This is a genomic window from Actinokineospora diospyrosa (assembly GCF_024171925.1).
In the GTDB taxonomy this organism is placed as follows: domain Bacteria; phylum Actinomycetota; class Actinomycetes; order Mycobacteriales; family Pseudonocardiaceae; genus Actinokineospora; species Actinokineospora diospyrosa.
In genome coordinates this window covers 121,136-223,740 of record NZ_JAMTCO010000010.1, presented here as the reverse complement: position 1 = coordinate 223,740, position 102,605 = coordinate 121,136, and the positions used below count along the sequence as shown (strand labels likewise).

93 protein-coding genes, 2 tRNA genes and 1 pseudogene are annotated in these 102,605 nt (G+C 69.4%); 56 read left to right on the top strand and 40 right to left on the bottom strand.

All coding sequences use genetic code 11. From position 1 onward, the window contains the following. Window positions 1-1,481 (bottom strand): tetratricopeptide repeat protein (locus LV75_RS21310; protein WP_253888754.1); only part of this gene is annotated, 1,481 nt, incomplete at its 3' end. Window positions 1,482-1,561: 80 nt separating this feature from the next. Between LV75_RS21310 and LV75_RS21305 the strand changes: the two genes are divergently transcribed. Then, window positions 1,562-2,923, top strand: coding sequence for an APC family permease (locus LV75_RS21305; protein WP_253888753.1), 1,362 nt, complete (start codon window positions 1,562-1,564; stop codon window positions 2,921-2,923). Here LV75_RS21305 and LV75_RS21300 read toward each other — a convergent pair. After that, entirely contained in the window at window positions 2,913-3,737 is an 825-nt protein-coding gene (locus LV75_RS21300; RefSeq protein WP_253888752.1) for an MBL fold metallo-hydrolase, read from the bottom strand. The two genes, LV75_RS21305 and LV75_RS21300, sit on opposite strands and share 11 nt — an antisense overlap. A 2-nt stretch (window positions 3,738-3,739) precedes the next feature. Next, on the bottom strand, window positions 3,740-4,303 hold the full coding sequence (locus tag LV75_RS21295; protein WP_253888751.1) for a TetR/AcrR family transcriptional regulator: 564 nt from the start codon (window positions 4,301-4,303) through the stop codon (window positions 3,740-3,742). 64 nt (window positions 4,304-4,367) lie between these two features. Between LV75_RS21295 and LV75_RS21290 the strand changes: the two genes are divergently transcribed. Further along, window positions 4,368-5,252 carry an aldose 1-epimerase family protein gene (locus LV75_RS21290; RefSeq protein WP_253888750.1) on the top strand — a complete coding sequence of 295 codons (885 nt, stop codon included), beginning with the start codon at window positions 4,368-4,370 and terminating at the stop codon, window positions 5,250-5,252. A gap of 61 nt (window positions 5,253-5,313) precedes the next feature. Then, window positions 5,314-6,525, top strand: coding sequence for an amidohydrolase (locus LV75_RS21285; RefSeq protein ID WP_253888749.1), 1,212 nt, complete (start codon window positions 5,314-5,316; stop codon window positions 6,523-6,525). A 355-nt stretch (window positions 6,526-6,880) separates the two neighbouring features. Here the strand turns inward: LV75_RS21285 and LV75_RS21280 are convergent, their stop codons facing one another. Together LV75_RS21280 and LV75_RS21275 are read right to left on the bottom strand one after the other, a co-directional pair. After that, the gene (locus LV75_RS21280) at window positions 6,881-7,501 is read right to left on the bottom strand and encodes a hypothetical protein (RefSeq protein ID WP_253888748.1); all 621 of its coding nucleotides are present in this window, start codon (window positions 7,499-7,501) and stop codon (window positions 6,881-6,883) included. A 153-nt stretch (window positions 7,502-7,654) separates the two neighbouring features. Continuing rightward, entirely contained in the window at window positions 7,655-8,800 is a 1,146-nt protein-coding gene (locus tag LV75_RS21275) for an acyl-CoA dehydrogenase family protein (RefSeq protein WP_253888747.1), read from the bottom strand. A gap of 86 nt (window positions 8,801-8,886) precedes the next feature. On the opposite strand from LV75_RS21275, the gene LV75_RS21270 reads away from it, so the two are divergent. From LV75_RS21270 to LV75_RS21250, 5 genes are all read left to right on the top strand, one after another. Next, window positions 8,887-9,501, top strand: a complete 615-nt coding sequence (locus LV75_RS21270; protein WP_253888746.1) for a TetR/AcrR family transcriptional regulator — start codon at window positions 8,887-8,889, stop codon at window positions 9,499-9,501. Window positions 9,502-9,675: 174 nt separating this feature from the next. After that, the gene (locus tag LV75_RS21265) at window positions 9,676-10,992 is read left to right on the top strand and encodes a citrate synthase (RefSeq protein ID WP_253888745.1); all 1,317 of its coding nucleotides are present in this window, start codon (window positions 9,676-9,678) and stop codon (window positions 10,990-10,992) included. A 495-nt stretch (window positions 10,993-11,487) separates the two neighbouring features. Next, window positions 11,488-12,243, top strand: a complete 756-nt coding sequence (locus LV75_RS21260; protein WP_253888744.1) for a hypothetical protein — start codon at window positions 11,488-11,490, stop codon at window positions 12,241-12,243. A gap of 83 nt (window positions 12,244-12,326) precedes the next feature. Further along, complete coding sequence (locus tag LV75_RS21255) at window positions 12,327-13,409, top strand: hypothetical protein (protein WP_253888743.1); 1,083 nt, start codon at window positions 12,327-12,329, stop codon at window positions 13,407-13,409. A 41-nt stretch (window positions 13,410-13,450) separates the two neighbouring features. Beyond that, window positions 13,451-14,785, top strand: coding sequence for a cryptochrome/photolyase family protein (locus tag LV75_RS21250; protein WP_301319521.1), 1,335 nt, complete (start codon window positions 13,451-13,453; stop codon window positions 14,783-14,785). On the opposite strand, the gene LV75_RS21245 is transcribed toward LV75_RS21250, so the two are convergent. From LV75_RS21245 to LV75_RS21235, 3 genes are all read right to left on the bottom strand, one after another. Next, window positions 14,786-15,127 carry a hypothetical protein gene (locus LV75_RS21245; RefSeq protein WP_308211016.1) on the bottom strand — a complete coding sequence of 114 codons (342 nt, stop codon included), beginning with the start codon at window positions 15,125-15,127 and terminating at the stop codon, window positions 14,786-14,788. A 78-nt stretch (window positions 15,128-15,205) separates the two neighbouring features. Next, on the bottom strand, window positions 15,206-16,393 hold the full coding sequence (locus LV75_RS21240) for an ABC transporter permease (RefSeq protein ID WP_253888741.1): 1,188 nt from the start codon (window positions 16,391-16,393) through the stop codon (window positions 15,206-15,208). Beyond that, complete coding sequence (locus tag LV75_RS21235; RefSeq protein ID WP_253888740.1) at window positions 16,390-17,286, bottom strand: ABC transporter ATP-binding protein; 897 nt, start codon at window positions 17,284-17,286, stop codon at window positions 16,390-16,392. The genes LV75_RS21240 and LV75_RS21235 overlap by 4 nt, the downstream gene beginning before the upstream one ends. 170 nt (window positions 17,287-17,456) lie before the next feature. Between LV75_RS21235 and LV75_RS21230 the strand changes: the two genes are divergently transcribed. The 3 genes from LV75_RS21230 to LV75_RS21220 are packed head-to-tail and all read left to right on the top strand — an operon-like array spanning window position 17,457 to window position 19,786. Continuing rightward, window positions 17,457-17,891, top strand: a complete 435-nt coding sequence (locus tag LV75_RS21230) for a YbaB/EbfC family nucleoid-associated protein (protein ID WP_253888739.1) — start codon at window positions 17,457-17,459, stop codon at window positions 17,889-17,891. A 17-nt stretch (window positions 17,892-17,908) separates the two neighbouring features. Further along, window positions 17,909-18,208 (top strand): type VII secretion target, encoded by a 300-nt coding sequence (locus tag LV75_RS21225; protein WP_253888738.1) that lies wholly within the window; start codon window positions 17,909-17,911, stop codon window positions 18,206-18,208. Continuing rightward, window positions 18,209-19,786 carry a lysozyme family protein gene (locus tag LV75_RS21220; RefSeq protein WP_253888737.1) on the top strand — a complete coding sequence of 526 codons (1,578 nt, stop codon included), beginning with the start codon at window positions 18,209-18,211 and terminating at the stop codon, window positions 19,784-19,786. A gap of 48 nt (window positions 19,787-19,834) precedes the next feature. Here the strand turns inward: LV75_RS21220 and LV75_RS21215 are convergent, their stop codons facing one another. Both LV75_RS21215 and LV75_RS21210 read right to left on the bottom strand, forming a co-directional pair. Then, complete coding sequence (locus LV75_RS21215; protein WP_253888736.1) at window positions 19,835-21,373, bottom strand: glycerol-3-phosphate dehydrogenase/oxidase; 1,539 nt, start codon at window positions 21,371-21,373, stop codon at window positions 19,835-19,837. Further along, a complete protein-coding gene (locus tag LV75_RS21210; protein WP_253888735.1) occupies window positions 21,370-21,975 on the bottom strand; it encodes a TetR/AcrR family transcriptional regulator in 606 nt (201 codons plus the stop codon). The genes LV75_RS21215 and LV75_RS21210 overlap by 4 nt, the downstream gene beginning before the upstream one ends. 16 nt (window positions 21,976-21,991) lie before the next feature. Here LV75_RS21210 and LV75_RS21205 point away from each other — a divergent pair, with 16 nt between their 5' ends. After that, a complete protein-coding gene (locus LV75_RS21205; protein WP_253888734.1) occupies window positions 21,992-23,626 on the top strand; it encodes an FAD-binding oxidoreductase in 1,635 nt (544 codons plus the stop codon). On the opposite strand, the gene LV75_RS21200 is transcribed toward LV75_RS21205, so the two are convergent. The 3 genes from LV75_RS21200 to LV75_RS21190 all read right to left on the bottom strand — a co-directional run bounded on the left by LV75_RS21200 (window position 23,574) and on the right by LV75_RS21190 (window position 25,637). Then, the gene (locus LV75_RS21200; RefSeq protein WP_253888733.1) at window positions 23,574-23,963 is read right to left on the bottom strand and encodes a hypothetical protein; all 390 of its coding nucleotides are present in this window, start codon (window positions 23,961-23,963) and stop codon (window positions 23,574-23,576) included. The two genes, LV75_RS21205 and LV75_RS21200, sit on opposite strands and share 53 nt — an antisense overlap. Window positions 23,964-24,207: 244 nt before the next feature. Beyond that, the gene (locus LV75_RS35585; protein WP_253888732.1) at window positions 24,208-25,254 is read right to left on the bottom strand and encodes a gamma-glutamylcyclotransferase family protein; all 1,047 of its coding nucleotides are present in this window, start codon (window positions 25,252-25,254) and stop codon (window positions 24,208-24,210) included. Continuing rightward, entirely contained in the window at window positions 25,251-25,637 is a 387-nt protein-coding gene (locus tag LV75_RS21190) for a winged helix-turn-helix transcriptional regulator (protein WP_253888731.1), read from the bottom strand. Before LV75_RS21190 ends, LV75_RS35585 begins: the two co-directional genes overlap by 4 nt. Window positions 25,638-25,761: 124 nt before the next feature. Between LV75_RS21190 and LV75_RS21185 the strand changes: the two genes are divergently transcribed. Then, window positions 25,762-26,610, top strand: coding sequence for an SDR family oxidoreductase (locus tag LV75_RS21185; RefSeq protein ID WP_253888730.1), 849 nt, complete (start codon window positions 25,762-25,764; stop codon window positions 26,608-26,610). 180 nt (window positions 26,611-26,790) lie between these two features. On the opposite strand, the gene LV75_RS21180 is transcribed toward LV75_RS21185, so the two are convergent. The 3 genes from LV75_RS21180 to mihF form a co-directional block, all read right to left on the bottom strand. Then, on the bottom strand, window positions 26,791-27,906 hold the full coding sequence (locus tag LV75_RS21180) for a PucR family transcriptional regulator (protein ID WP_253888729.1): 1,116 nt from the start codon (window positions 27,904-27,906) through the stop codon (window positions 26,791-26,793). Between the two features lie 59 nt (window positions 27,907-27,965). Beyond that, a complete protein-coding gene (locus LV75_RS21175) occupies window positions 27,966-29,090 on the bottom strand; it encodes an isochorismate synthase (RefSeq protein WP_253888728.1) in 1,125 nt (374 codons plus the stop codon). Between the two features lie 115 nt (window positions 29,091-29,205). Then, window positions 29,206-29,517 carry an integration host factor, actinobacterial type gene (gene mihF, locus LV75_RS21170; protein WP_177215623.1) on the bottom strand — a complete coding sequence of 104 codons (312 nt, stop codon included), beginning with the start codon at window positions 29,515-29,517 and terminating at the stop codon, window positions 29,206-29,208. Window positions 29,518-29,889: 372 nt separating this feature from the next. Between mihF and LV75_RS21165 the strand changes: the two genes are divergently transcribed. Both LV75_RS21165 and LV75_RS21160 read left to right on the top strand, forming a co-directional pair. Further along, window positions 29,890-31,521 (top strand): long-chain fatty acid--CoA ligase, encoded by a 1,632-nt coding sequence (locus LV75_RS21165; RefSeq protein ID WP_253888727.1) that lies wholly within the window; start codon window positions 29,890-29,892, stop codon window positions 31,519-31,521. Between the two features lie 76 nt (window positions 31,522-31,597). Further along, window positions 31,598-32,209: a PadR family transcriptional regulator gene (locus LV75_RS21160; RefSeq protein WP_253888726.1), complete on the top strand. Its 612-nt coding sequence runs from the start codon at window positions 31,598-31,600 to the stop codon at window positions 32,207-32,209. A gap of 1,010 nt (window positions 32,210-33,219) precedes the next feature. Here the strand turns inward: LV75_RS21160 and LV75_RS21155 are convergent. The 7 genes and pseudogenes from LV75_RS21155 to LV75_RS21130 all read right to left on the bottom strand — a co-directional run bounded on the left by LV75_RS21155 (window position 33,220) and on the right by LV75_RS21130 (window position 44,367). After that, window positions 33,220-34,878, bottom strand: coding sequence for a substrate-binding and VWA domain-containing protein (locus LV75_RS21155; protein WP_253888725.1), 1,659 nt, complete (start codon window positions 34,876-34,878; stop codon window positions 33,220-33,222). 48 nt (window positions 34,879-34,926) lie between these two features. Continuing rightward, window positions 34,927-36,720, bottom strand: a complete 1,794-nt coding sequence (locus tag LV75_RS21150; protein WP_253888724.1) for an AMP-dependent synthetase/ligase — start codon at window positions 36,718-36,720, stop codon at window positions 34,927-34,929. A gap of 210 nt (window positions 36,721-36,930) precedes the next feature. Beyond that, window positions 36,931-37,731 carry a S1 family peptidase gene (locus LV75_RS21145; RefSeq protein ID WP_253888723.1) on the bottom strand — a complete coding sequence of 267 codons (801 nt, stop codon included), beginning with the start codon at window positions 37,729-37,731 and terminating at the stop codon, window positions 36,931-36,933. Between the two features lie 128 nt (window positions 37,732-37,859). Beyond that, window positions 37,860-38,126 (bottom strand): proprotein convertase P-domain-containing protein, encoded by a 267-nt coding sequence (locus LV75_RS35905; protein WP_372504211.1) that lies wholly within the window; start codon window positions 38,124-38,126, stop codon window positions 37,860-37,862. A gap of 114 nt (window positions 38,127-38,240) precedes the next feature. After that, window positions 38,241-39,038 (bottom strand): annotated as a pseudogene (locus tag LV75_RS21140) (S1 family peptidase); the annotation flags it as partial. Window positions 39,039-39,236: 198 nt separating this feature from the next. Further along, window positions 39,237-40,901 carry a M14 family metallopeptidase gene (locus tag LV75_RS21135; protein ID WP_253888721.1) on the bottom strand — a complete coding sequence of 555 codons (1,665 nt, stop codon included), beginning with the start codon at window positions 40,899-40,901 and terminating at the stop codon, window positions 39,237-39,239. Between the two features lie 556 nt (window positions 40,902-41,457). After that, on the bottom strand, window positions 41,458-44,367 hold the full coding sequence (locus tag LV75_RS21130; protein WP_253888720.1) for an ATP-binding protein: 2,910 nt from the start codon (window positions 44,365-44,367) through the stop codon (window positions 41,458-41,460). Window positions 44,368-44,639: 272 nt separating this feature from the next. On the opposite strand from LV75_RS21130, the gene LV75_RS21125 reads away from it, so the two are divergent. Further along, on the top strand, window positions 44,640-46,232 hold the full coding sequence (locus tag LV75_RS21125; RefSeq protein ID WP_253888719.1) for a S8 family peptidase: 1,593 nt from the start codon (window positions 44,640-44,642) through the stop codon (window positions 46,230-46,232). A gap of 160 nt (window positions 46,233-46,392) precedes the next feature. Then, a complete protein-coding gene (locus LV75_RS21120; RefSeq protein ID WP_253888718.1) occupies window positions 46,393-47,976 on the top strand; it encodes a S8 family serine peptidase in 1,584 nt (527 codons plus the stop codon). A gap of 277 nt (window positions 47,977-48,253) precedes the next feature. Here LV75_RS21120 and LV75_RS21115 read toward each other — a convergent pair whose 3' ends face one another. Beyond that, a complete protein-coding gene (locus tag LV75_RS21115) occupies window positions 48,254-49,156 on the bottom strand; it encodes a hypothetical protein (RefSeq protein ID WP_253888717.1) in 903 nt (300 codons plus the stop codon). Between the two features lie 94 nt (window positions 49,157-49,250). Beyond that, complete coding sequence (locus tag LV75_RS21110) at window positions 49,251-51,131, bottom strand: trypsin-like serine protease (RefSeq protein ID WP_253888716.1); 1,881 nt, start codon at window positions 51,129-51,131, stop codon at window positions 49,251-49,253. A gap of 177 nt (window positions 51,132-51,308) precedes the next feature. Here LV75_RS21110 and LV75_RS21105 point away from each other — a divergent pair, with 177 nt between their 5' ends. Then, complete coding sequence (locus LV75_RS21105; RefSeq protein ID WP_372504210.1) at window positions 51,309-51,743, top strand: very short patch repair endonuclease; 435 nt, start codon at window positions 51,309-51,311, stop codon at window positions 51,741-51,743. Here LV75_RS21105 and LV75_RS21100 read toward each other — a convergent pair. After that, window positions 51,709-52,254, bottom strand: a complete 546-nt coding sequence (locus LV75_RS21100) for a PadR family transcriptional regulator (RefSeq protein ID WP_253888715.1) — start codon at window positions 52,252-52,254, stop codon at window positions 51,709-51,711. The two genes, LV75_RS21105 and LV75_RS21100, sit on opposite strands and share 35 nt — an antisense overlap. Before the next feature lie 50 nt (window positions 52,255-52,304). Continuing rightward, window positions 52,305-52,991: an alpha/beta fold hydrolase gene (locus LV75_RS21095; RefSeq protein WP_253888714.1), complete on the bottom strand. Its 687-nt coding sequence runs from the start codon at window positions 52,989-52,991 to the stop codon at window positions 52,305-52,307. A 76-nt stretch (window positions 52,992-53,067) separates the two neighbouring features. Between LV75_RS21095 and LV75_RS21090 the strand changes: the two genes are divergently transcribed. Then, window positions 53,068-54,381: an aminotransferase-like domain-containing protein gene (locus LV75_RS21090; RefSeq protein WP_253888713.1), complete on the top strand. Its 1,314-nt coding sequence runs from the start codon at window positions 53,068-53,070 to the stop codon at window positions 54,379-54,381. A 2-nt stretch (window positions 54,382-54,383) separates the two neighbouring features. On the opposite strand, the gene LV75_RS21085 is transcribed toward LV75_RS21090, so the two are convergent. Beyond that, window positions 54,384-55,136: a type VII secretion system-associated protein gene (locus LV75_RS21085; RefSeq protein ID WP_253888712.1), complete on the bottom strand. Its 753-nt coding sequence runs from the start codon at window positions 55,134-55,136 to the stop codon at window positions 54,384-54,386. 260 nt (window positions 55,137-55,396) lie between these two features. Between LV75_RS21085 and LV75_RS21080 the strand changes: the two genes are divergently transcribed. The 6 genes from LV75_RS21080 to LV75_RS21055 all read left to right on the top strand — a co-directional run bounded on the left by LV75_RS21080 (window position 55,397) and on the right by LV75_RS21055 (window position 59,574). Continuing rightward, the gene (locus tag LV75_RS21080; protein WP_253888711.1) at window positions 55,397-55,537 is read left to right on the top strand and encodes a hypothetical protein; all 141 of its coding nucleotides are present in this window, start codon (window positions 55,397-55,399) and stop codon (window positions 55,535-55,537) included. Beyond that, entirely contained in the window at window positions 55,534-56,586 is a 1,053-nt protein-coding gene (locus LV75_RS21075) for a WXG100 family type VII secretion target (protein ID WP_253888710.1), read from the top strand. Before LV75_RS21080 ends, LV75_RS21075 begins: the two co-directional genes overlap by 4 nt. Window positions 56,587-56,600: 14 nt before the next feature. After that, entirely contained in the window at window positions 56,601-57,275 is a 675-nt protein-coding gene (locus LV75_RS21070; protein ID WP_253888709.1) for a hypothetical protein, read from the top strand. 157 nt (window positions 57,276-57,432) lie between these two features. Continuing rightward, window positions 57,433-57,900 (top strand): helix-turn-helix domain-containing protein, encoded by a 468-nt coding sequence (locus LV75_RS21065; protein ID WP_253888708.1) that lies wholly within the window; start codon window positions 57,433-57,435, stop codon window positions 57,898-57,900. Window positions 57,901-58,073: 173 nt separating this feature from the next. Continuing rightward, window positions 58,074-59,165, top strand: a complete 1,092-nt coding sequence (locus LV75_RS21060) for an alpha/beta hydrolase family protein (protein ID WP_253888707.1) — start codon at window positions 58,074-58,076, stop codon at window positions 59,163-59,165. 37 nt (window positions 59,166-59,202) lie between these two features. Next, window positions 59,203-59,574: a VHL beta domain-containing protein gene (locus LV75_RS21055; protein ID WP_253888706.1), complete on the top strand. Its 372-nt coding sequence runs from the start codon at window positions 59,203-59,205 to the stop codon at window positions 59,572-59,574. On the opposite strand, the gene LV75_RS21050 is transcribed toward LV75_RS21055, so the two are convergent. Further along, on the bottom strand, window positions 59,575-62,736 hold the full coding sequence (locus tag LV75_RS21050; RefSeq protein WP_253888705.1) for a KAP family P-loop NTPase fold protein: 3,162 nt from the start codon (window positions 62,734-62,736) through the stop codon (window positions 59,575-59,577). A gap of 86 nt (window positions 62,737-62,822) precedes the next feature. Between LV75_RS21050 and LV75_RS21045 the strand changes: the two genes are divergently transcribed. Continuing rightward, window positions 62,823-63,422 (top strand): hypothetical protein, encoded by a 600-nt coding sequence (locus LV75_RS21045; RefSeq protein WP_253888704.1) that lies wholly within the window; start codon window positions 62,823-62,825, stop codon window positions 63,420-63,422. A 132-nt stretch (window positions 63,423-63,554) separates the two neighbouring features. Here the strand turns inward: LV75_RS21045 and LV75_RS21040 are convergent, their stop codons facing one another. Beyond that, window positions 63,555-65,102, bottom strand: a complete 1,548-nt coding sequence (locus tag LV75_RS21040) for an MFS transporter (RefSeq protein WP_253888703.1) — start codon at window positions 65,100-65,102, stop codon at window positions 63,555-63,557. A 127-nt stretch (window positions 65,103-65,229) separates the two neighbouring features. Here LV75_RS21040 and LV75_RS21035 point away from each other — a divergent pair, with 127 nt between their 5' ends. Further along, window positions 65,230-65,700, top strand: a complete 471-nt coding sequence (locus LV75_RS21035) for an Lrp/AsnC family transcriptional regulator (protein WP_253888702.1) — start codon at window positions 65,230-65,232, stop codon at window positions 65,698-65,700. Window positions 65,701-65,912: 212 nt separating this feature from the next. Here LV75_RS21035 and LV75_RS21030 read toward each other — a convergent pair. Beyond that, window positions 65,913-65,988 (bottom strand) — tRNA-Arg (locus LV75_RS21030). Window positions 65,989-66,159: 171 nt separating this feature from the next. On the opposite strand from LV75_RS21030, the gene LV75_RS21025 reads away from it, so the two are divergent. Beyond that, window positions 66,160-67,071, top strand: coding sequence for an ABC transporter ATP-binding protein (locus LV75_RS21025; protein WP_253888701.1), 912 nt, complete (start codon window positions 66,160-66,162; stop codon window positions 67,069-67,071). Further along, entirely contained in the window at window positions 67,068-68,273 is a 1,206-nt protein-coding gene (locus LV75_RS21020; RefSeq protein ID WP_253888700.1) for an ABC transporter permease, read from the top strand. Before LV75_RS21025 ends, LV75_RS21020 begins: the two co-directional genes overlap by 4 nt. A 44-nt stretch (window positions 68,274-68,317) precedes the next feature. Here the strand turns inward: LV75_RS21020 and LV75_RS21015 are convergent, their stop codons facing one another. Beyond that, window positions 68,318-71,023 (bottom strand): penicillin acylase family protein, encoded by a 2,706-nt coding sequence (locus tag LV75_RS21015; RefSeq protein WP_372504209.1) that lies wholly within the window; start codon window positions 71,021-71,023, stop codon window positions 68,318-68,320. A 362-nt stretch (window positions 71,024-71,385) separates the two neighbouring features. On the opposite strand from LV75_RS21015, the gene LV75_RS21010 reads away from it, so the two are divergent. Then, complete coding sequence (locus tag LV75_RS21010) at window positions 71,386-72,033, top strand: response regulator (RefSeq protein ID WP_253888698.1); 648 nt, start codon at window positions 71,386-71,388, stop codon at window positions 72,031-72,033. Here LV75_RS21010 and LV75_RS21005 read toward each other — a convergent pair. Both LV75_RS21005 and LV75_RS21000 read right to left on the bottom strand, forming a co-directional pair. Next, complete coding sequence (locus LV75_RS21005) at window positions 72,009-73,541, bottom strand: GGDEF domain-containing protein (protein ID WP_253888697.1); 1,533 nt, start codon at window positions 73,539-73,541, stop codon at window positions 72,009-72,011. The two genes, LV75_RS21010 and LV75_RS21005, sit on opposite strands and share 25 nt — an antisense overlap. A 247-nt stretch (window positions 73,542-73,788) precedes the next feature. After that, window positions 73,789-74,430, bottom strand: a complete 642-nt coding sequence (locus LV75_RS21000) for a histidine phosphatase family protein (RefSeq protein ID WP_253888696.1) — start codon at window positions 74,428-74,430, stop codon at window positions 73,789-73,791. Window positions 74,431-74,483: 53 nt separating this feature from the next. Here LV75_RS21000 and LV75_RS20995 point away from each other — a divergent pair, with 53 nt between their 5' ends. The 14 genes from LV75_RS20995 to LV75_RS20930 all read left to right on the top strand — a co-directional run bounded on the left by LV75_RS20995 (window position 74,484) and on the right by LV75_RS20930 (window position 86,797). Further along, the gene (locus LV75_RS20995) at window positions 74,484-74,801 is read left to right on the top strand and encodes an EthD family reductase (RefSeq protein WP_253888695.1); all 318 of its coding nucleotides are present in this window, start codon (window positions 74,484-74,486) and stop codon (window positions 74,799-74,801) included. Next, on the top strand, window positions 74,798-75,640 hold the full coding sequence (locus tag LV75_RS20990) for a 3-hydroxyacyl-CoA dehydrogenase family protein (protein ID WP_308211014.1): 843 nt from the start codon (window positions 74,798-74,800) through the stop codon (window positions 75,638-75,640). The genes LV75_RS20995 and LV75_RS20990 overlap by 4 nt, the downstream gene beginning before the upstream one ends. Further along, entirely contained in the window at window positions 75,637-76,797 is a 1,161-nt protein-coding gene (locus LV75_RS35580) for a GNAT family N-acetyltransferase (RefSeq protein WP_253888694.1), read from the top strand. The genes LV75_RS20990 and LV75_RS35580 overlap by 4 nt, the downstream gene beginning before the upstream one ends. 18 nt (window positions 76,798-76,815) lie before the next feature. Next, window positions 76,816-77,427 (top strand): trimeric intracellular cation channel family protein, encoded by a 612-nt coding sequence (locus LV75_RS20980; RefSeq protein ID WP_253888693.1) that lies wholly within the window; start codon window positions 76,816-76,818, stop codon window positions 77,425-77,427. Between the two features lie 41 nt (window positions 77,428-77,468). Then, window positions 77,469-78,176: a response regulator transcription factor gene (locus tag LV75_RS20975; RefSeq protein ID WP_253888692.1), complete on the top strand. Its 708-nt coding sequence runs from the start codon at window positions 77,469-77,471 to the stop codon at window positions 78,174-78,176. Next, the gene (locus LV75_RS20970; RefSeq protein WP_253888691.1) at window positions 78,176-79,570 is read left to right on the top strand and encodes a HAMP domain-containing sensor histidine kinase; all 1,395 of its coding nucleotides are present in this window, start codon (window positions 78,176-78,178) and stop codon (window positions 79,568-79,570) included. Before LV75_RS20975 ends, LV75_RS20970 begins: the two co-directional genes overlap by 1 nt. A 66-nt stretch (window positions 79,571-79,636) precedes the next feature. Then, complete coding sequence (locus tag LV75_RS20965; protein ID WP_253888690.1) at window positions 79,637-80,446, top strand: DeoR/GlpR family DNA-binding transcription regulator; 810 nt, start codon at window positions 79,637-79,639, stop codon at window positions 80,444-80,446. Then, a complete protein-coding gene (gene galT, locus LV75_RS20960) occupies window positions 80,443-81,510 on the top strand; it encodes a galactose-1-phosphate uridylyltransferase (protein WP_253888689.1) in 1,068 nt (355 codons plus the stop codon). The genes LV75_RS20965 and galT overlap by 4 nt, the downstream gene beginning before the upstream one ends. 69 nt (window positions 81,511-81,579) lie before the next feature. Continuing rightward, complete coding sequence (locus tag LV75_RS20955) at window positions 81,580-83,214, top strand: trypsin-like peptidase domain-containing protein (protein WP_253888688.1); 1,635 nt, start codon at window positions 81,580-81,582, stop codon at window positions 83,212-83,214. Between the two features lie 670 nt (window positions 83,215-83,884). Further along, window positions 83,885-84,193: a hypothetical protein gene (locus tag LV75_RS20950; protein ID WP_204450223.1), complete on the top strand. Its 309-nt coding sequence runs from the start codon at window positions 83,885-83,887 to the stop codon at window positions 84,191-84,193. Window positions 84,194-84,251: 58 nt separating this feature from the next. Next, a complete protein-coding gene (locus LV75_RS20945) occupies window positions 84,252-84,947 on the top strand; it encodes a response regulator transcription factor (RefSeq protein WP_253888687.1) in 696 nt (231 codons plus the stop codon). After that, on the top strand, window positions 84,944-85,984 hold the full coding sequence (locus LV75_RS20940; protein ID WP_372504204.1) for a sensor histidine kinase: 1,041 nt from the start codon (window positions 84,944-84,946) through the stop codon (window positions 85,982-85,984). Before LV75_RS20945 ends, LV75_RS20940 begins: the two co-directional genes overlap by 4 nt. A 92-nt stretch (window positions 85,985-86,076) precedes the next feature. Further along, the gene (locus tag LV75_RS20935; protein WP_092779689.1) at window positions 86,077-86,577 is read left to right on the top strand and encodes a MogA/MoaB family molybdenum cofactor biosynthesis protein; all 501 of its coding nucleotides are present in this window, start codon (window positions 86,077-86,079) and stop codon (window positions 86,575-86,577) included. Between the two features lie 13 nt (window positions 86,578-86,590). Further along, entirely contained in the window at window positions 86,591-86,797 is a 207-nt protein-coding gene (locus tag LV75_RS20930) for a hypothetical protein (RefSeq protein ID WP_253888686.1), read from the top strand. A 442-nt stretch (window positions 86,798-87,239) separates the two neighbouring features. Here the strand turns inward: LV75_RS20930 and mscL are convergent, their stop codons facing one another. The 4 genes from mscL to LV75_RS20910 all read right to left on the bottom strand — a co-directional run bounded on the left by mscL (window position 87,240) and on the right by LV75_RS20910 (window position 89,407). Then, window positions 87,240-87,638: a large-conductance mechanosensitive channel protein MscL gene (gene mscL / locus LV75_RS20925; protein ID WP_253888685.1), complete on the bottom strand. Its 399-nt coding sequence runs from the start codon at window positions 87,636-87,638 to the stop codon at window positions 87,240-87,242. A 51-nt stretch (window positions 87,639-87,689) separates the two neighbouring features. After that, entirely contained in the window at window positions 87,690-88,259 is a 570-nt protein-coding gene (locus tag LV75_RS20920) for an SAF domain-containing protein (RefSeq protein WP_253888684.1), read from the bottom strand. Between the two features lie 106 nt (window positions 88,260-88,365). Next, the gene (locus LV75_RS20915; protein ID WP_253888683.1) at window positions 88,366-88,680 is read right to left on the bottom strand and encodes an FmdB family zinc ribbon protein; all 315 of its coding nucleotides are present in this window, start codon (window positions 88,678-88,680) and stop codon (window positions 88,366-88,368) included. 118 nt (window positions 88,681-88,798) lie between these two features. Beyond that, a complete protein-coding gene (locus tag LV75_RS20910; RefSeq protein WP_253888682.1) occupies window positions 88,799-89,407 on the bottom strand; it encodes a 5-formyltetrahydrofolate cyclo-ligase in 609 nt (202 codons plus the stop codon). Window positions 89,408-89,431: 24 nt separating this feature from the next. Here LV75_RS20910 and LV75_RS20905 point away from each other — a divergent pair, with 24 nt between their 5' ends. From LV75_RS20905 to LV75_RS20865, 9 genes are all read left to right on the top strand, one after another. Beyond that, window positions 89,432-90,322, top strand: coding sequence for a UTP--glucose-1-phosphate uridylyltransferase (locus LV75_RS20905; RefSeq protein ID WP_372504203.1), 891 nt, complete (start codon window positions 89,432-89,434; stop codon window positions 90,320-90,322). 46 nt (window positions 90,323-90,368) lie between these two features. Further along, window positions 90,369-91,592 (top strand): molybdotransferase-like divisome protein Glp, encoded by a 1,224-nt coding sequence (gene glp, locus LV75_RS20900; RefSeq protein ID WP_253888680.1) that lies wholly within the window; start codon window positions 90,369-90,371, stop codon window positions 91,590-91,592. Beyond that, complete coding sequence (locus LV75_RS20895) at window positions 91,585-92,238, top strand: GNAT family N-acetyltransferase (RefSeq protein ID WP_253888679.1); 654 nt, start codon at window positions 91,585-91,587, stop codon at window positions 92,236-92,238. The genes glp and LV75_RS20895 overlap by 8 nt, the downstream gene beginning before the upstream one ends. 178 nt (window positions 92,239-92,416) lie before the next feature. Beyond that, complete coding sequence (gene sepX, locus LV75_RS20890; protein ID WP_253888678.1) at window positions 92,417-93,103, top strand: divisome protein SepX/GlpR; 687 nt, start codon at window positions 92,417-92,419, stop codon at window positions 93,101-93,103. A gap of 56 nt (window positions 93,104-93,159) precedes the next feature. Further along, window positions 93,160-93,232: transfer RNA gene (locus tag LV75_RS20885), tRNA-Ala, on the top strand. A 598-nt stretch (window positions 93,233-93,830) separates the two neighbouring features. Then, a complete protein-coding gene (locus LV75_RS20880) occupies window positions 93,831-94,727 on the top strand; it encodes a M48 family metalloprotease (protein WP_253888677.1) in 897 nt (298 codons plus the stop codon). 217 nt (window positions 94,728-94,944) lie between these two features. Further along, window positions 94,945-95,943 carry a glycosyltransferase 87 family protein gene (locus tag LV75_RS20875; RefSeq protein ID WP_253888676.1) on the top strand — a complete coding sequence of 333 codons (999 nt, stop codon included), beginning with the start codon at window positions 94,945-94,947 and terminating at the stop codon, window positions 95,941-95,943. A gap of 5 nt (window positions 95,944-95,948) precedes the next feature. Continuing rightward, a complete protein-coding gene (locus LV75_RS20870; RefSeq protein ID WP_253888675.1) occupies window positions 95,949-97,307 on the top strand; it encodes a dihydrolipoyl dehydrogenase family protein in 1,359 nt (452 codons plus the stop codon). Between the two features lies 1 nt (window position 97,308). After that, window positions 97,309-98,151 carry a putative RNA methyltransferase gene (locus tag LV75_RS20865; RefSeq protein ID WP_253888674.1) on the top strand — a complete coding sequence of 281 codons (843 nt, stop codon included), beginning with the start codon at window positions 97,309-97,311 and terminating at the stop codon, window positions 98,149-98,151. Here the strand turns inward: LV75_RS20865 and LV75_RS20860 are convergent. Continuing rightward, the gene (locus LV75_RS20860; RefSeq protein WP_253888673.1) at window positions 98,111-98,674 is read right to left on the bottom strand and encodes a TIGR03086 family metal-binding protein; all 564 of its coding nucleotides are present in this window, start codon (window positions 98,672-98,674) and stop codon (window positions 98,111-98,113) included. The genes LV75_RS20865 and LV75_RS20860 overlap by 41 nt on opposite strands. Before the next feature lie 77 nt (window positions 98,675-98,751). Here LV75_RS20860 and LV75_RS20855 point away from each other — a divergent pair, with 77 nt between their 5' ends. Together LV75_RS20855 and trxA are read left to right on the top strand one after the other, a co-directional pair. Beyond that, complete coding sequence (locus tag LV75_RS20855; protein ID WP_253888672.1) at window positions 98,752-99,351, top strand: TetR/AcrR family transcriptional regulator; 600 nt, start codon at window positions 98,752-98,754, stop codon at window positions 99,349-99,351. An 83-nt stretch (window positions 99,352-99,434) separates the two neighbouring features. Next, complete coding sequence (gene trxA / locus LV75_RS20850) at window positions 99,435-99,803, top strand: thioredoxin (RefSeq protein ID WP_253888670.1); 369 nt, start codon at window positions 99,435-99,437, stop codon at window positions 99,801-99,803. 55 nt (window positions 99,804-99,858) lie between these two features. Here the strand turns inward: trxA and LV75_RS20845 are convergent, their stop codons facing one another. Then, entirely contained in the window at window positions 99,859-100,071 is a 213-nt protein-coding gene (locus LV75_RS20845) for a KTSC domain-containing protein (protein WP_253888668.1), read from the bottom strand. Window positions 100,072-100,315: 244 nt separating this feature from the next. Here LV75_RS20845 and LV75_RS20840 point away from each other — a divergent pair, with 244 nt between their 5' ends. After that, window positions 100,316-102,211: a serine/threonine-protein kinase gene (locus tag LV75_RS20840; RefSeq protein WP_253888666.1), complete on the top strand. Its 1,896-nt coding sequence runs from the start codon at window positions 100,316-100,318 to the stop codon at window positions 102,209-102,211. Window positions 102,212-102,605 lie beyond the last annotated feature (394 nt).

The following is a 102,605-nucleotide window of genomic DNA, read 5'->3' as shown; positions in this document are numbered from 1 at the left end:
GGGTGGTCTGGTCCGAGGATGCGGATTTGGTCAGCCAGCAGTTCGGTGAAGGCATCTGCCGCTGCTGTTGCGTTGCCGGTTTCGCCGAGCCAGGAGGCGAGATTGTTGCGTGCGGTGAGTGTGTCTAGATGATCAGGTCCAAGGTGTTGGTTCGCGCCAGCATGAAGCTCTTGGTGATAGGTGACCGCCGCGTGTACCTGTCCAGCTCTCCCCAGGCTGCTACCTGCGCGGAACAGCACGGAGTGGCCGTCCGGGTGCCAGAGGTGTGTGTTGGCATGGCCTGCCAGAACGCCGGTGTTGAATCTCAACATGGCTGCCAAGGCAGTGTCGCGCTCCACTGGTGGCCAACAGTTCAGCAGCGCGTCCGCGGCCACATGGCTCAATACAGATAGTCGGTCGCTGGGCAGTTGGTCCCGGGTTACCTTTTGCACCAGGGCGTGCACAAACACCTGGTCGGCGTCGAAGGAGATCAAGTTCAGGCGGCCCAGGTTGGCCAATGCCTCAGCGGCATCGTCCCCATCTACCTCCCCGCCACTACCGGAAGACAAGTAGCTCAAGACCGGCCCCGATGTGAGCACCGGCAATGGAATGCCGTTGGGATCCAGTAGCGACATCACCGTCAGCATCGGGCGCGCCAGCCCTACAGGCTCAAGTAGGTCAGCCGCCTCGATGGAGATCCCCCACGTGGTCACCACCGTGTCCCGCCGACCATCCACGCCGACCCACTCGCCAGGGAACATCCGCTTCAGCGAGCTCCGCGACCACTTCGCCACGTACTTGCGGCAGTCCATCCCAGGAGTCCGCTTCACATACGCCGCAGCCTGGCTGATCGCCAGCGGCAGGTGCCCAAGCAGTGCAGCCAGCTCAGCGATCCCCTCAACCTCCCCCAGCACCCCACGCAGGTACGCGTGCGACTCCGCAGCCGTGAACACCCCCACCTGTGCCAGCTCACTGCTATCCGCAGCCAACGCCCACGGCTCGTTCCGGCGTGTCGTCACCACCAGCCGCCCGTCCGGACCCTGCGGTAACAGCCCCGTCAACTCGCCCGGATCCGCCACGTCGTCGAACACCACCAGCCACGAATGGGTGGTGCACCAGTTCAGGAACTGGCGGTAGGCGTCCTCGTCATCGCCCGCGTCCGACACGACACGGCCCAGGTCCGCCAGACCGCTGACCACGCTGGTCCGGGTTGACGCGGTCACCCAGCCCACCAGGTCCACCGACCACGGCCGCCGGGCGTACTCCGCCGCCGTCTGGGTCTTGCCGACCCCGCCCAGGCCCGACAGCACCACACCGCCGCTGACCAGCGATTCCAGCTCCGGCACCGACCGCGGCTGGAAGTCTTTCACCACTGGCGGCACCGAGCTCGACCGGTACGGCAACCGCCCCGACCGACCGCCGCCCACGGTCACCTGGCCGTACACCGCCCCGATCTGCGCCGCCGCCCCCGACACGTCGCCGGTCAGCCGGTTGTCGTTCATGGGCACCATCATCCCGTACGGACTACCGTGCGGAGAGGTCTGATGTTTCGGCAGCCTCGTGTGGGGAGATGTGAGCGGGCATGACCACCCAGGAGAGTGCGCAGCCCGAGTTGAAGCGGGTCATCGGGCCCGGGCTGTTGCTGCTGTTCGTCGTCGGCGACATCATCGGGACGGGGGTGTACGCGCTCACCGGGACGGTCGCGGGCAAGATCGGTGGCGCGTTGTGGCTCCCCTTCCTGCTCGCCTTCGCGGTGGCGTTCCTGACCGCGTTCAGCTACCTGGAGCTGGTCGGCAAGTACCCCAAGGCCGCCGGGGCCGCGCTGTACGCCAACCGGGCCTTCAAGATCCAGTTCCTCACCTTCATGGTCGCCTTCGCGGTCATGTCGTCCGGGATCACCTCGGCCGCGTCGGCGGCGCAGGCGTTCGGGAACACCTACCTCAAGAAGCTGATGGGGGACTCGCTCGTCATCCCGACCGTCTGGATCGCGGTCGGGTTCATCGTGCTGCTGGCGGCGGTGAACTTCCGCGGCGTCGCGGAATCGTTGTGGGCCAACGTGGTGCTCACCGCGATCGAGCTGTCCGGGCTGCTCATCATCATCGTGGTCGGCTTCTACGCCATCGGGTCCGGGCAGGGCGACCCCGGCAGGCTCACCGAGATCGACACCACCGGGCAGAGTCCGCTGATCGCCATCAGCTCCGCCACCGCCCTGGCGTTTTTCGCGATGGTCGGCTTCGAGGACTCGGTCAACATGGCCGAGGAGTGCCGCGAACCGACCAAGATCTTCCCGCGCGCCATGCTCATCGGCATGGGCATCGCCGCCGTGATCTACGTGTTGGTCGCGGTCACCTCGTCCCTCCTGGTGCCGGCCGAAGACCTCGCCGGGGCCAAGAGCGACGCCCTGCTGAAGGTGCTCTCCGTTGGCGCGCCCGGCTTCCCGCTGTGGGTGTTCGCGCTGATCGGGTTGCTCGCGGTCATCAACTCCGCACTGATCAACATGCTGATGGCGAGCAGGCTCGTCTACGGCATGGCCAACGAGAAGATCATCCCGAAGGTGTTCGGCGCTGTGCACCCGCTGCGCAGGACGCCGTGGGTGTCCATCGTCTTTACCAGTCTGATCGCGGTCGTGCTGGTGGCCACAGTGGACATCAACCTGCTCGGCGGCACGACCTCGTTGCTGCTGCTGATCGTCTTCACCGTGGTCAACATCGCGGTTCTGGTGCTGCGCAAGGACGAGGTCGAGCACAAGCACTTCCGCGCCCCGACAGCGCTTCCGGTCATCGGCGCCATCACCTGCGCCTACCTGGCCAGTCCGCTGTCGGGACGCCCCGCGCGGGAGTACGGGATCGCCGCGATCCTGCTCGGCGTGGGAGTGGTGCTGTGGTTGATCAACCGGCTGGTGCACGGCCGGGTTCAGGTCGACGCGGAGAAGCTCAGCGTGTGAACGGTTCCAGCTCCGCCGCGTCGTGCGCGGAGAAGATCTTCACCTCGGCGCGGTGGGAGCGGAGCATAGTCCGCAAGCGCTCCTGATTGGCCTTGCGGGCCTTGCCCTCCACCTGCATCAGCGACTGGAACACGCGCAACCCCGGCGGGCACGACGGGGAAGGCGCCATCTCGGCGGCGTTGAAGTAGGAGTCGCCCGCGTGCAGCAGCCAGCCCTCGTCGGACCGCACCGCGACACCGCAATGGCCGCGGGTGTGCCCGGCCAGAGGCACCAACCGGAAGTCGTCCGACAGGCCCGTCAACCCCCGCACGGACTCCAGGCCCATCCACCGGTCCCCGCCGCCGCTCTCGTGCACCTCCCACTTCGGCCCGTGCGCCCAGTGCGCCTTCCGGTACCGCTGGCGCTCGCCCGCCGTCGCCTGGTCGAGCGCGGCGCGCAGTTCCGGGCCGTGCACGTGCACGCGGGCGTCCGGGAAGTCGACCAGACCGCCCGCGTGGTCCAGGTCGAGGTGGGTCAGGATGATGTGCCGCACGTCGGCCGGGTCGAAGCCGAGCGCGGCGACCTGGCGCACCGCCGCCTGCGACACGTCGAACGCCGGTCGCACCAGGGCCACGAACGGGCCGGGCAGGGTCTGCTTCGGCGTGGTCAGGTCCCGCACGCCGAACCCGGTGTCCACCAGCACGAGGCCGTCGTCGGACTCGGCCAGCAGCACGTGGCACACCATGTGCGCGTACCGGAACAACCCGGGTGCCCCGTCCACGAACCCGCCGCCCGGCGGGTGCATCGAACCGCAGTCCAAGTGGTGAACCCGCATGGTCATGCTCCCTTCAGCAACGGCGCGAGCATCGTGGCGACCGCGCGCAGCGGTGCGACATCGCGTTGGCTGCGCGCCACGAGCTGCGCCCCTTCCAGCGCGGCCAGCACGGCCGTCGCCAATGAGTCCGGTTCGGACAGTCCGTGCCTAGCGAGGTGCCCGCTGATCACCGCGTGCCACGAGGAGAACGCGGCGGCGCAGGCCTCGCGGACCCGCTCGGTGTCACCGGCGTCGTGCGCCAGTGTCCCGATCGGACAGCCCAGCTGGTAGTCGGAGTCCACCAGCCCGGCGGCCAGTGTCTCGGTGATCACCGACAGCGCCGCGGCCGGGTCCGGTGTCTGGCTGAACGCGACGTCCACCCAACCGCACACCTCGGCCGCGGCCAGTTCGACCGCCTCCGCCGCCAGTTGTTCCTTGCCGTCGGGGAAGTGGAAGTACAGCGACCCCTTGGGCAGCTTGCCCTCGCTGATCACCTGGTTCATGCCCGTGCCGTGGTAGCCGCGGGCGCGGAAGAGGTCGACCGCGGTGCGCAACGTGCGGTCGCGGGTGTCGGTCTGGCGTGCCATGGCGGTTACTATACAGACCGGTCTACAAAAAGCCAGGAACGTGAATCCCCCGTAGGCTCCCGGCATGGAGATCCAGATCAGCTCCGGCGCGACCACCGCGGCCATCACCACGACCGGTGCCACCCTGCGCGCCTTCGAGGTCGACGACGTCCCCTACCTGGAGACCTTCCCCGCGGGCGAGGCCGCGCCGATGGGCTCTGGCGCGATCCTGGTGCCCTGGCCCAACCGGGTGGCGGGCGCGAAGTGGTCGCACGGCGGCGCGACCCTCGACCTCGAGGTCACCGAGCCCGCCCGCGGCAACGCCAGCCACGGCCTGGTCCGCCGCGAGACCTGGGAAGTCGTGGAGCACGCTGACGCCTCCGCCACCCTCGCCGTGACCATCGACGAGCGCCCCGGCTGGCCCTTCCCGTTCCGCGCCACCATGACCTACGCCGTCGGCGCCGAGGGCCTCACCGTCACCCACGGCGTCACCAACCTGGGCACGGAGCCGATGCCCTTCGGCGTCGGCGCCCACCCGTACCCGCGCCCCGGCCGCGCCGAGGTCGACGACTGCGTGCTCACCCTCGCCGCCACCACGCACCTGCCGCTCGACCCCGAGCGCATGGTCCCGTCCGGCCCGGCCACCCCGATCGCCCGTTTTGCCCGCCTGGTCCGGGAAGTCACCCTCGACGACGCTTTCGGCGGCTGCCAGCCCGGTGACGACGGCCGGGTCCACCACACCCTGCGCGGCCCCGGCGGCGGCGTCGACCTGTGGGCCGACCCGGTCTTCCGGTGGGTCCAGGTGTACACACCGGACTCCTTCCCCGGCCACGACGGCGGCGCGGTCGCCGTCGAACCCATGACCTGCCCGCCGGACGCGCTGAACTCCGGTGTGGACCTGATCACCGCCGGTCCCGGCGAGCACTGGTCGGCTTCCTGGGGCATTACACCGATGGCGAAGACCCGCTGACCGTCGACACTGGACCGTGTTCACCGAGCCGGGCGGCGCACTCGCGGATAGGGTCTGCGGCGTGAAAATCGCGGTCACTGGCGGCTACGTTGTCCCGATCGATGGTCCCCCGATCGAGGGTGGCACGGTCCTGTTCGACGACGGGAAGATCCTCGCGGTCGGACCGTCGCACGAGGTCGAGATCCCCGACGGCACCGAGGTCGTCGACGCGTCCGGCTCCTGGGTGCTGCCCGGTTTCGTCGAGGCGCACGGCCACCTCGGCGTGCACGAGGAGGCCGAGGGCTGGGCGGGCCAGGACACCAACGAGATGACCGACCCGAACACGGCCCGGGTCAAGGCGATCGACGCCATCAACCCAGCCGACGAGGCCTTCCGCGACGCGCTCGCGGGCGGCGTCACCACCGTGGTGATCAAGCCCGGCTCCGGCAACGTCATCGGCGGGCAGACCGTCGCGGTGAAGGTCTGGGGCCGCACGGTCGACGAGATGCTGCTGCGCGACCCGGTGTCGATGAAGAGCGCGCTCGGCGAGAACCCCAAGCGGGTGTACGGCGACAAGAAGGTCATGCCCTCCACCCGGCTCGGCGTCGCGGCGATCATCCGCGAGGCGCTGACCAAGGCGCAGGACTACCGGGCCCGCCGCGAGCACGCCGCCGCCGAGGGCCAGCCCTTCGACCGCGACCTCACCAACGAGGCGCTCGCCAAGGTGCTCGACGGCGACCTGCCGTGGTGCCAGCACGCGCACCGCGCCGACGACATCGCCACCGCGCTGCGGCTGGCCGAGGAGTTCGGCTACCGGCTGGTGCTCAACCACGGCACCGAGGCGCACCTGCTGGCCGACCTGATCGCCGAGCGGGACGTGCCGGTGGTCATCGGGCCGCTGTTCACCAGCCGGGTGAAGGTCGAGCTGCGCCAGCGGACGCTGCGCAACCCGGGCATCCTCGCCCGCGCTGGCGTGCGGATCGCGATCACCACCGACCACCCGGTCGTGCCGATCAACTTCCTCGTCCACCAGGTCACCCTGGCGGTGAAGGAGGGCTTGGACGCGGACACCGGACTGCGGTCGATCACGGTCAACCCGGCGGAGATGATGGGCTTGGGCGACCGGGTCGGCGCGCTCAAACCGGGCCTCGACGCCGACGTCGTCATCTGGTCGGGTGACCCGCTTGACGTGATGAGCCGGGCCACCCGGGTGTTCGTCAGCGGTCGGCAGGTCTATGTGTTCAACGACGAGACCGGGCTCGGCGAGACCGCGGACCCGTACTACCGGGGCTGACCCGCGCGGCACGGCCACACCGCCAAGCATCGACGGGTCCGCGGGTGTTTGGGAGTGCGGTTGGCTCGATGGGGCGAGGTGCCCGTGTGTCCGTGCTGGGGTTGGGAGTGCGGTGGGCTCGATGGGGCGAACTTGTTTTGCGTGGGGCCCCTACAACACCCGTGGCAGGACCGCACAGCAGGGGCCGAAAAGCATGGCCCTGCTGCGAGGCGACGCTACGGGTGTTGTCCCCCCACGCAAAACAAGTCCGCCCCATCGAGCAAGAACAGGGGTGGGGTTGGTGGGGGGTGAGGGCGGGGGCGGGGCGTGAAGGGTGGGAGTGAGGGTGAGGGGGTGGATGGTGTCCACTCCGGACTCAGGGCATCGCGGTCGCTGAGATGATGTCGTCGACCGTGCTTTCCGGGTTTTGTCCACACGCGTAGAGGGTTCGGGCGACGATATAGGGTTCGTCCGCCCGGCGCGTTTCTCCGTGCTTTTCGTAGGCGCGGGCCAATAAACTGCGCTGTTCCGGTTCTTTCAACGCCCAGAATGTGCGGCACGGGGTTGTGCCGTCCAATTCCGCCTCTTCGACGACGCCGAGGTATAGCGCTCGGCCGCCGAGTACCAGGGCGATCGCGGCCACTGCGGCGCCTGCGCCGAGTAGTACCCGCTTGGACGGCCGCGGGTCCTTGCGCGCGGCGGGCCCGCGCTCCGCTGGGGCGCCCGCTGCCGAGGCCAGGCCTGCTACCGCGTCGCGGAAGCCGGGGTCGGTGGCGAACTCGTGGTTGAGCAGGTCGACCAGGGTGCGCCGGTGGCCGGGTGCGCTCGGGTCCGACTCGAACAGGTCGAACGCCTGGGCCCGTCGGATCCGGCGCAGTCTGCCGACCACGGCGTCGAGCAGGGTGTCGGCCGCCCGCTTGTCCGCGCCGTCAACACGGTGGGTCACCAGCCTGGCCAGGATGTCCACGACGTGCTCGGCAAGGATCGGCTGGCTCATCGATCACCCTCGTCCACGCGGTCGGCTGCGGTTCCCCACTGAGAGGGAATCGCCGGCGGACCGTAAAGCGTGATGGGCCCACCCGCGCGGGTTTTCGCCGTTTTCCCACTGACCGTTTTCCCAACCGGGTGGTTTCCCGCCGAGCGGGTCGATTCAGGCGCCGCGCAGTTGGCGAGCGATCACCATCCGTTGGATCTGGTTGGTCCCTTCGAAGATTTGCGGGACTTTGGCCTCTCGCAGGTACCGCTCGACCGGGAAGTCCCGGGTGTACCCGGCGCCGCCGAGCACCTGGACGGCGTCGGTGGTCACCCGCATGGCCGCGTCGGTGGCGATGAGCTTGGCGATCGAGGCCTGCCGGACGAACGGCAGCCCCCGGTCGCGCCGCCGCGCCGCCTCCAGGTAGGTGGCCCGCGCCGACTCCACCGCGGCCGCCATGTCGGCGAGCAGGAACTCCACGCCCTGGAACTCCGCGATCGCCCGGCCGAACTGGACCCGCTGCTTGGCGTAGGCCACCGCCTCGTCCAGCGCCGCCTGGGCCAGGCCGACCGCGCACGCGGCGATGCCCAACCGGCCGGAGTTCAGCGCGTTCAGCGCGATCTTGAAGCCCTGGCCCTCGGCGCCGAGCAGCCGGTCGGCGCCGACCCGGGCGCCCTCGAACAGCACCTGGGTTGTGGTGGACCCGGTCAGCCCCATCTTCTTCTCCGGTGCCGCGAACCCCAGTCCGGGGGTGCCCGCCTCGACCAGCAGGCAGCTGATGCCCCGGCCGCCGTCGTCGGAGGTCCGCACCATGGTCGTGTAGAAGTCGGCCTGGCCACCGTGTGTGATCCACGCCTTGGTGCCGTTCACCACGTAGTCGTCGCCGTCGCGGCGGGCCCGGGTGCTCAGCGCGGCCGCGTCCGACCCGGCGTGGCTCTCCGAGAGCGCGTAGGCGCCGAGCAGTTCGCCGCCCAGCATGTCCGGCAGCCACCGCCCGCGCTGCTCGTCGGTGCCGTGCTCGGCCAGCGCGTAGCAGGACATCGTGTGCACCGACAGGCCGACGCCGACCGACATCCACGCGGTCGCGACCTCCTCCAGCACCTGCAGGTACACCTCGTAGGACAGCGCGGCGCCGCCCCAGCGCTCCGGGTAGGGCAGCCCGAGCAGGCCGCTGCGGCCCAGCAGCCGGAACTGCTCGCGCGGGAACCTGGCCTGCTCCTCGTACTCGGCGGCCAGCGGCGCGAGCTCGTCGCGGGCGATCTCGCGGGTCAGCTTGAGCAGGTCCTCAGCCTCGGTCGAGGGCAGCAGGCGCTCGGCAGGCATGGTCGGGCCTCCGGGGTACCAGAACCAGTACTACAGGACGCCTCAGAGTACTGTCCGGGTCGCTGAGCTGTCGATACTCTGCAGGTATGACTCGGCGGAACCCGACAGCGCGGCAGGCGGCACTGCTGGAGGAACTGCTGGGCATCTTCCTCGCGGAGGGGTTCGCCGACACCACCCTCGACGACTTCGCGGCGCGGTTGCGCTGCTCGAAGTCCACCTTGTACGCGCTCGCGCCGAGCAAGGAGCAGTTAGCCCGCAAGGTGGTCGGTCACTTCTTCCGCTGCGCCACCGAACGGGTCGAGAAGCGGGTGGCGCTGGCCACCGACGCCCGCGCCAGCATCGCCGCCTACCTCGAGGGCGCCGCCACCGAGATGACCGTCGCCTCGCCCGCCTTCATCGCCGACGTCGCCGCCTTCGCCCCCACCCGCGCGGTGTACGAACGCAACGCCAAAGCCGCCGCCGAGCGGATCCGCGAGTTCATCCGAGCGGGTGTCGCCGAGGGCCTGTTCCGCGACGTGCACGCCCCACTGGTCGCCGAGATGGCCGGGTGGCTCATCGAGGGCATCCAGACCGGCGTACTCGGCCACCGCGCGGGCGTCTCCGACGGCGAGGCCTTCACCGCCCTCGCGGACCTGTTGCTCGACGGTTTGAACCGTTCACAAGGCGGCATTGATTCGGTGAAAACCCAGCTGCGCCTGTGATACGTGTCCCAACCGTGCTAACGGGCCCCGGCCACGGCTGTCCGTAATGCGCGCGGAGCACTAGCGTAGGAGGCTCAGGACCCCAATGGGGCGGTGCTGCGCATTATCGCACCCGACCAGGGCCGTTCCGGCTCGGCCGTACCGCCGCCCTGCCCGAGTGTGAGAGGTACTTGCATGCCCGACGGGACCGCTGTGCCCACCGGCACCGAGCAGACCGCCGCCCTCCGTTACCCCGGCGGCGAGCACGAGATGGCGATCGAGGCCGCAACCGAAGGCACGTCAGGCGTCGACCTGGGCAAGCTGCTGGCCAAGACCGGGTTGGTCACCCTCGACCCCGGCTTCGTCAACACCGCGTCCTGCTCGTCGGCCATCACCTACATCGACGGCGACGCGGGCATCCTGCGCTACCGGGGCTACCCGATCGAGCAGCTCGCCGAACGCTCCACCTTCATCGAGGTCAGCTACCTGCTCATCTACGGCGAGCTGCCCAGCCAGGCCGAGCTGGACGACTTCGCGCACAAGATCAGCAGGCACACGCTGCTGCACGAGGACCTCAAGCGCTTCTTCGACGGCTTCCCGCGCGACGCGCACCCGATGCCGGTGCTGTCGTCCGCGGTGTCCGCGCTGTCCACCTTCTACCAGGACAGCCTCAAGCCGTTCGACTCCCACCACGTGGAGATCTCGACCATCCGCCTGCTGGCGAAGCTGCCCACCATCGCGGCCTACGCGTACAAGAAGTCCGTCGGCCAGCCGTTCCTCTACCCGGACAACTCCCTTGGCCTGGTGGAGAACTTCCTGCGGATGACCTTCGGGTTCCCGGCCGAGAACTACGACCTCGACCCGGCCCTGGTGCGCGCGCTGGACCTGCTGTTCATCCTGCACGCCGACCACGAGCAGAACTGCTCGACCTCGACGGTCCGCCTCGTCGGTTCCTCCGAGGCCAACCTGTTCGCGAGCGTGTCGGCGGGCATCAACGCGTTGTTCGGCCCGCTGCACGGTGGCGCCAACAGCGCGGTCCTCGAGATGCTCGAGGGAATCCGCGACTCCGGCGGCGACGTCGACTCGTTCGTCAAGAAGGTCAAGAACAAAGAAGACGGCGTGAAGCTCATGGGCTTCGGGCACCGGGTCTACAAGAACTACGACCCGCGCGCCGCCATCATCAAGAAGACCGCCGACGAGATCCTCGGCAAACTCGGCGGTGACGACTCCCTGCTGCACATCGCCAAGCAGCTCGAAGAGCACGCACTCGCCGACGACTACTTCATCCAGCGCAAGCTCTACCCGAACGTGGACTTCTACACCGGCCTGATCTACCGGGCGATGGGCTTCCCCACCAAGTTCTTCACGGTGCTGTTCGCCCTCGGCCGCCTCCCCGGCTGGATCGCCCACTGGCGCGAGATGATGAACGACCCGGCCACCAAGATCGGCCGCCCGCGCCAGGTCTACACCGGCCACACCGAGCGCGAGTACAAGTCCGTCACCGAACGCTGACCCACCCCCACCACTCAAGGCACAACCACCACCCTCTCCACTCTGCTTCTGCTCGATGGGGCGGACTTGTTTTGCGTGGGGGGACGGCACCCGTAGCGTTTCCTCGCGGCAGGGCCAGTCTTTTCGGCCCCTGCTGTGCGGACCTGTCACGGGTGTTGTAGGGGCCCCGCGCAAAACAAGTTCGCCCCATCGAGCCAACCGCATTCCCAGCCACCCGCGGCCACACGGGCACCTCGCCCCATCGAGCCGACCGCACTGCCAGCCACAGCGCGGACACACGGATACCCCGCCCGGCGAGCCGCACGCACTCCCAGCCACAGCGCGGACACACTGCTTGAGCCCACCGCACCGGGCTCCAGTGCATTGGGCCCACCGCACTGAGCTCCACCCGCACGAAGCGGCGCCACCCCACCCCGGGGCGGCGCCGCTCGCCGTCCCGGGGGTTGATCACCCGAGCGGACCTCCGGGGGTTGATCACCTGAGCACAATGGCTGCATGGGTGATGCCAAGAACTCGCTGCCGGGCAAGGCGCGGGACGTTGTGCAGGCCCGCAAGGTCGGCGATGTCGTCTTCCGCTCGAACGACCGCCGCGGTGTGTACGCGTTGGCGGCGCTCGCGTTGGCACTGGTCGCCGGGATCGTGGTGATCGCCGTGCAGCCCGACCCCGTCCCGGAGGCGCCGCCGGTCGCTGACCGGGGTCCACCTGTCGCTGCGGTTGCCAGGCTCGACGTGCCGTGCACCTCGGGTTGGGTCATCCCGGACCGGGGCGACGCGCCGATCCCGTACCGCGACGGCCTGCCCGCCGACGCCGTGGCGAGCAGCGGCACGGTGGTCACCGTCACGGTGCAGGGGCTGACCGGGAAAGCCGTGGTCTTGCAGGGGATGTCGGTCGAGGTGGTGCGCCGCTCGCCCGCCCCGGCCGGGGTCTACCTGCCGTCCGTGTGCGCTGGTGATCTCCGGCCGAGGAAGTACAGCGTTGCGCTGGATGCCGCCGAACCCCAGGTCGTGGCTGAGGCGGGCGCCGGTGGATTCCCCTACCGGGTCAGCGAAACCGAGCCGGAGCAGTTCGTGATCACTGTCCTGACGAAGGCCGGTGACGTGCAGTGGCGGTTGTTGCTGTCATGGACTTCCGGCACCGAGAGTGGGGAACTGGTGGTGGATGACAACGGGAAACCTTTCCGCACGGCGGCGGGATCGTCGTCGCGGCAGTTCTGCGTATCGGAGATGAAGACGTGGCAACCGGTGTGTTAGCCCGTATCGGTGTGGTGGCTGTACTGCTCGCGGCCACGGTGTCGTGTGATCCAGAACCGAACCCGCCAGCACCCGCCCCCGCATTGCCAACCTGGACGCCGCTGGAGAACAAGACGCCGCTGAGCTTCGACTACGGCGCGCGGGCGGTCGGCTGGGACCGCGGTTTCCTCGTAGCGAAGACCATCCCGGACAACCCACCTGCGGTTCACGTGTCCAAAGACGGCGTCGACTGGCGGGTATCGACCTCACCCGACTTCACCTGGATCGCCTCGACCGTCGGCACGGTCGCCGCGGGCTACGGTCCGGCCGCTTACGTCGCGGGGTGGAGCGCGCGCGGACCGGTCGTCTGGCGCACCGAGGACGGAGCTGGCTGGGACAGCGTCCCGTTGGCGCGCAACCAGTTCACGACCCGGTCGCCGTTCGAGGCGGACACCGCCATCGTCGCCGGTCCGCGGGGTGTGCTCTTGGTCGCGTGGGGCAGGGCCCTCGAGGAGACCGATCCCGACATCTACGTCTGGTACTCGCCGGACGGGAAGTCCTTCCCCGCCGCCGTTGCGCGTTCGATCCCGCTGGCCGTGGGCAAACCCCGGGTCGTGACCGCCGCCGCCACCCCGGAAGGCTTCCTCCTCGCGGTCTCCGACCCGGGGCGCGCGACGCTGCTCCAGTCCGCTGACGGCAAGGACTGGCAAGACCTCTCCGGTGGGTTCCCGCAGGGTGAGTACGTCACGGTCGAGACCGTCGCGGGCAACGCGCGGACGGTGGTGGTGGAGCGCCAGATCGAACTGGACCCGGACAACCCGTCCGATGAACCCAGGATCTGGTACCGCCGGGACGGCTCGTGGCACGCGGCACGGGTCGACCCCGGCCAACTCCCGGACGCGGGCGTCGTCCCGGTGAGCCAGCGCGATGTCTGGGCCATCCGCCCCTGGGGTGCCGGGTTCGTCGCCGTCGGGGAGACCCTGGGCGATGTGTCCGGCGTGGTGTGGCACTCGGCCGACGGCGCCGACTTCACCCGACTCCCCGCCCGGGCCAACGGGTTCGACCGGGCCATGCGGATCACCGACGTCGCGGTGAGCGGCACCACGGCGATCGCGTTCGGCATGCCGGTGCAGCGGCTCGACGCGGAGTCCGCCGATGCCGTGCTCTGGCGGACCGACCCGCCCTGATCGGGTGGCCGTTCGGCGGTGGGGCGGGGTCCTGGGTAGCGTTGCGCGCCGTGACTTCGGTGGTGTGGTTTCGACGTGATCTGCGGACCGGGGACCACCCCGCGCTGCTCGCCGCCGCGGAGCGGGGGTCCCGGGCGCTGGGGCTGTTCGTCCTCGACGAGCGGCTCGGGGCGCCGTCGGGGAATGCGCGGTTGGCGTTCATGTACCGCTGCCTGCGCGACCTCGACGAGCAGTTGGACGGCCGGTTGCTGGTGGTGCGCGGCGACCCGGTGGACGTGGTGCCGCGGGTGGTGGCCGCGGTCGGGGCCGACTCGGTGCACGTGTCGGCGGACTTCGGTCCGTACGGCCGGGAGCGGGACGCGGCGGTGGCGAAGGCGCTGGACGTCGACTTCGTGCGCACCGGGTCGCCGTACGCGGTGGCGCCGGGGCGGGTGCTGAAGTCCGACGGGGAGCCGTACCGGGTGTTCACGCCGTTCAGCCGGGCGTGGCGCGAGCACGGGTGGCGCAAGCCCGCGGACACCTCTGCCTCTACTGTGGACTGGATTGATCCCTCCGAAAAGGACGGTGGACCCCGGCGCGTGCGGATCCCCGACGACCCGGCGGTGTCCGCCGAGCTCCCGGCCGCGGGGGAGCGGGCCGCCCACGACGCCTGGGCCGAGTTCGACGCCGAGCACTACAAGCGCGACCGGGACCGGCCTGACGTCGACGGGACCAGCCGCATGTCCGCGTACCTGCGCTGGGGCTGCGTGCACCCGAGGACCCTGCTGGCCGACCTCGGCCACTCCGAGGGCGCCCAGACCTACCGCAACGAACTGGCTTGGCGCGACTTCTACGCGGACGTGCTGTGGCACCGCCCCGAGACCGCCCGCGAGAACTACAACCCCAAGTTCAACGCGATGTCGCACGACACCGGCGCCACCGACCACTTCGACGCCTGGTGCCGGGGCGAGACCGGTTACCCCATCGTCGACGCCGGGATGCGGCAGTTGCTCGCGGAGGGCTGGATGCACAACCGGGTCCGCATGATCGTCGCCAGCTTCCTGGTCAAGGACCTGCACCTGCCCTGGTGGTGGGGTGCCCGGCACTTCATGCGCCACCTGGTCGACGGCGACCTGGCGTCCAACCAGCACGGCTGGCAGTGGACCGCTGGTTCCGGCACCGACGCGGCCCCCTACTTCCGCGTCTTCAACCCGACGACGCAGGGGGAGAAGTTCGACCCGAGCGGCGATTACGTGCGCCGCTACGTCCCCGAGTTGCGCGGGGTGGCGGGCAAGAAGGCCCACCAGCCCCCGGACGTCCCCGGCTACCCCGCCCCGATCGTCGACCACAAGCACGAGCGGGAAGTCGCCCTGGAGCGCTACGGCAAGATCAAGTGATCACCGGACGCCGATGATGAGCCCCTCGATGTGCTCGAACACGTCGGCGTTGGTCTCCCGCTGCCAAGGGGACAGCTGGTCCCAGTCGGCCGCGGGCGCGCCGCCGTGCCGGTTGGCCTGAGCCGACCAGCACAGCGCGACGAACCGTCCTTTCTGGACCCGGCTCAACCCCTCGGTCCCGCCCGCCTCGACGAAGGCGCGGACCAGCGCGTACACCTCGTTGGCGCTCGCCCGCTCCCACTCGGGCAGCTCCGACCACAGCGCCACGTACCCCGTGTCGGAGAAGTGCTTGCGCACCCCGTCCACCCACGCCCGCCGGAACACCTGCCCGCCCTCGATCACCACTGGCCTCCCCGCTCCCGCCCGTTCGACGGCTGCCACGCTACGCACCGGCGGGGGCTTCCTACAGGGCCAAGCTGGTCACGCTTTGCGCAGCGCCTCGCGCAACGGCAGCCGCGGACCGGTGCGCAGCACGGCCCTGGCGTAAATGCGACCGGCCAACCAGGTGAGCGCGGCCACCGAGACGAGCATCAGCACGACGGCGAGCGCGACGTCCCACCCGGTCGCCGTGCCCAGCGCCAACCGCCCCGGCATCAAGATCGGTGCGAACGGGGGCAAAACCGACAGCACCGCCGTCGCACTCGAGTTGGGGATGCGTGACAGCAAGCCGAAGCCGAGCACGAACGCCAGGACCAGCACCGAGGTGACCGGCAGCAGGACCGATTGCGTCTCCTCCTGGCGCGACACCAGCGAACCGGCCGCGGCGAACACCGTGGCGTAGAACAGGTAGCCCAGCAGGTACCACAGCAGGCCCCAGAGCAGCGTCCCCACCGCGACGCCCGGGATGGTCAACACGTCGGTCACCACGGCCAGCACCACGCCGACCCCGCCGACCACGGTCAGCTGGGCCAAGCCGACCAGCCCCAGCCCGACGACCTTGCCCGCCAGCAACTCCCACGGGCGCACCGCCGCGAGCAGGATCTCCACGACCCGGCTGGACTTCTCCTCGACGACACCCTGGGCGACCATCGTCCCGTACAGCAGCAACGACAGGTACAGCAGCGCGACGATGACGAGCGCCATAGCCAGGCGCTCGTCGTGGGTCGGGTCCGGCGCGCGCAGCGACCGCACGTCGACCGTCGCGTCGGCCACCGTCCCCAAGACGTGGTCGGGGTCCAACTCCTCGACCGCGGCCAGTTGGGCCCGCAGGACCTCTTCCTGGACCAGCGTGTTCAGCGCCCGCCGCAGGTTCTCGTCGAGGGACTCGTCCACCACCACGTGCAGCGCGGCGGGGGTACCGGTCACCAGCGCGTCCAGGTCACCGTCGAGGACAGCGGCCTCACCGGCCGAGGCGTCGCGGACCGTGCTGACCTGGACGTCCAGCCCGAGCGAACGGGCCTCCTCGGCCAGCGGCGCGGAGATCGCCGCCGCCTGGCCGGACAGCCCGACCCGGGTGACGCGCTCGCCGCCGAACAGGGTGCTCTGCATGAGCACGAACCCGACCAGGATGGCGATCGAGACCGCCGTGCCGACGAGGAAGGACCTGGCCCGCAGCCTGGTGCGCAACTCCCGCCGCGCCACCAGCCACACCGTGTGCCGCGAGGTCACCTGCTGCCCACTCCCACCACATCACGGTACAACTCCGCCAGCGACGGGTGGTGGTGGGTGAACCCGCGCACCCGGCCGGTGGCCAGCGCCGCGGCCAGGATCGGCTGGTCGTCGACCCCGGGCGCGACCCGCAGCCGCGTCTGTCCGCTGTGGACCCCCAGCACGGTGACCCCGGGCAGCCCGCTTGCCCAGTCCGGCGGCGCGTCCGGCGCCTCGACCACCAGCGTGCTGCCGGTGCCCGCGCGCAACTGCTCGACCGTCCCGCACGCCACGATCCGACCGGCCGCGACGATCCCCACCCGGTCGCACAACCGCTCGACCAGGTCGAGTTGGTGGCTGGAGAACACCACCGGCACCCCGGCGCGCGCCTGCTCGCGCAGCACCTCGACCAGCACGTCGACCGCGAGCGGGTCCAGCCCGGAGAACGGCTCGTCGAGCACCAGCAGCAGCGGGTCGTGCACCAGCGCGGCGGCCAGCTGCACCCGCTGCTGGTTGCCCAGGCTCAGCCGCTGCAGCTCGGTGTCGCGGTGCTCGCGCAGGCCGAGCCTGCTGATCCAGTGCTCCGCAGCCCGGTGCGCGGCGTTGATGCCCGCGCCGTGCAGCTCGGCGAGGTAGACCAGCTGCTCCAGGACCCGCATCCGCGGGTAGAGGCCGCGCTCCTCCGGCAGGTAGCCGAACCGCCGCCGCGCCGCGTGCTCGACCGGGGCGCCCGCGAACCGCACCGACCCGGCGTCCTGGGCCAGCACGCCGAGCACGATCCGCATCGTGGTCGTCTTGCCCGCGCCGTTGCCGCCGACGAAGCCGAACAGCTCACCGGCGGCCACGTCGAAGGTGACGCGGTCGCAGGCCAGCACGTCGCCGAAGCGCTTGGTGACGCCGTCGACCTCGAGCATCGCCCACCTCCCACGGCCCAGTATTGCGGGTCGGGCGACCCCGGTTACCCGCTGGTCGGGTGCGCCTGCAAACGAGTTGGTCGATTGCCGCCCGGCGCGGAACCGAACGCGCGATGCTCCGTCCAACGACAGGCGGATGCTCCAGGCAGGACCAGGGAAGTGGTGTGGCGATGAACCCTGAACAGTGGCTCGCGCAGTACGACGAGACGCTGCAGAAGGCCGCGGCCGGTGCGCAGAAGGCGGAGAAGGCCCTGCGCGAGGTGGGCGGGTCGGCGAGCTCGTCCGACGGCGAGGTGACCGTGCGGGTGTCCGCGTCCGGGGTCACCACCGACCTGGTGCTGCGGCCCGGCGTGCGCGAACTGGAGCCCGAGCAGCTGGCGAGGGTCATCCTCGACGTCACCAGGCAGGCCCAGCGCGACGCGGGCGCCAAGGTGGTGGCGGCGATGGAGGAACTGGTCGGCGACTCCTCCGCGCTCGACGTCGTCAAGTCCTACCTGCCCCAGGGCTACACCGGGGACGCGGTGGACAACCCGGCCGCGGCCAAGCCCCGCGACCGGCGCTCCGACGACGAGTACTTCGACAACCCCCCCGAAGTCGTCCACTAGACAGCAAGGCGGATCTCATGGGTACTGGGTTCAACGTCAACGTGGCGGAGCTGCGGGCACACGCCGCCACCGTCGCGACCTGCGCCGCGCAGGTGCAGTCGGCGACCGGGGCGACGCAGTCGGTCTCGAACGCCGCGTACGGGGTGATCGGCCAGTTCTTCGCCACCGCGATCCTGGCCGCCTGCGGGGACGTGCTGCAGGGCATCCAGAAGGTGGCGACCGCGATCGACGACGTCCGCAAGGGGATCGAGGACGTCGCGCGCGACTACGAGCGCATCGACCTGGGCAACGCGGCGACTTTCGGCGGGAGGCTGTAAGTGACCACCACGGCGACGACGACGGCAGGGCAGTCCACCGGCGGGCAGGCGGCCACCGCCCTCAACAACGACATCAAGGGCGCCAAGTCCGCGATCGAGCGCGGTGACTGGCTCGACGCGGGCCTGCAGATCACCAACGTCGCGATGGACGTCATCAACATCGCGGGCGACCCGCTCGGCGCGTGCGCCAGCGCGGGCTTCGGTTGGATCATCAACCACATCAAGTTCCTCAAGGAGCCCTTCGACAAGCTCCTCGGCGACGCGAACTCGATCATCAACAGCGCCCAGGGCTGGGTCAAGGCTGGCGACCAGCTGATCCAGTCGGCGCAGAAGTACCGCGACGCGGTGCGCACCCAGACCTGCAACTGGCAGGGCAAGGCCGGTGACTCCTACCGCCGCGCCGCCGCCACCCAGGCCGAGGGCCTCGACGCGCTCGCCGAGGTCAGCAAGGGCGTCGGCCAGGCCATCAACGGCGCGGGCAAGCTGCTCGCCGAGGTGCGCAAGACCGTGCTGGAGTTCATCAACCAGTGCGTGCAGAAGGTCATCCAGATCATCATCGAGGCGCTGGCCAAGGCCTGGCTGAGCTTCGGCGCCAGCATCGCCGAGGGCATCGCGCGCTCGGTCGTGCAGGCGGTGCAGACCGCGCAGAAGATCCTCGGCAAGATCCAGAAGTTCGTCTCCTCGCTGCAGAAGATCATGCAGACGGTGCAGAAGATCGTGCAGCTCGCCAAGGCCGTCAAGCAGTTGCTGGCGACCATCGGCGGCAAGGCGAACACCTCGCCGAGCGCGAGCACCACCCAGGCGCCGACGGTCAACACCGGAAACCTCGACACCGCCTCGGGCGCGCACTACGTCAACCCGAACGGCTCGACCAACAACGCCAACTACGGCCAGGGGGCGGTCCCCGGGTACGGCGGCTACCAGCCGTTGCCCGGCTCGACGACCAACACCGCGAACTACGGCCAAGGCGCGGTGCCCGGGTACGGCGGGTACCAGCCGCTGCCCGGCAGCGGCACGAACGCGGCCAACTACGGCCAGGGCGCGGTGCCCGGCTACGGCGGCTACCAGCCGCTGCCCGGCGGCACCCAGGGCCAGCCCGGTACCTACACCCCCGGCGTCGTGCCCGGCCCGATCGGCGGGGTGCGCCCGCCCACCGGCTCACCGGTCTGGGGCCCCAGCGGCCCGCCGCCCACCCCGGGCGCCCCGGCGTCGCAGGTGGACCGGGCCCGCTGGATCGGCGCCGCGGTCGAGGTCCTGATCAACCACGGCGTGGACCCGGCCAAGATCAACCCGGAGCAGATCGCGCAGATCGTCGACCGGACCTCCGGCGGCAACCCGCACGCGGTCAACCTCCAGGACCCGAACGCGGCCAACGGGTTCCCGCCCAAGGGCATCTGCCAACTGCCCGACCCGGTGTTCGACCAGCACAAGCTGCCCGGCTTCGACGACATCTGGAAGCCGGTCGACAACATGCTGGCCGGGATCAGGTACTTCCTGTCCGAGTGGGGATCGCTGCTCAACGCGCTGCAGGGGCTCGTGGGGCAGCCGGGTACCCCGGTGGTGATCACGCCGCAGTAGTCTCTTGTGGACTAACCGCCGTCACCTCTTGAGGTGGCGGCGGTTCTTTTAATGGGCAACAAGTCCGCGTAGTGCGCGGTCGACGAGGTTCTCGACGGCCGGTCGGGCGAGGTCTGCGTCCCGGTCGACCAAGCCGATCCTGGTGCGGCGGTGCAGCACGTCGTCGGCGTCCAGGGCGCCTTCGTGGCGGACGGCCCAGATGACCTCGGCGGCAGTGACGCCGGTGGCGACTTCCTGGGCCAGGTCCGGGTCCAGGGATCCCATCGCCGCGATCGTCGGCGCTTCCGTCCCGTAGCGGGCCACCAGTCGACGCGGTGCGTCCAGAGTGGATAGACGGGCGCGGGGGGCGGCGCCGACCAGGGGGAGTGTTCGAGTGCGGGACGGGCCCGCGTGCAGACCGGCCAGGTCGACGGCCGTGTCGACGGCGTCGGCGGCCATGCGGCGGTAGGTGGTGAGCTTGCCGCCGACGACCGTGACCACCTTGCCCTCGGTCAGCACGGCGTGGTGGCGCGACAGGTCGGCGCTGCGGCCCGAGGTGCCGGGGAGGTCCACCAGCGGTCGCAGGCCCGCGTAGGACCCCAGGACGTCCGCGCGCGTCAGCCGGGTTTCCAGCACCGAGGACGCGACGCCGAGCAGGAAGTCCACATCGGACTCGGGAACCGCCGCGACGGCCGGGATCTCGTCGACGGGCTCGTCGGTCAGTCCGATGTAGACGCGACCGTCGTCCTGCGGGAGGACGAGCGCGAAGCGGCCGAACGGGCCGGGGATCGGCACGGTCAGCGACGTCGCGCCGCAGCCGACCGCGCCTGCGTCGAGCACCAGGTGCGATCCCCGCGACGGGCGCAGCCGCACCGACGGGACGAGGGTGCCCGCCCACACGCCGGTCGCGTTGACCACCACGCGGGAGCGGATCCGCGCGACCTGCCCGGTCCGCGCGTCCACCACCTCGACCGCGTCCGGCGCCACCGCGCTGACCCGGGCCCTGGTGATGATCCGCGCGCCGAGCCCGGCCGCGGTGCGGGCCAGGGCGACGACCAGGCGGGCGTCGTCGACGAGTTGGCCGTCGAAGGAGAGCAGGCCGCCGCGCAGGCCCGCGGCGCGCAGGCCGGGGGCGAGGGCGCGGGACTCGGCCGCGGAGACGCGGCGCGGGCCGGGCAGCAGGTTGGCGGGGGTGCGCGCGACGCGGCGCAGACCGTCCCCGGCGACCAGGCCCGCGTAGGTGAGCGCGGCGTCGCGCGCGGACACCGGCGGGTGCAGCGGGACGAGTTGGGGCAGCGTGCGGGTGAGGTGCGGGGCGGTGGTCGTCATCAGCACGCCGCGTTCGACGGCGCTCTCCCTGGCCAGGCCGACATCACCGTTGGCCAGGTAGCGCAGGCCACCGTGGACGAGCTTGCTCGACCAGCGGGAGGTGCCGAACGCCAGGTCGTCGGCCTCCAGCAGCGCCACCGTCAGCCCCCGGGAAGCGGCGTCGAGCGCGACACCCGCGCCGGTGACCCCGCCGCCGATCACCAGGACGTCGACGACCTCGCCCGAGGTGAGCGCGGCCAGGTCGGCCGATCGGCGTTCGGCGTTGAGGGAGGTGCTCATGTCGGCTCCGGTCTCAGGCTGGCGTCGAGCAGGTGGGTCAACTCGCCGAGGAGGGCGGCTGGGGCGATGTCGGTGGTGGCCGGGCCGTGCGAGAGCACGAACGATTGCACCACGAGTAAGAGGGCCCTGGCCTGCGTGTTCGTGTCCCCGACGCGCACCGAGCCGTCCTCGTGGCCCGCCAGCAGTTGCGACAGCAGGAACTGCTCGGCGATGTGCTGGGTGCTGCCGAGCCTGCGCACCACGTAGGGCAGGACCAGTTCGCCGTCGCGGTCGAGGATCGTGCGCATCAGCGGGTCGGCCACGATCGCGCGCACCCCGGCGACCGCGCCCGCGACCAGCCTGGCCCTGGCGTGCGCGCCGTCGGCCGTCCGGTTGGTGCGGGCGAGCAGGGCGCCGAACTCCCTGGTCATCAGGGCCGCGAGCAGGCTGCGGACGTCCGGGAACCGCCGGTACAGCGTCATCCGGCTCACGCCAGCGCCGCGCGCGACATCGGTCAGCGTCGTGCGGCGCACCCCCTGGGCGAGCACGCAGTCGCGGGCGGCGTCCAAAAGGACGTCGTCGTCCACCCGACTGGGCGAAGCCATGTGACGTTTCAACGTCATATGTCACACTCTATTCGTGAACGTGCCTGTGGACCACCTCGACCACCGGGTCCGCGGCGGCTGGACCCCATCCGGTGCCGCCGACGCCGACCTGCCCGCGCACGCGCGCCGGTGGCTGAGCGCGAGAACCGGGCTGACTCCCACGGACACGCCCGTCGCGCCCGACTCCGGTCTGCTGGTGTCCGAGTCGGTGCTGCCCGCGCCGGTGCGGGCCGTCCTGGCCGACATTGTCGGGGCAGAGCACGTGCTGGTCGAGCGGGATGACCGGCTCGGTCGAACCGGCGGTTTGTCCTATGTGGACCTCTTGGTCCGGCGCGGGGCCGGTGAGCTGCCGGTACCCGACGCGGTGGTGCTTCCCGGTGATCCCGACGAGGTGCTCGAGGTCGTCGCCGCGTGCGCGTCACACGGGGTCGGGATCGTTCCCTTCGGCGGCGGGACGTCGGTCGTCGGCGGGGTCGCCGCGCTGCGCGGGGACAAGGTCGCGGTTGTCGTCCTGGACCTTTCGCGGCTGGACAAACTGGTGTCGGTCGACCCGGTGTCGCGGTTGGCGGTGTTCCAGGCAGGCGTGGTCGCGCCGGAAGCGGAGCGGATGCTCGCCGCGCACGGGTTGACGTTGGGGCACTTTCCGCAGTCTTACGAGCGAGCGACCCTCGGCGGGTTCGCCGCGACGCGGTCTTCAGGTCAGGCTTCCGCCGGGTATGGCCGTTTTGAGGACATGGTCGAAGGTGTCCGGCTCGCCACGCCGCGCGGTGACTGGCGTTTGGGAGTTTCGCCCGCTTCCGCTGCGGGGCCGGACCTGCGGCAGTTGGCGATGGGCAGCGAGGGCTTGTTCGGGGTGATCACGGAGGTCACCGTGCGGGTACGGCCCGCGCCGGTGTGGGAGCGGTACGAGGGGTTCGTCGTGGACGGGTTCGCGGCGGGCGCGGAGATCGTGCGGACCTTGGCCCAGGCAGGCGTGCTCGGAACCGTCACCCGGCTTTCAGATCCCCAGGAGACCGAGGTAGCGCTAACGCTGTCCGGCGGGTGGAAGACGACGGGGGTCAAGGGCTACCTGCGGTTGCGCGGGATCTCTGAGCCGAGCCTGCTAGTGATCGGCTGGGAAGGGCAGAGCAAGGACGAGCTGCTAGCCCGGCGTCGGGCTACCTTGCGGCTGGTCAATGGCGCTGTACGGCTGGGGACTCGCGCGGGGGAGGCGTGGCGGCACGGTCGGTTCGCGGGGCCTCGGCAGCGGGACGCGTTGATGGACGTCGGCATGTGTGTCGAGACCCTGGAGACAGCGACCTACTGGTCCAAGCTGGGCGAGCTCCGGGAGTCGGTTCGCGATGCACTGCTGGGATCCCTCACCGCGGGCGATAGGCGTCCCGTGGTGGCCTGCCACATCTCGCACTCTTACGAGACTGGCGCCTCGCTCTACTTCACCACTCTTGTGCCCCGCGATCCCGACGACCCGGTAGGCCAATGGCGTCGCGCGAAGCAGGCCGCCAGTGAGGCGATCGTCGGACTAGGGACCATCACCCACCACCACGCCGTGGGGGTCGACCACGCGCCGTACCTGCCTGCGGAGATCGGGCCGCTCGGCGTAGGCGTCCTGCGCGCGGTTAAGGCTGAGCTGGATCCGTCGGGTGTGTTGAACCCGGGGAAGCTGGTTTAGTCCGCCGCACCACGCCTAGCGCGAGGCCTGCGATCATCCCGCCGAAGAAGAGGAACACGGCGTAGTCACCGCGGTTGCCGATCGCCCGGTCGCACATGTCGATGTACTGCACCAGTTCGGCGCGCTCTGGCTTGCCCAATGCCTCGTTGAGCGCGGGACTCTCGACCCCGCCGAAGGTGTTCCCGCAGCTCACAGAGCTGTTGTTGGCCGGGTGGGCGACGCTGACCGGCACGATCGCCAACACCAACCCGGTGATGAGCGCGACGGCGGCCAGCACCGCGGCGAAGCGGCGCGGGGTCAGCGTGATCTGGGCCAACGGGTCGGGCTGCGCACTCATGCAGTGGAGCTTCGCTGATCGATGCCCGTGCGGCTAGCCCCGAACGTTGCGACTGGGGAGGTTTACGCGCTGCGGATAGCGGGTAGAAAATATCTGTCCGCGACATCAGGTGGGCGTGACGCACTCACCGGGTGCCGCGGTTGTGGGGACGCTCCCACAGGGATCGGGGTGTTGGTGGGTCATCGATGGGACGGCATCGATGACCCACCACTTCGTTTCTTCTTGGTGGAGATAGTGGAATCGCTCAGCTCCGGGGTCGCCACGGTCCGGTCAGCACCGACATGCCCGCCACCGGCGCGATCCACACGTACGTCCAGGTGAACGTGCCGTCCGCGAGGACGACCCGCATCCGCGCATAGCGCTCACCCTCGTAGGCGTCCACCTCGGCGAGGTCGGCGCCCTCTCGAAGTGGCACGACGCTGCCGTGGACCCCGGGGCCCTCACCTAGAGCCAGCGCCGGGTAGCCGTAGCCCGTGTCATAGAGGGAGCCGGTGAGCCGGGCATCCCTTGCGGGGCCGCTGCTCTGGGGAGCCAAGAGGTGCCAGTGTGAGTCGCCTGGGCGGAGCGTGCCGTACACGAAGAGGGAACCGGGGTAGTCGCCTGGATCGGGCGCGCCGGGCAAGATCTCGACGGCGAGTCCGTCGGTAGCGGCAGGCTGGCCAGTTAGGGCTATCGCCGCTTCTTGCGGAACATCAGCGCAGCGGACCGGGGAACCGTTTACCAGCAGAGGTTTGCGGATGTCCGACGCGGCGACGTAAGCGAGAACGCGATCGAGGATGGCACCGCTGTCAGACAGCGTCACCCGACCCGTTGACACCCTGGCCAGGTTGTAGCGGTCACCACGGCCTTCGCACACGTCAAGGACGGCCACCTGGTCTTGCGTCAGCATCATGACGGCATGGTCCTCAACGGCACCGGGCAAAGCCGTCAATGTGACCGGGCGCTGGTCATCCACCACGCGTAAGCCAGAGGCCCACACGGCGGCGATGTCCTCGCACCGCGCGCGTAGGACGACAACCGCGCCAGTTAGCCCTAGCGCGGACTTCAACCACGCGAGCTTCGAAGGATTGGGGTTCGAGCCGTAGGCCAACACCGGAACCCGTTGTGCCATTGGGCGCCAGCCCCGTTCGCCCAGCCACCCATCCAGATCCTCATCGCCGACGCGCCAGCCAGATAGCGCTGTCTGGTCCGCCTTGATCTCCCAGCCCGCATCGTCGTAGACGTAAGAGAACGGCGGACGGGCACCCGGGTATGGCGCTGCCGGGTATTCGGTGTCGTCGAACGAAGTCACTTGGCTGCCTTGCGGTCGTCGTAGTCGGCCTGCGCGACCAGGATGGCCTCGGTGCTGGACTCGATGAGCCGGTAGAGGCCCCGGACCTGCTCGGCCATGGGCACGCCGAGGTCGGTGAGGGAGTAGTCGACGTGCGGCGGGATCACCGGGCGCACTTCGCGGTGGACCAGCCCGTCCCGCTCCAGCGCCTGCAGCGTCTGGGCGAGCATCTTCTCGCTCACGCCACCGACGGCCCGGCGGAGCTCGCTGAACCGGTGGGTCCCGCTGAGCAGGATCCCGAGCACCAGGACGCCCCAGCGGCTCGCGATGTGCTCCATGACCGCCCGCCCCGGGCAGTTGCGGTCGAACACGTCAAAAGATGTGTCCTCGACCATCTCGCTCATCCGGCACACCCTCCTCAACAGGACTCTTTCGTTGACGTAAGTATAGGACGTTCAGGTAGGTACTTACGAGAAGTTAGTACCATCCCTACGGTGAGTTCACCATCGTGATGAGGGAGAACCCACAATGACCATCCTGGTGACCGGGGCAACCGGACAGTTCGGCGGCCTCGCGGTCCGGCACCTGCTCGACCGGGTCCCCGCCGCCGACCTCGCCGTCTCCGTCCGCGACGCGGGCAAGGCCGCCGACCTGGCGGATCGCGGCGTCGACGTCCGGCAGGGTGACTTCTCCGAGCCGGACACGCTGCGCTTCGCCGGGGCCGACACCCTGCTGCTGGTCTCCACCAACGGCCCGGACGAGATCCGGGTCGGCCAGCAGAACGCCGCCGTGGACGCGGCCGTGCGCGCGGGTGTCAGTCGGATCGTCTACACGAGCGTCAGCAACGCCGCGATCTCGCCGCTCGGCCTGGCCAAGGTCCACGCCGCGACCGAGGCGCACATCAAGGCCAGCGGCGTGTCGTACACCTTCCTGCGCAACGCCATGTACCACGAGAACTACCTCGGCAGCCTGCCGCAGGCGGTCGAGAGCGGCACCTACGTCACCGCCGCGGGCACCGGTCGGGTCGCCTCCGCGAGCCGCGACGACTTCGCGCTCGCCGCCGCCATCGTGGCCTCCAGCGAGGGGCACGAAGGTGCGGTCTACGAGCTCACCGGATCGCGTGCCTGGAGCTTCGACGAGCTCGCGGAGATCGCATCCGACGTCGCTGGCAAGCCGGTGAAGCACGTAAGCGTGCCGAGTGAGGACTACCTGGCCAACCTGCTCGCGGCAGACCTGCCGAAGTTCTTGGCCGAGCTGTTCACCGACATCCAGGTCAACATCGGCCGCGGCACGCTTAGCGAGGTCCGCTCCGACCTTGGCAAGCTGATCGGCCGCGAGCCCACGACCATCGAAGACGCTGTGCGCGCTGCCCTCTAAGGCACCTCAAGGGTGTGGCCGATATACAGGTCACCGGCGGACGAGCCTCCCGCTCTAGACGCCGACAGCCCCCACGGTGCACGCGCCGCGCCGTGGGGGCTGTGCCAAGTGGGCAACAGAATCCATATCGGACCTGTCTTCGCTGAAGGGTTCCTGGGCGCAGGGGGTGCCCAGGAACCTCTAAGTGGAGAGCCGAACCGCCTCTACGGCCAAGAGCAGTTCCGCACCCTCACGCGGCCGTGCGGGATCCCGCCCGGTCAACTCCTGCACCCGGCGGATCCGGTACCGGACCGTGTTCGGGTGGACGAACAACCGCTCTGCCGCCTCCTTGGCTGACCCCGCCACCTCAAACCAAGCGACCAGGGTCCGGATCAGGACGTCCCGCTCACCCGCCGGTAGAGCTAACAGCCCGCCCAGCACTATCCGCGACAACTCAGCGGCAATCTTCGGTGACCCCGCCACAAGGCTTGTCACGGCACGGTCGCCGAACACGACGACTCCGCCTTCTCCCGGTCCTAGGCAACGCAAGGCAATCCGCGCGCGCTGCAACGCCCACGGTAAGTGCCGCAACGAAACCACAGGGCTCACGCCGACCGTGCCTGACAACTGGCGCACGACGCTTAGGTCTCCCCGCGGTACCAACACAATCGTCCCAAGAGGGTGTGCCACCGACCGCAACTGCGGTGGGACGACCGTTGCGCCTACCGCGACCACAAACTGCCCGCTCTCCGGCAGCCCCAACGCACGCGCGGCATCTTCGTACTCGCTGTCTTGAGACAACTGCCCTACGAGCAACGCCTCCGCCACGGCGTCCTTGTCATGCCGGGCCGAATCGGCAGCGAAGTCGCTATAGGCGGTCGCGATGGCGTCAGAGTACGAGTCGATGATGCGCCACACCGTCGCGCTAATCGGAAGAAGTTGTTCCGGCGTAAGGAGTCCAGGCGGGATCGCCCGCTCCATCAACGCCTCGTACGTGAACGTCCCCGCGATCCGAAACGCCCGCAGCACCGCCGGGAGCGGGATCCCCTGCTGGGCCTGAGCGCGCCCGGTCTTGCGCGCCGCTTCCAGCGAGACCTCATTGCCCTCGATGAACGCCAAGAACGCGTGCCGCAGGTTCACCTCGCACACTTTGCGCAGCTCGGCGGGGGTGACCTCGTTGACCCTGCGGTACGACTCTTCCCGGCTGCTCAACTCGTCGGCCAGCTCGTTCGCGAGGTCGGCCACCCTCGCGAGCTGGGCTCTCGCCAGGTCGCGCAGCTCGGGAGGCAGCGGCGACATGATCGTCGGAGCGGCCACCGCTCGACTCTAACCGGAAATGAACCTGTTTCCTACCGGCCGTTAGCTTGGCGGTCGGCTCACAGCCCGAGCGCCTGCAACAGGGTGCGCAACTTGGCCTCGGTCTCGGCGAGCTCGGCGACCGGATCGGAATCGGGCATGATCCCCGCGCCCGCGAACAGCCGCATCTCCCGCTCGCGCACCTGCGCGCAGCGGATGGCCAGCACCCACTGCCCGTCGCCGTCGGCGGTGCACCACCCGACCGCGCCGCTGTAGAAACCGCGGTCGAACGGCTCCAACTCGGCGATCGCCGCGCGCGCCGCCTGCGTCGGCGTCCCGCACACCGCGGGTGTCGGGTGCAGCGCCGCGGCCAGCCGCAGCGACGAGACGTCCTGGTCCAGCAGCTCCCCGGTGATCCGGGTCGACAGGTGCCACATCGTCGGCGTGGCGACCAGCGACGGCCCGGTCACCGCCAGGTCCCGGCAGAACGGCCGCAGCACCTCGACCACCGACTCGACCACCACGGCGTGCTCGGCCTGGTTCTTGGCCGAGCCGAGCAGCTCCGCCGCATTAGCCCGATCGTGTGACGGATCACCCCCGCGGGGGAGCGATCCGGCGAGCGGATTTGAGGTCACCCGGGCCCCGGAGCGCTCCAGCAACAGCTCCGGACTGGCCCCGAGCAGCGTCGACCCGTCGGGTAGCGGGGTGGCGAAGGTGTAACCGAGCGGATTCGTCGCGGCCAACCCGGGCAGCAGCCTGGCGAGCTGAACCGGCTCGTCGAACACCAACCGTGTCGACCGGGCCAGCACCACCTTGCGCAGGTCGTCGTCGGCCCGCAACGCGCTCACCGCGGCCGCCACGGCCCGCCGGTAGCCCGCTCCGTCCGGCAGGTGGCTCGCCTCGGGCCGCCTCGGCACCCACGGCTCGACCGACGGCCGGTACGGGTGGACGCCGCCCGCGCGCTGTACGGAACGGGGGATCACCAGGTGGGCGGGGGTGTCCGGGGCGAAGGGGAGGGCGCCGACGGCGATCGGGGCGCCGGTGTCGACCAGCTGCTTGGTGACCTGGGCGGCCAGCTCGTCGGGGTCGGTCTCGGCGACCACCGACCGCGTCCCGGTGGCCGCAGTGGTCGCCCCGGGGGCGACCAGCAGGAACGACCCCGGCTCGAAAGCCTCGACCAGCGCTGCGGCCCGATCACCGTCCATCCCCCCATCATGCCCAGCTCGGCCGGGCCGCACCGCTCGGCGGCGCTATGGCGTTGGACACGAAAAACCGCAGGTGGGCGCCGTGTCCGGCACCCACCTGCGGTGGTCGAGCTACTTAGTTGAGCGCGTCGATGAGCGCGGAGCGCTGGCGGTCGCCAAGACCGGCCGCCCGGCGGTCCGGGTCGATCCCGGCCTGCTCGAGCAGGGCGGCCACCTTCACCGCGCCAAGGCCGGGAACGGCCTTGAGCAGGGCTGCGACCTTGGTCTTGCCGATGGTCTTGTCGTCCTTCGCCTTGCCGAGCACCGACGCGATGGTCCGCTCACCGGACTTGATCTGCGCCAGCAGCTCGGACCGGGCCTTGCGAGCCTCGGCTGCCTTGGCGAGCGCATCGGCGCGCTGCTCGGGAGTCAACGTGGGCAGAGCCAACGTGCTGTTCCTTTCCTTCTTCACCCGCCGCGGCAGCGGTGGGTCAGCTGTGGATCAGGGGCATCGCGGCTACCGACGGTCACCGGAGCGGATAGCGAAGCCCGCCCCTGGTTCACCGTGCGACCCGGGGGCCGGATGCCTTTCACCAGTAAACGACACCTCGGAGGGCAACATACCCCCGACACGCGCAAAGGTCTTGTGGAGCGCGCCGACGACCGTGCGGCGACGCAGCGTGACAGCATGATCAACTAGCCAAATTGGACTGTTTCACCCGTGTTGCCCGGAGCGCGCAAGCACTATGGTCTGCTACTACCGGCCAGTAAGTTCGGTCGCGCACGTCGGGGCCCCGATCCGCCCAGGGAGTTGTCACCCATGTTCAGCACGATGCAGGACGGCAACCTGTCCATCGCCACCTTGCTGCGCCACGGCGCCAAGGTGCACGCCACCGCCGAGGTCACCACGTGGACCGGCACCGGGGGGCGCAGCGCGACCTTCGCCGAGGTCGGCGTCGAGGCCGCGCGGTTGGCCAACGCGTTGCGCGGCCTCGGGGTGACCGGTGACCAGCGGGTCGGCACCTTCATGTGGAACAACCAGGAGCACCTGACGGCCTACCTCGCCGTCCCCGCCATGGGCGCGGTGCTGCACACGCTCAACGTGCGGCTGTTCCCGGAGCAGTTGACCTACATCGTGAACCACGCTGAAGACCACGCCATCATCGTGGACGCCTCGATCGCCCCGCTGCTCTCAAAAATCCTGCCCGGTTGCCCTACCGTCCAGCACGTCATCGTCGCGAACGGGCCTGTGGAAGCATTAACGGCACCTGAGCACGTCACTGTCCACTCTTACGCGGACCTGCTCGCTAGCGCCTCCAGCGACTTTGACTGGCCAGACGTAGACGAACGCGCTGCGGCCGCTATGTGTTACACCTCAGGCACGACCGGTAACCCTAAGGGCGTCGTTTACTCGCACCGCTCGATCTGGCTGCACTCGATGCAGGTGTGCATGCCGGACGGGATGCAGATCTCCTCGTCTGACCGCACATTGGTCATCGTCCCGCAGTTCCACGCGATGTCGTGGGGCATCCCTTACGCCGCGTTCATGACCGGTGCCTCTCTGGTGATGCCGGACCGGTTCCTCCAGCCGGAACCGTTGGCGCAGATGATCGCGACGCTGAAGCCGACCCAGTCCGCGGCCGTTCCGACCATCTGGCAAGGCGTCCTCGCTTACCTGGACCAGAACCCGGCAGACCTGTCGTCACTGCGCGAGGTCGTCGTCGGTGGCGCTGCCTGCCCGCCCGCGATGATGCATGCGTTCTCGGAGAAGTACGGGCTCTACATCGTCCACGCGTGGGGCATGACCGAGACTTCGCCACTGGGCACGCTAAGCAGGCCCCCGGCGGGTATCTCCGAGGACGAGACTTGGCGCTACCGCTACACCCAGGGCCGCCTCCCCGCAGGCGTGACCGCCCGCCTCATCGGCGAAGACGGCCAAGAGGTCCCGTGGGACGGCGAGAGCGTCGGTGAGCTGGAGGTCCGCGGCCCCTGGATCGCGGGCGCCTACTACAAACCAGAGCCCGAGGACGCCGCCAAGTTCGTCGACGGCTGGCTCCGCACCGGCGACGTCGGCACCCTCACCCCCGACGGCTTCCTCACCCTCACCGACCGCTCCAAGGACATCATCAAGTCCGGCGGCGAGTGGATCTCCTCGGTGGAGCTGGAGAACCACGTCATGGCCCACCCCTCGGTCGCCGAGGCAGCCGTCGTCGGCATCCCCGACCCCAAGTGGGACGAGCGCCCCCTGGTCGCCGTCGTCCTGCGCCCCGGGGCCTCGGCCACCGCGGCGGAGTTGCGCGACTTCCTCGACCCCAAGGTCGCCAAGTGGCAACTCCCGGAGAACTGGACCTTCGTCGAAGAGGTCCCCAAGACCAGCGTCGGCAAGTTCGACAAGAAGGTCATCCGAGCCGCCCACGCACAAGGCAAGCTCGACGTCAAGCACCTCGACTGAGCCGGTCGGCGCCCCGGGACGCCCACCCGGCGTCCCGGGTACCGCCGAATGGGGACACCGGTTCACCCTGCTAGGTATGGTCTTCGGCAGTTCCGTCGCTCCTGGAGGTGCCGCCCTGCCCCGCGAGTCCCGAGACCGCAAGCTCAACGCCACCTCGTTCGTGGTGCTGGGAATGCTCGCCCAAGGCCCGGCGACCAGCTACGACCTCAAACAGCGGGTCGCCCTCACCATCGGCAACTTCTGGGCGTTCGCCCACTCCCAGCTCTACGACGAACCCGTCCGCCTGGTCGAAGCAGGCCTGCTCACCGCCACCGAGGAAGAGGGCGGCCGCCGCCGCCGGACCTACTCGATCACCGAAGAGGGCCGAACCGCCCTCCGCGAGTGGCTCGCCTCGCCGACCCTGGACGAGACCGAGGTCCGCGACCTCGGCCTGCTGAAACTCTTCTTCTCCGCCTTCGCCGAAGCCGAGGACCTGGCCACCCTGGCCCGCACCCGCCGCGACTCGCACAAGGCACGCGCGGACGGGTACATGGCGATGTACAACCAGATAGCCGGCTACGCGGACCGCTGGCAGGTCAAATCCCTAGAACTAGGCATCCGCATCGAGCGCTGCGTGGAGCGCTTCTGGACCGAGTTCACCGAGGAACTCGACTCCGGCACACACAAGCCCCCCAACCGACCGCAATAGCTCCTGCGGGGAAGTTCGCCGACTCTCCCGTGCCAACCCAGCGTCCGCCAAGTCCGCCTCAGCCCACCTGCCCAGCCCCGCGCTCCTCGGAGTCGCTGGTGCCAACCTGGCTGCCGTCAGGTCGGCCCTGACCCACCTGCTCAGCGCCTGGACACTCGGACCCGGTGGTGCCAGCTCGGGTGCCGTCAGGTCCGCCCCAACCCACCTGGCCAGCCCGTGGACACTCGGACCCAGCGGTGCCAACCTGCCCCCGTCAGGTCCGCCCCAACCCACCTGCTCAGCCCCTGGACACTCGGACCCTGCGGTGCCAACTCAGCCCACTCTCGTCTGCCCTGCCAACCCAGCACCTGGACAGTCGGACTCGCTGGTGCCAAATGCTCGATGGGGCGGACTTGTTTTGTGTGGGGGGACGGCACCCGTAGCGTCGGTAGCGGACAGGGCCATGCTTTTCGGCCCCTGCTTTGCGGTCCTGCCACGGGTGTCGTAGGGGCCCCACGCAAAACAAGTTCGCCCCATCGAGCTCTTCGCATTGTCGCGGATCCCCGCCGATGTTGCCGCCAGGCGACGAGGCGGCTCCCGGAGCCGAAGGCGGAGGCCCGAATCCCTTGCCCCGCACTCCCAGCAACGGCCTACGTCAAGATCAACCTGATCGAAAGCCCCCAAATACACAGCCTACCGAGACGCGCCGACAAACGGGAGCGCCAAGCAAGGCCCTGTGGACAGCAGAAGACGTTGTGGATAACCATCCACAGTCAGGTCCGCAAGATCATCTGCCACAAGCGCCCCCAATGCACAGCCTACCGAGAAAGCCCGACAATCCAGCTGCAGCGTACGAACCCTGTGGACAGCCAAGCACGTTGTGGATAACCAACCACCACGGAAGGCCCCTAGCAAGATCATCTGCCACAAGAGCCCCCGATATACAGCCTACTGAGCAGCACCGACAAAACGGCAGCAGCAACCAGCGCCTGTGGACAACAGAAGCCGTTGTGGACAACCTGCGGTAACGATCACTTGCTGCACCCCGGCGGCTGACACAACACCCCACTCAACGCCTTATAAAAGATCCCGCCGATCTTAGTAGGATCCGGCGTCACAAAAGCCTGTCCCCCAGTAACCCCCGTAATCGCCGTCAACTCTGCAAGATCAGCATCCGGCCCAATCCCGATCCCGATCAACTGCAGCGGCCGCCGCGGATCCTGCAGCCGACCCAACTCCTCCAGCAACTGCGACCGACTGATCCCCTCAGCGTCCTCGTTCTTCCCATCCGTCAACACCACCACCAGGTTGATCCGCCCAGGCTCCCAATTCGCCCGCCCCGACTGATAAGCCGCCAACACGCTGTCGTACAGCCCCGTAGCCCCACCCTTGATCGCCCGGACTGCCCGCAGCTTCTCCAGCGCCCCCGTGTTCAGTTGCTCCGCCACCGGCAGCACCGGCAACAGTTCCCGGTAATCCTTCCCCCCGTCCAAGTTCGTGGAGAACAACCACATCCCGAACTTGGTAGTAGGCCGGAACAACCCGATCCCCAGCTCGGCGGCCTTGAGAGTCACCGCCATCCGGTCCAGGCCAGTACCTGGCACCTGCTCCGCCATGGACCCCGACACGTCCAGCAGTACCTGCATCCGTGAGCTCAAGTTCACCCCCGCCCACAGGTTCAGCAGCTGATCGACATCGTCTGTAGACGGCAGTGGGACCGGTGGGACCTGTTCGATGGATGTCCGGCCGTCGGCAGACCGATCGCGGAGGACTGCGCCGTCGGGGCCGCGGAAGCCGGCATCGCCAAGGGCTGTTAGCGACTCTGGGGTGCTCAGTTCGGCGAGGAGTCGTTGGGAGACGGCCAAGGAGGCTTGGGAGGCGGTAGGGAGAACCGTGTAAGGGAAGTCCAACGAGGGGACGGCAGCGTAAGAGGCAATCAACGGGAACGAGGTGTTGGTTGCGTTGTGGCGTAGGAGGGAGCTCTCCGGAGTGGGGAAGACACTCAGGGGAGTAGAGGGGCTGTTGGTTCCCGGGAGGCGCGCATAGAGGTCTGCGGTCTGGGGCAGCGTGTTGAGTGCCAGCTTGCGTAAGGACGCGGTCGCCGCGGCTGGGGGATCTGGGGAGGCGGCGGTCACGGTGTTCACGCCGAGAAGCGTTGATAGGCCTGAAGGGTCTCGGGACGGGTCGGAGATGCCGACGGAGGTGGTCTCTAGGGCTTGTGCCCAGGTGGGTTTGGTGCCGGGCCAGCCTTGGGCTGCCGCCACTTCCTCGGTCATCGCGAGGACTACGGGTGTTGACGCCACCGGGATGCCGGTGAGTTCTACGCTCCAGGCGCCTTTTTGGTGGGCTCGGCGCAGCCACAGGGTGGACTCCGGGATCCACACGTCCGGGGGTTGGGCGCCGTCGGAGACGATGAGGGCTTCGGCGGCTGCGCCGGATTCCTGGGGGTTGACCTGGACCTGGGTGCACCCGTCGGTGATCCGGGTGCCCGCAGCCTGGACTATCGGGGCCAGGTCGGGGGCGACGACGACCGTGAGGGTGGCCGGGTCGCAGCTCGCCGTGGTTGGTCGATCGCTGACCGTGTCCAGCGCGAACCACCCGCCCACCACGAGTGCCAGCAGGACGACCAGGAGCAACGCCGTCGAGCGGAAGCCCCATTTCGGCCGCCTGGGCGACGAGTGTCGTCCCATGGCCTACCTCTCGTGGGAAGGTGGCGCCATGCTAGACGCCACGGCCCCTCACGAGTAGAGCTTGTCGACCTCGGCTCCGAAGTCGCGCATGATGATGCGGCGCTTGAGCTTGAGCGACGGGGTGAGGTGGCCGGTCTCCGGGGTGAACTCGGTGGCCAGCACCCGGAACTTGCGCACCGACTCCGCCGTCGACACCGCCGTGTTGCCCTCGTCGACCGCCTTCTGGACCTCGCCGAGCAGGTCCGGGTCGTCGATCAGGTCGGCCACCGTCGCACCGGCTGGCTTGCCCACAGTGGACTTCCAGTAGCTGAAGTAGTCCGGGTCGATGGTGATCAGCGCGGCGATGTACTTCTGCCCGTCCCCGACCACCATGGCCTGGCCGACCAGCGGGTGCGCGGAGATGCGGTCCTCGATGACCGCGGGCGCGACGTTCTTGCCGCCGCTGGTCACCAGGATCTCCTTCTTCCGCCCGGTGATCTTCAGGTAGCCCTCGGCGTCGAGCTCGCCCAGGTCGCCGGTGTGGAACCAGCCGTCGCCGTCGATGACCTCGGCGGTGCCCGCGTCGTTGTTCCAGTAGCGGCGGAACACCTGCTCGCCCTTGAGCAGGATCTCCCCGTCCTCGTCGATGCGCACCGTCGTGCCCGGCAGCGGCCGCCCGACCGTGCCCGGCTTGAGGTGCTGCGGGGTGTTGACCGCCGAGGCCGCCGTGGTCTCGGTCAGGCCGTAGCCCTCCAGCACGATCAGGCCGACACCGCGGAAGAAGTGCGTCAGCCGGGCGCCGAGCGCGGCGCCGCCGGAGATGGCGAACTTCGTCTTACCGCCCATCGCGGTGCGCAGCTTGCTGTAGACCAGCTTGTCGAACACCAGGTGCTTGAGCTTGAGCCCCAAGCCCACCTTGCCGTCGGCCTCGCTATAGGCGATCGCGGTCGCTGCGGCGGCGTCGAAGATCTTGCCCTTGCCGCCGGCGTGCGCCTTCTGCCGCGCCCCGTTGTAGACCTTCTCGAACACGTAAGGCACCGACAGGATGAAGGTCGGCTGGAACGTCGCCAGGTCCACCATGACCTGCTTGACGTCGGCGGTGTGGCCCATGGTGCACCGCGCGTACACGCAGCCCACCTCGACCATCCGGCCGAACACGTGCGCCACCGGGAGGAACAGCAGCGTCGAGGGCGCCTCGCTCATGCCGCGGCCGTGGAACAGCTCGGCGAGCACCTCGGCGCCGTAACCGCACTCGGCGAAGAAGTTCTCGTGGGTCAGCACGCAACCCTTGGGCTGACCGGTGGTGCCCGAGGTGTAGATGATCGTCGCGACGTCCTCCGCGGTCACCGCGGCCCGTCGGGAGTGGATCTCGGCGGCGTCCACCTCCGCGCCCGCGGCGATGATCCCGGCGACGTCGTCGACCCGCCACACCTGGCGCAGGTCGGGCAGCAGCTCGCGGACGCTGCCCAGCCGGGCGGCGTGCTCGTCGGTCTCCACGACCACCGCGACCGCGCCGGAGTCCGACAGGATCCACTGGATCTGCTCGGCCGAGGACGTCACGTAGATCGGCACCGACACCGCGCCAGCCGCCCAGATGGCGAAGTCCAGCAGCGTCCACTCGTAGCGGGTCGCGGCCAGGATCGCCACCCGGTCGCCCGGCGCGATCCCCGAGCCAGCCAGGCCCCTGGCGACCTCGGTGACCTCCTCGGCGAACCGGGTCGCGGTGATGTCCTCCCAGCCCGCGCCCGCCTTGCGCCGGAACGCCACGTCGGCCGGGCCGAGCTCGGCGTTTTCGTAGACCAGGTCGGCGAGTCCACCCGCAACCTCACGCTTGGCCACTGGGGGTACGGCGAACTCGCGCATAGCTCTCCTCCGGCGCACGTCAGGCAGCGTGGTTCGGGTGACCCCTACCGTCTACCTAGCGGTAACTTGGCCCGTATCTTGCCGTCAACCTCGGCCGTGAAGCCAGAGGCTGGGTGGAACTGATATCTGGCAATTGTGACAAATGGGTCCGCCCCGGGTGAACAGCGCACCCGGGGCGGACTCCGCAAGTCGACTCTACTGGCCTCGCGGTCAGACCCGCAGCTCGCGCGCCTTGGCCGCGATCGCCGTGGACAGGGCGCTCACCTGCGCGTACACGCCGGGGTAGTTCGGTCGGGCGCAGCCGCGGCCGTAGGACACGATGCCGACCTGGACCCAGTTGTTCGCGTTGTCCCTGCGGACCATCGGGCCACCGGAGTCGCCCTGGCAGGTGTCGGTGCCGCCCTGGGTGTAGCCCGCGCAGATCTCGACCGCGGCCTTGAGGCTCGGGTACGGGGTCTTGCACGAGGTGTCCGAGACGAACGGGACCGTCGCCTTGAGCAGGTACCGCTGCTGCGCGCCGCCCTCGGACGCCGCGCCCCAGCCGATGATGGTGAAGGTGCCCGAGTCGTAGGCGGTCGAGGTCGCGATCGGGAGCTTCGCGGCGTTGGTGATCGGGCTCGACAGCTGGATCAGCGCCCAGTCGCCGCCCGCGGACGTCGAGTAGCCCGGGTTGCGGTAGACGTACTTCGACGTGCGGGTCACCCGCGACGAGCTCTGCAGGTCGACCGCGCCGTAGGTGGCGGTGATGCTGGTGTTGTTGCCCGTGCCGCTGACGCAGTGCGCGGCGGTCAGGACGAGGTTGTCGGCGTACATCGCGCCGCCGCAGCCCATCGACAACCGGACCATCCAGGGGAACTCGCCCTGGGCGGCGCGGGTGCCACCGACGACGGCGGGACCCATCTCACCGGTGGGGCCGGGCTGCGCGGCCGAGGCCGGGACGGCGATGGCCGCCGCCGCCACCGTCCCGATCGCGACCGCCAAGACCTTGCGCAGTGTGCTGAGCTTCTTCACGAAGTGTCCTCTCGTGTCCACACGGCACCGGGTTGTGCCGTTGCAGGGGTGTGGATCGACTGACCGCCCGACTGCTGCTCCCGACCGGTACTCCCGGCAGGAGTTCACAGTGGACGGACGATGGGGGTTCAGAAGGTGAGCTTCCAGCTGTTGATGTAGCCGACGTCCTGGGCGTAGGTGTCCTGGACCTTCAACTTCCAGGTGCCGTTGGCCGCCTCGGACGACGCGTTGACCGTGTAGGTCGCGATGACGTTGTCGGCCGAGTCGCTCGTGGAGGAGTTCTTCAGCCGGTACGCGGATCCGTCCGGGGCGACGAGGTCGATGACCAGGTCGCCGCGGTAGGTGTGCACGATGTTGACGTCGACCTTCAGCGTGGCGGGGGCGTTGCCGGTCACACCGGTCACCGCGATGTCACTGGTGACCGCGCCCGCGTTGTCCGGGATCTGCACGTCGTTGGTGTTCTCGAAGACCGTGCCCTGCGGGTTCGTGGTGGAGGTGGGTGGGTGCCCCAGTTCGGCTGCCTTCGCCGCGATGGCCGAGGACAGCGCGCTCACCTCGGCGTACACGCCCGGGTAGTTCGGCCTGGCGCAGCCGCGGCCGTAGGACACGATGCCGACCTGGACCCAGGCGTTGTTGTTGTCGCGCCGGAACATCGGGCCGCCGGAGTCGCCCTGGCAGGTGTCGGTGCCGCCCTGGGTGAACCCGGCGCAGATCTCGACGGCGGTCTTCATGCTGGGGTACGCGGTCTTGCACGAGGTGTCGGAGACGAAGGGCACTTCCGCCTTGAGCAGGTAGCGCTCCTGCGCGCCGCCCTCGGACGCGGCACCCCACCCGGCGATGGTGAACGTGCCGGAGTCGTAGGCGGTCGTGGTGGCGATGGGCAGCTTGGCCGCGCCGGTGATCGGGCTCGACAGCTGTATCAGCGCCCAGTCGCCGCCCGTCGAGGTCGAGTAGCCGGGGTTTCGGTAGACGTACTTGGACGTGCGCGTGACCCGGTTCGCGTCCTGCAGGTCCACCGCGCCGTAGGTGGCGGTGATGCCGGTGTTGTTGCCGGTGCTGTCCACGCAGTGCGCGGCGGTCAGCACGAGGTCGTCGGCGTACATCGCGCCGCCGCAGCCCATCGACAACCGGACCATCCAGGGGAACTCGCCCTGGGCGGCGCGGGTGCCACCGACGACCTGCGGGCCCATGTCGGTCGGCGGCGGTGCGGCCGTCGCCTGACCCGCGACCACACCGACCGCGGCCACCGCGGCGATCGATGTCGCGGCCAACGCCAATGCCTGCTGGAGCTTGCTGAGCTTCCTCACCTGAGCGTCCTCTCTCGTCCACCGGCACCCCCGGGTGCCGTTGCTGGGCGTGGATAGGGCATCAACTGTCCGTAGTGGACAGCGGGCAGGGCTCACCGCTCCCGGCGGCGGTGTGACGGGTGCGCCCCGGGCCGGGGTGGGTGCCGCGGCCCGGGGCGACTGCTCGCTCAGGTCATCTGGGTCAGGCGCTGCCGGGACTCAGAAGGTGAGCTTCCAGCTGTTGATGTAGCCGGTGTCCTGCCGGTAGGTGTCCTGGACCTTGAGCTTCCAGGTCCCGTTGGCCACCTCGGTCGAGGCGTTCACCGTGTACGTGGCGATCACGTTGTCGGCCGAGTCGCTGGTCGAGGAGTTCTTCAACCGGTAGGCCGAACCGTCCGGGGCCACCAGGTCGATGACCAGGTCGCCGCGGTAGGTGTGCACGATGTTGACGTCGACCTTCAGCGTGGCCGGGGCGTTGCCGGTCACGCCGGTCACCGCGATGTCGCTGGTGATCGCCGCGCCCGCGTCCGGGATCTGCACGTCGGCGGTGTTCTCGAAGACCTTGCCACCCGGGTCCGGCGGCGTGGTGCCGCAGGTCCCGCCGATCGAGCGCTTCGGGCAGTCGGCGTAGTCGAGCAGCAGGAGGACGGCCTCCTTGTTGCGCGCGGTCTCCCGGCTGATGACCTCGTCGGGCGGGTAGAAGCCGCCACCGGCGGTGCCGGTCGGGTACATCTCGAAGGTGTAGCCGTAGATCTTGTGCACGCCCCACAGGTAGTCGTCGATCGACCCGTCGGTGATGTACAGGTCCGAGGACTGCTCGGGGGTGTAGTTGTTCTTCGCCGCCATGGCCCGGCCGATGGTGGAGAACACCCGCTGGTCCTCGGCGGTCAGGCCGGGGGCGGTGTCGTCGTAGGTCCAGCCGTAGGGCCAGAGCACCAGCTCGGAGTAGGTGTGGAAGTCGATGCCCACGCTGATCTGCTGCTTGCCGCCGACGATCCGGCTGCTCACGAAGTTCTGCAGCGCGCGGACCTCGGGCGCCGACGCCGCGGACGGGCCGCGGTAGGTCTCACTGCTGGTGGAACCCGAGGAACCGTTGCAGCAGCCCCACTTGTAGTCCCAGTTGCGGTTGAGGTCGGTGCCGACGTTGGACGAACCGGAGTTCGGCTGCCGGTTCTTGCGCCAGCTGCGGTAGGAGCCGCTGCTGATGTCGAACTCGCCGCCGTCGGGGTTGACGTCCGGGATGATCCAGATCTCCCGGCTGTCGACGAGGCCCTTGATCTTGGCGTCGGTGGTGTAGCTGTCGGTCAGCAGGTTGATCAGGTACACCGCCATCTCGACGGTCAGGTGCTCGCGCGCGTGCTGGTGCGCGGTGAACAGCACCTCGGGCTCGTCCTCGTCGGTCGCGGCGTTGTCCGAGATCTTGATCGCGAAGATGTCGCGGTTCTCGTAGGTCTTGCCGACGACCTGCTTGGTGATGATGCCGGGGTGGTCGGTGACCGCCTTGTTGATGACCGCGGTCATCTCGGCGTAGTTGTGGTAGTTCGCGTCGGCGCTGGGGAAGTCCGCCGGTGCCGCCGCGCCCCGGTCGGCGGTGATCGCGGCGGTGTCCTGGGCGTCCACCCGGTAGCCGAGCTGGCGGATCTTGGCGACCTCGGCCGGGGTCGCGGTGATCATCAGCCTGCTGTCCTCGACGCCGTTGACGGCGGCGCCGGTCTTGGCGATGGAAGACCGCTCCTGGTGGGTCTTGACCCCGATGACCGCGTACTCGGCCGAGGTGCGGCTCGCGGCCGCGTCGGGCCGCGCCGTGGCGCCGGGCGATGATGACAAGACCACGGCAAGGGCGGCTACCGCCCCGACCGCGACCGATAGGCGTTTGCGTTTCACGCGTTGCCTCCTGCAAGGAGTGCCCGGGGGCACTGGAGGTGAGTATGAGGTTGTCCGCTGCCTGCCCCGGACGAACCCGAAGGTGCCCTCACGACCAGGACGCACAGTGGTGCAGTTGGATGGTGACCCGGCCGCTTCACGCGCCACAAGGCTGCGGAGGTGGTTCTCCGTTACCGGTTATTTCCCAGTCGATTACCATCGGCCCAGGTCAATAGATAGGTATCCCTACCTACCGGTGCCTCGATTGTTCTGCCGCGCCGCCCCCGGCACGCTTCTCCCAAGCACGAAGGGCCCACCGGCCCGACGGGCGAACCTCGGGAAGTCGGGGGAGCGGCGCCCACGCCCTCGTCTCTCCCCCGCCCGGGGTTGTTCCGGCTCCGTGGTCACTCGAACCACGCACCCCGGGACCGCGGCGCCCACCCGGCGCTCGGCACCGCCTGGTGCGGTTCGGCGAACGTCCTTTGATGCAGGGGGCCGCTCGCCAGCCGCTGGTTCCGACGAGAAGGACCGTCCATCCCCGGACGGTCCTTCTCGTGTTCGCGGGGCTTCTAGCGCTCTAGCCCAGGTCCTCGGCTTGGAGTTCGGCTCGGGAGGAGACACCGAGTTTGCGCAGCACCCGGGCGGCGTGCTGCTCGACCGTGCGCGGGGACAGGAAGAGCACGTCGGCGATCTCGCGGTTGGTGTGCCCGGCCGCCAGCAGCCTGGCCACCTCCTGCTCGCGCGGGGACAGCTCGTTGCCGTAGCCGCGGCGGCCCCGGCGCGACGGCTTGCCGCCGCCCATGCCGCGCAGCAGGTGCCTGCACCTGGCCGCGTCCCGGGTCGCGCCGAGCGAGTCGAACGCGTCCACCAGCGCCGAGAGGATCTCGGTCGCCTTGTCGTTCTCGCTGGGCAGCAGGCAGATCGCCTCCCGCTCGGCCACCATCGCGGCGAAGTACGGCGCGGGCAGCCGCTCGTAGCGGTCCACCGACTCGCGGTAGTGCGACACCGCCACGTCGAGTTGGCCGCGGGCCTCGGCGAGCCTGCCGCGGCACTGCGCGAGCGCGGCGACCGCCATCGGCGCGTCCCGGCCCTCGATGCCCGTCGCGATGTCCTCGATCAGGTTCTCCGCGTCCATCTCCCGGCCCGCGGCCAGGAACGTCGCGACCGCCACCGGGCCCAGCTCCGTCGCCCACACCCAGACGCCCTTGCCGCGCACGATCTCGATGCCCCGGTCGACGTCCACGCAGGCCCGGGTGACCTCGTCCTGCGAGAGCATCGTCCAGGCCAGCGCCGCGCAGCCCGCGATGGCCACCGGCGCGATGGCCTCCTCCGGCGCGAACGCCCCGGTCTCGGTCAGGTAGCTGGTCGCCTCAGCCCACTCGCCGCGGGCCATCGCCAGCGACCCGAGCACCAGGCACAGCTCGCTGGCCACCGGGAACAGGTCCCGGTACTCGTCGAGGAGCCTGCCAGCGCGCTCGGCGAGCCCGTCCCACTCGCCGGTCAGCCAGTCCAGCCGGGCCTTGGTCGCGCGCGCGGTGCTCACCACGAACGGCGCCCCGCACTCGGCCGCGAAGCGCAGCCCGCTGCGCAGCAGGTCGCCGCACAGCTTGAAGTGCCCGGTCGAGGTGCACGCGTCGGCCAGGTTGCAGTACGCCCTGGCCAGCTGCCGCTGCTCGCCGGGGGTGGACGCGGTGTCGGGCAGCCGGTCCAGGTTGGCCAGCACCGACGGGTCGCCGGTGTGCAGCTTGGAGCCCATCTCGTTGGCCTGCAGCGAGATCTTCAGCTCGACGTCGTCGGTGGCGTCGCGGTAGCGGTCGGTGCGGTCGAGCCACAGCATGAACTCGCTCATCGGGGTCATCCCCATGAACGGCTGGCCCAGCACCGCGGCGCCCTTGGCGGCCAGGTCCGGGCGCTCGACCAGGTCCGCGATGGCCATCTCGATCTCCGAGCGGGCCTCCTCGACCCCGCCCGCCTGGCGGATCAGCAGCAGCCCGCGGTAGAGCCGGACCTCGCCGCGCGCGGAGATCGACAGCCGCCGGTCCGACAGCAGCCGCTCCAGCGCCTCGGTCGGGTCGTGCTGGTCAAGGCCCAGGTGCGCGACCTGGCCCAGCTTGATCGCCAGCCGGTCCACGTCCGCGGCGGGCACCGTCGGCTCGACCAGCAGCCGTTGCAGCAGCGCGGTCGCCGTCGCGGCGTCACCGACCTCGGCGGCCCGGTCGGCCGCGGCCTCGCCGTAGTGCAGCCACGCCGCCGTGCGGCCCGCGCGTTCGCTGTGCTCGGCCAGCTGCACCAAGGGGCGCGGCTCGACCTGGTCCAGGGCCTCGATGGCCCGGTTGTGCAGCTGCTGGCGGTCCGGGCCGCTGAGGGTGTCGTAGACGGCCTGCTGGGCCAGCGCGTGCCGGAACCCGTAGCGGCCGGAGTCGACCTCGTGCAGCACGTGCCCGCTGAGCGCGTGCGTCAGCGCGGCCCGCAGGCGGGTCTCGCCGATCGCGGCGACCTCGCCGAGCAGCTCCGCCGGGGCGGGCACACCGAGCACTGCGGCGGCTTGGGCGAGTCGGGTCGCGGTCGTCGGGAGCGCTGCCAGTCGCTCGGCCATGGCGTCGCGCAGCAGTACCGGGACGTCCACGTTGTCCAGCAGCCGCCGGGCGGTCGCGCCGTCGGCGTGCACAGCGCCCGCCGGGTTGCGCAGCGCCCGCAGCGTCTCCTCGACCACGAACGGGATGCCCGCGGTGCGCTCGTGCAGCTTCGCGGCGAACTCGGCGGAGACCGCCTCTTCGTCCAAGATCGCCGAGGTCAGCGCCCGCACCTCGTCGACGTCGAGCGGGCCGAGCTCGAGCAGCACGCTGGTGATGCCGCTCGGCGGCCGGTAGGCCGATCCCAAGGGGACGCCGCCCGGCACGTCCTCGCGCCGGTAAGTGACCACAATGGACAGGTTGAGCGGCGGGTCGCCCATCAGGAACCGCAGCAGCTGGCGGGAACCGTCGTCGGCCCAGTGCAGGTCCTCCACGACCAGCAGCACCGGCCCGAGCACGCTGATCACCTCGCGCATGGCGCGGAACAGCCGGTGCCGCTCGGTGCGCGGGTCCCCGGTCGGCGCGGGCGGCGGCGGCAGGTACTCGGCGAGCTCGGGCAGCAGCGGGCCGAGCACCCCGGCCACCGGGCTCAGCCGCGGGTGGCCCCTGGTGAGCCGGTCTGTCGCGTCGCGCAGCGCCTCCAGCACCGCCCCGTACGGGAACGGTTCGCCGACCGGCTGGCAGTAGCCCATGAGGACGGCCATCGGACCCAGTTCGGAGTCGAGCAGTTCGCGCACCAGCCGCGACTTCCCGACGCCCGCCTCGCCCTCGATCATGATCACGGCTGGCTGCCTCGGCACCGCGGCCACCAGGGCGCCGAGTTGGTCGCCGCGCCCGACCAGGACCGGCGAGCTGGTCCGCATCAGTCCGGTGGCGTCGGGGCGCCGCGTGTTCGGCCTCGGTGTCCGGCTCATCCACCCTCCCAACCCACGTGTCCGCTACCGCACCCGGTGGGGTTTTGGCGAGCCTAGGCGGCCCAGCGGTGATCTGAAACTCCAGGATGTCACGGACTGAGAAGTTGATCTTAGGTGAAAGACGGGTATCCCTACGTACCGATATCCGGATTGTTCGTCTTGCCGCGCCCCTCGATGGTGATCCGCAAGTGGCTGTCAGTTACCAACCCTGCCAGGCAGCCACACCCCCGGGTGGTGTCCACCACCCGGAGGAGCGGAATGGAGAAGCCCAGATGCGACTTGATCGCAAGACCCGGCGGGTCGTCGCAGCCGGGGTGGCCGCAGGCGCGACCGCCGTGGCCATCGTGGCCGCGGTGACCAGCCCAGCGGCGGCCCAGCAGGCGACCGGCTCGATCCTGAGCAGCGCGCAGCCCATCGCGGGTAGCTACATCGTGGTGTTCAAGGACGGCGCCTCCGACGTCCCGACCACCAACGCCAAGGCGCTCGACCTGGCCCGCAAGCACGGCGGCAAGGTCAGCAACACCTACGTCGCGTCCCTGCGCGGCTTCGCGGTGAAGTTGGACGAGGCGGCGGCCAAGCGGCTCGCGGCCGACCCGTCGGTCGCCTACGTCCAGCAGGACGGCGTCGCCCGGATGTCGGACACGCAGACCAACCCGACCTGGGGTCTGGACCGGATCGACCAGGCGAACCTGCCGCTGGACCAGAAGTACACCTACGCGAACACCGCCTCCAACGTGACCGCGTACATCCTGGACACCGGCATCTACAAGGCGCACACCGAGTTCGAGGGTCGCGCCAAGGACGGCTACGACTTCATCGACAACGACGCCGACGCCTCCGACTGCCAGGGCCACGGCACGCACGTGGCGGGCACCGTCGGCTCGAAGACCTACGGCGTGGCCAAGAAGGTCAACCTGGTCGCGGTCCGGGTGCTCGACTGCTCCGGCAACGGCGCCTACTCGGTGATCATCAAGGGCATCGACTGGGTCGCGCAGAACGCCAAGAAGCCCGCTGTCGCCAACATGAGCCTCGGCGGCGGCGCGGACACCTCGGTGGACAACGCGATCAAGCGCGGCATCTCCGCTGGCGTGACCTTCGCGCTCGCCGCGGGCAACAACGCGGGCGACGCCTGCAACACCAGCCCGGCGCGCGTGCCCGAGGCGATCACCGTCGGCGCCAGCGACAACGCCGACAAGCGCTCCATCTGGACCGCCGGTTCGCTGGAGTCCAACTACGGCACCTGCCTGGACATCTTCGCGCCCGGCTCGGCCATCCTCTCCACCAAGAACGGTGGCAGCACCGCCACCATGAACGGCACCTCGATGGCCACCCCGCACGTGGCCGGTGCCGCGGCGCTCTACCTGTCGGCCAACCCCTCGGCCACCCCGCAGCAGGTCCGCGACGCGCTGGTGAACAACGCCACCTCCGGCAAGATCACCGACCTCAAGGGCTCGCCCAACAAGCTGCTCAACGTCAGCTTCATCGGCGGCGGCAACCCCGACCCCGAGCCGGGCACCTGCGACGCGGTGACCAACGGCGCCGACGTGTCCATCCCGGACACCAGCACCGCGGTGAACTCCCCGGTGACGGTCGCCAACTGCACCGGCAAGGCCTCGACCGGAACCAAGGTCAAGGTCGACATCAACCACACCTACACCGGTGACCTGGTCGTCGACCTGATCGGCCCGTCCGGCGCGACCTACAACCTGAAGAAGGCCCGTGGCGCCAGCTCCGCCTCCGGCATCCACGAGACCTTCACCGTCGACGCCTCCGCGGAGAACCGCAACGGGACCTGGAAGCTCCAGGTCACCGACGTGATGACCTACGACGTCGGCACCATCGACACCTGGACCCTGACCTTCTAAGGGATCCGGTTGGCCGCCCCTACCCGGTGGCGGCAGCGCGACCCCGGGCACCCGGCGCACGGTGCGACCCGAAGCGCCGGGTGCCCGGTCCATGAAGGGCGAACACCCTGTTCGGCCGTGTGCGCACGGCTGTCGACCATCGTGGAAGGACCTCCTCATCATGCAACGATCCACTCGCGGGCGAGTCGTGCTCGCGGCGCTCGGCGCGGCGGCGGTGACCGCTGCCCTGGTGGCCGTGGCCACCCCGGCGACCGCCGCCGAAGCCGATTTCGTGCGGGCCAAGCAGCCCGCGGCGGGCAACAGCTTCATCGTCTCGCTCAAGCCGACCGCCGCCGCGTCCGCCGCCAGCATCCAGGCCGCTTCCAGCGCCCTGGTGCAGAAGTACGGCGGCAACCTGGACTACGTGTTCTCCAAGTCCATGCAGGGCTTCCAGGTCAAGGGCCTGAGCGACACCAAGGCCAGGCAGCTCGCCGCCGACCCGGCGGTGAAGAAGGTCTACCAGGACGGCACCGCCAAGGCGCTCGACGTCCAGGACAACCCCACCTGGGGCCTCGACCGCGTCGACCAGGCGAACCTGCCGCTGGACAAGAAGTACAACTACCCCAGCGGCGGCGCGTCGAACGTGACCGTCTACGTCACCGACACCGGCATCAAGACCGGCCTGGCCGAGTTCGAGGGCCGCGCCTCCGTCGGCGCCGACTTCATCGAGGACGGCCAGAACGGCCAGGACTGCTCCGGGCACGGCACGCACGTCTCGGGCACCATCGGCTCCAAGACCTACGGCGTGGCCAAGAAGGTCAAGCTGGTCTCGGTCCGCATGCTCGGCACCAGCTGCACCGGCAACGGCCCGGACTCCGCCGGTGTCAAGGCGATCGAGTGGATCACCGCCAACGCGCAGAAGCCCGCGGTGGTCAACGCCTCGTGGACCTTCGACACCGCCGACCTGGGCAACGACGCCCTCGCGGGCATGGTCAACTCCGGCGTGCAGATGGCGGTCGCCTCGGGCAACAGCTCGACCGACGCCTGCTCGACCGGTCCGGCCAAGGTCGCCGCGCTGATCACGGTCAACGCGACCTCGTCCAACGACGCGCGCGCCTCGTTCTCCAACTACGGCACGTGCACCGACATCTTCGCCCCCGGTGACAACATCACGTCGCTGTCGCTGACCGGTAGCGCCACCAACATGTCCGGCACCTCGATGGCCACCCCGCACGTCGCGGGCGTCGCGGCGCTGTACCTGTCGGCCAACCCGTCGGCCAGCCCGCAGGCGCTGCGCGACGCGCTGGTGAACAACGCCACCAGCGGCAAGGTCACCAACCCCGGTTCGGGCTCCCCGAACAAGCTCCTCTACAGCGGCTTCATCACCGGGGGCCCCGGCCCCGACCCGGACCCCACCTGCGGCCCCGGCACCAACGGTGACGACGTCAACATCCCCGACGGCGGCTCGGCGGTGTCCTCTTCGGTCACCATCGCCAACTGCACCGGCAAGGCGCCGACCACCACCTCGGTGAAGGTCGACATCAACCACACCTACACCGGCGACCTCAACGTCCTGCTCATCGGCCCGTCCGGGCAGGCCTACAGCCTGCAGCGCGCGGGTGGCACGAGCTCGGCCACCGGCATCCACCAGACCTTCACGGTCGACGCCTCCGCGGAGAACCGCAACGGCACGTGGAAGCTCCAGGTCACCGACATCTACACCTACGACACCGGCAACATCGACACCTGGACCCTGACTGTCTAAGGGTTGATCGAGCTAAGAGAGGCCCCGGAGGCTGGTGCAGCTCCGGGGCCTTTCCTCGTGCCAGGAGCATTGTGTCCCTGGCCTGGCTTGTGGAACTCACCGTGCTTCTCGATCACACCCCAGAGATGGCACGGGAATCAGAACCCCAGCGGCATAGCTGTCAAGGTTCTAGCTGTCAGTCAAGGTTCTAGCTGTCAGTCGAGGTTCTAGCTGTCAGTCACAACAGCGCCGATGGCATCCACGGACTCTTAGGCCCGGGATGCCATCGGCGCTGTGATCACCACGTCCACCGGATGCCATGAATGGCCGCCTCCGACGCCTGCACCGTGGTGTGCACACCGCCGTAAGAGCCCGGTTCCAACGTCTCCCGGTGCACCTCGGGCTCGTCCGCCGCCTCTTGCGCGTAAGCGAAGCAGGACGTGGGTAGGGCCGTCGGGTGGAAGGTGACCTCGGCCAGGTAGTCGCGGAAAGCACGCCGCGATCCCCGGGAGAACCGGGTCGACCTGCCCTGGGCGAACCACCGCACCTCGTACTCGAAGATCGCCGTCTGCCCGGCCGACAGCGACCGGTCGAACAGCACCTCCGCCACCGTGAACCGGCTCGACGGCACCGGGCGCACGCGGCCGACGGCGCAGCCGGACCCGGTCAGCACCGCGGGCAGCGCCCGGTCGTGCTCCTCGGCGCGGTGCAGCACGACCATCGACCGCAGTCTGTCCACCTCGGACCGGACGAGCATGCGCACCTTGGTCCGCACGTCCCGCCCGTTGTGGTCCAGGTAGTGCTGGTCGTGCACGTGCAGGTACGTCAGCTCACCCGGCGCGGGCTCGGCCAGTTCCGACAGCACCGGGGCCAACCCAGAGGTGCTGTCCCACAACGTCTCGTGCGGCCGCACCAGGCCGCCCCGGGCAACCCAGCGCCCGCGCGGCTTGCGCGGCCCCAGCAGCGCCACCAGGTACCCGTGCGGCAGCTTCAGCACCTCCTCGATGACCTCCACCGCCCGCAGCGACTCCGGGCGCTCGGGCCGGGTCCTGCCCCGGCGCCAGTAGCTCAGGGTCGACAGGCTGACCCGGATGCCCTCGTTGGCGAGCTTGCGCTGCAGGTGCTCCAGGCTCAGCCCGCTGCGCTCGATCGCGCCGGAGAGCACGGTCGGGAACGTCTCCAGCGGCACTGGGTCGCTCATCCGGAATGGCTGCATTGGTCCTCCCACTCAAACGGCAAAACGGCAAGAACGGCAGGCCCCCGGCGGGGGCCTGCCGTCCGTGCCGGTCAGGTGATCAGCTGGGGATCCTTGCGGTGCCCGCGTTGAACGCCCCGAAGCGGGTGACGGTCAGCGTGAACGTGGTCTTGCCGGTCTTCCCGTCGGCCGAGGTGGCCGTGATGGTGATCGGGTAGGTGCCGACCGGGGTCTGGAAGTTGGTGAAGAACCAGACGTTGCTGGTGCCGTTCTGGGCGATGGTCGCCGGGTTGAACGTGACCTGGGTGCCGGTGGGGGCGCCGGTCGCGGTCAGCCGCAGGCTGCCGGTCCCGCCGCTCGCCTTGACCGAGGTCTGCACGAGCTGGCCCGCCCAGCCGCTACCCGAGGACGGGGTGGCGGTGACGGTGACGTCGCCGGTCGGCGGCTCGGTGGTGCCCTCGACGGTCAGCGCGACGGTCGTGGTGGCCGTCTTGCCGTTGGCGTCGGTGCCGGTCACGGTGATGTTCGAGGTGCCTGCCACCGCGGTGGTGGACACGTCGAGGGTCAGCTTGGACGAGCCGCCCGCGGTGATCGAGGTCGGCTGGAAGACCGCCTTCACACCGGAGGGCACACCCGACGCGGTCAGGTTGATGCTCTGGCCGCGGCTGCCACCTGCGGAGTTGATCGTGGTGGAGATGTACTTGCCCTTGGCGGCCTTGACGCTGCTCGGCGAGGCCGAGAGGGTGAAGTCGCCGACCGGCGGCTCGCCGCCACCGGTGACGGTGAGCGAGTACTTGCCGGTCGCGGTCTTGCCGCTGGAGGTCGACGCCGTGATGGTGACCTCGTAGGTGCCGTTGGGCGCCGAGGCGGACGCGTCGAAGGTCAGCTTGGCCGAACCGCCGGTGGTGACCGAGGTCGGCTGGAAGACCGCCTGCACGCCGCTGGGCAGGCCGGAAGCGGACAGGGTGGCGTTCTCGGCGCCACCGGAGCCCGCGGTGGTGTTGACGGTCGCCGACAGGTACTTGCCCGCGGCCACGGAACCGCTGCTCGGGGTCACGCTCAGCGAGAAGTCACCGGTCGGCGGGTCGACGGTGCCGACCTCCGACTTGACCCAGTCGCCCATCTCGTTGTCGAGGCGGCCGTAGACGCTGTACCACTTGAAGTCCGAGCGGCTCCACGACGCGACGCCGTAGATCTTGTTGTTGACGATCAGCGGGCCACCGCTGTCGCCGGGGAGGATCGTGATCCGGCCGTCGGAGTACCCGGCGCAGATCATGTAAGCGGACTTGAAGCCGGCGCCAACGCCCTGGCACACCGAGTCGCCGTTGACGATCGGCAGGCTCGCCTTGTCGAGGGTGACGTCGGCGGAGTTGTCGTTGAAGTCCTTCTTGCCGTAACCGAAGCCCTGAGCGGTCTTACCGGGGGCAGCGCCACCCGAGTCGGCCGAGGTGGCGAACGCCGGGTACGCAGCGCCACCCTTCAGCGCGATGTCCTTGTCGACGGTCACGACGGCGACGTCGTAGCCCTGGTCGAAGTTGACGTACTTCGGGTGCTTCTTGTAGCTGACGGCCTTCACAGCGAACCCGGTGCCGGATCCGTTGTTGTAGTCCTTGAGGTCGTCGAGGCCGTAGACGAACGACTTGTCGCCCGCCGCGTCGGCGCAGTGCGCGGCGATCAGGATCTTGCGCGGGGCGACGACGGTACCGGTGCAGGTCTGGCCCTGGGGACGGGTGCCTCCTGCGCGGATGCCCGCGATGATGCCCGGGAACTCGCTCACGGTGGCGTCCGTGCCGCCGACGAACGACGGGGTGGCATCGCCGAGGTTGGCGGGGACGGTGTCACCCAAGTAGTTCGCCGCGGGGGCGTTCGCCGGGGCACCGGCGGTCGACTGCGCCGCATTCGCGATGGTGGCGCCGACGGGCACCAACACCGTGGCCGCGGCCAGAGCCATCAGACCCCAGGACCGTGGTGTTCGTTTCACGATGGTTCCTTTCCGGATCAGGAACGCTCGCCTCTAGGCAGGGACGGCGGCGGTTCGCTGCAGGTCACTTTCGAGTGACGCCCGGTGAGGAACAATCAGGGTCGGTATCCGTAGGGGTACGGAACTTTATCCGGACCTGCGGAAACAGGTGCTGGAGCGGGAGGTTGGGTGGAGTCGGTGGAGTCGACGGCGGCCGTGCGGCAGCGGATGAGCAGGCAGCGGGCCCGTGACACCGGGATCGAGATGGCGCTCCGTAGAGCGCTGCACGCTCTCGGCCTGCGCTACCGGGTGCATCAACGCCCTGTGCGCACTGTCCGTAGAGAGGCGGATGTCGTCTTCTCCCGCGCCAAGACCGCCGTGTTCGTGGACGGCTGCTTCTGGCACGGCTGCCCCGAGCACGCGACGTGGCCCAAGCGCAACGCCGAGTTCTGGCGGGACAAGATCGAGGGCAACCGCCGCCGCGACCGCGACACCGACGCCCGGCTCGCCGCCGCGGGCTGGCAGGTCGTGCGGGTCTGGGAGCACGAGGACCCGCTGGTCGCCGCCGCCCTGGTCCGCGAGCGGGTCGTGGCCGCGCTCAGCTCGCCACGTCCCGCCGCAGGGCCGCGCTGACCTCGTCGTACCAGGCGACCAGGCCGCGTTCGGTGGTGATCCCGCCGCGCAGGGTGAGGTACTGGTGCAGCCGGGTGCCGGTCAGCGCGTGCCGCTCGGGGAACTCGGTGCGCTCGATGACCTCGTAGACCGCCAGCCGCCGCGCGTGGTGCTCGCGGTGCCGCTGCACCTCGGCCAGCACCGCGCCCGCGTCGCCAAGACCGGCGCCGCGGATCTTCACCGCCAGGTCGTCGCGCAGGTGGGCGGGTTGTGCCTGCTCACCGAGCCACCTGGCCAGCTCCGCGCGGCCCGCGTCGACGACCGAGTACACCTTCTTGTCCGGCCGCCCGGTCTGCGCGACGTGCACCGCGCTCACCCAGCCGTCCTCGGCCATCCGGTTGAGCACGCGGTAGATCTGCTGGTGGGTGGCCTGCCAGAAGTAGCCGACCGACCGGTCGAACCGGCGGGCCAGCTCGTAGCCGGTGCCCGCCTGCTCGCTCAACGCGACCAGGATCGCGTGTTCCAACGCCATGTACCGGACAGTAGGTAAGCGCTTTGTCGCACTACAACGAGATGAGCGTCTCAGAGCGTGGCCAGGAACCGCGCGACGGCGCCGTTGAACTCGTCCGGTCGCTCGAGGTTGGGCAGGTGAGCGGCCCCTTTCACCTCGACGAGGTGGGTGGCCGGGATGTGCTTGACCTCCTCGAGCGGGGTGTACGCATCCTCGCTGCCCACGATGACCAAGGTGGGAACCGGGTGGGCGGTCAACGACTCGCGGTAGTCGGGCCTGTCCGCCCGTCCGCGCTGAGCGGCTGCGGCACCTTCGGGCGGCGCGGACAGCATCATCTTCAATACGTGCTCGGCAGCGTCATCAGCTCCAGGCGCGACCATCTTCCATAGAACCTCGCGGGCGTAGGGCTCCATCCCTTCGCGGCTGAGGCGGTCGGCCATGTCGAGCCGTTCTTGCCGCGACTGCGCTGTTTCCGCGCGGGCGGTGGTGTCGCAGAGGATGAGCGCGCGCACCCGCTCCGGGTACAGCCGGTGGAACTCCATCGCGATCTGGCCGCCCATCGACAGGCCGCAGAGGACCAGGTCCCGGTCCGGCGCCAGCGCGGCGAGGTCATCGGCGAACGTGCTCATCGCGGTCACGCCGGAGGCGGGTTCGGCGGTGCCGTAGCCGCGCAGGTCCGGGGCGATCGCGTCGAAGCGGGCGAGTTGCGGGTCCCACATGGTGCGGTCGAACGGGTGGCCGTGGATGAGCAGCAGCATGGCGTCCTCCCTTGTCGAACCCACGCTAACCGGGGCAGGATGTCGGTGCAATGACAACAATGCCCTCGGAGCAATGATGGACTTCCGCACCGTCGCCGACCGGATCGCCCAGGACATCGCCACCGGCAGGCTCGGCGCCGGGACGCGGCTGCCCACGCAGCGGCAGTTCGCCCGCCAGCACGGGCTCGCAGTGTCGACGGCGTCGCGCGTGTACGCCGAGCTGGTCCGGCGCGGGCTGGTCGTCGGCGAGGTCGGTCGGGGGACGTTCGTGCGCGCCGCGCCCGCGGTCGCCGAGTCGGCGCTGGCCGAACCGGGAGGCGCCAGGGTCGACCTAGAGCTGAACTTCCCGATCTTGCCGCACCACATCGACGTGATCGCCGACAGCATGCGGGCGAGCTTGCGCCCCGACGTGCTCGCGTCCGCCCTGCGGTCCGTTGGCGCCGCCGGGACCCCGGCGGCGCGGGAGGCCGCGGTCGGGCTGCTGTCGCGCGGCGGGTGGGCGCCCCGAGCGGAAGACGTGGTCTTCGCGGGCAACGGTCGGCAGGCGATCGCGGGGGCTGTTGCCGCGCTAGTCGCGCCGGGGGAGCGGCTGGGGGTGGAAGAGGTGACTTACGCGGTGGTTAAGGGGATCGCCGCTCGCCTGGGCGTTGTTCTGGTCCCTCTTGCCACTGACAGCGAGGGCGTCACGCCAGCGGCACTGCGATCCGCAGGTCCACTAAGCGCTGTCTACTTGCAACCCGCGCTGCACAACCCATTGGGTATCTCGATGAGTGCCACACGGCGCCAAGAGGTCGCCGATGTGTTGCTCGACAAGGACATCCCGCTGATAGAGGACGCGATCTACGGATTCCTCCACGACGACCCGCCACTGTGGTCACTCGTTTCGCACGGGGTCTTGGTGGACAGCCTGTCCAAGCGCATCGCGCCGGGGTTGAGCGTGGGCTTCGCGGTCACCACGCCCTCGCTGCGCACCCGCGTCACCAACGCCATCCGCTCCGGCGGTTGGGCGCCGCAGCACGTCGCCGTGGCCGCCATGATCGGTTGGGCCACCGACGGCACCGCCGACCGCTTGCTCGTCGACAAGCGCGCCGACGCCCGCGCCCGCCAGGCATTGGTCGCCGAGCACCTCGCGGGCTTCGACGTCCAGGCCGACCCGCGCGCCTACCACCTCTGGTGGCGACTACCCGATTCCTGGCGCGCCGACACCTTCGTCGCGACCGCGGCCCGGGCGGGGATCGCCATCACCCCCGGCACGTCCTTCGCCGTCCCGCCCACCCAGGCGCCGCGCGCCGTCCGCCTGGCCATCGGGTCACCCCCGTTGCCCGCGCTCGCGGCGGCCCTCGCCCACCTGGCCGACCTGGCGGCCAACCCCGACCCGGGCCTCGACTGAGCTCAGCCCGCGACCAGGCGCAGCGCCTCGATCAGCACCGACCCGGGGATGCGGACCTGCAGGTCGGGCGCGGCGTGCAGCAGCAGGTCCGGTGGCCCGCCGAACTGGTCGGCCAGCCGGTCGATCAGGATCGCGACCTCGACGCCGCTGAACTTCTGCCAGTGCGGCGGCCAGTCCGGCGGCGCGGCCTCCTCGGTCGCGAACGCGTCGACCACCCGCCCGCGCACCACCAGCCGGGTCCGCGGCGGCTTGGTCGGGTCGGCGGGCAGCACCAGCGTCGCCGCGAGGACGGCGACCACCGCCTCCCGGTACTCGATCTGCCCGGTGTGCGCGAGCTGCAGCACCGCCTCCGCCTCCGACCGCGGCGCGGGCCAACCGAGCGCGACCGGCGACGGCCGGTACTGCGGGTTGGGCTCGAACGCGGCGATGATCCCGCCGCTCGCGTCGACCGGGTACCTGCCGACGACCGCCCAATCGGGTGTGTCCGGCCCCGGGTGCGTCGGGTCCAGCACCTCGACCCAGCCGCCGGGGCGGCCGAGCGCGTAGGATCGCATCTCCGGGGTGATCGGCGGCGACCACCGCGGCCGGTACCGCGGGTTGGGCACGAACTCGTCGGTGATCTCACCGTTGTCGTCCACCAGGTACCGCCCCGCGACCTGCCCGTCCTCGGCCACGACGGGCAGCCAGCTGTCGGGGGCCGACCTGGCCTCCGCCCGTAGCGCCGGGGTGATCGGAGGTCGGTGCGGGGTCGACATCGGTCGTGCCACACTCCTTGGCTTGTGTCGGATCCTTACGACTATCTCGCAGAGTACGAGAATCGGTTGCAAGAGATGCGGCGACAAGTCGAAGCCGCGCGGGCCGCGTTCCAAGACACCCGCACCCGAGCCACCAGCCCCGACGGGGCGGTCACCGCCACGGCCGCCTGCTCACCACCCAACTCACCCACTGCGTCGAGGCCGCCAACACCAGCCTGGGCCCGGACGTACTCGGCAAGATCTGCCAGGTCTACACCTTCGTGTTCGACGAGCAACTCTCCACCGCGCGGGAGTTGATCGCCGCCCTGCCCGCGGCGGTGGAGTCGACCGGCGCTCGGCTGAGCGAGGCCGCGACTGCCTACGACGAGACCGAGCGGGCCAACACGGGGAGCCTCGCGTGAGCGACAACGACCTGATCGCCAAGCCCGCCGACGACGGGAAGCTGTTCGCGGGCGCGGGGATCGCCGACACCGGCGAGGACCTGGTCCGCGGGATCGCCCAGCCGTTCCTGGACGGCGAGGAGGTCAACCCGGCCGCGCTCGGCATCGACACGGCGGCCGCGGCGGTGGACGTGGTCGGGTTCGCCGCCGACCCGTTCGGCAGCCTCGCGTCCTCGGTGGTCGGCTGGATCATCGAGAACGTCGGCTTCCTGCGCGAGCCGTTCGACGAGCTCATGGGTGACCCGCCCGCGATCGAGGCGGCGGCCAAGACCTGGACCACCCTCGCCGGTCAGCTCACCGAGACCAGGCAGACCCACGAACGGGCCCTCGCGGGCCTGGCCGACTGGTCCGGCCCAGCGGCCGAGGCCTACCGGCGGCAAGCGAGCGTGGTGATCACCGGCCTCGCCAACTCCGCGCAGGCCGCCGAGTCGACCGCCAACCAGGCCAAGGTCGCCGGTGTCCTGGTGACCACCACCCGCGCCCTCGTCCGCGACCTGCCCGCCGAGTTCGCCGGGCCCGCGCTGGCGCGGGGCATCCCGGCGGTCCCGACCGCGGGCGCCTCGCTCGCCGCGTTCGCCACCGGGGTGGGCACGGAGGCGATCGAGATCGGCACCAAGATCGCCGGGTTCCTCAAGAAGCTGTTCGGCGCGCTCGACAAGCTCAGCGGACTCGCCAAGCGGGCGTCCGACGCGATGCGCCGCCAAGCCGACGAACTCGCCGACCTGGCCAGGCACATGCCCAACAGCCGCTACGGAAACCAGCGCGCGGGCGAGCTGACCCACGCCGCCACCGCTCGCGCCGACTCACTCGACAGCGCTGCCGACGGCATGACCGCCGCGGCGACCGCAGGGCGCAACACCACCGACCGGTTGGCGGGGCGGGCCGACGACTGGGCAGCCAACGCCAGGACCGGTGCTGACAACTGGGCCACCCGGGGTGCGCGACAACGGACCTTCGCGCGCGCAGGCGGTCCGCGACCGCTACCACCAGTTGGGGCCAGCCGCCGCTGAACACCAAAGCGCGCTTGGAGGTCGAGGTCCTGTTCTGGCTGCGCGGCGGCGCCCGGCTGCGGGTCCGGCTGGGTCAACTCCTGCTGGACCTCTTGCCGCGCCCCACCGCAGAGGCCAACGGTGGGGCGGGCCGCCTGGTCATCCCGTTCAGCCGACTGGAACTCGCGCACACGGGTGAGGTGCTCGAGCCCTTCGTTTGGCCGCTGCCGAACGGCAGCGCGATCCACGTGTCCCCGGGGCAGGCACTGAGGGTCGCCGGGAGCGGTCAGCAGTGGCTGTTGCCGGTCGACGACGCTGTCGGCGCCGCCGAGTTCATCGCGCGCCGGGTCACCCCGACGGCCGATCCGGTGCCACCCGCCGGGGAACTGCCGGACAACGGTGTCGTCGCACCCAAGCGGATCTTGCGGGCCATGACCACGCCGTGGCCCGGTTACACCGTCGCGGCCGTTGGTGTCGGGCTGGTCTTCACCGCTGCTGAGTACGCGGTCGCCGAGGACCCATTGGGCTGGATCACGGTCGGCCTGGCCGCCGCGCTGGTCTGGGGTGGCGCCCGGTTCGCGGCGCGCTTCCGCCGGTCTCGCGACGAGGTGGAGGCGAACCCGCGCGGGGACGTGGTGAGCGGGTGGGGAGATCACGATCCCGGGGCGGATCCGGTGGCGGGGTGGCGGGTTGTCGCTCGGTTGGACTAGTGCCGGTGCCCGCGAGCGGGGAAATGGCGGACATCCGGGTGCGGCGGGTGGAAGTCCTTAGTGGACTGACTGCCTACATTCATGAAACAATAGGAAACACGGCTGGATGGGCGTTTCGCTGTCGTGTTGTGGCTTGGCATGCGGGATCATCTGCGCCATGACCGGTCGGGACGGCGAAGACCCCAATTCTTGGCCACTCGGGGAATTGCTGCGGCGCGCGCGGGACGAGAAGGGCTGGTCGCAGGAAGACGCGGCTCAGAAGGCCCGCTTCTCGCGCACCTCGTGGCAGCAGTTGGAGAGCGGTCGGCGCGCCGACCGCAAGCCGTTCCGGCCCAAGGCCGACACGGTGATCAACGCGGCGCTCGCGGTGGATGTCGACCCGTCGGAGGCGCTTGAGCTGGCCAACCTCGACCCCACCAAGTACGAGCCAGCCCGGGCCGGGCGGCCGACGGCGACGGTGACCGAGGTCCGCGAGCTGGTGATGCGGCTGACCGAGGAGCAGCGCCAGGCGGTGGTGAACCTGATCCGCTCGTTCACCGAGCCGATCCCCTCGAACTCGCCCACCACCGCCGAGGCGTACCGGCACACCAACGTGCTCAACGCCAAGAAGCGCGGCAAGCCCTAACCCCGGCGCGCCGCCGAACCCGCGTCCCGCCGCAGGGGCCACGTGTCCCGTCGGTGTGCCCGCGCAACCCCGTGTCACCCGGAGGAACCAGGACGACCCGCCATCCCGCGCGGGCCGACCCGGCCACGACATAGGTCTAGACCACAGTGTCGTTTGCCGCTACCGTCCGCGGCATGAGGTCCCGTTTGGCTGGTTTGTTCCTCGCCGTGGTGTGCGCGCAGGCGCTGCTCGCCGTGCCCGCCACCGCCGCGCCCGCTGTCCGCCTGCCCCGGCCCACCGGGGTGTTGCCGGTCGCGACGAGCGCGTTGCACGTGGTTGATCAGTCCAGAGTGGACTCCTGGGCGCCCACCCCGCGGCCTCGCGAGCTGATGGTCCAACTCTGGTATCCCACTTGGAGTACCCGAGGTACCCGAGCCAATTACGCGCCTATAGAGGTCACGCGATCACTTGAGGCAGCGTTGGGCGCACCCGAGGATTCGTTGCGCGCCATCACTTCTAACGCTTTGAAGGATGCCCCTGCGCTCTCGAACCGGTTGCCGCTAGTCCTGTTCAGCCACGGTTACGCCGGTTCGCGCGCCACCACTACGGCCCTCGCGGAAGACCTAGCCAGCCACGGTTACCTAGTAGCAGCCGTCGACCACACCTACGAAGCCGCCGCAGTCCGCTTCCCTGACGGCCGCGTCATCTACCACAGCGTGCCGCCAGAGCAATCCCCCGAGGATGTAACCGCCGCCATCCGAGTCCGCGCCGCCGACCTAACGTCAGTGCTGACCGAACTCCTCCGCCGCCGCTTGGCCGATCCCCACCGGATCGCCGCCATCGGTCACTCCGCCGGTGGCGCTACCGCTTTCGAAGCCGCCCGGACGGACCCAAGGATCCGCGCCGCTGCCAACCTCGACGGTGGCCTACCGTCCCCAGTGACCCCGGTCCCAGTTCCCTCTCTATTGCTGACCGGCGAGTGGCAGTTCGACTCGTGGACGGAGTGGGCCTCAGTCCAACGCACCTGGTCCCGCCACCTGGCCACATCCACCATGGGCCACTACAGCTTCACTGACGCCCCGCACTACATCGCCCCCGCCAACCTGCGCGATCTACCCGCCGAGATCTTCACCGAACTCTTCGGCACAGTTAGCCCTACCCGAGCCACCGAACTGCAGCGCGTCTACGTCCGCGCCTTCCTCGACCGCTGGCTACGCGGCATCCCTACCGGCCTGCTCGACCGAGAGTCCCACAAGTACCCCGAGGTCAAGATCCGCTGGCGGTAGTGTTCTCCCCAGACCCCACGACCTGCGGAGATACCCCATGCGCACGCTGCTAGTCCTCGCCTTACTCAGCCTGGTCACCGCAGCGTGCAGCTCGCCCATCCAAGGCACCCCCACAGACGCGGGCATCACCACCGACGCCAACATCACCACAACGGCCTCCCGTCCGGACCGCTCCCCAGCCTCACAGGACACCGTCACCCTCACCTTCATCAACCACGCAACCACCCCCCTCAACATCTACTGGCTCACCTTCGAAGGCGACGAGAAGCTCTACCAAACCCTCGCCCCCCAAGCCACCTACGACCAGCCCACCTACGTAGGCCACATCTGGATAGCCCGAACCCCGGACGGCAAGGAAACGGCCCGCATCACCGCCTCCCGCGACCAGGTCGAAGTAGTCATCGACTAGTCACAACAGCAGCCGCGCAGCCTGCCCGATCTGTGGCTCCTTAGCGAGGAACTCGCGCAGCGCGGTCGTCCACGGCGGTAGGCCTTCCGTGACGTTGACGCCCAGGTCACCAAGGGCATCAGACCACTCGCCGCCGCTCGTGCGTGCCGCGTTCTCCAAGCTGACAACCGGGTGGTCGACCGCCGCGGCACTAGCGCGTAGCGCGACGACAAGATCCGGCCAGCGGATGGCGAACACCGCGAGCTTCGCGATCACCTCTCCGGACGGCCGCTCCTTCCCCGCCAACCCCAGGCGGTGGGCGATGAAGCTGTGGAACCGGAACAGGTTGATGTACCGCTTGATCTCGCGCGGGTTGGCCGAGTTCAGCACCGACAGCGCCGCCTCCAGCACCGCCTGTTCATCCGCCGATGAGCGGAGGTTCTCGTGCACCCGGTCCGCCGCTCGAAGTGCCTCGGGGAGCACATCGGCGCTGTGCCCCAGCTCGGCCCGCTGGGCCTCGACCATCGCCTCGCGCAAGGTGTCGCGGGTCGGGCGGCTTTCCTCGATCCTGCGCACGAGCCTCTCAACGAGCGCAGCGTCAGTCGCCCGAGCTGACGGTAGGGCTGCCTGTGCGGCGGGAGTCGGACGCCCCAGCAGCGCGGTTACATAAGAGCTGATTGCCGTCTCCCGGTTGGGTTCAGGCAGGCTCAAGGGCAGCTGGATGAACTTCTCAAGGAACCGCCACCCGATGGCTGATGTGTCTGCCGACACCCGTTGCGCCTTCATGGCGTCGACGAGCGGGGTGTACCCGGACTCGATGTGCGCGGCGACAACAGCCGGATCCATGCCGAGGACGAACACGCAGTTCGGGAACGTGCCGGTCATGAAGTCGTTCAAGGCTTCGACGACGACCCGCACCGTGCCGGTCGAACAACGGTCGAGGTCGTCGACGAAGACCACCACCGGCCGCTCGCGGGTGGCCACCAAGTCGAGCACGCGCCCCATGTCCTTTCGGGCGGCGTGTAGGAACCCGAGTTTGGTGTCATAGCCGGGATCGCCGTGAGCCTTGTCGTAGGCATCTAGCGTTGTAGCGGTTGCCGACCGACCGCCGGACGCCCACGTAAGAGGGCTGACAAGCGAAGGAGCAGCGCCCGCGACCGGGGTAGCGAGAAATCGGACGGCCCCGATAGCTGCCGTCGCAGCACCCACCAACGCAGTCAGCCACCCTGCGGACACTGGTATGGCCCTGGTTAGCGATTCCGGAGCAACCGCCACCGCAGCGGCAACGACACCCATCAGACCTAGTACTAAGACAGCCAGCAGAGGCAAACGTTCAGCTGCGGCCCGGTAAAGCTGACGCCGCACGGCACCGCCGTCGAGTCTTCCTAGGTTTAACCGGAGCCAGAACCGTTCCCGCGCGGGCCGGGGCAACCGGTCGGTGACCTGCTCGATCACCGCGGTCGCCAACCCGGCCCACACCTGGTCGCCGCTTTGGTAGACCCACGGGTTGAACCACACCGTCGGCCGCCAATCCGCGACGATCAAGTCACTCGGCGAGTCGAGCTCGGCGACCTGGCGCTCCCCGCCGCGCCGCCACCAACTGCGCCGCAGCACCTCCCCGTTGCTCACCCGCCCGCCCTGGTCACCGCGCCTGCCCTGGTCACCGCGCCGGGCCAGCCGCAGCCGCCGGGCCCGGCCAACCCGGGCGCCGGGGTCGAGACGGTCCTGGACCATGCGCATCAGCGAGGTCTTGCCCGCTCCCCACGGCGCCTTGACCGCGATCGTCAGGGGCGGCTCGGTGTCGCGGTGGCGGACGAACGCGGCGATGGCGTCCGCGTAGTCGCCGTGCGCCAGGTGGTCCTCCGTGGTCCAGAGGTCGCTGAGCAGCCGGGGTTCAGGACTCGCGCCCGCACGCAGTTCCGCGAGCGCCCGTACCCGATCAGCCAGCACATCCAGCGCGGCGGACGACTCGTCGGCGGCCAACCGCCTGGCCGCCGGGTCCCGCAGCAGGGGGTGCAGCCGGACCCCGAACGACCCGCGCTCGACGACGCCCCGCTCCGCGAGCGCCGACACGGCAGCGGCGACATCGGCCGGGTCGAGCCGGTCGCGGGTGATCAGGTCGAGGTCGTTCTCGTGCCCGGCCGCCCCGCCGAGTGCCGTCATCCGCCCGACGACGACCACCTCGGCCGGGCTCATCCGGTCGAACAGGCCCTCGACCAGGTGATCGAGGGACGCGGAAGACGCCAGGTCCGGCGCTCGGGCCACCAGCCGAGCCAGGGAGAGGACAGCGGCTGGCGTGTCGAGCGCGGTGAGCAGCCCTGGCGCGACCCGCGACCGGTCGACACCCGCCGCGCCCGCCAGCAGCGCCGCCCCCCGATCCGGCCCCAAACCGGCGACCTCGACGACGTGCTCGGTAGTCGGCACAGCCCCCGCGTCGACGACCCGGACCGTGGTGCGCGCCCGCCGCTCCACCACCCGCTCCACCCCGGCGTCGACGATCCACAGGAACGGGCCCGCCCCAAGCCTGCCGTACCGCTCGGCCGCCAAGTCGAGCACAACACCACCGGCGAACATGTCCTCGACGAGACCAGCAAGCACAGTGATCATCGCCGTCCGCCCGGAGCCCGCCACCCCGACCACCTCGATGCGATCGGCGCCCAGTTCGACCAGGTTGACCAGCCTGGCCAACTCCGGTCCCGCGAGGTAGCCGTCCGGCCCAGGTGGGAGCGGCAGCCACTGCCTGCCGACCTCCATCCCGATCAAGTCACCACCCGTCGCGACAACAACCCGGGCCAACACTTTGTCGACCGTGACTCCCAGGTCTCGCAACACCTTTCCGGTCAACGTGTCCTCTTTTGCCACTAGGGCGAGCAGCATGTGCTCAGGCCCCAGAAACAGGTGCCCTAAGCGGGACGCGAAGTTCTCCGCGGAGTTGAGGGTGTCCACAACCTCTTGCATGGCACCAGCCACCGACACGTCGTTGGCACTACCCTCACCGACAACCCGCACTACCTCTTCGTGTGAGACCCCCAGAGCCGCAAGCGTTCGCGCAGCCAAGTTCGACTTGTCGTTGACCAGCGCCTGCAACAGGTGCCCGTTGCCCGGCATCGCGTACCCAGCCTCATTCGCGGCGACAGTCGCAGCGGTCAGCACCCGCCGCCCGGCATCAGTGACGTGATTCATCGGATCGCTCACAGATTCCCCCAAACACAGCGGCGACGTGGATGGGAGTATCCCGCGCAACGCCAGGCAACGAAGAGGAGGTCTAGATGTCGGACGAGGTCGACACCAGCGGGTGGACCCCGGCTGAGGTGGTCAAGGTGGTGGCCAACCCGTTCTACGCGATAGAGATGGACCCCACGCTGGCGTTACCGCACAAGCCGTTGATGGACGAGGAGAAGTGGATCCAGGCCAACATCCGGCTTGTCCGAGAACTCGGCCCGGAGAACTACCTCCGCAACCTCTTGGCCATCCTCAAGGGTGACCACCCAGGCGCCCCCGACCCCGCCGAAGTCCCCGACGAACACGCGCACATAGACGCGACCTACCTCGACAACCACATCGCCGAGATGATCTGCGCGCGGCTATCCGCCGAACCCAACCTCTTGGCCCGCTCCGTCGCGGCCCTCAAGGCAGGCCCAGCACCGGAAGACGCCGACGAACTGCTCGAACTGGAAGCCGATCCGACCACCCTGCTGCAAGCCATGACGATGACCGAGGCCAGATGGGGGTCCAGCTCACCGGAAGCCCAGTGGCTGATCATCCGCTACCTGATCGACAAGGTCGTCATCGGCGCTCCCAGCCTCCCCCTCGAGGACCAGGTCACCATCCACTGGCGGATCCCGACCCCGGACCCCGCCGGAGCCTGATGCGGCATTGGTACTAGGAACCTCGGTGTTGTCGAGTACGGCGAAAGGCGAGTCCTGGGCGGCCGTACCGCAGCCGCTCGGGTCCCGGTCGGAGGTCCGGGGGCGAAGCCCGCCGCCCTGCTCCGCGAGCGGTCACCCGCCGTTGCGACGGCCCTTGACCCGGGTGCGCTGACGGACGCGGAAGATGATGAGGCTGGTGGTTGCCAAGGCTGAGACCGCGATGCCGCCGTAGAGCGTGATCAGGCCGAACCCGTGCGTCAAGGCCGATCTCACGAGTGTACCGGTCGAGTCCAGGTCGGGCAGTGCGGGGAAGGCCAGCATCAGTGCGGCGAGGTCGTCCCCGTTGGCCACGTGTTCGGCGAGTGCCTGTACCTGCGGCCCGCTGAGCTGCAGGTGTTCGCTCAGGCTCGCGGAGATGCCCAGGGTCAGGATCAGTCCCATCAGCGCGATGTTGACCGCCAGCGAGATCATCCGGGCGCTCATGTCGATACCGGACGCCATGCCTGATCGGTCGGCGGGCACCGAGCCGGTGGTCGTGTTGGTGACCGGCGTGTTGGCCAGGCCGAGGCCCGTGCCTGCCAGCAACGAGCCCGGAAGCACTGTCACCCAGCCCGCGTCGGCCACGCCACTTCCCAGGTGGAGCAGTACGAATCCGAGCCCGATGAGGTACAGGCCCGCGGGGATGATCACTCCCGGTCGGTACCTCACCGCGAGCCGCTCCGCGACCGGGGGGAGCACCAATGTCGGGATCGTGTACGCCAGAAGGCAGAGGCTGGTCGCCGCGGTGCCGTAGCCGAGACCGCGCTGGAGGTAGATCGGCAGGTAGATCATGAGCGGCCAGTAGCTGAAGTTCATGCCCGCGGAGCCGAGCAGAGCGCCGGAGAACGCGCGGATCCGGAACACCGAGAAATCGATCATCGGGTGCGAACCGGACCGCTCAACGACGACGAACGCGGCACCGAAAGCCATCGCGAGCACCAGACTGCCGAGCGTTGCGACGCTGTTCAGGCCCAGTCCGGGCCCCTGGGTGATGAAGAAGACCAGCCCGAACACGGCGAGGGACAGCGTGACGATCCCGCCGATGTCCAGCCTGTTCCCCGTCGGGTCGCGGGACTCCCGCACACCCCGGAAGATCAGGATCAGGGTGACCGCGGCCACGACCGCGTGCACGAGGAAGACCCAACGCCAGTTCGACAGCGCGACCAGCCCGCCGCCGATGACCGGCCCGAATCCGAGGCCGGTGCCGAATACGATTCCCCAGGCGCCGAAAGCGCGGGTGCGCTCCCGTCCGGCCGGGAACTGGTGCGAGAGGATCGCCACCTGGCAGATCAGCATCGTGCCGCCACTCATGCCTTGCAGCGCCCTGCCTACGATCAGCACCGTGACGTCTTGTGCGAGCCCGCACAGCAGCGAGGTGGCGCCGAATGTGGCGACCGCGATCGCCAGCAACCGCTTGCGGCCGAATCTGTCCGCCAAGGCGCCCGAGGCCATCAGGACGGTCGTGCACGCGATCGTGTAGGCGTTCATCGTCCATTGCAGATCCGTGAAATCGCCGTGCAGCACCTCGCCGATGGTCGAGAGGATCACCGGCACGCTGGAAATCTCCAGACCGAACATCAGAGCGGACAAGCACAGCGCCGCCAGCGCGATTCCTTGTCCACGAGCGGGAGCGACAGTCATCGAATGGCCTCTTCGTCAGCGGGTGCATGAGCCGACGAAATGATGCTCTCCAAAGCCCTGCGGCGGAACGGGGAAAGAATGGCATTCTTCCCGGTTCAGGCTTTGGAACCGTGGTATGTTCGCCCATGTGCCTTCGGATCAGCGGCTAACGATCGATGCGACCGACGACCTCATCCTCCAACTCCTGCAACAGGACGGGCGGATGAGCACCGCCGACCTCGCGCGAGCGGTCAACATGTCGGCCTCGTCCACCGCAGACCGGGTGCGGCGCCTGACCGACCACGGCGTCATCCAGGGCTACCGGGCCGTCATCAACCCCGCCGCCCTCGGCTACCCGCTGACCGCGTTCATCCGCGTCCGCCTCACCACCGGCGTCGCCAACCCGTTCCGCGACCTGCTCCAGGCCACACCCGCGATCACCGAGGCGCACCACCTCACCGGCGACGACTGCTACCTGCTGAAAGTCCTGGCCCGATCAATGGCCGACCTGGAAGACCTGACCGGCAAGCTCGTCACCTTCGGCCACCTCACCACCAACATCGTCTTCTCCAGCCCCGTGCACGGCCGCACCCTGCCACCCGCCGACGACCACGCCTAACGCGCGTTCCAAAGCCGGGAGCCGGTGTGCCGCCAGGTGAGGTGTCATCGACCCGGCATGTGTTCCGCTAGGCGCCCGCCTCCGCACCTTCGGCACGTATTCGGCACAGACACCCGTACATGGCCCGGTAGGCCCAGACACAGCCGGACAAGACAAGATCGAGCCCTGACCGGCTTTGCGCTGGTCAGGGCTCGATTTCACCCGGCGAAAGGTGGTGCCCCCGGCAGGATTCGAACCTGCGACGCACGGTTTAGGAAACCGATGCTCTATCCCCTGAGCTACGAGGGCCGGCGCCAGACACCTTACCGGGGGGCTACCTGTGGACCAGGTGGGGGTCGTCCTCAGGGGGGACGATCAGGGACGTGAGTGGGTGGTCCACTAGGGGCGATACCGGATGTCGGTCCGCTTGCGGGTTGGGCAGGATACCCCTGGTACGGGCTGTGGAAGAGGGGAGTCGGGGTGGCTGAGCGGCGGTTGGAGATCGACGGGGTCTCCAAGCGGTACGGGGACGTCGTGGCGTTGCGGGAGATGACGTTCGCGGTGGGGGCGGGGGAGCTGTTCGGGTTCGTCGGGTCCAACGGGGCCGGGAAGACGACGACGATGCGGATCGCGCTCGGGGTGTTGGCGGCCGACGCCGGGGTGGTGCGGTGGGCCGGGGAGCCGATCACGCTGGAGACGCGGCGGCACATCGGGTACATGCCCGAGGAGCGCGGGCTCTACCCGAAGATGAAGGTCGGCGAGCAGCTCGTCTACCTGGCCCGGCTGCACGGCCTCTCGACCGAGCGGGCCCGCCGGTCGGTCGAGGAGTGGACCGAGCGCCTCGGCGTGGCCGGGCGCCGCGACGACGAGGTGCAGAAGCTGAGCCTGGGCAACCAGCAGCGCGTGCAACTCGCCGCCGCGCTGGTGCACGACCCGACGATCCTGGTGCTGGACGAGCCGTTCTCCGGGTTGGACCCGGTCGCGGTGGACGTCATGAGCGGGGTGCTGCAGGACAAGGCCGCCGAGGGTGTGCCGGTGGTGTTCTCCAGCCACCAGCTCGACCTGGTCGAGCGGCTCTGCCACCGGGTCGGGATCGTCCGCAATGGACAGATGGTCGCCTGCGACACGGTCGAGTCGTTGCGCGCGGGCGGGACCGTCCACTTGGTCGTCGACGCGCCGCAGGCCCCCAAGCAGTGGGCCGACGGGCTGGCCGGGGTGACCGTCAAGGAGCACGTGGGGACCCAGACCGTGCTGGAGCTCGGGCCCGCCGCCGACGACCAGGCCGTGCTGCGGGCCGCGTTGGCGACCGGGCCGGTCACCGAGTTCTCCCGGCGCAGGCAGTCGCTGACCGAGCTGTTCCGCAACGTCGTGTCCGAGGAGGTGGCCGCGTGAGCGCGCTGCCCGATGTCCGCGTCGGCAACTGGGAGGCCGTCGGCCTCGTCGCGGGCCGCGAGATCAACACCCGGTTGCGCTCGAAGGCCTTCATCATCACCACCGCGGCCACGCTGGTCCTGCTGGTCGGCTTCACCCTGGTCATGAAGTTCCTGTCCGGCGGGTCGGACGCCACCGTCGGCGTCTCCGGCGGCTCGGTGGCCTTGGAGGCCCCGCTCAAGGCGACCGCCAGCTCGATCGGCCAGACCATCGACACCCGGCAGGTCGACGAGGCCGCGGGTCGGGCCCAGGTGGACTCCGGCGACCTCGACGCGCTGCTGGTCGGCGACGGCGACAAGATCGTCGTCATCGTGAAGAAGGAGATCGACGACAAGCTGCGCACCGCGCTCAACGCGTTGGCCGGGCAGCTCGCGCTCAACCAGGAGATCCGCGACCTGGGCGGCGACCCCGCCGAGGTCAGCCAGCAGATCGCGGGCGCGAAGGCCGAGGTCAAGCCGCTGGAGCCGCCCTTCGACTACAACGGCCAGCAGCTGGTGATCGGCATGATCGCCGGGATCCTGATCTACATGTCGCTGCTGATCAACGGTCAGTCGGTGGCGCAGGGCGTGGTCGAGGAGAAGTCGAGCCGGGTGGTGGAGCTGCTGCTGGCCACGATCCGGCCCTGGCAGTTGATGCTGGGCAAGGTCGTCGGCATCGGCACGGTCGGCTTGGTGCAGATGGCGGTGATCGGTGGAGGCGGGATAGCCGCGGGATTGGCGACCGGGGTGCTGACCATCTCGGTTTCAACCGCGATCGGTACGGCTGTCTGGCTGGTCGTCTGGTTCTTGCTCGGGTTCTTCGCCTACTCACTTGTGTTCGCTGCACTTGGTGCGCTGGTCTCACGCCAAGAGGACATCGGTGGGGTCATCACGCCGCCGCTGATGTTCGTGATCCTGGGCTACGTGCTCGGCATCTCGATCCTGCCGTCGGACCCGGGCAACAAGCTGGTCGAGGTCCTGTCGATGGTCCCGCTGTTCGCCCCGACGCTGATGCCGATGCGATTGGCCATGGGTGGCGTCCCGGTGTGGGAGGCGGCCCTCGCCGTTGTGCTCGTCGTCGCTCTTATCCCAGGGCTCGTGTGGTTGTCCGGGCGGATCTACCGCAACGCGGTTACCCGCAGCGGAGCCAAGGTCAAGCTGCGCGACGCTCTTCGCGCTTCCTGAACCTCCACAAGGTGGGGCCCTCTACATGAGGGCCCCACCTTTGTTCATCGATGACTTGGGAACTCCACCACCTGCTGGAAGGTGGGGCGGTTCTGGAAGCTGATCGGCGCCTGGGTGATGCCACCGAGCGCGTTGTGGATGATCGCGTCAGAGCACCATTGGTCGTCGGCAGCGCATCCGCCGCCACCGGGATAGACCTGCTCCTTCGGCGTCGCCGCAGCCTGGTTCAACGTGTCCAGTAGGACCTGCCTGCACCTGTTGAGGTCGCCGTTGCCGCAGAACTTCTTGCCCAACGGTGCCGCTACCGGGTCGCCCAGTACGGCGCGCAGATCCTTGTGCACATAGCCCCACCAGCCGACCTGGAACGACGAGCCTTGGTGGCTGGCGGGAGTCTCGTCAATCTTGATCCGCCTGGTCAGCTCAGCGTAGGCAGCGCTACCGAGGCCAGGTTCGAACTCGGCGCGGACCAGCAACGGCCACCAAGCGTCGAGTAGTCGGATGGCGTCAGCATGTGCGTAAACCTTGCTGCCCTGCGCTGTCTCCGTGCGCAATCCACCCGCCGCAAGCCACTGCCTCAGCTGAACGACCGGAGCCGCGTCGCTGGCGCCGATGACCCTAAGAAGCTGCGGTAGGACCCTCTCGGCGCGCAGGTCGGCTAGAGCAGCCTCGGCCATCGCCTTGGTCAGGGACGCTCGGTCTACCTTCCCGCCATTCGCAATAAGCGCCCGGACGCGCGCATCGAGCAGATCACCTCGGTGCACCGACTGGCGTTCAAGGTTGGCAGCCGCGGTACCCGGTGCCTGGCCGTTGTTCCACGAGATCAGGTAGTCCTGATTGACGACATTCGGGTGCTGCTCGTAAGAGGTGTAGGTGGCGCGGTTGGTGGCTGGGTTCCAACCCACCCAGTCATAGCCAGCGTTGGCCCAGACCGGCATGCCAGGGTCCACCGTCTGTTGGCGCACCGGGTTGTCGCCGGAGTTGTAGTAGGCGATGTCCTTGGAGTCTGCATAGAACCAGTTGAAGGTGTAGCCGACGTGCGAGGCCGCGCGCTGGAAGTCCGCCGCTGACCGGATCGCGGCCGGGTCGTTGAACTCCTGGAAGCCGATCACCGACTCCAACTCGCGCAGGTAGGTCGACCGCAGCTTGGCGTAGGCGACAGGCTTACCGCCAACAGTCGCGCGGTGGGTGACAGGGCCGTACTTGGTGCGGTACGAGCGAAGCGTGTAAGAGCCCGCAGGAGCCGTGCTGCCCACCGAGGAGTACCAGGAGTTCTTGCGCTCCACGACATCCATGGGGATGCACTGGCCACCCATCAAGTAGCTGTTGCTGTCCTTCGTGGCAGGGCCGCCGCTTGGCGAACAGAGCTCTAGCGCATAGGTGTCGATGATGTCCTGCCCGGAACTAGTGGCACTCCACGCGTAGTCCTGCCCGCGGCCGAGGAGCACATAGAAGCTGATGCCCGCGAAGGACGCACCACGCGCGCTGATCCCCGGCCCTTGCAACTCTTGCAGCATGAGCAACTGTGGGGCGAAGTAGCCGGTCTGCGGCCCGAACACTGCCACCGGGTGCCCGCTCTTGCTGTGGGCGCCGGACACCAGCAGAGCGTTGGACATGCCGTGCTTGTTCTCGACTAGATCGCCTGGCAACACACCCTTGTCGAAGATCCCGCGCACGGACTCCAAGCCAGGGCTGGTCCGTGCAGGCGCCAACGACGTCTTGCGGTCGAACACGAGCTGTTGAGGCGTAACCGACCCCTTGTCCGGTAGAGCCTCCCCGCGCGGGTTGGCTGGTCGCTTGCCGTAGGGGAAGGTCTGCCCGTTGTGAACCGTGTGGATGTGCTCGGGATCGTCCTCGGACCGCAGGCCCTGCCAGACCTTCTCACCCTCGACGACGCCGTACCGCTCCTGGATGGCGAGCTTGGCGATCGCGGACTGCACCTCTCCGCCGCCACCCCCGCCGAACTGAGCGCCGATGACAGCCGTGATGACAGTGAGGTCGGTCAGCGTGAAAGGCGCGATACGGCCAGCGTTTGTGATGGCGTCGATGTGCCCTAGAAGCACGTACTCGCCGGGGAAGTACCGCCCGCTATAAGACTCGGAGATGTACTGATTGATGCCCTCTACATAGGACTTTGCGTCCGCCATCGCCTGTGCTCCGAGCGGGCCGGACGCGGCAGCGGCGTCGATCTGGCGTTGGAGTTCCGCCTCGGTGTAGGGGGCATCCGCGAAGAAGTCCTGCTCCAGTTGCTGGTTGGCAGGAGCCCCACCCGCGAACGGAGTCAGTTGGCCTCTACCGACGCGTCGCAGCACGTCCATCAAGAACAGCCTGTCTTGCGCAGCGGCGTAACCGGCGCCGAACGTCGTACCTGACCGGGTAGTGCCGTAGATGTGCGGTGTCCCGGTGGCCTTATCGCGGATGATGGTGACATCCGCTCGCGGCTTGCGAGTGCTCTCCACCTGCCCTGCGGGCACACCGAACGACGCGTCGTTGAAGAACGAGCTGATCTTCTCTGTGGTCAAGGTGGGATAGCCCTTGGCCAGGGCGTCGTAGCGGCCTAGCTGGTCGTCGGCGTGCTTAGGTCGGGTACCGAAGGCTTTGTGCGCCAAGATGTCGACGACGGTGGCGTTGCCGTTCTGGCCCGGCGGGACGATGTCCGAGCACTGGCTTAAGCAATGGTCGACCACCACGGGCGCAGCTGTGGCGGTGGCGAGTGGTGGGGAGATGGTCACCGCTACCAGCGCGCTGGTCAGGGCTAGGCGCTGTCCTGTAAGTCTGGTGCGTGGGATCGGTGATCCGCGTGGTCCCTGGGCGTGCGGACGGGAAGCCGCACGTACCGGGTTGTACTTGGGCTTTCCGGCCCGTGCGGCCAGGGGCCGCGCGGGCGCCGATAGCGCGTGCTTGACTTGCAGGACAGTGCCTAGGGCGACTTTGGCCATACCGAGACTCCTCTCGAGAAGGCGTAACGGTCGGTCACGTTACCGACGCGTAGCACGTTCGCGAAAGGGGTTCAGCTTTGCCGCGACCTTGTCAAGTACCCCCGAGCGCCTGGAGGTAAGATCTCACGGCATGCACCGATACTTGGTGATGGAGTGACGCCAGCCGGGAGGCGCATGTGATCAAAGTGCTCATCGCGGACGACGAGGACCTGGTCCGGTCGGGTCTGCGGACCATCCTGTCCAGCGCGGGTGACATCGAGGTCGTCGCCGAGTGCGACGACGGTGTCCACGTGGCCGAGCTCGCCAGGCTCCACCGGCCCGCCGTGGCTCTGCTGGACATCCGGATGAACACCTGCGATGGCATAGATGCCTTACGCGCGCTGATGGCCCTGCCTCAGCCGCCCGCTGTCTCTATGCTCACGACCTTCGACGTGGATGAGTACGTGCGTGAGGCGCTGCGGATCGGCGCGAACGGCTTCCTGCTCAAGGACACCGAGCCCATCCACCTCATCAAGGCTGTTCGTGACCTCGCCGTCGGTGGCGCTGTCTTGGACCCGAAGGTCGCCGCGCGCGTAGTGACCACCGTCGCCGACGGCGCGCGTGCCGCTGAACCCGCGCAACGGCTGCTGGCGATGCTGTCCGACCGCGAACTGGAAGTTGTCAGCCTCGTCGGCCACGGGTTGTCCAATGCCGAGATCGGCCAGCAGTTGCACCTGTCGGAGGCCACCGTCAAGGGCTACGTGTCGGCGGTGCTCGGCAAGATCGGGGCCGTCAACCGCGTGCAGGCCGCGTTGGTGGCCTACCGGGGCGGCTTGATCGCGTAGTCCTCGGCGGGGGTGTAGACCTCGACGCGGTTGCGGCCGTGCCGCTTGGCTCGGTAGAGCGCGATGTCGGCGTTGGCGAACAGCCGCTCCAGCGTGTCGTGGCCGGTGGCGACACCCACGCTGACCGTGGGGCGCTGCGTTGCCCCGAGCACGGCGGTCCAGTCGTGCCGGTCGACGGCGAGCCGGATCCGCTCGGCCACGGCCACCCCGACCGGGCTGGTGCGACCCTCGGAGTGATCGGTCACCGCGTCGGTCAGCAGGACGACGAACTCGTCGCCCGCCCACCGCGCGATCAGGTCACCGCCGCGGCACTCGGCCCGCAGCAGCTGCGCGACCTCGCGCAGTGCGGCGTCGCCGGTCGCGTGCCCGGCGGCGTCGTTGACGCTCTTGAACCAGTCGACGTCGATCAGCACGAGCCACGGGATGCGCCCCGCTGCCGTCGCCCGGTCCAAGATGCCCTGCGCGGAGCGTTCGAGCCCCAGGCGGTTCGACAGGCCCGTCAACGGGTCTCGTGTGGCCAGCTCCTGCGCCGCCGTCGCCAGCCGCTGCGCCCGGATCGCCAGCCTGCGTTGTTCGAGGGCCTGGCCGAGCCCCTCCTGCAACGTCTCCATCGCCATGCGCCGTGCCGAGATGTTGCGCCGCAGGGCCTCGGCCTCGCCAACGGCGTCGCCGTTCTCGTGGCAGATGTCAGCCAGGTCCTGGGAGTACCGCTGCAGCAGTGAAGCGTCGTTGATCCGCTCGGCCTCGTCTACCGCGATCCGACCGAATCCACTTGCCTGGTCAAGGCGGCCCTGCCTGCGCCGGATCATCGACAAGACCCAGTTGCCCACCGACCGCGCCCACCGGTTGTCCTGCCGCGCCGCGAGAGTGAGGGCATCGTTGGCGGTCTTCTCGGCGCGGGTGAGCTCGCCGATGCCCGCCAAGGCCGCCCCGTACGCGGCGAGCAGAGACAGGTGGATCCGCCCCTCCGTGACAAGCGTCAGGCCCTCCTCGAACAGTGGGATGGCCTGCTGGAAGGTCGCCTCCGCCAACTCCGCCGGGAGCTCGCAGGCGCGGAAGTTCAGCGTGCCCGCCAGTCCTTGCAGGCAGTGCGCGAGGACCTCCCGGTCTTCACCGGTTCGAGCGACGTCGACCGCCACTCGGGAGATGTCCAGTGACGCCCGGCGGTGGCCGATGCCGTCGAGCAGGTACCCCAGCCGACCCAGGGTGTCCGCCGCGTGCGACCCGGTCGGGGTCTCCGCGTCGATGTCGCTCCACCCCTCGGCGGCCAGCTCGAGCGCGAGCGGGATCCGCTTGAGCCGCCACGCGGCGACCGCGCGCCTGGTGAGGATGGCCGCCCTGGCCCACGGGTCGAGGTCCGGTGGCACCTTGGCCAGCAACTGGTCGAACAGCGAGTTCGCCTCGTTCGCCCGACCCGCGTCGATGAGCAGGCGGACCTCTTGGTCCGCCAGCAACGCCTCGGTTGCGCCTTGGTCGTCGTGCCCCACACCGTCCTCGGCTTGTCTCATCGAACGGCGGCCCGTTCGTGTCCTACGACACAGTTCCGGCCAGGCTACAAGCCGCGTGCGGCCCAACCCGAACGGAGTACGCGAATTGCCGGATCAGCGGTAACCACCCGCTTGTTGTGCGGGGGCCTAGCGTCGTTCGCTGACAGGGCCATGCCTTTCGGCCCCTGCTGTGCGGTCCTGCCACGGGTGTCGTAGAGGTCCCGCAGAACAAGTTCACCGCATCGAGCATCCCCACCCCCGGATCTCCTCACAGCTGCGTGCTTTCGTCCGGTGATGACCGCCATTGGGTGAACGGTCGGTCGAGCTCCCACCGGCCATCGGCGTAGGTCAGGATCCGGTGGTCGCAGTGCGGCGGGTTCGACAGCGACTCGAACAGCTCGATGCTCCAGGAGAACATCCGCCTGCACAGCAGCCGCATCGTCAGCCCGTGCGACACCACCAGGGCGGTGTCCGGGTGGCTCGGGTCGTGCTCGACCCGGGTTTCCAGCTCCGAGAGGAAGCTCGCCACCCGGTCATCCACGTCCGCCCCGGACTCGCCGTGTGCGAGCCGGTAGAAGAAGTGCCCGAACTCGTGGCGCTTCTGCTTCTGGACCTGTTGTTCCACCGGGTCCTGCAGATTCCCCCAGTCTTGCTCGCGCAACCGGGGTTCCTGCACGTGGCGTTCTACAGGCAGGTCTAACAGTTCGAAGGTGCGCATGGTGCGCACGTACGGGCTTACGTACGCGGCGACCGGCTTTCCGGCTAGGAGCGCGCGCAGGCGCTCGCCCTCGGCGCGGGCTTGAGCCTCGCCTCGGGTCGTCAGGGGGAGGGCGTGGTCGGGGATGCGGCAGTACGCGAGCTCGTCGATGTTGCCCAGGCTCTCGCCGTGCCGCAGCAAGATGATCCGCACACTCACTATCGTGCCCAATGTCCACGCTGGCCGACCTACCCTGGAGCACATCAGTGATTAAGTACATCGCCTTGTACCGTCGGCCGGACGAGCCGGAGGACTTCGACGAGAAGTACTTCACCAGCCATCTACCGCTCATCGAGAAGACGCCCGGCCTGCTGAAGTGGGAAGTGGCGAAGGTGCGCCGTACGTTCGTGCACGGCTTCCTCGGCGAGAGCCAGCCCTACCTGGTCGCCGAGATGTACTTCGCGGACGAGGCGGCCTTGAAGGTCGCGCTGACGTCGCCGGAGTGGCAGGCCGCCGGGGCTAACCTGTCCGAGATCGGTGGCCTCGACCTGGTCGCCATGTTCGCCGCGGAGGTGCGTGCGTGACTGTTCCTGGCTCGGTTGCCGTAGTGGGCGGCGGGACGATGGGCGCGGGCATCGTGCACGTCTTCCTAGCCGCGGGTAGCTCTGTCGTACTCGCCGAGGCCGATGCCGAGCGGGCGGCGATAGGGGTCGGCAACGTCGAGGCGTCACTGACCAAGGCCCAGGAGCGCGGCAAGCTCAACGCGCCAGCGGCCGAGCTGCTCAGCCGGTTGTCCACAGTGGAAGACCTCGCCGCGCTGCCCGCGGACACCGCGCTGGTCATCGAGGCCGTGCCGGAGAAGATCGAACTCAAGCGCTCGATCTTCGAGGCCGTCGCGCGGCGCTGCCCGGAGGCGGTGCTGGCGTCCAACACCTCGTCGCTCTCGATTGCCGAGATCGCCCGGGGATTGCCTGGTGAGCGCTTGATCGGCATGCACTTCTTCAACCCGGTCCCCGTGCAGGCGCTCGTGGAGCTGGTCGTGCACTCGGGCCTGCCTGGCGAAGTTGTCGCTACCGTGCGCGGATGGGCTGAGGCACTGGGCAAGACCGTCATCGAGGTCCGTGACTCGCCCGGTTTCGCTACCTCCCGCCTGGGCGTCGCCGTCGGCCTAGAAGCCATCCGCATGCTCGAAGAGGGTGTTGCGTCTGCCGACGACATCGACACCGGCATGCGCTTGGGTTACGCATGGCCTATGGGCCCGTTGCGCTTGACCGATCTTGTCGGTCTTGACGTGCGGCTCTCCATCGCTGATCACCTCGCTAAGCAGCTCGGCCCGCGCTTTGAAGCGCCGCAGTTGCTGCGTGACAAGGTGGCTCGCGGCGAACTGGGGCGTAAGACGGGACAGGGCTTCTTCTCGTGGTGACGGTTCGTCCTTACGCTGACGAAGACTTCGAGGACGTCTACCACCTGCGACGCCTGTCCTTCGGCGGCCCCAAAGAGCCGCCGTCGACGCCGGATGCCCCGCCTGGTTCAGCGAGTGCTCTTGTCGCACAGGACGACACCGGGATCACGGGCCACCTACGCGTGTGGAACTACCACCAGTTCTTCGGCGGTCGTGCTGTGCCGATGGGTGGGGTGGCGAGCGTGGCGGTGCAGCCACACGCGCGTGGCACCGGCGTGGCAGGCAGGCTCCTCGCTGAATCGCTGGTGCTCATGCGCGAGCAGGGCCAGTCGATCTCAACGCTCTACCCGTACGTCATCCCTCCCTATCGCCGCTACGGCTGGGAACACGTGGGCACCATGCAGGTAGCCCTGTTGACGCTGTCCGACCTCGCGGCGACGCCGCGCGCGTCAGTCCCGGTGCGCCCAGCGACCCGCGCGGACCTGGGCGACATCCACGCCTGCTACCTCAGGACAGCGTCAACGGTCGACGGCACGCTCGACCGCTCCGCGCCAGGGTTCGACATCTCGCGCAAGCTCGAACTCGACGTCCTCACGGTCGCCCCGGGCGAGGACGGACTGCGTGGCTTCCTCAGCGCGGCCCGCCCGGACGGCAAACGTTTGCGCGTCCACGACCTGATCGCGGACGACGTCGACACGGCCCACGCTCTCCTGCGGCAACTCGCGAGCTGGGCAGGCACGATCACCGACGCGTCCATCCGACTCCTGGACCCCACCCTGTTGGACCTAACAGTGCCTGGAGGCATCCAGCGGGGCTTTGAAGTCCACGACTTCATGACCCGGGTGGTCGATCTCCCGGTAGCGGTAGCCGCACGCGGTTGGCCTGCCCTGGCCGAGGCAAAACCGTTCACGGTCGACATCGAGGTCACCGACCCGCACGCCCCATGGCAGGCCGGTCGCTGGCGCTTGGTCCACGAAGAAGGCGCGGTGGCGGCTGAACCGGGTGGCGGCGGTGCCGTGCAGATGGAGGCTCGCGCGCTCGGTCCCTGGTTCGCGGGCTCCGCCTCTTCGGCTTCCCTGCGCCGGGCAGGCCTCTTGACCGGCTCGCACGAGGCCGCCGCTGCCTTAGACAGGCTCACCGGCGCGCCGCACCCGGTCCACCTGGGCGAGTCGTTCTGAGTACTACGCTGCCAGTTTGTGCTGCTCATCGTCCTTGAACTGATAGGCCTAGCCGTGTTCGCGGCCTCAGGGGCGTTGGCCGCCGTCCGGGCGCGGCTTGATGTCTTCGGAGTCGTCGTCCTGGGGCTCACCACAGCCCTGGGCGGCGGCATCATCCGAGACGTCCTGCTCGGCATCCACCCGCCCACCAGCCTCCGGGACTGGACGTACCTGGTCGTACCCGTGGCCGCTGCCCTGGGGGTCTTCGGCTTCCACCCCCAAGTGGCCAGGCTGCGGCGCGCGGTGCTCTTGGCCGACGCTGTCGGGCTGGGTCTGTTCACGGTCTCCGGTACCGCTACCGCGCTCGCCACGGGTGTCCCCGCCTACACCGCCTGCCTGATCGGTATGACCGCCGGGATCGGCGGCGGCGCCATGCGCGATCTACTTCTTCGCGAGATCCCGCTGGTCCTCCGCCGTGAGATCTACGCGCTGGCTTCTCTAGCCGGTGCGGTCGTGGTCGTCGTGGGCGCGAAGGTGGGCTGGCCTGCGGCTCCAGTCGCGGTTGTCAGCGCGGCGATCGTCGTCGCCATCCGCGTCCTAGCGCTCTGGAAGCAGTGGAACGCCCCGGTGGCCAGAGGACTCGATAGGTGAACTCTCAGGCGCGTCTCAGCAGCGCAGGGAACACTGATCGCATGCGCATTCTGGTAGTCGACGACGACCGGGCCGTGCGCGAGTCCCTTCGGCGGTCGCTGCAGTTCAACGGCTACCAGGTAGACCTCGCCAGCGACGGCCAACAGGCGTTGGAGTCCGTGCTGGGTGCCGGTGCTGAACCGGTCAACCGGCCCGATGCCATGGTGCTCGACGTGATGATGCCCCGCCTCGACGGGCTCGAGGTGTGCAGGCGGCTGCGCGGTGTCGGCGACGACCTGCCCATCCTCGTGCTCACCGCGCGCGACCTGGTCTCCGACCGGGTGGCGGGCCTCGACGCGGGCGCGGACGACTACCTGCCCAAGCCGTTCGCGCTGGAGGAGCTGCTCGCCAGGCTGCGCGCGCTGCTGCGCCGGGCCGCCCACGAGCAGCTGACCAGCACCGCGCCCACGCTCGGCTTCGCCGACCTGGAGATGGACCCCGGCACCCGCGAGGTCCGCCGCGGCGAGCGCGCGATCAGCCTCACCCGCACCGAGTTCGCGCTGCTCGAGCTGCTGCTGTCGCACCCGAAGCAGGTGCTCACCCGCGGCCGCATCCTCGAGGAGGTGTGGGGCTACGACTTCCCGACCTCGGGCAACGCGCTGGAGGTCTACGTCGGCTACCTGCGCCGCAAGACCGAGGCGGAGGGCGAGCCCAGGTTGATCCACACCGTGCGCGGTGTCGGCTACGTGCTGCGGGAGACCCCACCCTGATGACCGACCCCCACCTCGGGGCCCGATCGACACAGCGGGTGTCCCTGCGGTCCCGCATCACCCTGCTCGCCGCGTTCTGCGTCGGCGGCGCGGTGGCCCTGGTGTCGCTCGGTGCCTACATCACCGTGTCGCGCGGCCTCTACGAGCAGGTCGACGACAACCTGCGGGAGCGCGCCTCCGCCCTGCTCAGCAACACCCAGGTAGTCGCCGAGGGGCGCACCCAGATCCCGCGGATCTTCCTGGACTTGTCGGACATCAAGTTCGACGTCGTCGACGACAGCGGCTTGTCGGCGATCAACAGCCTCGTGATCCGGCCACCGATCGGCCCGGAGGAGCTCAAGGTCGCCGCCGGGGTCAAGCAGGACTACTTCCGCACCGACCAAGGCACCGACGCGCGGGTCTATGCCGTGCAGTACCCGTTCCTCGATGGCACCGCGCTCGTCTTGGCCCAACCACTGGACTCGACTAAGAGCTCGCTGGGCAAGCTCGCCGTCGTCCTTATCGTCATCGGTGGATCCGGCATCATCGTCGCCGCCCTGGCTGGTACCGCTGTCGCGCGCGGCAGCCTAAGACCCGTCCAACGCCTCACCGCTGCGGCGGAACGGGTAACTAGAACCGGCGAGCTAAGACCCATCCCCGTTGCCGGGGACGATGAGCTGTCTCGATTGACAAGCAGCTTCAACACGATGCTGGGTGCGGTAGCCGAAGCCCAGGAACGGCAACGCAGGCTGGTGGCCGACGCCGGGCACGAGCTACGCACCCCGCTCACCTCGCTGCGCACCAACCTGGAGTTGCTGCTGGCCTCGGAGGCCCCGGGCGCGCCGAACCTGTCCGCCCAGGACCGCACCGAGATCCAGGACGACCTGCGCGCCCAGCTCGACGAACTCACCCAGCTCATCGGCGACCTCGTCGAACTGGCCAGGGAGGACGCCGCCCCGGCGGTGCAGGAGTACGTGGAGCTCACCGAGGTCATCGAGCAGGCGCTCGACCGGGCCCGCAGGCGCGCCAACGACGTCCGGTTCGACGTGCGCCTGCAGCCGTGGCACCTGATCGGCCACGCCGCCTCGCTGGAGCGGGCGGTGCTGAACCTGCTGGACAACGCGGTGAAGTTCAGCCCGCCGGGCGGTGTCGTGCGGGTCGAGCTGACCGCGGCGGGCGACGGTTACGTCTTCCTGCAGGTGGCCGACGCGGGCCCCGGCATCAGCGACGAGGACCTCCCGCACGTCTTCGACCGGTTCTACCGGTCGCAGGAGGCCCGAACGCTGCCCGGCTCAGGACTGGGCTTGGCGATCGTGAAGCAGGCAGCGGAACGCCATGGTGGATCTGTGTTCGCTAGTAGGTCCGCGGACGGCGGTGCCCTAATGGCGATGCGGCTGCCCGGCAGGGCTGACTGAGCCGACCGGGGTAAGAAGGCATCGCGGGTAAACAGAACCGCTCGTTTGACTGCGTAGAATTGTGTTGTGCTCGCACGTCAGCGTCAGGAACTGATCCTGGAGGAGATCCGGCGCACCGGCGCCGTCCAGGTGCATGCCCTGGTTGTCCGGCTGGGCGTGTCCGACATGACCATCCGTCGCGACCTCGACGTGCTGGCCAAGCGCGGCCTCGTGGAGAAGGTCTACGGCGGTGCCACAACCGCGGTCGGCAGGGCCAACCGCGAACCGGGCTTCGAAGGCAAGTCAGTGCGATCGCTGCCGCAGAAGGAAGCCATCTCCGCCTACGCGGCCGCTCTTATCCGTCCCGGCACGGCCATCGGCATCTCCGCGGGCACCACGACGTCGACCTTCGCCAGGTTCCTCGACACAGTGCCCGAACTGACCGTTGTCACCAACTCCATCCGCGTGGCCGATGTGCTCCGCGCGGGTGGGCGGCCAGATCGCACGGTAGTGCTAACGGGTGGGGTGCGGACCCTCTCCGACGCCCTGGTTGGCCCAGTCGCCGTGCGGGCCTTACGTTCGTTGCACCTGGACATGGTGTTCCTGAGCGTGCACGGGATGGCGGAAGGGCCTGGCTTCACGACGCCGAACATCAACGAGAGTGAGACCGACCGCGCGCTGATCGAGGCCGGTCGCAAGCTCGTGGTGATCGCCGACCACACCAAGTGGGGCGTCGTCGGCATCTCCACCGTCGCCGCGCTGGAGGAGGCGGACGTGCTGATCACCGACGACGGGCTGCCCGCGGACGCCGTGACCGTGCTGCGCGAGCGGGTCGGCGAGTTGGTCGTGGCCCAAGCGCTGCCCGAGGTGGAGGAGCTCGCCGAGGCCGAGGCGTGAGGCGCACGGCCGCCCGGCTGGCCGACGGCCGCGAGATCATCTACTTCGACGACACCCCCGGCGCCCGCGCCCGGGTCGCCGTCGACACCCGCGACCTGCCGCGCAACGAGACCCTCTCGCAGATCCGCCGCGACCCGCTGACCGGCGAGTGGGTCATCATCGCCGCCCACCGGCAGGCCAGGACCTACAAGCCGCCCGCAGGGCTGTGTCCACTGTGTCCGTCCGCGCCAGAGCGGCCGACCGAGATACCCGAAGCCGACTACGACGTCGTCGTGTTCGAGAACCGCTTCCCCTCGGTCTCCCAGAACGCGGTAGGGGAAACAGTGTCCGGTTTGATACCGAGCGCCCCGGGCCTGGGCAGGTGTGAGGTCGTCTGCTTCACCTCAGACCACGAATCTTCCTTCGCCCAGCTCACCCCCGCACGAGTGCGCACAGTCGTAGACGTGTGGGCGGATCGCACGGAAGCACTGTCAGCCCTACCTGGCGTTGAGCAGGTGTTCCCGTTCGAGAACCGCGGCGACGCGATAGGCGTGACCTTGAGCCACCCGCACGGTCAGATCTATGGCTACCCGTTCGTGACGCCCCGCACCGAGAAGATGCTCGCCGTCGCGCAGGCCCACGGCGGTCCCATCCTCGGTGATGTCCTCGCCCACGAACGCGCGGAGGGCACCCGGGTAGTCGCCTCTTCCCAGCACTGGACCGCCTACGTCCCCGCCGCGGCGCGTTGGCCGATCGAGGTGCACGTAGTGCCGCACCGACAGGTCCCTGATCTGCCAGCGCTCACCCAAACAGAGCGAGATGACTTCGCAGAGGTGTACCTGAACGTGCTCAGCAGGTTAGACAGGCTCTATGACGGGGAACTGCCCTATATAGCTGCGTGGCACCAGGCCCCCGCCAAGGTGGGGCGTGATCTCACGTGGTTGCACCTAGAGGTCTTCTCCACCCAGAGGACCGCGGACAAGCTGAAGTACCTGGCGGGTTCGGAATCCGGCATGGCGGTCTGGATCAACGACGGCACGCCGGAGCACCTCGCCGAGCGGCTGAGGGCGGCCTCCGCGGGCTGAACCCGAAAACACGGGTTCCGCACAGGACGGTCTCAGGTGCTTCTCAGTCGCGACGCGCAAGGTGGACACATGACGGAGAACAACCCCGACGACAAGACCGGACCCACCAGTCCGTGGTCAGCGCAGGCGGCCCAGTCCGCCCAGACGCCGTCGGGCGACCGGACTCCGGGCGGGGAGCAGGGCCCCGCTCGGGTGGCGGCCGACACCCCGGCGCGCGAGGAGCAGGGCCTCGCCGCGCCGGGGGTCGGCACCAACAAGCCGGTCGACGCCGATCAGCCGGTCAGCACCGATCAGCCGGTGGGCACTGATCCGACCGTCGGTGCCGACCGCGCGGTCGGCACCAACCAGACTTGGGTGGGCAGCCCCTGGCAGCAGCAGGGCGGTTGGCAGCAGCACCCCACCCAGCAGCCCGGCCAGCACCCCGCTCAGTCCCACCCCGCCCAGCACTCCGCCCAACCCCACCCCGCCCAACCCCACCCCACTCAGCAACACCCCACTCAGCAACACCCCACTCAGCAAGGTGCGGTACCCCCCGGGACGCAGCACGCAGGGAACCCGCAAGCGGGCACGCCGCACGCGGGGCTGCCGCTCCCGGGGGTGCCGCACCAGTACCCGCAGCCGCGACGGGAACCGCGGCGCACGGGGTTGGTGGTCGGGGTCGCCGTGCTCGCGCTGGTCGTCGGGGGCGGCGCGGGCGCGGCGGGCGGGTGGCTCGCCGCGGACGGCAAGGCAGACTCGGTGAGCACCGCGTTGGACACGCAGCCCACCGCTAAGCAGACCGGCTCCGCCCCGGCGGGCTCGGTCGAGTCGGTGGCGCAGAAGGTGCTGCCGACCGTGGTGCAGTTGCAGGTGCGCGGCCGGTCCTCCGCAGGGGAGGGGTCCGGCTTCGTCATCAGCCGCGACGGCTACATCGTGACCAACAACCACGTCATCGAGGGCGCGGTCGACGGCGGGCAGATCCAGGCGGTCTTCCAGGACGGCCGCACGGCCACCGCCACCGTCGTCGGCCGCGACCCGAACTCCGACGTCGCCGTGGTCAAGGCCGCTGGTGTGGACAACCTGGCCGTGTCCGAGCTCGGCCGCTCCGACGACCTGCGGGTCGGCCAGGCGGTCGTGGCCATCGGCTCACCGTTCGAGCTGTCCGGCACGGTCACCTCGGGCATCGTCAGCTCACTGCAGCGGCCGACCCGCGCGGGCGGTGAGGGCGGCAACCAGGCGACCGTCATGGACGCGGTCCAGACCGACGCCGCGATCAACCCGGGCAACTCCGGCGGTCCGCTGGTGAACATGCAGGGCCAGGTCATCGGCATCAACTCGGCCATCTACAGCCCGCAGAGCTCCGCCTCCGGCAGCGGCGGCTCGGTCGGCATCGGGTTCGCCATCCCGATCGACCAGGCCCGGCGCACCGCCGACGAGATCGTCAAGACCGGCAAGGCCACCCAGACCGTGCTGGGCGTCTCGGTGCGCGACGCCGACGCGGGCGGTGCCCTCATCGCCGACGTCACCGGCGGCGGCGCGGGCGCGCAGGCGGGCCTCAAGTCCGGCGACGTGGTCAGCAAGCTCGACGACCGCCGCATCGACACCGCTGACGCCCTCGTGGCCGCGGTCCGCTCGCACGCCCCCTCGGACAAGGTCACCCTGACCCTCTCCGACGGCAGAACGGTCCAGGCCACCCTCGGCGGCCAGACCGTGGAAACCCGCTAGACCCCCGACGCTCGGGCGCCTCGCGTGCCCGAGACCACCTTCCGGTTCGTTGCCCCCGAACCGGGACCGGGCTTCAGCAAGGGAAGCCTGAGGCCTGGAGCCGCACGCGGACGGAACCCCTCACCGCCCGCCTGCGGCTCCTCGCACGTCCGGGGCCGGGGCGTCGTTTGTCTCCCCCGGGGGAATGGCGTGCGGCATTCGGGCGCGTTTCCGGCGCCGATTTCTCCGGGCCGGGGGTCGCGGTGGCGGTGGCGATTCCTCGTCATTCACAGAATTCCCCACCGCCGGGTTCCCGGCGTTGGCGCGGTCGGCCGGACGCCCGGGGTGGATGCACGGGACTGGTAGCGTTCCCAACTCCGGTCGCGCTCCCAGTCGTCCGTCCACTCAGGTCCACGGGGCGGGCGATCCCGCTGATCCGGGCGCTGTCTCTCCGTGGTCGTTTTGGTCACCAGCTGTAGTGGACGGTCCGCGGGGTATGCTGCCGGTGCTCCATTTGGGCCCGTCCGATCCCCGGGGCGCCGGTCGCAACGCCGCCACGGGATTGCGCCGTGCACTTTGCCTGGTGACAGCAGCACAATTGGTTCCAAATGGGCGGCAGTATCGCGAATTGTGACCTAGTAGCAGGTGATCTACCGCGACACGGCGGGGTTCCAGCCGTGACAATGGGTCTATGGCATCGACGTTGCGCAGGGTGCGGGACTCGCTCAGTGGGCCGGTCCGGCTCCCGCTGGGCCTGCTGGCCGCCGCGGTGTGCGTTGGCGTCGCCGTGTTGCAGGCGACGGTGTTGACGGTGCGGACCGAGGGTTTGTCGGACCCGCACGCCTTCCTGGTGCACTGGGCCCACCCCGCCGTGTGGATCGTGCTGGGGGCGGTGTGCCTGGAGTACGCGATGCGCGCCGAGCGCATCGTGCTCAACCGGACCGCCATGGTCGCCGTGGGCCTCTACCTGGCGTTCCTGCTCTCGGTCAGCTTCGCCTAGTCCTTACCGTTGTCTGACGTTCGTATCGCCTGACGCCCCGGTCGGCGACCATGGGGGCATGCAGCCAGGGCAGGTGGGCACCGGGCGGGTGCTCGTGGTCGACGACGACGTGACCGTCTCCGATGTCGTGCGGCGCTACCTCGAGCGCGCCGGCCACGACGTCGTGCTCGCCGCCACGGGGGAGGACGCGCTGCGCCTCGCGGGCGCCCAACCGCCGGACCTGGTCGTCCTCGACCTCATGCTCCCCGGCATCGACGGCGTCGAGGTGTGCAGGCGGCTGCGCGGCGCCATCCCGGTGATCATGCTGACCGCCCTCGGCGAGGAGGAGAACCGCATCGCCGGGCTGCGCCTGGGCGCCGACGACTACGTGACCAAGCCGTTCAGCCCGCGCGAGCTCGCCCTGCGCGTGCGCTCGGTGCTGCGCAGGTCCGCGCCCCGGGCGGGCGCCCGGGAACTGGCCGACGGCGACCTGCGGCTCGACGGCGCCGCCCGCGCGGCCACCCTCGCAGGCGTGGAGCTCGCGCTGACCGGTCGCGAGTTCGACCTGCTCGAGTTCTTCATGTCGCACCCGGGCGAAGCGTTCACCCGCGCCCAACTGCTCGCCAGCGTGTGGGGTTGGGACTTCGGCGATCAGTCCACAGTGACCGTCCACGTGCGACGCCTGCGGGAGAAGGTCGAGCGGGTACCGGCCAAACCGAGCCGGATCTGCACCGTGTGGGGCGTCGGCTACCGCTACGACCGGGCCGCGTCGTGATCCATCCCGATGAGACGTTCTGGCAGATGGCGGGCCAGCTGCTGCGGATCCTGCCGTGGGCGCTCGGCCTGGTGCTGCCGGTCGTGGTCATCGGCGCGGTGCTGCTGCACTGGCTGCGCGACCGGGCGCTGGCCACCAGCATGACCGTGCTGGTGCTCGTGCCGGTCGTCGCGCTGGTCGGCGGCTTGGTCGGCATCAGCGGTTTCGTGTTCACCGAGACGCTGACCACCACGCTGCTGGTGAGCCTGCTGGTGGCGCTGGTGACCGTGCCGGTCGCGGTCCTGCTCGGCCGCCGCACCGCGGCGCTCGGGCTCTGGGAGCGCGAGGCCAGGGCCAGGGAACGCGCCGTGGAGGCCTCGCGCCGGGAGTTGGTCGCCTGGATCAGCCACGACCTGCGCACCCCGCTCGCCGGGATCCAGGCCATGGCCGAGGCGCTCGCCGACGGCGTGGTCTCCTCGCCCGCCGAGGTCGCCGGGTACGCGGCGCGCATCGACACCGAGACGCGCAGGCTCTCGGTCATGGTCGACGACCTGTTCGAGCTGTCCAGGATCACCGCTGGCGCGCTCAGCCTGACCATGACCGAGGTCCCGCTGCGCGACGTCGTCAGCGACACCCTGGCCGCCCAGATCCCGGTCGCCGAGCGCAAGCGGGTCCAGGTGCGCGCGGCCGCCACCGAGTGGCCGGTCGTGCTCGGCAGCGACCCGGAACTGGCCAGGGTCGTCGGCAACCTGGTCGCCAACGCCATCCGGCACACACCCCCGGACGGCACCGTCGCCGTCGAGGTCGGCGTGCACGGCGGGTCGGCTGTCCTGTCGGTCACCGACTGCTGCGGCGGCATCCCACCCGCCGACCTGCCGCGCCTCTTCGACGTCGCCTTCCGCGGCGCCCCGGCCAGGACCCCGGCACCGACCTCCGGCGCTGGCTTGGGCCTGGCCATCGCGAAGGGGTTGGTCGAGGCGCACCGCGGCCGGATCGAGGCGTGGAACGAGGGGCCCGGCTGCCGCTTCGAGGTCCGCCTCCCGCTCGCCCGGTGCTGATCTTCGGCGGTGCCCGGCAGGCACGGTGAACAGTGCCTGTCGCACGCGACCTCCAGCGGCTCCACGGCGCCGCTGCGACTACGGTGGCACCCATGGAACGAAGCGCGCAGCGGCTGGGCCGGGCTCTGATCGTGATCGTCGACGACCGGGTGGCCCACGGGGAGCACGAGGACACGGTCGGCCCCCTGGTGACCGAGCTCCTCGAGGAGGCCGGGTTCATCGTCGACGGTGTGGTGACCGTCGAGGGTGAGACCGTGGCGATCCGCAACGCGCTCAACACCGCCGTGATCGGCGGCGCCGACCTGGTCGTCACCGTGGGCGGCACCGGCGTTTCCCCGCGCGACGTCACCCCGGACGCCACCCAGGGCGTGCTCGACCGGCCGATCCCCGGCATCGCCGAGGCACTGCGCTCCTCCGGCCTCGCCGCGGGCGCCGTCGACGCCGGTGTCTCCCGCGGTCTGGTGGGTGTCTCGGGCAGCACCCTGGTGGTCAACCTCGCGGGCTCCCGCAGCGCCGTCCGCGACGGCATGGCGACCCTGTCCGCCCTCGTCCCCTACGTCATCGGCGAGCTCTCCGGCCTGGACACCAACTGACCCCGGAAGCCCCGTGACCACGCCGCCCGCGGACCCCGCCCAACCGGAGCAGGCTCAACCCGAGCCCGGCCAACCGGGGCCCGCCAAGCGCCGCCCCACCCTGGACGAGATCTTCGGCGACGTCCTCCCGGACACCACCACCGACGAACGCGACCCAACCCCACCCGCCACCACCGACGACTGGTACCACCAGAACCGCCCACCCCACCACGGCGGCTGACCCCCACCACACCGCCCCGCTGCCACAGCTCACTTGCCCAGAGCGCCCTGGCAGCGACAGCATCGCGCTGAACAACGCTGCCCCAAGCGGACGTCTCCCTTCGCGACGGACAACACCGTGTAGGCCCGCCGTGGCACCGCGCGCCGTACTGGCCGCGCTGTGCTGGCCACGCCGTGCTGGACAGTCGTGGTGGGCCGGTGGTGGTGAGCCGGTGTGGTGGACAGCAGTGCCGCCGCAGCGGTGCCGTGGTCCTGGTGCGATTCGTCAGGGGCGGCAACGCCAGTTCCTTGACCGCCTGTGTGATCACCTCCTCAGGTTTCTCGAAGTCGGATGTCTGTCGGCGCGCGACCTGGCAGGCCAGGTCACCACCTGGCTCCCAGGCCGTCTGGCTGCCGGGCCGTGCCGCGGACCCGGACGGGGGGCGCGGCACGGCCCGGTCGGATCAGCGGCTCTGCTGCTGGCGGAGCAGGTCCCGGATCTCGGCGAGCAGTTCGACGTCGGTCGGCTCGGCGGGGCCGGGCTCCTCGCCGCGCTTGCGGCGGTCCTGGATGTGCTTGACCGGCAGCACGATCACGAAGTAGACGATCGCGGCGACGATCACGAAGTTGATCGCCGCGTTGATCACCGCGCCGAAGTCGAGGAACGTGGACGGGTTGCCGCCGATGATCCGGAAGCCGAGTCCCTCGGCGGCCTTCGTGCCGCCCGCCGAGTTGATCAGCGGCTTGATCAGGCCGTCGGTGAACGAGGTGACGATGGTGGTGAACGCGGCACCGATGATGACGGCGACAGCCAGGTCGATGACGTTCCCGCGCATCAGGAAGTCTTTGAAGCCCTTCAGCACGTGGGCGCTCCATTCTGGGGTGGACGGCTCATCACCGTCCGGGGGCGATGGCTACCGGAGCGTAACCGCCACCGGGTCGCGCAACGCCGCCGCCGCCACCTCGGCCGCCTCGGCCCTCGGCAGGGCGAGGACCACCAGGCTGCCCCCGTCGGAGGCGCGCACCGTCACCACGGCCGCGTCCCGCGCCAGGACGACGCGCTTGCCGGTCACCACGTCCACCCGGACGCCCGGGTAGAGCAGTTCGGCGACGCCGCCGTCGGATAACCGCACCGGCACCGCCGAGGCGTCGGGTCCCGCCGCGGCGGTCAGGCTCTCGGCGCCGACCAGCCGCCCGCGGGTGATCACCTCGCCCGCGCCGATGGCGCAGGCGGGCACCCGCGCGACGGCCTCGGCCGGGTCCGCCAGCGCCATCTCGGGCCGCAGGTCCGGCGGGGCGCGCGTGATCCGGACGTCGGCCGGGGTCAGCGCGACGCCGGGGGCGAGGGGGTGCGCCGCGACCACGAGCGGCACCGACGAGTCCGCCGGGGACGGTCGGCAGGCGAGCGCGACGGCGGCGAGCACCAGCGCGGCGGCGACCGCCCTGCGCAGGGCCAGTGGGCTGGGCATGCGTCCGGTGATCATGAGTTCCTCCAGGTCAGACGGGGTCCGACCGCAACGCTAGGAGGAAGTCAAGGCATGCGAAAGCCTGGGATCTCCGCTGTGGATGACCCCAGGCGTTGTGGATAACTCAGGAGGCCTTGGCCGTGCTGTCGGACTTCGCGGCGGGCGCGGCGGGGGTGGCCGTGCTGCTCGACTCCGACTTCGACTCGGTCTTGGTGGTCGCCGCCGGGGTGGTCGCGGGCGTGGCCGTCGAGCTCGACGAGCCGGACCGGCTGTCGTTGCGGTAGAAGCCGCTGCCCTTGAAGACGACGCCCACCGAGCCGTAGAGCTTGCGCAGTCGGCCGGTGCACTCCGGGCACTCGGACAGCGCGGCGTCGGTGAACGACTGCACCGCCTCGAAGCGGTGCTCGCATGCCGTACAGGCGTACTGGTACGTGGGCACGGACTGGGCTCCCTTGTCGCATCTGGCACTCGGTCAGCGAGAGTGCCAACCGATTCTGGGGTAACGCGCGCGCGGAGCGCAAATGTTCCCGTGCAAGGTCACATGCGGTCACCGCCGGTCAACGCAACCGGAGCAGCCCCCGGCCAGGTGTCAACACACCGGTGACGGTCACGTCGTGGTGTTCTGACGGCAGTTGGTCGAACAACTCCGGATCGCGTACCACCGCCACCAGGGGCGTCCCCGGTGCGGCCAGCGACAGCGATCGGTCGTAGTACCCGGCGCCACGCCCCAATCGGGTGCCATTGCGGTCGACAGCCAACGCGGGCACCAACACCACATCCGCTATCCGCAGCGCGGTCACGCCCAACCGCTCGCCTATAGGCTGGAGCAGTCCGAATGGGCCTGGACGCAGGTACTCCCGCCCGTCGTACCAACCCCAGTCGAGTGGCCCCGCCCCAGAGACGATCGGTAGCAGAATCCGCACCCCATGGTCTGCGACCTCATCGAGCATTTGGACCGAACCGGGCTCGGAGCCGATCGGCACGTACGCGCACAATGTCTGGCCCCTACCCACCACCCGGCCACTCGTGAGCAGCGTGGTGAGCTGCATCGCCTCGGCGAACCGGACGCTCGCGGGTACCCGCCGCCGCTCCGCGAGGAGCGCGCGGCGCCACTGGTCCTTGGTCCACGCGCGCGTCGCGTCGAGATCATTACCGGGCCCGGCCACATGTCGAGGTTAGGCTGCATGTCCATGAGCGCGTCGACCGCATTCACCGCCGCCATCGTGCCCGCGGCGGGGTTGGGTACCAGGTTCCTGCCCACGACCAAGGCCGTCCCCAAGGAGTTGTTGCCGGTGGTGGACACCCCCGGCATCGAGTACGTCGCCAGGGAGGCCGCCGAGGCGGGTGCCACCAGGCTGATCATCGTCACCTCTCCCGGCAAGGACGCTGTCGCCCAGTACTTCCAGCCGCGCCCCGAGCTGGAGAAGACCCTTGAGGATCGAGGGAAGACCGAGCTCCTCGCGAAGGTCCGCCGAGCGCCCAACCTGCTCGCGGTAGAGACGGCGATCCAGGAAGAGGCCCTCGGCCTCGGCCACGCTGTCGGCTGCGCCGAGCCCAACCTCCGCCCCGAGGACGAGGCCGTCGCGGTGCTGCTGCCGGACGACCTCGTGCTGCCCACCGGTGTCCTCGCCCGCATGGCCAAGGTTCGCGAAGAGAAGGGCGGCACGGTCCTGTGCGCCTTCGACATCCCCCGCGAAGAGATCTCCGCTTACGGTGTCTTCGACGTCGAGGACACCGAGGACGGTGACGTCAAGAAGGTCAACGGGATGGTTGAGAAGCCCCCCGCCGACGAGGCCCCCTCGACCTTCGCGGCTGCAGGCCGCTACCTGCTCGATCGGGCGATCTTCGACGCTCTCAAGCGGATCACCCCGGGCGCGGGCGGTGAGCTCCAGCTCACCGACGCCATCGCGCTGCTGATCGCCGAGGGCCACCCGGTGCACGTGGTCGTGCACCGCGGCGGGCGGCACGACCTCGGGAATCCGGGCGGCTTCCTGCGCGCCGCCGTGGACTTCGCCCTCGAGCACCCGGAGTATGGGCCGAGCCTGCGCGCCTGGCTGCGCGATCGCGTCGGCTCCGAGTGAGCGGCTCCGAGTAGACGGCAACAGCGGACGGAACCAAGGTAACCGGATGAGGTCAGTCGACGAGCAACTCGCCAGGGCGCTGGCGGCCGCGGTCCGGCCCGCACCCGTGCGGGTCGCCATCTCCGAGGCGCAGGGGCTGCTCTGCGCTGAAGAGGTCGTGGCCGAGCGCGCCCTGCCCGGGTTCGACCAGGCCGCCGTTGACGGGTACGCGGTGCGCAGCGTCGACACCCAAGGAGCGGGAACCGAGCCGGTAGTCCTACCGGTCGTCGGCGAGATCGCATCCGGATCGCGACAACCACGGCGACTCCAACCAGGGCAAGCGGTGCGCGTGACTACCGGCGCACCGCTTCCCACCCTGGCCGACGCCGTTGTCCCCACCAGCTACACCGATGGGCACCACGCCAGGGTCACCATCAACCAGCCCGTCCCGTCGGCCGCCTACGTCAGGCGGACCGGCGAGGACGTGCAGACCGGCGACGTCGCTGTGCGCCGCGGCTCCGTGATCGGCTCGGCGCAGGTAGGTCTACTGGCCGCCGTCGGTCGTTCCAAGGTCTTGGTCTACCCGCGGCCCAGGGTGTCGGTCATCTCGCTAGGCGACGAACTCGTCGACATCGACCGCACACCTGGGCAAGGGCAGGTCTACGACGTCAACTCCTACGCGCTGGCCGCGGCTGGGCGGGACGCGGGCGCGGAGGTCATCCGGGTCGGGATCGTCTCCACGGATACCCGGCGGTTGCTGGAGACCGTGGAGAGCAGGCTGCTGCTGTCCGAGATCGTCGTCATCGCGGGGGGAGCGGGCGGCGACCTCTCCCACGAAGTCCGTTCGGCGCTTAGTGACCTCGGCGACCTCGACCTGACCCGGGTCGCGATGCACCCCGGTTCGGTGCAGGGCTTCGGCAGGCTCGGACCCGACGCTGTACCGACATTCCTGCTGCCAGGTAACCCTATGAGCGCGCTGGTGGTCTTCGAGGTCATGGTGCGTCCACTGATCCGGGCCGCACAGGGCAAGCGCAACCCCCACCGACGCGTAGTGCAGGCCAGGCTCCTCTCACCAGTTACCTCTACCAAGGCGCGGCGGGGCTTCTTGCGCGGGCAGCTACTACGCGATGAGAACAACGGCGAGTACCTCGTGCAGCCGTTGGGCCTGTCTGGCTCGCATTTGCTCGCCTCGCTCGCTGAGGCCAACTGCCTGATCCTCGTCGACGAGGACACCACCGAGGTGTCAGTCGGCCAAGAGGTCCAGGTCCTCTTCCTCGCCCAGCGTGGCTAGCCCCTACGTAGGCGGTCGCCACCCGGGCTGGCCTGCCCGCCTTGGCCCGCTTCGCGTCGCGGCGGGTGTGGTGGAAGTACGTGCCCCCCGGCTCACCGACGCGCGCGCCTGGAGCCGCATCAGGCTGCGCGATCAGGCTTACCTGGAGCAGTGGGAGCCAACCGTCCCCGGTACGTGGGTGGAACGCAATACGTCCAGCGCATGGCTGGGGCAGTGGTCCACCTTGCGCGCTCTAGCAAGGCGAGGCATGTCCTTGCCGTTCGTCATAACTGTTGACGGCCAGTTCGCGGGGCAGGTGACTGTGGGCAACGTCATCCGCGGTTCGCTGTGCTCGGCTTGGGTTGGCTATTGGGTCGCAGCGGACACGGTCGGTGGCGGCGTCGCTACCGCGGCCACGGCGATGGTTGTCGACCACTGCTTCATCGCCGCCGGGCTGCACCGGGTCGAGGCGACGGTGCGACCGGAGAACGCCGCGAGCCTGCGCGTGCTGGAGAAACTGGGTTTCCGGCACGAGGGCCTGTTCCGCCGCTACCTGGACGTCGCGGGCGCCTGGCGCGACCACCTCTGCCTCGCAGTGACCACAGAGGACATTCCGACTGGCCTGGTGTCGCGGCTGATCGCCGCTGGGAAAGCCAGTTCGCTGTAAGGCGATTCACGTTTTCGCGCGCAAAGTTTGATCAAGCCCGTTACGGGGAATGGTCCACAAGCGAACTACCCGATCGGGTGGGCGTGCACCCGTGGGGTCGGCGCGCCTCCGCCATGGGTGTGACTGTTGTGACTAACGTGGCGAACGCCGGAGCACAGCGAGGGGGAGGTGACGGGACATGCCGAGCTCGTTGATCGTGGTAGGACTGGTGGTGGCGTGGCTCGTCGTCCTGGTCCCCATGGTCGTGCGCAAGCGCCAGGAGATCGCCAGGACCACCGACACCGCCCTCGCGGCGCGGGTCGTGCGCAGCGGCTCGCACAGCGCTGACACCCGGGAGGAGATCGCCGTGGACGACGACGCGGTCGACGAGGACGACGACGACCTGATCGCCGACGCCGAGCCCGAGCCCGACGAGCCCCGCCGCTACCGCCCCGGCCGCGGCGGCTACGACGCCGAAGCGGCCGCCCACGCCGCCCGCGCGAAGTACGCCTTCCGGCAGCGGGTCGTCCTCCTGATGTTCCTCGCAGCCATCGCGACCGGTGTGGCCGCGGGCCTCGCCCAGCCGCTGCTGTGGTGGGTCCACGGCCTCGTCGACATCACCCTCGTCGGCTACCTGACCTACCTGCGCAGGCAGGTCCGGATCGAACAGGAGATCCGCGAGCGCCGCGCCGCCCGCGCGGCCACCGCGGCCCCCCGCCGCTCCCACGCCCGCCCCGCCGAAGACGACATGGACCACATCACCACCATCCCCACCCGAGCCATCCACCCCGGCGCCGTCGTCGTCGAACTCGACGACGAAGACCCCTGGTTCGACGAGCTCGGCGAACCCGCCCACCCCACCTACCGCCGCGCCGTCGGCGAGTAGGCCCCCGGTGTGCAGGTCCGTGCTCGCGGCCTGATAAGCTCTGCGAGCACAACCAAGGGGCTGTAGCGCAGTTGGTAGCGCGTCTCGTTCGCATCGAGAAGGTCAGGGGTTCGATTCCCCTCAGCTCCACAGGCTCAGGCGACCTGTGTCCACGGGAAGAGTGGACCTGGTCGCCTGTCGTTTGTTCTGGGGGCCGAGCCCCCAGACCCCCACGGTGCGGTGGTTGAGAAGGCGCGGAGCGGCGGGAGTGCGCGGAGCGCACGGGCTGCGGAGCGCCTGGACAACCAAGGTGGGGACTCGGCGGGGCTCGCTCGACCTTCGGTCATCGCATCTAGGTATGTAACCAATGGGCTGGTCGCCCGCGGTGCGGTGGGCGCGGAAGGTGTGGAGCGCGGAGTCCGGCGGAGCTTGCGTAGCGGACGGAAGAGCAGAACACCCGGAGCGGGCTAGGGCCAGCGTGGAGCGGTGAGTTCGCGGGAGCTTGCGTAGCGGACGAGAAACCGCGGAGCGCCTGGACAGTCAGGGTGGGAAACCGGCGGGGCTCGCTTGGGGGCTGGCGGCCTGTCGTATCGGATAGGTAGCCAGGGGCTTGTCGGCCGTGGTGAGGCTGGCGGGCGGAATCGGGGTGGGCTTGCTCGGGTCTTCGGCCTTCGCATCGGTGGGTGGGGGTGGACAAGGGGGAGAGGGGGGCGTCAGGCTGGTGGGGGAACGATCTTGGTGAGGTGTGGTGGAGACCTGGATACCGCGGGAGAGGCGCCGGGGGGTGCGGCCGGATGCCTCGGCGGTGATGGGGGTGTTGTTCGGGCTCCCCGCGTTCCTCAGCAGCCTGGTCGTGGTCGCGCTGGTGGCGGGGCTGATCTCGGCCACCACGTGGGTCGTGTGGCTCGTGGTGGGCCTGTGGGTGCTCTCGGGGGCCATCACGTTCGTGCCCGCGGTCGAGTCGGTGCTGGCGCGGCTCATGTTCGACATGCGCAGGCCTACGACAGTTGAGCTCACCAGGCTTCGGCCGCTGTGGGAGTCGGTGTGCGCGACGGCGAATGTCGATAGTTCTCGGTACACGTTGTGGGTGGAGCAGTCCAAGGAGCTCAACGCGTTCGCGGCGGGTGGACGGACTGTTGCGGTAACCAGGCGTGCGTTGGACCTACCGCCTCGCTCTCTTGAGGCGATCCTGGCTCACGAACTAGGGCATCACCTCTCAGGGCACTCGCGGGCCTCACTGCTGGCCTGGTGGTACGAACTGCCCGCTCAAGCGGCGATTTGGCTGGTCAGCATGGCCATGCGGATCGTGCTTATGGTCGCTTCCCTCTTCGCGCGATTCGGTAGTGCTGCCGGAGCCCTGGCAGGGACCTTGCTGGCGCTGATCCTCTTGGTGGGTTTGATCGCGTTGAACCCCTGGTTGCTGCTGATGCCGCTGCTCAGCCCGCTCATGGCCTGGTCGCGGCGGCTGGGGGAGTACCGGGCGGACGCCACCGCCGCCGGGTTCGGATATGGCCCCGATCTGGTGAACGTGCTCTCCGGCTGGCTGTCGGCCGAGCACGGGGCGCGCCGCTCGCTGCGGGTGCGGATGCTGGCCAGCCACCCCGCGACCGCGGACCGGATACGGCGACTGCGTGCGGGGCGCTGAGCTGCGCCATTAGGGTGACCGCATGGGGGTTGCGCGGCGGGTTCCACACGCGGCGTCAGCGGTCGCGATCGGGTTGGTCGTGCTGGCTGTCGCTTGCTGGTTCACGGGTCGAGGTCTAGGTGTCGACAGTTCGGTCTACCGGGCTGGGGCGCTGACTCTTCTGCACGGAGACTCCCTCTATGCCCCGCTCACCACGGGTGAATCGTGGGCACCCCCCTTGCCCTTCACCTACCCACCTATCGCGGGGTTGTTGTTCCTGCCGCTGACGATGCTGCCGTCGCAGCTCGGGTGGGGCGTGCTTGCCGCGCTTTCCGCGCTCGCGTTGGGCTTTGTGCTGCGGGAAACCTTGCCCGCGAAGCTGCGGGCTGGGTGGCCGTTTGGCGCGCTGCTGCTGTCGACCCTGCTGCTAGAACCGGTGTGGCGCACGCTAGGACTAGGGCAGGTCAACCTGCTGCTCATGGCGATGGTGGTCGCGGACGTGCTTCTGCTTAAGGGCCGTAAGGGGGCCGGAGTCCTGATTGGCGTGGCTGCCGCAGTCAAGCTCACCCCGCTGATCTTCATTGCCCACCTGGCACTCACTCGGCGATGGGCAGACGCGACACGCGCTCTAGCCGCGTTTGCGCTACTCAACCTCGCCGCCGCGGCAGTCCTGCCGGGCGACACAGTGCGGTTCTGGACTGAAGCACTGGTCGACGGCAACGACGCCACCACGAACTCCTGGATCGGCAACCAGTCGCTCAACGGGATCCTTCAGCGGCTCACCGGTGAAGACCAGGCGGCGTTGATCCTGTTCGCCACAACCGCTCTGGTCACTCTCGCCCTCGCTGCCATCGTTGTGCGCCGTCTCCACAGCGACGGGGACGACCTCGGTGCGCTGCTCGTTACCGCTGTCGCTGGACTGATGGTCAGCCCCGTCTCGTGGACACACCACTGGGTGTGGGTCGTCCCCCTCGCCGGTTACTTCATCGCAAAGAACATGCAGTGGAGTCTGCTAGCGCTGGTTGTGGTGTTCACCGGTTGGCAGTTCCGGATGGTGCCTAGTGGCGCCAAGACCGAGTTGAGCTGGACGGCCGCCGACGTGCTTCTAGGTAACTCTTATCTCTTGGCGGCACTGGTAGCCGTACCGATCGTGGTCCTGTTGGCTGGGGGAGACCCGGCGCTGCGCGGACAAGCGGTCCGTGCTGAGCTTGCGCCAGGCGAGAAGTCGAGGAGTTGATAGACGTGGCTGAGCTGGTTGTTGACGTCGCCGTGGTGGGCCTCGGCCCCGGCGGTGAGGCTGTGGCCACTCGGCTCGCTCAGGCAGGGCTATCTGTCGCGGGTATCGAGTCTCGCCTGGTCGGCGGTGAGTGCCCTTACTACGCCTGCGTGCCGACGAAGGGCATGATCCGCGCCGCCGATGTGCTCGCCGAGGCTCGACGGGTGCCGGAGTTCGCCGGGACCGCACAGATCACCCCCGACTGGGGCAAGGTCGCTGCCCGGGTGCGCGATGAGATCACTGCTGACTGGAACGACCAGGCGGCCGTGGACCGGCTAGAGGCCGCGGGTGTTCAGGTCGTGCGTGGCCAGGCGCGGATCACCGGACCCGGCGTCCTCGCCGTCGGTGAGCAGGTCGTGCGGGCTGCACGCGGCATCGTGCTCAACCCCGGCACCGACCCCGCGGTCCCGCCCATCCCCGGCCTCGCGGGCACCCCGCTGTGGACGAACCGGGACGCGGTCCGCGCGACGGCCGTGCCCGATTCGCTGATCGTCATCGGCGGCGGTCCGGTCGGCTGCGAGTTCGCCCAGGTCTTCGCCCGCTTCGGCGCGCGGGTGACTGTGCTGCAGGCCAACGACCGGCTCCTCCCGCTGGACGAGCCCGAGGCCAGCGCGCTGCTCGCCGAGCGGTTCGCCGCCGAGCACATCCAGGTCAAGACCGGCGCCAAGATCACCGCCGCCCGGCACGACGGTCAGCTGTTCACCCTGGAGCTCGACGGCGAGGACCCGGTCAGCGCCGCTCAAGTCCTGGTCGCCGCCGGTCGCAAGTCCGACATGGCTGAGCTGGGCATCGGCGCCTACGGGCTCGACGAGTCCGCGCGCGGGGTCACCGTCGACGACCACATGCGGGCGGCGGACGGGCTGTGGGCCATCGGCGACGTCACCGGCAAGGGCGCTTTCACGCACATGTCGATGTACCAGGCGGCGATCGTGGCGTCCGACATCCTCGGCGAAAACGGACCCGGCGCGGAGTACCACGCGGTGCCAAGGGTCACCTTCACGGATCCGGAAATCGGATCGGTAGGCCTAACTGAGGCCGCTGCGCGTGCCGCTGGACTCAATGTGCGCGTTGGGATCACACAACTGTCTTCCTCTACCCGTGGATTCCTGCACAAGGCGGAAGGGCTGATCAAGCTCATCGAGGATGCCGACACGGGCGTGCTCGTTGGCGCTACCTCCGCCGGGCCGACCGGGGGTGAGGTCCTGGGCGCATTGGTCGTCGCGGTGCATGCCAAGGTCCCGGTGGACCAGCTCCGTCGGATGATCTACGCCTACCCCACTTTCCACCGCGCCATCGAATCGGCGCTGGCCGACCTGCGCGCCTAGGGTGCTCGTCGACACCTTGCCGTTCCTGGTTTGCCCGCACTGCGGGGACGACCTCGGACTTAATGGCACCTCGTTGCGGTGCCCCAACCGGCACACCTTCGACATCGCTCGGCAGGGCTATGTGAGCCTGCTGCGCGCTCCGACCTCCTTCACCGGTGACACGGCCGCGATGATCGAGGCGAGGGCCGCGTTTCTTGGCGCGGGCCACTACGCCCCGATCGTGCGGGAACTCCTGACAGTGGAACCTGGGCCAGGTTGTGTTGCCGACGTTGGTGCCGGCATCGGGCACTACCTAGCTGCTGTGTTGAACGCATACCCAGAGCGGGTGGGCCTTGCTGTTGATGCCGCTAAGCCCGCGTTGAAGAAGGCAGCGCGGGCACATCCCAATCTGGGGGCGGTTCTATGTGACGCCTGGCAGCCGTTGCCCATCCGGACAGGCTCAACTGGCTTGGTGCTTAACGTGTTCGCCCCGCGCAACCCGTCTGAACTTCACCGGATCTTGCATCCGTCAGGCAGGCTCGTGGTGGTGGCGCCTACTGAGCGGCACCTCGGCGAGCTTGTGTCTGCCGTGGATATGTTGACGGTTGCGGCTGACAAGGGAGACCAGGTCTCTTCGCGGTTGTCGCCGTACTTCACTGAAGAGCGCAGGACGTTGTGCGAGTTCCCGATGGCGCTAACGCATCGCGATGCCGCTGCCTTGGTCGGCATGGGGCCAACTGCGTTCCACACCAGTGTTGACGCTATCGCCGACCAGGTTGCTGCGTTGTCCGAACCAGTGATGGTTACCGGTTCGGTGACGGTTACTACCTACCTACCGGAGTCCACTGTGGAGAGCGGCCGGTAATCGCAAGCAGTTTCTCTTGCGGTGAAGCTGCCTCGTCAACCGGCAACTTCTCGCCGAAGAGGCCGTTCACACCCCAGATGGTGCCGTTGTCCGGCCAGCGGGAGATACCTTTGACCGCGGCTCGGGCCAGGTCTTCCGGCAGTCTCACCTCCAAGCCGATGGCGACGCCGATGTCCCAGCCGTGAACAAGTGTGTCGGCGAAGTCCACAAACAGGGCCGTCGCGGCGTTGTACTGGGTGTCGAGCAACTCGTACGGGACCTCGAGCAGCGCGTCGTCGGCGAACGCGGTGTTCAGGGCCTCGGTGGTGGCGCGGAAACCGGTCCGCACGTCCGCCTCGGCCGGGGGCGTGCCGCCGGTGAGGTTGGTGAGCAGCCGGTTCCTGTTGTCGACCAGGTGCGTGATGACCTCGCGCACCCGCCATTGCGAACACGGCGTGACCATGGCCAGCTGCTCGTCACCGAGGGTGTCGATGATCCGCCCGGTGCTGTCGGCGGCCTGGCGGTACAGGGGCCTGACGTCCACGTGGGTCCTCCAGAAAGTTATACGAACGATCGGTCAGATAGTGACAGATATTCGAACGACCGTCTAGATTGTTTTCCATGGACGGACGACACGCCCGCGGCGCGCACACCCGCCGCGTCACCCTCGCCCGCGCGGTGGACATCGCCACCGTCGACGGGCTCGAAGGGCTGACCCTGGGCAGGCTCGCCGCTGAGCTGCAGCTGAGCAAGAGCGGCATCTTCGCTCACTTCGGCTCCAAGGAGGAGTTGCAGCTAGCGACCATCTCGTTCGCCGAAGAGGTCTTCACCGAGCACGTCCTGCGACCGGCGTTCCAGGCACCCCGGGGTAAGCCACGGCTGTTGACCCTGTTTGAGCGGTGGATGGACTTCTCCCGCGCGCGCGTCTTCGCGGGGGGCTGCTTCTTCTCCACGGTGATGGCCGAGTTCGACGCGCGCGAAGGCAAGGTCCGCGACGTGGTGGTCCGGTGGCGCACGACGTGGAGTGAGCTCTTGACGCGGTTGATCGAAGAGGCCGTGGAAGAGGGGCATCTCACCCCGGGGATAGACGTCAGCCAGCTGGTGTTTGAGCTAACCGCCTTCGGTAGGGCTGCCAACCACGACAGCCTCCTGACCCGGGATGACTCCCACTACGATCGGGCGCTGACCGCACTCCGGGCCCGACTGGGGGAGTCGGACTGAGGAGGTTGCCCCGGAATGTTTGCCGGGGCACGCTCGTTGGTAGGGCTGTATCCCGGAACGCAAACCCGGACTGAGGAGGCCACGTGGCTACCGTGGAACTGACCGCCGAGAACTTCGACGAGGTCGTGGGCGGTGGCGGAACCGTGCTGGTCGACTTCTGGGCGGCCTGGTGCGGCCCCTGCCGCCAGTTCGCCCCGGTCTTCGACGCCGCGTCGGAGAAGTACGGCGAGATCGTGTTCGCCAAGGTCGACACCGAGGCGCAGCAGCAGCTCGCCCAGGCGTTCAACATCTCGTCGATCCCCACGATCATGGCCGTGCGCGACGGCGTGGTGCTCTACGCCCAGCCCGGCGCGCTGCCCGCGCCCGCGCTCGAGGACCTGATCACCCAGGTGCAGGCCGTCGACATGGACGAGGTGCGCGCCCAGGTCGCCGCCGCCCAGGCCGAGGCGTAAGCACGCGAGCTCCCCGCGGGCCCGACGACACCCCGTCGTCGGGCCCGCGGTCGCGTCAGTCGACCTCCCGCGCGGAGTAGCGGTCCTTGATCTCGTGGTTGAGGAAGCGCCCGAGGCTCGGCGCCGAGGCGAACTGCCAGTAGACCTTCTTGGGGATGTCGAGGTACTGGTAGACGCCGCCGTTGTGGAACTCGACCTCGAGGATCTGGCGGTCGGCGTCGTAGCCGATCGCCGCGATGCTGGTGGACGCGACCGGTCTGCGCTCCATCCTCCGCCCTCCACTCGCCCGGCTCTGCGCACAACCATGCCACCCGCGGCGCCGGTCAGCTCCTTTCCGCCACCGATGGCGCACGGCGGACCCCGATAGAATGGCTGTCGGTGTGGCGTGTCCGCGGCCACCACAACCTCCGCACCCCCTGTGACGTCCTGTGGACAACCGACCGATCACCGGTCGCGGCCGATCTACCCTGGAAGGCGTTCGACCGGGGAGCGGCCGGTAGAGAGAGGAGCTGGTGGACGCGGTGCTGGAGCTCGCAGCGTCACTGCTGTCCTTCGCGCACAGCATCTTCGGCCCGGGCATCTGCCCCGGTGACTGGGTGTGGGCGACCAGCACGGCAGGTGCGTTGATCGCGCTGCTGCCGGTGCTGGCCACGGTGGTGATCGCGCTGGTCCGGAAGTTCACCGGCAACACCTACAACCCGGTCACCCTGGGCGTGTTCGGTGTCGTCGGTGGCGTCGCCGCGTTCCTGCTGCCATGGCTGCTTTTCAACGGCGTCGGCAGCGTCTACCGCAGCGTCTTCACCGGAGATGGCGAAGTCACGTTCAGCGCCGAGGAGATGCGGTCGTTCCAAGAGGGCACCTGTTGGGTCGGTCCGCAGAACTCGTACCTCGGCGGTAGGGCTACCGGGTACGAGGTCCTTTTCCACCCGTACGAGAGCTGGCCGATGTACCTGCTGCGCATCGGCGGCCTTGTCGTCGTGCCCGCGGTCTGCTTGCTCTTTGTGATCCTGCAGGCACGCGCGGCGATGCGTAGGGGCCCGAAGTGGCCGAGCAGGCTCGTATGGATCCCGTTCGCCCTCATGGCGGTGTTGAGCCTGCCGGTCGAGGCGAACACCGCGGCGCATCTATGGCTCGGCTTCTTGCCGATCAGCATCTTGGGGTTGGTACCTGTGTACGTGATCGGACCGCCGAGTTGGTCGACGGTTGAGCGCAACTACCAGAAGCCGGAGGCAGGCGGACCGCCGCCGCCACCGCAGGCACAGGCGCACAACCCACCGCCCCAGCCTCCGCCGCAGCACAGCCAGCAGAAGCCGCCGCCTTACGTGCCGCCGCCCCCCATGCCCAAGTACGTCCCGCCGGGCCCCGGGCAGCAGCAACCGTCCGTGCGCCAGCCACCGGTGTTCGCGCCGCCGCCGCTGCCGAACCCGACGCTGCGCGAACCGGAGCCCGACCGCGCGGCGATCGGCAAGCTCGCCGCAGACCCCGGTCCGCTTCCGTTCACCCCGCGCGGCGCCACCCCGCCGCCCCCACCCGTCAAGCCGTCGGGCAGCCGGTTCCGCAAGGTCCGCGCCCTCGGCCACGGCGGCTTCGGCACGGTCTGGCTGGCCGTCGACACCCAACTCGACCGCACCGTCGCGGTGAAGATGGCCCACGCCCCCGACGCCGAGACCGAGGAGCGGATGCTGCGCGAGGCCCGCGCCCTCGCCGCCGTCCACCACCCGAACTGCGTCCGCGTCTACGACATCGTCGCCGAACCCGACGGCCTCGGCCTCGTCATGGAGTACATCGAGGGCCAACCCCTCGCCGACCGCGTCGCCAAGGGCGGCCCACTGGACGACGTGGCCGTGGCCCGCCTCTGGATCACCATGGCAGGCGCCCTCTCCGCCGCCCACGCCAAGGGCGTCCTCCACCGCGACGTCAAACCCTCCAACATCATCATCGACCCGAACGGCAACGCCCACCTCATCGACTTCGGCATCGCCCGCTCAAAGGGCGACTCCACTCTTACGGCTACCGGGATGATGGTGGGCACACCGGACTTCTTGGCCTCAGAAACAGCCGCAGGCGCCAACGCAACCCCAGCCTCAGACGCATGGCAGTTGGCAGCAACCGTGAGCTACGCGTTGACCGGGAAGCCCCCTCGCGGAACCCGCGACAACGCCATGGCCGCCCTGATGGCTGCGGCTAAGGGAGAACCCCTCTCAGAACTCCCAATGCGCAGCGCCCACCGCCGCCTGTTGTTCGCATCCCTAGACTCCGAACCCGCTCGCCGGCCAACGTTGAACGCAGTAGCCCGAGAACTGAGTGACTGGCTCGGCCGCGAAGGACACACCGAAACCGGCCCAGTAACCCAAATCGTCCGCCGAAGCGCGATCGAAGGAGCCGACCGAACCCGCCCCATGCGGTGACCGGCCTGAGCTATCCACAGACGGCCACTCGAGCCCCCATGCGTTGGGGGTTCCGTTGGTATTCTTGATTCGGGGGCCTACTGGGCGCGGTTTGATCTTGGCAACCTCCAAGACCTCACCTGCGGCACCGCGCAAAGCGATCCGGAACGCTATGAAGTCGCTGGGATGGCGGGCCAGCCCTGTCATCCCAGCCTCCTCGGGTCTGCCCCGGCCCACCTGCCCAGCACCTGGACACTCGACCCCAGCGGTGCCAGCCCGCCCAGCGCCTGGATAGTCGGACCCTGCGGTGCCATCCCGCTCCCCGTCAGGTCCGCCCCAACCCACCTGCCCAGCCGTGGACACCGGAAGGTCCGGTGTCAGCCCAGCCCGCTCTCGTCGGCCCTGCCAGCCCAGC

Excerpts from the sequence above, each read along its gene's own strand:
- LV75_RS21305 (WP_253888753.1), top strand. The coding sequence starts at position 1,562 with ATGACCACCCAGGAGAGTGCGCAGCCCGAGTTGAAGCGGGTCATCGGG.
- LV75_RS21300 (WP_253888752.1), bottom strand. The coding sequence starts at position 3,737 with ATGCGGGTTCACCACTTGGACTGCGGTTCGATGCACCCGCCGGGCGGC.
- LV75_RS21295 (WP_253888751.1), bottom strand. The coding sequence starts at position 4,303 with ATGGCACGCCAGACCGACACCCGCGACCGCACGTTGCGCACCGCGGTC.
- LV75_RS21290 (WP_253888750.1), top strand. The coding sequence starts at position 4,368 with ATGGAGATCCAGATCAGCTCCGGCGCGACCACCGCGGCCATCACCACG.
- LV75_RS21280 (WP_253888748.1), bottom strand. The coding sequence starts at position 7,501 with ATGAGCCAGCCGATCCTTGCCGAGCACGTCGTGGACATCCTGGCCAGG.
- LV75_RS21275 (WP_253888747.1), bottom strand. The coding sequence starts at position 8,800 with ATGCCTGCCGAGCGCCTGCTGCCCTCGACCGAGGCTGAGGACCTGCTC.
- LV75_RS21270 (WP_253888746.1), top strand. The coding sequence starts at position 8,887 with ATGACTCGGCGGAACCCGACAGCGCGGCAGGCGGCACTGCTGGAGGAA.
- LV75_RS21265 (WP_253888745.1), top strand. The coding sequence starts at position 9,676 with ATGCCCGACGGGACCGCTGTGCCCACCGGCACCGAGCAGACCGCCGCC.
- LV75_RS21260 (WP_253888744.1), top strand. The coding sequence starts at position 11,488 with ATGGGTGATGCCAAGAACTCGCTGCCGGGCAAGGCGCGGGACGTTGTG.
- LV75_RS21235 (WP_253888740.1), bottom strand. The coding sequence starts at position 17,286 with ATGCTCGAGGTCGACGGCGTCACCAAGCGCTTCGGCGACGTGCTGGCC.
- LV75_RS21230 (WP_253888739.1), top strand. The coding sequence starts at position 17,457 with ATGAACCCTGAACAGTGGCTCGCGCAGTACGACGAGACGCTGCAGAAG.
- LV75_RS21225 (WP_253888738.1), top strand. The coding sequence starts at position 17,909 with ATGGGTACTGGGTTCAACGTCAACGTGGCGGAGCTGCGGGCACACGCC.
- LV75_RS21215 (WP_253888736.1), bottom strand. The coding sequence starts at position 21,373 with ATGAGCACCTCCCTCAACGCCGAACGCCGATCGGCCGACCTGGCCGCG.
- LV75_RS21210 (WP_253888735.1), bottom strand. The coding sequence starts at position 21,975 with ATGACGTTGAAACGTCACATGGCTTCGCCCAGTCGGGTGGACGACGAC.
- LV75_RS21200 (WP_253888733.1), bottom strand. The coding sequence starts at position 23,963 with ATGAGTGCGCAGCCCGACCCGTTGGCCCAGATCACGCTGACCCCGCGC.
- LV75_RS21190 (WP_253888731.1), bottom strand. The coding sequence starts at position 25,637 with ATGAGCGAGATGGTCGAGGACACATCTTTTGACGTGTTCGACCGCAAC.
- LV75_RS21185 (WP_253888730.1), top strand. The coding sequence starts at position 25,762 with ATGACCATCCTGGTGACCGGGGCAACCGGACAGTTCGGCGGCCTCGCG.
- LV75_RS21175 (WP_253888728.1), bottom strand. The coding sequence starts at position 29,090 with ATGGACGGTGATCGGGCCGCAGCGCTGGTCGAGGCTTTCGAGCCGGGG.
- LV75_RS21165 (WP_253888727.1), top strand. The coding sequence starts at position 29,890 with ATGTTCAGCACGATGCAGGACGGCAACCTGTCCATCGCCACCTTGCTG.
- LV75_RS21160 (WP_253888726.1), top strand. The coding sequence starts at position 31,598 with ATGGTCTTCGGCAGTTCCGTCGCTCCTGGAGGTGCCGCCCTGCCCCGC.
- LV75_RS21155 (WP_253888725.1), bottom strand. The coding sequence starts at position 34,878 with ATGGGACGACACTCGTCGCCCAGGCGGCCGAAATGGGGCTTCCGCTCG.
- LV75_RS21150 (WP_253888724.1), bottom strand. The coding sequence starts at position 36,720 with ATGCGCGAGTTCGCCGTACCCCCAGTGGCCAAGCGTGAGGTTGCGGGT.
- LV75_RS21130 (WP_253888720.1), bottom strand. The coding sequence starts at position 44,367 with ATGAGCCGGACACCGAGGCCGAACACGCGGCGCCCCGACGCCACCGGA.
- LV75_RS21125 (WP_253888719.1), top strand. The coding sequence starts at position 44,640 with ATGCGACTTGATCGCAAGACCCGGCGGGTCGTCGCAGCCGGGGTGGCC.
- LV75_RS21120 (WP_253888718.1), top strand. The coding sequence starts at position 46,393 with ATGCAACGATCCACTCGCGGGCGAGTCGTGCTCGCGGCGCTCGGCGCG.
- LV75_RS21115 (WP_253888717.1), bottom strand. The coding sequence starts at position 49,156 with ATGAGCGACCCAGTGCCGCTGGAGACGTTCCCGACCGTGCTCTCCGGC.
- LV75_RS21100 (WP_253888715.1), bottom strand. The coding sequence starts at position 52,254 with ATGGCGTTGGAACACGCGATCCTGGTCGCGTTGAGCGAGCAGGCGGGC.
- LV75_RS21095 (WP_253888714.1), bottom strand. The coding sequence starts at position 52,991 with ATGCTGCTGCTCATCCACGGCCACCCGTTCGACCGCACCATGTGGGAC.
- LV75_RS21090 (WP_253888713.1), top strand. The coding sequence starts at position 53,068 with ATGGACTTCCGCACCGTCGCCGACCGGATCGCCCAGGACATCGCCACC.
- LV75_RS21085 (WP_253888712.1), bottom strand. The coding sequence starts at position 55,136 with ATGTCGACCCCGCACCGACCTCCGATCACCCCGGCGCTACGGGCGGAG.
- LV75_RS21065 (WP_253888708.1), top strand. The coding sequence starts at position 57,433 with ATGACCGGTCGGGACGGCGAAGACCCCAATTCTTGGCCACTCGGGGAA.
- LV75_RS21060 (WP_253888707.1), top strand. The coding sequence starts at position 58,074 with ATGAGGTCCCGTTTGGCTGGTTTGTTCCTCGCCGTGGTGTGCGCGCAG.
- LV75_RS21055 (WP_253888706.1), top strand. The coding sequence starts at position 59,203 with ATGCGCACGCTGCTAGTCCTCGCCTTACTCAGCCTGGTCACCGCAGCG.
- LV75_RS21050 (WP_253888705.1), bottom strand. The coding sequence starts at position 62,736 with ATGAATCACGTCACTGATGCCGGGCGGCGGGTGCTGACCGCTGCGACT.
- LV75_RS21045 (WP_253888704.1), top strand. The coding sequence starts at position 62,823 with ATGTCGGACGAGGTCGACACCAGCGGGTGGACCCCGGCTGAGGTGGTC.
- LV75_RS21040 (WP_253888703.1), bottom strand. The coding sequence starts at position 65,102 with ATGACTGTCGCTCCCGCTCGTGGACAAGGAATCGCGCTGGCGGCGCTG.
- LV75_RS21005 (WP_253888697.1), bottom strand. The coding sequence starts at position 73,541 with ATGAGACAAGCCGAGGACGGTGTGGGGCACGACGACCAAGGCGCAACC.
- LV75_RS20975 (WP_253888692.1), top strand. The coding sequence starts at position 77,469 with ATGCGCATTCTGGTAGTCGACGACGACCGGGCCGTGCGCGAGTCCCTT.
- LV75_RS20970 (WP_253888691.1), top strand. The coding sequence starts at position 78,176 with ATGACCGACCCCCACCTCGGGGCCCGATCGACACAGCGGGTGTCCCTG.
- LV75_RS20955 (WP_253888688.1), top strand. The coding sequence starts at position 81,580 with ATGACGGAGAACAACCCCGACGACAAGACCGGACCCACCAGTCCGTGG.
- LV75_RS20950 (WP_204450223.1), top strand. The coding sequence starts at position 83,885 with ATGGCATCGACGTTGCGCAGGGTGCGGGACTCGCTCAGTGGGCCGGTC.
- LV75_RS20945 (WP_253888687.1), top strand. The coding sequence starts at position 84,252 with ATGCAGCCAGGGCAGGTGGGCACCGGGCGGGTGCTCGTGGTCGACGAC.
- LV75_RS20935 (WP_092779689.1), top strand. The coding sequence starts at position 86,077 with ATGGAACGAAGCGCGCAGCGGCTGGGCCGGGCTCTGATCGTGATCGTC.
- LV75_RS20920 (WP_253888684.1), bottom strand. The coding sequence starts at position 88,259 with ATGATCACCGGACGCATGCCCAGCCCACTGGCCCTGCGCAGGGCGGTC.
- LV75_RS20905 (WP_372504203.1), top strand. The coding sequence starts at position 89,432 with ATGAGCGCGTCGACCGCATTCACCGCCGCCATCGTGCCCGCGGCGGGG.
- glp (WP_253888680.1), top strand. The coding sequence starts at position 90,369 with ATGAGGTCAGTCGACGAGCAACTCGCCAGGGCGCTGGCGGCCGCGGTC.
- sepX (WP_253888678.1), top strand. The coding sequence starts at position 92,417 with ATGCCGAGCTCGTTGATCGTGGTAGGACTGGTGGTGGCGTGGCTCGTC.
- LV75_RS20855 (WP_253888672.1), top strand. The coding sequence starts at position 98,752 with ATGGACGGACGACACGCCCGCGGCGCGCACACCCGCCGCGTCACCCTC.
- LV75_RS20845 (WP_253888668.1), bottom strand. The coding sequence starts at position 100,071 with ATGGAGCGCAGACCGGTCGCGTCCACCAGCATCGCGGCGATCGGCTAC.